General features: G+C 69.8%; 75 protein-coding genes (1 of these 75 only partly in view). 42 read left to right on the top strand and 33 right to left on the bottom strand.

What is annotated here, in order from left to right:
* The 4 genes from INR38_RS08690 to INR38_RS08705 all read left to right on the top strand — a co-directional run.
* Positions 1 to 1,198, top strand: the 3' portion of a protein-coding gene (locus INR38_RS08690) for a carboxyl transferase domain-containing protein (RefSeq protein WP_207443046.1). Its footprint begins 2,096 nt before the window's first position; only the last 1,198 of its 3,294 coding nucleotides appear in the window; its start codon lies off the left edge, out of view; the stop codon is at positions 1,196 to 1,198.
* A 100-nt stretch (positions 1,199 to 1,298) separates the two neighbouring features.
* Entirely contained in the window at positions 1,299 to 2,441 is a 1,143-nt protein-coding gene (locus INR38_RS08695) for an aminotransferase class V-fold PLP-dependent enzyme (protein WP_013804424.1), read from the top strand.
* Positions 2,442 to 2,474: 33 nt separating this feature from the next.
* Positions 2,475 to 2,894: an FKBP-type peptidyl-prolyl cis-trans isomerase gene (locus INR38_RS08700; protein WP_016446675.1), complete on the top strand. Its 420-nt coding sequence runs from the start codon at positions 2,475 to 2,477 to the stop codon at positions 2,892 to 2,894.
* 88 nt (positions 2,895 to 2,982) lie between these two features.
* Positions 2,983 to 3,903, top strand: coding sequence for a DMT family transporter (locus INR38_RS08705; RefSeq protein WP_207443047.1), 921 nt, complete (start codon positions 2,983 to 2,985; stop codon positions 3,901 to 3,903).
* Here INR38_RS08705 and norR read toward each other — a convergent pair.
* Positions 3,887 to 5,470, bottom strand: a complete 1,584-nt coding sequence (norR, locus tag INR38_RS08710) for a nitric oxide reductase transcriptional regulator NorR (protein ID WP_207475799.1) — start codon at positions 5,468 to 5,470, stop codon at positions 3,887 to 3,889. The genes INR38_RS08705 and norR overlap by 17 nt on opposite strands.
* A 120-nt stretch (positions 5,471 to 5,590) precedes the next feature.
* On the opposite strand from norR, the gene hmpA reads away from it, so the two are divergent.
* Positions 5,591 to 6,817, top strand: a complete 1,227-nt coding sequence (gene hmpA / locus INR38_RS08715) for an NO-inducible flavohemoprotein (protein ID WP_207443260.1) — start codon at positions 5,591 to 5,593, stop codon at positions 6,815 to 6,817.
* Between the two features lie 79 nt (positions 6,818 to 6,896).
* On the opposite strand, the gene INR38_RS08720 is transcribed toward hmpA, so the two are convergent.
* A complete protein-coding gene (locus INR38_RS08720; RefSeq protein WP_180318231.1) occupies positions 6,897 to 8,852 on the bottom strand; it encodes an EAL domain-containing protein in 1,956 nt (651 codons plus the stop codon).
* Positions 8,853 to 8,925: 73 nt separating this feature from the next.
* On the opposite strand from INR38_RS08720, the gene purU reads away from it, so the two are divergent.
* From purU to INR38_RS08735, 3 genes are all read left to right on the top strand, one after another.
* Positions 8,926 to 9,774 (top strand): formyltetrahydrofolate deformylase, encoded by an 849-nt coding sequence (purU, locus tag INR38_RS08725; protein ID WP_013804418.1) that lies wholly within the window; start codon positions 8,926 to 8,928, stop codon positions 9,772 to 9,774.
* Positions 9,775 to 9,793: 19 nt separating this feature from the next.
* Positions 9,794 to 10,717, top strand: a complete 924-nt coding sequence (locus INR38_RS08730) for a LysR substrate-binding domain-containing protein (protein ID WP_012203013.1) — start codon at positions 9,794 to 9,796, stop codon at positions 10,715 to 10,717.
* Positions 10,718 to 10,868: 151 nt separating this feature from the next.
* Positions 10,869 to 12,380, top strand: coding sequence for an FAD-linked oxidase C-terminal domain-containing protein (locus INR38_RS08735; RefSeq protein ID WP_013804417.1), 1,512 nt, complete (start codon positions 10,869 to 10,871; stop codon positions 12,378 to 12,380).
* A gap of 76 nt (positions 12,381 to 12,456) precedes the next feature.
* Here the strand turns inward: INR38_RS08735 and INR38_RS08740 are convergent, their stop codons facing one another.
* Positions 12,457 to 13,479 (bottom strand): hypothetical protein, encoded by a 1,023-nt coding sequence (locus INR38_RS08740; protein WP_207443261.1) that lies wholly within the window; start codon positions 13,477 to 13,479, stop codon positions 12,457 to 12,459.
* A gap of 118 nt (positions 13,480 to 13,597) precedes the next feature.
* Between INR38_RS08740 and INR38_RS08745 the strand changes: the two genes are divergently transcribed.
* Complete coding sequence (locus INR38_RS08745) at positions 13,598 to 14,020, top strand: hypothetical protein (RefSeq protein ID WP_063327414.1); 423 nt, start codon at positions 13,598 to 13,600, stop codon at positions 14,018 to 14,020.
* A 62-nt stretch (positions 14,021 to 14,082) separates the two neighbouring features.
* Here the strand turns inward: INR38_RS08745 and INR38_RS08750 are convergent, their stop codons facing one another.
* The 7 genes from INR38_RS08750 to INR38_RS08780 form a co-directional block, all read right to left on the bottom strand.
* Entirely contained in the window at positions 14,083 to 14,433 is a 351-nt protein-coding gene (locus INR38_RS08750) for a DUF4148 domain-containing protein (RefSeq protein WP_012203017.1), read from the bottom strand.
* Between the two features lie 186 nt (positions 14,434 to 14,619).
* Positions 14,620 to 15,372, bottom strand: coding sequence for a carbon-nitrogen hydrolase family protein (locus tag INR38_RS08755; RefSeq protein WP_207443262.1), 753 nt, complete (start codon positions 15,370 to 15,372; stop codon positions 14,620 to 14,622).
* On the bottom strand, positions 15,369 to 16,892 hold the full coding sequence (locus INR38_RS08760; RefSeq protein ID WP_207443263.1) for a cytosine permease: 1,524 nt from the start codon (positions 16,890 to 16,892) through the stop codon (positions 15,369 to 15,371). The genes INR38_RS08755 and INR38_RS08760 overlap by 4 nt, the downstream gene beginning before the upstream one ends.
* Positions 16,893 to 17,112: 220 nt before the next feature.
* The gene (locus INR38_RS08765) at positions 17,113 to 20,286 is read right to left on the bottom strand and encodes a CusA/CzcA family heavy metal efflux RND transporter (RefSeq protein WP_207443264.1); all 3,174 of its coding nucleotides are present in this window, start codon (positions 20,284 to 20,286) and stop codon (positions 17,113 to 17,115) included.
* A 23-nt stretch (positions 20,287 to 20,309) separates the two neighbouring features.
* Positions 20,310 to 21,689 (bottom strand): efflux RND transporter periplasmic adaptor subunit, encoded by a 1,380-nt coding sequence (locus INR38_RS08770; protein ID WP_207443265.1) that lies wholly within the window; start codon positions 21,687 to 21,689, stop codon positions 20,310 to 20,312.
* A 30-nt stretch (positions 21,690 to 21,719) separates the two neighbouring features.
* Positions 21,720 to 23,054, bottom strand: a complete 1,335-nt coding sequence (locus tag INR38_RS08775; RefSeq protein WP_034390009.1) for a TolC family protein — start codon at positions 23,052 to 23,054, stop codon at positions 21,720 to 21,722.
* A gap of 167 nt (positions 23,055 to 23,221) precedes the next feature.
* Positions 23,222 to 23,626 carry a hypothetical protein gene (locus INR38_RS08780; protein ID WP_063328026.1) on the bottom strand — a complete coding sequence of 135 codons (405 nt, stop codon included), beginning with the start codon at positions 23,624 to 23,626 and terminating at the stop codon, positions 23,222 to 23,224.
* Between the two features lie 164 nt (positions 23,627 to 23,790).
* Between INR38_RS08780 and INR38_RS08785 the strand changes: the two genes are divergently transcribed.
* From INR38_RS08785 to INR38_RS08795, 3 genes are read left to right on the top strand one after another with little or no spacing between them, the layout of a single operon-like run.
* Positions 23,791 to 24,480, top strand: a complete 690-nt coding sequence (locus INR38_RS08785; protein WP_207475800.1) for a heavy metal response regulator transcription factor — start codon at positions 23,791 to 23,793, stop codon at positions 24,478 to 24,480.
* Entirely contained in the window at positions 24,477 to 25,859 is a 1,383-nt protein-coding gene (locus INR38_RS08790) for a heavy metal sensor histidine kinase (protein ID WP_207443267.1), read from the top strand. The genes INR38_RS08785 and INR38_RS08790 overlap by 4 nt, the downstream gene beginning before the upstream one ends.
* Before the next feature lie 35 nt (positions 25,860 to 25,894).
* Positions 25,895 to 26,323: a hypothetical protein gene (locus tag INR38_RS08795; protein ID WP_013804407.1), complete on the top strand. Its 429-nt coding sequence runs from the start codon at positions 25,895 to 25,897 to the stop codon at positions 26,321 to 26,323.
* 7 nt (positions 26,324 to 26,330) lie between these two features.
* Here the strand turns inward: INR38_RS08795 and INR38_RS08800 are convergent, their stop codons facing one another.
* Genes INR38_RS08800 through INR38_RS08825 form a run of 6 tightly spaced genes read right to left on the bottom strand, consistent with a single transcriptional unit; the run spans position 26,331 to position 33,074 of the window.
* Positions 26,331 to 26,768, bottom strand: a complete 438-nt coding sequence (locus INR38_RS08800; RefSeq protein WP_012203025.1) for a PaaI family thioesterase — start codon at positions 26,766 to 26,768, stop codon at positions 26,331 to 26,333.
* Positions 26,765 to 26,989 (bottom strand): acetyl-CoA carboxylase biotin carboxyl carrier protein subunit, encoded by a 225-nt coding sequence (locus tag INR38_RS08805; RefSeq protein ID WP_012203026.1) that lies wholly within the window; start codon positions 26,987 to 26,989, stop codon positions 26,765 to 26,767. Before INR38_RS08805 ends, INR38_RS08800 begins: the two co-directional genes overlap by 4 nt.
* 11 nt (positions 26,990 to 27,000) lie before the next feature.
* Positions 27,001 to 28,362 (bottom strand): biotin carboxylase N-terminal domain-containing protein, encoded by a 1,362-nt coding sequence (locus tag INR38_RS08810; protein WP_207443268.1) that lies wholly within the window; start codon positions 28,360 to 28,362, stop codon positions 27,001 to 27,003.
* Positions 28,359 to 30,467 carry an acetate--CoA ligase family protein gene (locus INR38_RS08815; protein WP_207443269.1) on the bottom strand — a complete coding sequence of 703 codons (2,109 nt, stop codon included), beginning with the start codon at positions 30,465 to 30,467 and terminating at the stop codon, positions 28,359 to 28,361. The genes INR38_RS08810 and INR38_RS08815 overlap by 4 nt, the downstream gene beginning before the upstream one ends.
* Positions 30,468 to 30,477: 10 nt before the next feature.
* Positions 30,478 to 31,497, bottom strand: coding sequence for a tripartite tricarboxylate transporter substrate binding protein (locus INR38_RS08820; protein WP_016451976.1), 1,020 nt, complete (start codon positions 31,495 to 31,497; stop codon positions 30,478 to 30,480).
* A 29-nt stretch (positions 31,498 to 31,526) separates the two neighbouring features.
* Positions 31,527 to 33,074, bottom strand: coding sequence for a carboxyl transferase domain-containing protein (locus INR38_RS08825; protein ID WP_012203030.1), 1,548 nt, complete (start codon positions 33,072 to 33,074; stop codon positions 31,527 to 31,529).
* Positions 33,075 to 33,296: 222 nt separating this feature from the next.
* On the opposite strand from INR38_RS08825, the gene INR38_RS08830 reads away from it, so the two are divergent.
* Positions 33,297 to 34,979, top strand: coding sequence for a sigma 54-interacting transcriptional regulator (locus INR38_RS08830; RefSeq protein ID WP_207443270.1), 1,683 nt, complete (start codon positions 33,297 to 33,299; stop codon positions 34,977 to 34,979).
* Between the two features lie 127 nt (positions 34,980 to 35,106).
* Complete coding sequence (locus INR38_RS08835; protein ID WP_207443271.1) at positions 35,107 to 36,078, top strand: arsenic resistance protein; 972 nt, start codon at positions 35,107 to 35,109, stop codon at positions 36,076 to 36,078.
* Here INR38_RS08835 and INR38_RS08840 read toward each other — a convergent pair whose 3' ends face one another.
* Positions 36,079 to 37,383: a DUF445 domain-containing protein gene (locus tag INR38_RS08840; protein WP_080736788.1), complete on the bottom strand. Its 1,305-nt coding sequence runs from the start codon at positions 37,381 to 37,383 to the stop codon at positions 36,079 to 36,081.
* A 121-nt stretch (positions 37,384 to 37,504) separates the two neighbouring features.
* Here INR38_RS08840 and INR38_RS08845 point away from each other — a divergent pair, with 121 nt between their 5' ends.
* A complete protein-coding gene (locus tag INR38_RS08845) occupies positions 37,505 to 37,762 on the top strand; it encodes a DUF3297 family protein (RefSeq protein WP_013804396.1) in 258 nt (85 codons plus the stop codon).
* Between the two features lie 51 nt (positions 37,763 to 37,813).
* On the opposite strand, the gene INR38_RS08850 is transcribed toward INR38_RS08845, so the two are convergent.
* Positions 37,814 to 38,689, bottom strand: coding sequence for a ChaN family lipoprotein (locus INR38_RS08850; RefSeq protein WP_207443272.1), 876 nt, complete (start codon positions 38,687 to 38,689; stop codon positions 37,814 to 37,816).
* Positions 38,690 to 38,850: 161 nt separating this feature from the next.
* Here INR38_RS08850 and INR38_RS08855 point away from each other — a divergent pair, with 161 nt between their 5' ends.
* The gene (locus tag INR38_RS08855; protein ID WP_013804394.1) at positions 38,851 to 40,749 is read left to right on the top strand and encodes a type IV pili methyl-accepting chemotaxis transducer N-terminal domain-containing protein; all 1,899 of its coding nucleotides are present in this window, start codon (positions 38,851 to 38,853) and stop codon (positions 40,747 to 40,749) included.
* Positions 40,750 to 40,777: 28 nt separating this feature from the next.
* Positions 40,778 to 41,449 carry a response regulator gene (locus INR38_RS08860; protein WP_207443273.1) on the top strand — a complete coding sequence of 224 codons (672 nt, stop codon included), beginning with the start codon at positions 40,778 to 40,780 and terminating at the stop codon, positions 41,447 to 41,449.
* Positions 41,450 to 41,453: 4 nt separating this feature from the next.
* On the opposite strand, the gene INR38_RS08865 is transcribed toward INR38_RS08860, so the two are convergent.
* Genes INR38_RS08865 through INR38_RS08875 form a run of 3 tightly spaced genes read right to left on the bottom strand, consistent with a single transcriptional unit; the run spans position 41,454 to position 45,780 of the window.
* The gene (locus INR38_RS08865; protein WP_207443274.1) at positions 41,454 to 42,695 is read right to left on the bottom strand and encodes an MFS transporter; all 1,242 of its coding nucleotides are present in this window, start codon (positions 42,693 to 42,695) and stop codon (positions 41,454 to 41,456) included.
* On the bottom strand, positions 42,692 to 43,759 hold the full coding sequence (locus tag INR38_RS08870; RefSeq protein WP_207443275.1) for a methyltransferase: 1,068 nt from the start codon (positions 43,757 to 43,759) through the stop codon (positions 42,692 to 42,694). Before INR38_RS08870 ends, INR38_RS08865 begins: the two co-directional genes overlap by 4 nt.
* 26 nt (positions 43,760 to 43,785) lie before the next feature.
* A complete protein-coding gene (locus INR38_RS08875) occupies positions 43,786 to 45,780 on the bottom strand; it encodes a TonB-dependent receptor (RefSeq protein ID WP_207443276.1) in 1,995 nt (664 codons plus the stop codon).
* A gap of 130 nt (positions 45,781 to 45,910) precedes the next feature.
* Between INR38_RS08875 and INR38_RS08880 the strand changes: the two genes are divergently transcribed.
* From INR38_RS08880 to INR38_RS08935, 12 genes are all read left to right on the top strand, one after another.
* The gene (locus tag INR38_RS08880; RefSeq protein WP_207443277.1) at positions 45,911 to 46,873 is read left to right on the top strand and encodes an AraC family transcriptional regulator; all 963 of its coding nucleotides are present in this window, start codon (positions 45,911 to 45,913) and stop codon (positions 46,871 to 46,873) included.
* 156 nt (positions 46,874 to 47,029) lie between these two features.
* Entirely contained in the window at positions 47,030 to 48,352 is a 1,323-nt protein-coding gene (locus INR38_RS08885) for a nitrate/nitrite transporter (RefSeq protein WP_207443278.1), read from the top strand.
* Between the two features lie 16 nt (positions 48,353 to 48,368).
* Entirely contained in the window at positions 48,369 to 49,829 is a 1,461-nt protein-coding gene (locus tag INR38_RS08890; protein ID WP_046239788.1) for an MFS transporter, read from the top strand.
* Between the two features lie 67 nt (positions 49,830 to 49,896).
* On the top strand, positions 49,897 to 53,751 hold the full coding sequence (locus INR38_RS08895; protein ID WP_133072582.1) for a nitrate reductase subunit alpha: 3,855 nt from the start codon (positions 49,897 to 49,899) through the stop codon (positions 53,749 to 53,751).
* Positions 53,752 to 53,769: 18 nt separating this feature from the next.
* Positions 53,770 to 55,311, top strand: coding sequence for a nitrate reductase subunit beta (narH, locus tag INR38_RS08900; protein WP_207443279.1), 1,542 nt, complete (start codon positions 53,770 to 53,772; stop codon positions 55,309 to 55,311).
* Between the two features lie 11 nt (positions 55,312 to 55,322).
* Positions 55,323 to 56,036 (top strand): nitrate reductase molybdenum cofactor assembly chaperone, encoded by a 714-nt coding sequence (gene narJ, locus INR38_RS08905; protein WP_207443280.1) that lies wholly within the window; start codon positions 55,323 to 55,325, stop codon positions 56,034 to 56,036.
* The gene (narI, locus tag INR38_RS08910; RefSeq protein ID WP_207443281.1) at positions 56,033 to 56,770 is read left to right on the top strand and encodes a respiratory nitrate reductase subunit gamma; all 738 of its coding nucleotides are present in this window, start codon (positions 56,033 to 56,035) and stop codon (positions 56,768 to 56,770) included. The genes narJ and narI overlap by 4 nt, the downstream gene beginning before the upstream one ends.
* A 97-nt stretch (positions 56,771 to 56,867) precedes the next feature.
* Positions 56,868 to 57,689, top strand: a complete 822-nt coding sequence (locus INR38_RS08915) for a peptidylprolyl isomerase (protein WP_207443282.1) — start codon at positions 56,868 to 56,870, stop codon at positions 57,687 to 57,689.
* 14 nt (positions 57,690 to 57,703) lie between these two features.
* Complete coding sequence (locus tag INR38_RS08920; RefSeq protein WP_034390039.1) at positions 57,704 to 58,381, top strand: carbonic anhydrase; 678 nt, start codon at positions 57,704 to 57,706, stop codon at positions 58,379 to 58,381.
* 55 nt (positions 58,382 to 58,436) lie between these two features.
* Positions 58,437 to 60,881: an adenosylcobalamin-dependent ribonucleoside-diphosphate reductase gene (locus INR38_RS08925; RefSeq protein WP_207443283.1), complete on the top strand. Its 2,445-nt coding sequence runs from the start codon at positions 58,437 to 58,439 to the stop codon at positions 60,879 to 60,881.
* Positions 60,878 to 61,456, top strand: a complete 579-nt coding sequence (locus INR38_RS08930; RefSeq protein ID WP_207443284.1) for a hemerythrin domain-containing protein — start codon at positions 60,878 to 60,880, stop codon at positions 61,454 to 61,456. Before INR38_RS08925 ends, INR38_RS08930 begins: the two co-directional genes overlap by 4 nt.
* Before the next feature lie 71 nt (positions 61,457 to 61,527).
* Positions 61,528 to 62,622: an AbrB family transcriptional regulator gene (locus INR38_RS08935; RefSeq protein ID WP_043820322.1), complete on the top strand. Its 1,095-nt coding sequence runs from the start codon at positions 61,528 to 61,530 to the stop codon at positions 62,620 to 62,622.
* A gap of 8 nt (positions 62,623 to 62,630) precedes the next feature.
* On the opposite strand, the gene INR38_RS08940 is transcribed toward INR38_RS08935, so the two are convergent.
* The 8 genes from INR38_RS08940 to INR38_RS08975 all read right to left on the bottom strand — a co-directional run bounded on the left by INR38_RS08940 (position 62,631) and on the right by INR38_RS08975 (position 72,264).
* A complete protein-coding gene (locus tag INR38_RS08940) occupies positions 62,631 to 63,197 on the bottom strand; it encodes a glycerol-3-phosphate responsive antiterminator (RefSeq protein ID WP_207443285.1) in 567 nt (188 codons plus the stop codon).
* 1 nt (position 63,198) lies between these two features.
* Positions 63,199 to 64,749, bottom strand: coding sequence for an FAD-binding oxidoreductase (locus tag INR38_RS08945; RefSeq protein WP_207443286.1), 1,551 nt, complete (start codon positions 64,747 to 64,749; stop codon positions 63,199 to 63,201).
* The gene (locus tag INR38_RS08950) at positions 64,743 to 66,425 is read right to left on the bottom strand and encodes a glycerol-3-phosphate dehydrogenase/oxidase (protein WP_207443287.1); all 1,683 of its coding nucleotides are present in this window, start codon (positions 66,423 to 66,425) and stop codon (positions 64,743 to 64,745) included. Before INR38_RS08950 ends, INR38_RS08945 begins: the two co-directional genes overlap by 7 nt.
* Entirely contained in the window at positions 66,422 to 67,963 is a 1,542-nt protein-coding gene (locus INR38_RS08955) for an FGGY family carbohydrate kinase (RefSeq protein WP_207443288.1), read from the bottom strand. The genes INR38_RS08950 and INR38_RS08955 overlap by 4 nt, the downstream gene beginning before the upstream one ends.
* 13 nt (positions 67,964 to 67,976) lie before the next feature.
* Entirely contained in the window at positions 67,977 to 69,425 is a 1,449-nt protein-coding gene (locus INR38_RS08960; RefSeq protein WP_207443289.1) for an MFS transporter, read from the bottom strand.
* A gap of 241 nt (positions 69,426 to 69,666) precedes the next feature.
* Complete coding sequence (locus INR38_RS08965; protein WP_012203054.1) at positions 69,667 to 69,960, bottom strand: DUF3567 domain-containing protein; 294 nt, start codon at positions 69,958 to 69,960, stop codon at positions 69,667 to 69,669.
* 205 nt (positions 69,961 to 70,165) lie between these two features.
* Positions 70,166 to 71,317: a DUF3108 domain-containing protein gene (locus INR38_RS08970; protein WP_207443290.1), complete on the bottom strand. Its 1,152-nt coding sequence runs from the start codon at positions 71,315 to 71,317 to the stop codon at positions 70,166 to 70,168.
* Between the two features lie 167 nt (positions 71,318 to 71,484).
* Positions 71,485 to 72,264 (bottom strand): IclR family transcriptional regulator, encoded by a 780-nt coding sequence (locus tag INR38_RS08975; protein WP_012203056.1) that lies wholly within the window; start codon positions 72,262 to 72,264, stop codon positions 71,485 to 71,487.
* A 126-nt stretch (positions 72,265 to 72,390) separates the two neighbouring features.
* Between INR38_RS08975 and INR38_RS08980 the strand changes: the two genes are divergently transcribed.
* The 3 genes from INR38_RS08980 (at position 72,391) to INR38_RS08990 (ending at position 75,477) form a co-directional block, all read left to right on the top strand.
* Positions 72,391 to 73,413 carry a fumarylacetoacetate hydrolase family protein gene (locus INR38_RS08980; RefSeq protein WP_034390060.1) on the top strand — a complete coding sequence of 341 codons (1,023 nt, stop codon included), beginning with the start codon at positions 72,391 to 72,393 and terminating at the stop codon, positions 73,411 to 73,413.
* Positions 73,410 to 74,423: a TraB/GumN family protein gene (locus INR38_RS08985; protein ID WP_207443291.1), complete on the top strand. Its 1,014-nt coding sequence runs from the start codon at positions 73,410 to 73,412 to the stop codon at positions 74,421 to 74,423. Before INR38_RS08980 ends, INR38_RS08985 begins: the two co-directional genes overlap by 4 nt.
* Before the next feature lie 79 nt (positions 74,424 to 74,502).
* Positions 74,503 to 75,477 (top strand): tripartite tricarboxylate transporter substrate binding protein, encoded by a 975-nt coding sequence (locus INR38_RS08990; protein ID WP_016446620.1) that lies wholly within the window; start codon positions 74,503 to 74,505, stop codon positions 75,475 to 75,477.
* Between the two features lie 182 nt (positions 75,478 to 75,659).
* Here INR38_RS08990 and INR38_RS08995 read toward each other — a convergent pair whose 3' ends face one another.
* Positions 75,660 to 77,423 (bottom strand): AarF/UbiB family protein, encoded by a 1,764-nt coding sequence (locus INR38_RS08995; RefSeq protein WP_207443292.1) that lies wholly within the window; start codon positions 77,421 to 77,423, stop codon positions 75,660 to 75,662.
* A gap of 90 nt (positions 77,424 to 77,513) precedes the next feature.
* Positions 77,514 to 79,592 (bottom strand): molybdopterin oxidoreductase family protein, encoded by a 2,079-nt coding sequence (locus tag INR38_RS09000; RefSeq protein ID WP_207443293.1) that lies wholly within the window; start codon positions 79,590 to 79,592, stop codon positions 77,514 to 77,516.
* 198 nt (positions 79,593 to 79,790) lie between these two features.
* Between INR38_RS09000 and INR38_RS09005 the strand changes: the two genes are divergently transcribed.
* From INR38_RS09005 to INR38_RS09020, 4 genes are all read left to right on the top strand, one after another.
* The gene (locus INR38_RS09005) at positions 79,791 to 80,948 is read left to right on the top strand and encodes an ABC transporter substrate-binding protein (protein ID WP_013804370.1); all 1,158 of its coding nucleotides are present in this window, start codon (positions 79,791 to 79,793) and stop codon (positions 80,946 to 80,948) included.
* Positions 80,949 to 81,239: 291 nt separating this feature from the next.
* Positions 81,240 to 82,448, top strand: a complete 1,209-nt coding sequence (locus tag INR38_RS09010) for a M20 aminoacylase family protein (protein WP_043825815.1) — start codon at positions 81,240 to 81,242, stop codon at positions 82,446 to 82,448.
* Positions 82,449 to 82,509: 61 nt separating this feature from the next.
* The gene (locus tag INR38_RS09015; RefSeq protein WP_207443294.1) at positions 82,510 to 83,289 is read left to right on the top strand and encodes an ABC transporter ATP-binding protein; all 780 of its coding nucleotides are present in this window, start codon (positions 82,510 to 82,512) and stop codon (positions 83,287 to 83,289) included.
* Positions 83,290 to 83,415: 126 nt separating this feature from the next.
* A complete protein-coding gene (locus INR38_RS09020) occupies positions 83,416 to 83,670 on the top strand; it encodes an acyl-CoA-binding protein (RefSeq protein WP_012203065.1) in 255 nt (84 codons plus the stop codon).
* A gap of 82 nt (positions 83,671 to 83,752) precedes the next feature.
* Here INR38_RS09020 and INR38_RS09025 read toward each other — a convergent pair whose 3' ends face one another.
* Positions 83,753 to 84,775: a 2OG-Fe(II) oxygenase family protein gene (locus INR38_RS09025; RefSeq protein ID WP_071954249.1), complete on the bottom strand. Its 1,023-nt coding sequence runs from the start codon at positions 84,773 to 84,775 to the stop codon at positions 83,753 to 83,755.
* A 597-nt stretch (positions 84,776 to 85,372) separates the two neighbouring features.
* On the opposite strand from INR38_RS09025, the gene INR38_RS09030 reads away from it, so the two are divergent.
* From INR38_RS09030 to INR38_RS09055, 6 genes are all read left to right on the top strand, one after another.
* Positions 85,373 to 86,401, top strand: coding sequence for an ABC transporter substrate-binding protein (locus tag INR38_RS09030; protein ID WP_043780730.1), 1,029 nt, complete (start codon positions 85,373 to 85,375; stop codon positions 86,399 to 86,401).
* Between the two features lie 10 nt (positions 86,402 to 86,411).
* Positions 86,412 to 86,927: a nucleoside deaminase gene (locus tag INR38_RS09035; protein ID WP_207443295.1), complete on the top strand. Its 516-nt coding sequence runs from the start codon at positions 86,412 to 86,414 to the stop codon at positions 86,925 to 86,927.
* Between the two features lie 55 nt (positions 86,928 to 86,982).
* A complete protein-coding gene (locus INR38_RS09040) occupies positions 86,983 to 88,020 on the top strand; it encodes an ABC transporter substrate-binding protein (protein ID WP_207443296.1) in 1,038 nt (345 codons plus the stop codon).
* Positions 88,021 to 88,089: 69 nt separating this feature from the next.
* Positions 88,090 to 88,932, top strand: a complete 843-nt coding sequence (locus INR38_RS09045; RefSeq protein ID WP_012203070.1) for an ABC transporter ATP-binding protein — start codon at positions 88,090 to 88,092, stop codon at positions 88,930 to 88,932.
* Positions 88,933 to 88,948: 16 nt separating this feature from the next.
* Complete coding sequence (locus INR38_RS09050; protein ID WP_012203071.1) at positions 88,949 to 89,716, top strand: ABC transporter permease; 768 nt, start codon at positions 88,949 to 88,951, stop codon at positions 89,714 to 89,716.
* 14 nt (positions 89,717 to 89,730) lie between these two features.
* Positions 89,731 to 90,273 (top strand): nucleoside deaminase, encoded by a 543-nt coding sequence (locus tag INR38_RS09055; RefSeq protein ID WP_242699005.1) that lies wholly within the window; start codon positions 89,731 to 89,733, stop codon positions 90,271 to 90,273.
* A 24-nt stretch (positions 90,274 to 90,297) separates the two neighbouring features.
* Here the strand turns inward: INR38_RS09055 and INR38_RS09060 are convergent.
* The coding region (locus tag INR38_RS09060) for a phosphoethanolamine--lipid A transferase (protein WP_242699006.1) at positions 90,298 to 91,952 on the bottom strand (1,655 nt) is incomplete at its 5' end.

Raw genomic sequence — 91,952 nt, forward strand, 5'->3', positions numbered from 1 at the left:
CAAGACCGACCGCATGCTGGGCATTGCGCTGGCCCAGAAGCTGCCCGTGGTGCTGTTCGCCGAAGGCGGCGGCGGGCGGCCCGGTGACACCGACACGCCCGTGGTCGCGGGCCTGCATGTGCACACCTTCGCGGCCTATGCGGCGCTGTCGGGCCAGGTGCCCGTGATCGGCATCACCCATGGCCGCTGCTTCGCGGGCAACGCAGCCCTGCTGGGCTGCAGCGACGTGATCATCGCCACGCGCGCCAGCTGCATCGGCATGGGCGGGCCGGCCATGATCGAGGGCGGCGGGCTGGGCGTCTTCCGGCCCGAGCAGATCGGTCCCAGCAGCGTGCAGCATGCCAATGGCGTGATCGACGTGATAGTCGAGGACGAGGCCGAAGCCGTGGCCGCCGCGCGCCACTACCTGTCCTTCTTCCAGGGTCGCACCACGGAGTGGACCGCGCCCGACACGCGCGCCCTGCGCCATGTGGTGCCCGAGAACCGGCTGCGTGCCTATGACACGCGTGCGGCCATGGCGCATCTGGTGGACGAAGGCAGCCTGCTGATGCTGCGCACGGGCTTTGGCGCAGGCATCCACACGGCGCTGGCGCGCATCGAAGGCCGGCCCGTGGGGCTGATGGCCAACAACCCCTCCCACCTGGGCGGCGCGATCGACGCCGATGCGGCCGACAAGGCCGCGCGCTTCATGCAGCTGTGCAATGCCCATGGCCTGCCCATCGTGAGCCTGGTGGACACGCCCGGCTTCATGGTCGGCCCCGAGATCGAGAAGACGGCCCAGGTGCGCCATGTCAGCCGCCTGTTCGTCACGGCGGCCAAGCTGCGCGTGCCGTATTTCAGCGTGGTGCTGCGCAAGGGCTACGGCCTGGGGGCCATGGGCATGACGGCCGGCAGCTTCCATGCGCCGGTGTTCAACGTGGCCTGGCCCACGGGCGAGTTCGGTGCCATGGGTCTGGAAGGCGCCGTGCGCCTGGGCTTTCGCAAGGAACTGGAGGCCCTGCCCGAGGGCGCCGAACGCAACGCCCTGTTCGACCGGCTGCTGGCCCAGCAGTACGCCCACGGCGAGGCCATGCACATGGCCGGCACGCTGGAGATCGACGCCGTCATCGACCCCGCCGACACGCGCGCCTGGCTGTCGCGCGGCCTGGCAGGGGCGCGCGTTGCGCCTGCCCAAGCCGGCTTCGTGGACACCTGGTAGGCCCTGAAAACGCCACGGACGGCATGCTAAGCTGGCCGCCTTTCCGACGAACATGATGGCGGGCCTGCAGTGCAGGCCCCGCTGCCTCTGGAGACTCCCCATGCCCGGACTTCTGCCCGATATCGATCCCGACGGCCTGCTCGAATTCTCGGTGGTCTACACCGACCGCGCGCTCAACCACATGTCCAAGCGCTTCGCGGGCGTGATGCAGGACATCCTCACCACGCTGCAGGAGGTCTACCACGCCCACACGGCCGTGCTGGTGCCGGGCAGCGGCACCTTCGGCATGGAGGCCGTGGCGCGCCAGTTCGCCAACCGCGAAAAGGTGCTCATCGTGCGCAACGGCTGGTTCAGCTACCGCTGGACCCAGATCTTCGAGGAAGGCGGCCTGGGCGGTGGCGCCGTGGTCTGCAAGGCGCGTCGCCAGGGACCGGGCAGCCAGGACCCCTGGGCGCCCTGCGCGGCCGAGGACGTGGCCGCCGCCATCCGCACTGAAAAACCCAAGGTCGTGTTCGCCCCCCATGTGGAGACGGCCAGCGGCATCCTGCTGAGCGACAGCTACCTGCGCACCGTGGCCGATGCCGCGCACGAGGTGGGCGCGCTCTTCGTGCTGGACTGCGTGGCCTCGGGCGCCATGTGGGTGGACATGGAAAAGACCGGCGTGGACGTGCTGATCAGCGCGCCGCAAAAGGGCTGGAGCAGCTCGCCGTGCTGCGCCATGGTCATGCTCTCGCAGCGTGCGCGCGAAGCCATCGAGCACACGCAAAGCTCCAGCTTCTCCTGCGACCTCAAGAAGTGGATGCAGATCGCCGAGGGCTACGAAAAAGGCCAGCACGCCTACCACACCACCATGCCCACCGACGCCCTGGTCCGCCTGCGCGACGTGATGCTGGAGACGCGTGCCTACGGCTTCGCCAAGGTGCGCGACGAGCAGATCGCCCTGGGCGCCAAGGTGCGTGCCCTGCTGGAATCGCGCGGCTTTCCCAGCGTGGCGGCCGAAGGCTGGAAGGCCCCCGGCGTCGTGGTCAGCTACACCACCGACCCCGGCATCCAGAGCGGCAAGAAGTTCATGGAAGCCGGCCTGCAGACCGCCTCGGGCGTGCCCCTGCAGTGCGACGAAGGCCCGGACTTCAAGACCTTCCGCATCGGCCTGTTCGGCCTGGAAAAATGGCACAACGTGGACCGCACCGTCGGCCACATCGCCAAGGCCCTTGACGACATTGGTGTCCCCGCCAAGGCGTGAACCCGCTGCAAACATTGCATTGAAAGAACCCTCATGAACAAGACCCTCACCACCCTGGCCGCCTCCTGCGGCCTGATGCTCGCCGCACTGACCGGCGTGGCAGCCCATGCGGCCGAACCCGTCACCACGGCCAGCGGCCTGGTCTACGAAAGCCTCAAGGAAGGCACGGGCGCCAGCCCCAAGGCCAGCGACACGGTGCGCGTGCACTACCGCGGCTACTTCCCCGACACGGGCAAGGACTTCGACAGCTCCATCACGCGCGGCCAGCCCATCGAGTTCCCCTTGACCGGCGTGATTCCCTGCTGGACCGAAGGCGTGCAGAAGATGAAGGTCGGCGGCAAGGCCAAGCTGACCTGCCCGCCCTCCATCGCCTACGGCAGCCGTGGCGCGGGCAGCGTGATCCCGCCCAACGCCACGCTGAACTTCGAGGTGGAACTGCTGGGCATCAAGTGATGGCCGGCCCGCTGGCCGGGCCAGCTCCCGCTTGATGCAAAGCCGGCCTGCGGGCCGGCTTTTTTACGGTCGTTGAAAGGGATATGCCGTGGATTCACGCAAACCGCTGGACGCGCGCGCCGCCGCGCTGATGCTCATGCTGTGCCTGATCTGGAGCCTGCAGCAGATCCTGCTCAAGGCCACGGCCGATGCCATTGCGCCCACGCTGCAGATCGCGTTGCGCTCGGGCGTGGGAGCAGTGCTGGTGTGGCTGTTCATGCGCTGGCGCGGCATGCGCGTGCAGTGGGACGACGGCAGCTGGCGCCCGGGCCTGGCCGTGGGCACGCTGTTCGCGCTGGAATTCCTGCTGGTGGGCGAGAGCATCAACCACACCTCGGCCGCCCATGTGGTGGTCTTCCTGTATTCCGCCCCCGTGTTCGCGGCGCTGGGCCTGCACTGGAAGCTGCCCTCGGAGCGCCTGGCGCCGCTGCAATGGCTGGGCATCGCACTGGCCTTTGCCGGCATAGCGCTGGCCTTCCTGGGCGGCGGCAAGCCTTCGAAGGCAGCCGGCGCCGCCATGCTGCTGGGCGACCTGCTGGCGCTGGCCGCCGGCGTGGCCTGGGGCGCCACCACGGTGGCCATCCGCGCCACGCGGCTGGCATCGCTGCCCGCCGCGCAGACCCTGCTCTACCAACTGGCCACGGGCTTTGCGCTGCTGCTGCCCGCCGCCTTCCTGCTGGGCCAGACCCGCTTCGAGCCCACGCCGCTGGCCTGGGCCGGCCTGGCCTTCCAGTCCGTGCTGGTCTGCTTCGTGAGCTTCCTGGTCTGGTTCTGGCTGCTCACGCAATACCTGGCCTCGCGCCTGGGCGTGTTCTCGTTCATGACGCCCATCTTCGGCGTGGTCTTCGGGGCCTGGCTGCTCAGCGAGCCCATCGAGCCCAACTTCCTGGCCGGGGCACTGATGGTGCTGGCCGGGGTGCTGCTGGTGAGCGGGTATGGGTGGCTGAAGTCGCTCAGGCGTCCTGCCTGACCAGTCCCAGCCGCCGCGCCAGCCGCTGCAGGTTGGCGCGGTCCATCTGCAGCTCGCGTGCGGCGGCGGCCCAGCTGCCGTGGTGGCGCTGCAGGCTGGCGTCGATCAGATGGCGCTCGTAGCTCTCCACGGCTTCGCGCAGGCCTTGGGGGCTGGCGCTGGGCGATGCGACCTGTGGGAGGGGCAGGGTCGGTGTGGCCGTCGCCGGGGGCTGAGCGTCATCCCGGAGATCGGCCTGGCCCAGCGTGACCATGCGAGCCCGGCCACCGGCTGGAGCGGTGGAGGGCGCACGGCTCAGCGCCCGCAGCACGCCGCGGCTGATGAGGTGCTCCAGCTCCCGGACATTGCCGGGCCAGTCCTGGGCAAGCAAAGCCGATTGCGCGGCGGGGTGCAGGCGCAGTCCGCCCAGGCCCAGGCGCGAACGGTTTTCCTCGAGGAAGAAGCCGGCCAGCATCAGCACGTCGCTGTCGCGCTCGCGCAGCGCGGGCACGCGCAGCGGGTAGACGCTCAGGCGGTGGAAGAAATCGGCGCGCATGCGGCCTGCCGCCACCTCGGCGGCCAGGTCGCGGTTGGTGGCGGCGATCACGCGCACGTCCACATGGTGCTCGCGGTCCGAGCCCAGGCGCTGCAGCTGGCCGCTTTGCAGCACGCGCAGCAGCTTGGCCTGCACGGGCAGGGACAGCTCGCCCACCTCGTCCAGGAACAGCGTGCCCTGGTCGGCCTGCTCGAACTTGCCGCTGCGCTCGGACAGCGCACCCGTGAAGGCGCCGCGCACATGGCCGAACAGCTCGCTTTCGACCAGGTTGTCGGGCAGGGCCGCGCAGTTGATGCTGACCAGCGCCCGGCCTGCACGCGCCGACTGCGCATGCACGGCCTGGGCCACCAGTTCCTTGCCCGTGCCGGTCTCGCCCGTGATCAGCACGTTGAGGTCGCTGGCCGCGACCAGGGCGATGTCCTTTTGCAGCGCGCGCATGGCCGGGCTCTGGCCGATCAGCGGACGCGATGACTCGCCCCCCGGGGCGGCGCCGGGCGCGGGCAGGGCGCGCGCACTGCGCGCCAATCGGCGCAGCCGCTCGGCCGTGGTCACGGTGGCCGCCGCCAGGTTGCTAAAGGCCTGCAGCGCCGCCAGCGCGGCCGGGTCGGCAAAGCGCCCGGGGTCCAGCGCGTCCAGCGTGAGAAGGCCCCAGGGCAGGCCGCCCGTCTGCAGCACGCAGCCCATGCAGTCGTGCACCTCCAGCGGTCCGTGGCCCTGGGCCACCAGGCCGTCATAGGGATCGGGCAGCGGGCTGTCGGGCGCAAAGCGCATGGCCTGGCCCGCCGCCAGCAGCTGGGCGAAGCGCGGGTGCTCGGCAATGCGAAAGCGCCGGCCCAGCGCATCGGGCACCAGGCCATCGATGGCCACGGGCCGCAGCCACTCGCCCTCCAGCCGCAGCAGGGCGGCGGCATCGGCCGGCAGCACGGCGCGCAGCGCTGCTAGCAGGCGGCGAAAGCGCTCGCGCTCGGGCAGGTCCTGGGCCAGGTCGGCCACCAGAGGGGTCAGGGCATGCAGGGCGGTGGATGTGGTCATAAAGACTGCGATCGCTGTCAAAAAGACTCGTTTTGACGAAGGTCATATTGACGCATGAAACGCCAAACCCTTGTTCTGAAAGGGCTGCAGCCCTGGCACGGCACTTGCCTTTGTCAAGGCATGCCCAGCATCGCACCGGGCATGCCCGTCCCCGTACCCAAGGAGTTTCCCGTGCTGACCGACCGCCAACGTGCCATCGTCCAATCCACCGTCCCGCTGCTTGAAACCGGCGGCGAGGCTTTGATCACCCACTTCTACCAGACCATGCTGGGCGAGTACCCCGAGGTGCGCGCCCTGTTCAACATGGCCCACCAGCAAAGCGGTGCCCAGCCGCGTGCCCTGGCCCATAGCGTGCTCATGTACGCCAAGCACATCGACCGGCTCGAAGCCCTGGGCGATCTGCCCGCGCAGATCATCAACAAGCACGTTGCGCTGCAGGTGCAGCCCGAGCACTACCCCATCGTCGGCACCTGCCTGCTACGCGCCATCCGCGAAGTGCTGGGCGCCGAGATCGCCACCGACGAGGTCATCGATGCCTGGGGCGCCGCCTACCAGCAACTGGCCGACATCCTGATCGGCGCCGAACGCCAGGCCTATGACCGCACGGCGGCGGCTGAAGGCGGCTGGCGCGGCGAGCGTGCCTTCGTGGTCGAGGACAAGGTGGCGGAAAGCGCCGAGATCACCTCGTTCTACCTGGTGCCGGCCGATGGCGGCCCCGTCATCGCCCACCAGCCCGGCCAGTACATCGGGCTGCGCCTGGTGGTGGACGGCCAGGAGCAGCGGCGCAACTACTCGCTGTCCGCGCCCGCCGATGGCCGCAGCCTGCGCATCAGCGTCAAGCGCGAGGCAGGTGGCAAGGTCTCCAACTTCCTGCACGACCGGGTCCGCGTCGGCGACACGCTGCAGCTGTTCCCGCCCGCAGGCCACTTCACGCTGCAGCCCGGCGAGCGTCCGCTGGTGCTGATCAGCGGCGGCGTGGGCATCACGCCGACCCTGCCCATGCTGGATGCGGCCTTGCCGACCCGGCGGCCCGTGGTCTTCATCCACTGCGCACGCGAGCGCGGGGTGCATGCCTTCCGTGAACGTGTGGATGCGCTGGCCGCAGTGCATCCGCAGCTCAGCCGGTACTACTGCTATGACCGGGTGGAGGAGGGCGATGAGGTCGATGCGCAGGGGCTGCTGACCGCCCGGCAGTTGGGTGAGTGGCTGCCTTCAGTGGATGCCGATGTGTATTTCCTGGGGCCCCGGCCGTTCATGCGGTCGGTGAAGGAGTCGTTGCGGGTGTTGGGGGTGCCGGAAGGGCAGGTCCGCTATGAATTCTTTGGGCCGGCGGAGGCGTTGGCCTGATTTGCCGTCGATTCGCCCGGGTCCCCTGGCCCGAGTGGTGGAGCAGGGGCCGGGCCTCGGCCCGCCGTGCATCGGGCGATCAGCCCTGCACGGCCCACATGCCCTGGTTGTCCGACACCCACTCCCCAAACGCCTGTGCGGGCAAGGGCTTGCTGCACAGATAGCCCTGGAAGAAGTCGCACCCCTTGCCGCGCAGGAATGCCAGTTGCTCGGCCGTCTCCACGCCCTCGGCCAGAACCTTCAGCCCCATGGCATGCCCCAGCGCGATCACCGATCCGCTGATGGCCATGTCGTCCGCGCTGTGCGGGATATCGCGGATAAAGCCCTGGTCGATCTTGAGCAGGTCCAGCGGAAAGCGCTTGAGGTGGGCCAGCGAGGAATAGCCGGTGCCGAAGTCGTCGATGGCCAGCCGCAGGCCCTGGGCGCGCAGGCGGCGCATGACGGCCAGGGCCTCCTCGGGGCGCTCGGCCAGGGCGCTTTCGGTGATTTCCAGCTCCAGGCAGTGCGGGGCGAAGCCCGTGGCGGCCAGCGCGTCGGCGGTGGCGCCGGCAATGTCGGTCAGCAGGAACTGGTGCAGCGAGACATTGACCGCGATGGTCATCTCGGGCAGGCCCTGATCGCGCCAGCGCTGGCCCTGGGCGCAGGCCTCGCGCAGCACCCACAGGCCCAGCGCGCCGATGACGCCCGAGCTTTCGGCCACGGGAATGAAGCGTGCCGGGGAGATGAGGCCCTCGTCCGGGTCCAGCCAGCGCACCAGGGCCTCGGCGCCCACCAGGCGGCCCGTGGCCAGGTCGATCTGGGGCTGGAAGTACAGGCGCAGGTGGCCCAGGTCTATGGCCTGCCGCAGCCGTGCCTCCATGGCCAGGCGCTCGCGCGCGGCCGAGGTCATGTCTTCCTCGAAGAAGCACCAGGCACGGCCGCTGCGCGACTTGGCGCCGTAGACGGCGGCGTGCGCGCCCTGCAGCAGGTCCTGGGCATTGCCGGCGTGGGAGGGATACATGCAGATGCCCACGCTGACGCCGGCCATGACTGACAGGCCGTCCGGCGAGCTCCAGGGCTGGCCGGCCGCCGCGATCAGTTGCCGTGCGCGGGCGATGGCGTCGCCGCGCTCGCTCATGCCCTTGCACAGCACGGCCAGTTCGTCACCGGCCATGCGGCCTATGAGGTCCTGGGGTCCCAGGGAATCGTGCACACGGGCGGCGATGTGGCGCAGCACCTGGTCGCCAATGGCGTGGCCGTAGCTGTCGTTGACGTCCTTGAAGCGATCAATGTTCAGCAGCATCACGGCCAGCGTGCCCTGCTCGGCGGCCGCCTCGGCCACGGCGTCTTCCAGCAGCGCTGTGAAGCGCACGCTGTTGGGCAGGCCGGTGAGCATGTCGCGGTGGGCCAGGAATTCGAGCTGGGCCTCGCGCGCCTTCTCGGCCGAGATGTCGGTGAACATGCACACGTAGTGCGTGACCTTGCCCTGTGCGTCCTTGACGGCGCTGAGCGACATGCGCTCGGGGAAGACCTCGCCGTTCTTGCGGCGGTTCCAGATTTCGCCCTGCCAGTGGCCCGTGGCCTGCATGCTGTCCCACATGGCCTCGTAGAAGGCCTTGTCATGGCGGCCGGACTTGAACATGCGCGGGGTCTTGCCCAGCATTTCCTGCTCGGTATAGCCCAGCAGCCGCGTGAAGGCGCTGTTGACCGAGAGGATGCGGCTGCGCGCGTCGGTGACGACCACGCCCTCCATGGTGTTGTCCACCACGGCGGTGGCCAGGCGCTGGCGTTCGTCGGCCTCCCGCCCGGCGGCCATCGCGGCATGGGCAGTGCGCTCTCCACGGCGCATGCGCCACAGCAGCCAGCCGCCGCCCACGGCCGTGACCAGCACCAGGGTCACCGAGGACAGCATGCGCCGCTGCGCCGCCGCCTCGGGCGGAATCTGCAGGTGCGCCAGCAGCCATTCCACGCCCCAGAGCCACAGCAGACCTGCGCACACGTACAGGGTCATTGCGCCCCAGAGCGGTATTCGGGGCTGCTCTCCCTGATCTTGCATGTGGTTCCTCAGAACGTTCCCAGAACGTGTGACTTGCGCAGGGTCGTGTCCATGCTGCGACAATTGCGCCGCTATGACCCAAGCCTATATTCTTACCCTTTCGTGCCCCGACCGGCTCGGTCTGGTACATGCCGTCTCGGGCTTTCTGCTCGAGCAAGGCGGCAACATCGAAGAGGCCGCGCAGTATAACGACCCGGCCACCGGACTGTTCTTCATGCGCGTGCAATTTGCCTGCAACGGCTGCGATCCCGCGGCTCTGAGGGCGGCCCTGGCCGACCTGGGCGGCCAGTACCAGATGAAGTGGCGCCTGCACACCAAGGCCGAAGCCATGAAGACCGTGCTCATGGTCAGCAAGGAAGGCCACTGCCTCAACGACCTGCTGTTTCGCTGGAAGAGCGGCCTGCTGCCGGTGGACATCCGCGCCATCATCAGCAACCACCGCGAGTTCTACCAGCTGGCGGCCAGCTACAACATCCCCTTCCACCACATCCCCGTCACGGCTGCCACCAAGGCCCAGGCCGAGGCAAAGCAGTTCGAGATCATCGAGGCCGAAGGCGCCGAGCTCGTGGTGCTGGCGCGCTACATGCAGGTGCTGTCCAACGACCTGTGCACCAAGCTGGCAGGCCGCGCGATCAATATCCACCACAGCTTCCTGCCCAGCTTCAAGGGCGCCAAGCCCTACTACCAGGCCCATGACCGCGGCGTGAAGCTGATCGGCGCCACGGCCCACTATGTGACGGCCGACCTGGACGAAGGTCCGATCATCGAGCAGGACGTGGCCCGCGCCGACCACACCGACACCGTGGAGGACCTCACGGCCCGCGGCCGCGACACCGAGAGCCAGGTGCTGGCCCGCGCCGTCAAGTGGCACAGCGAGCACCGCGTCATCCTCAACGGCCACAAGACCGTGGTCTTCCGCTGAAGCCGGCTCCCGGCCGCCCATGGCGAACGTGACCCTTGCCGCCGGCAGCGGCTTTGCCCCGCCCGGCAGCGGCGCCCGCCGCATTCCGCCCATACAGTGCCTGCTTACTTTCGAGGCGCTGGCGCGGCTGCGCAGCGTGACGCAGACGGCCGAGGAGCTGTGCGTCACGCCCAGCGCCGTCAGCCACCGCGTGCGCCAGCTCGAGCAGATCCTGGGCACGCGGCTGTTCGGCCGCTCGGACTTTTCGCTCACCACCGAGGGCAGCGCCTACCTGTCCCACGTGCGCGAGGGCCTGGGCGCGCTGCAGCGCTTTCCGGGCGAGGTGACGGCGCCGGGCCGCCGCAGGCTCAAGCTCGCCGTCACGCCCACCTTTGCGCGCGTGATCCTGATCCCGCGCCTGCGCCAGTTCACGGAAACCTATCCCGAGATCGACATCGCCCTGCAGGTCTCCATCCCGCTGCTGGACGTGGTGGCCGAGGATGCCGACCTGATGGTGCGCTTCGGCCCCGGCCACTATGCCGATGTGGAGCACATCGAGCTGGCGCGCGACGTGGTCACGCCGCTGGCCTCGCCAGCCTTCATCCGCGAGCACGGCCCCTTCGAGCAGCCCCAGGACCTGGAAGGCATGCCCCTGCTGCGCAGCCCGCTGGAGCCCTGGCGCACCTGGTTCGGCGCCACCGGCCTGGACTGGCCCGAGCCGCACGAGGGCTCGCAGTTCAACGACATCGGCCTGATGTGCGACGCGGCCTCGGCCGGCATGGGCATCGCCCTGGTGCGCCACAAGCTGGGCGCGCCCTGGCTGGACAACGGCACCCTGGTGCGCCTGTTCGACGTGGACACGGCCAGCCCCCATGCCCACTACCTGTGCTGGCGTACCGGCACCATGGACCGCTGGGAATGCGCGGCCTTTGCTGAATGGTTGAAGAGGGCGATGGCCTGCTGAGGCGCCCATAACTGATTTCGCGGATTTCATGGATTTCACGCGCTGTTGCAATAAACATCAGCGCAGTTCCGCTGCACAAAGACGGCGGCATCGCCTAAAGTCAGGCTCCATGACTTTCGCCAGCTCCCCAGCCAGCCTCGCTCCCGGCGCCATGGCGTCGGCCGCCGCCGATGCGGCCCACCAGCAGCCCACAGTCTCCGAGCGCGCACGGCGCCAGGCCGAGGTCGTGGCCGCGCTGGCCCGCCATGTGCCCGCCCACGCCCTGCTGTGGAACGCCGAGGACACCACGCCCTATGAATGCGACGGCCTCACGGCCTACCGCCAGCGCCCGCTGGTGGTCTGCCTGCCCGAGACCGAGGCCCAGGTCCAGGCCGTGCTGCGAGCCTGCCACGCCATTCAGGTGCCCGTGATCGCACGCGGCGCGGGCACCGGGTTGTCGGGCGGTGCCTTGCCCCATCCCATGGGCGTGACGCTGTCGCTGGCCAAGTTCAACAAGATCCTCCAGGTCGATGCGGCCAGCCGCACGGCCGTGGTGCAGTGCGGCGTGCGCAACCTAGCCATCAGCGAGGCCGCCGCGCCCTTCGGCCTGTACTACGCGCCCGATCCCAGCAGCCAGATCGCCTGCACCATCGGCGGCAACGTGGCCGAGAACTCGGGCGGCGTGCACTGCCTCAAGTACGGGCTGACGGTGCACAACGTGCTCAAGGTGCGTGGCTTCACCGTGGAGGGCGAGCCGGTGGAGTTCGGCTCCACGGCGCTGGACACGCCGGGCTTCGACCTGCTGGCCATCCTGGTCGGCAGCGAGGGCATGCTGGCCGTGACCACCGAAGTCACCGTGCGCCTGATCCCCAAGCCCCAGCTGGCGCGCTGCATCATGGCCAGCTTCGACGACGTGCGCAAGGCCGGCGACGCCGTGGCCGCCGTGATCGCGGCCGGCATCATCCCGGCCGGGCTGGAGATGATGGACAAGCCCATGACGGCCGCCGTCGAGGACTTCGTCAAGGCCGGCTACGACCTCACGGCCGAGGCCATCCTGCTGTGCGAGAGCGACGGCACGCCCGAGGAAGTCGAGGAAGAGATCGCCCACATGAGCGAAGTGCTGCGCGGCGCCGGGGCCACGGCCATCACCGTCAGCGAGAGCGAGGCCGAGCGCCTGCGCTTCTGGAGCGGGCGCAAGAACGCCTTTCCCGCCAGCGGGCGCATCAGCCCCGACTACATGTGCATGGACTCCACCATCCCGCGCAAGCGCCTGGCCGACATCCTGCTGGCCATCCAGGAGATGGAAAAGAAATACGGCCTGCGCTGCGCCAACGTGTTCCACGCGGGCGACGGCAACCTGCACCCGCTGATCCTGTTCGATGCCAACGACCCCGACGAGCTGCACCGCTGCGAGCTGTTCGGCGCCGACATCCTGGAGACCAGCGTGGCCATGGGCGGCACGGTCACGGGCGAGCATGGCGTGGGCGTGGAAAAGCTCAACTCCATGTGCACCCAGTTCACCACGGCCGAGAACGACCAGATGTTCGCGCTCAAGGCCGCCTTCGACCCGCAGGCCCTGCTCAACCCCGGCAAGGTGATTCCCACGCTCAACCGCTGCGCCGAGTACGGAAAGATGCTGGTGCGCGGCGGCCAGATCTCACACCCGGACCTGCCGAGATTCTGAGGCGTGGTGCAACCGGCGACGTGCAACGGGCGTGGTGCAACCGGCGACGTGCAAAGAGCACTGTGCAACCCGCTGGTCACGGCTGCTGCAGGCAGCGCAGCCACAGCCCATCGAGCGCGCGGGCCAGCGCAGCCTCCTGCCGGGGCACGGCCAGGTCCTCCGCCAGGTCTTCGATCATGGCCTCCAGTGGTACGGCATGGGACAGGGTGCGCAAGCCGCATTCCATCGCCAAGGCGGTGTCCAGGTAGGCCACGCGCGCGCCGGCCACGCTCCAGCGCGTGAGTTCGCGCACACGGCCGACCTGGTTCAGCCGCAGGCGCATCGCCTCCAGCCGCTCGGCCAGGGATCTGCGGATGCGCTCCCCTGTCTCGGGTCGGTCCTCCTCCAGTCTGCGCAGTGCCGCCTCCTGCTGCTCTAGCGTGCGCTCCAGTGCCCGCAGAGCCGCCTCGCGCCCCAGCCGTGCCTCGTCGTAGCGTGGCAGGGCTGCGCGCATGCGCTCCAGCGTGTGCTTGCGTTCGCGTGCGTAGACCGGCTCGGCGGGGCGCCCGGAACGCACGCAAGCGTCGGCGGCCAGCACCAGCCGCTGCGGAGCTGCTTCGGCGCCCAGCCCTTGCGGACGGAAGCTGCGGCAGTCTGTCATTTCCTCCAGCATGCGCAGGTTTTCCAGGTGCAGGCGCATGCGTTCCGCGTCCTTCTGCGCCTCAAGCCGATGGCGACCCAGCATCTCCTGGCGCTGGCGCTCCAGCATCAGCAATTCGCGCCAGCCGCCACGCAGCCGGGCCTCGAACCGCGCCTGCTCGCCATCGGCCGCTTGCTGCAGCTGCTCGGCATCCTGGCGCAGACGCAGCTGCAGATATCCATGCGTGCCTGATCTCTCGCAGGTGTACTCGACGATGCGCCCGCCGCTTCCATCGCCCACGCTGCGCCATGCACTGCGCGCGCATGCGTTCCTCTCCTGGAGCGCCTGGCCTATCGAAACCCCCGATGCACCGCCCCAGGATGAGGCCTGGACCGCCAGGACATCACCGTCGTCACCGCCGCAACCGCCCAGCACCAGTACAAGGCTCGAGGGCAGCAGCCACACTCGTTGCCAACGCATTTGCTCCCCCGTGCATGTGATTTCCAGATCGATGGTTGATATTAACTATCAATCAAAAAGAGATGTGATTTTTATCAATACTCACATCTCAATCAGACCAATCCCATAGTGTTCGCGCATGCAGGATGCAAAGCAGCGGTTTGCTCAAAAATTACGTGATTCAATGCAGGCCCAGGGTTATGAAGCCAGGCCTGCCGTGCTGGAGCACGAGTTCAATTCCCGTTTCTGGGGCAAGCCCATGTCCCAGCACGGCGTGCGCCTTTGGCTGGTCGGCAAGACCATGCCCAACGCCAAGAAACTCGCTGCGCTGGCCGACTGGCTGCAGGTGCCGCTGGAGGAGTTCCTGCGCTCGCCGCAGCAGGTTCGCGAGGTGCGCGAGCCCAAGAGCACCTGGTCCGCAGGCCTGGGCTATGAGGACAACGAGCTGTTCAAGATCTACCTGCGCCTTCCCGTGCCCAAGCGCCGGCTGGCGCGCGACGTGATCCTGGCCATTGCGCGCGCCCATGATGCCGAGGAAGCGGAACGCGCCGCAGGCTCGTAGCCAGGCGGCGCGTCGGGTTTGCATTGATCCGGCACCTGCGGGGCACGGGCCCCGCCTGCGCATCAGCCACCCATGGCGCGCTGGCGTGCATCGCGCTGGGCGGGCGTTTCGTTGATCAGTTCATTGATCACTTCCTGGCGTGTCTTGCCCGCGCCGGTCTGCGGTGCGGGAGCCGGATAGACGCTGGCATTGAAGCGCGAAGTGCCGCCCTGGCGCACGGCTGCCTCGGCGTCGGCAATCACCTGGGCGCGTGTCTTGCTGCTCTTGAAATGCTCGGGGTGGACGACGGCGCCCGCCTCGTTGTTGGCCGGGTGGATGTATCCGGCCGCCGATGCCATGCCGGGCAGCAGCAGCGCTGCCGATGCGGCCAGGCCGGCGATGAGGGTGGCGGGGGTGAAGCGGCGTTGCGACATGATGTGATTCCTTTCAGGCACGTTGGTAATTCGTTCTCCCCACGCCCCGCGATGCGGAACGCCGAGGAGAGGACTCCAATGTAGAAATCACGTGCCCACACCAGCCCCACAGGATGGTGACATTGCTGTCATACAACCGACACAGATGACCGCGATGACCGAGACACTGCGGCGCCTCGGCGCTCGTCACCCCCGGTACTGCGCACGCGCGCGGCTGGGCGCCAGAGGGTCCAGACGCACGTCCAGCAGGCCCTCGGCATCGCCCGCGATGCGCGCCAGCGTCTGGCCGAAGGGATCGGCGAACTGGCTTTCGCCGCAGAAGGCGTAGCTGTCGCCGGGACCGGCGCGGTTGGCCATGGCGATGTAGCACTGGTTGTCCATGGCGCGCACGGGCACGGCGTGGCGATGGATGTGGCCGTAGGGGTGCATCATCCCGTCCATCAGCACGATCAGGTCCACGCCCTGCACGCCCAGGGCGCGGGCCGGTACCGGAAACTCGATGTCGAAGCAGATCAGCAGTCCCACTCGCAGGCCGCGCCATGTGCAGACGGGCTGGCGATCCCCGGCCTCGAAGACCCCGTGGTCCGAGTCGTAGAGCATGGTCTTGCGGTAGTGCAGCAGCACCTGGCCATCGGCATCGATCAGCAGGCCTGCGTTGAAGTGGCGGCCCTGGTCTGCTTCGGCCAGGCCGATGGCGACGGCCACGCCGGCTTGCCGCGCGGCTTCGCGCAGCGCAGTGGCCGAGGGGCCGTCCAGCGGCTCTGCCAGCTGCGCCACGTTGTCCGGCCGGGGAAATCCGCTGATGCAGGTTTCGGGAAAGACCAGCAGGTCGGCCTGACCCGCGCTGGCCCTGATCGTCTTCAGCGTCATCGCCAGGTTGCCGGCAATGTCGCCGTCGCGCAGACGGGGCTGGATGATGCGGATGCGGTGCTCCGTCATGGTGTGCGCTCCTTGAGATGCAAAGGGTGGCTGTCCTGCCGAGACTGGCAACTGGCGGCCTCCTCGGCCTGCAGATCCAGGTTGCGGGCCAGCACCCAGTAAAGGCCGCCGGCTACGAGAATGCCCGGCAGCCAGGCGAAGTCCACGCCGCCGAGCCGCTGCGCAGCCCAGCCGATGAAGACCGCATGGCCATCCGTGGCGTCGTGGATGTGGAAGAAGGGCACCATGGCCGCAAAGCCGCCCAGATAGGCGCAGATGCCGCGCCAGCCCCAGGCGCCGTAGATGCCCTGTGGCGTGAAGAAATCGGCGATGGCGTAGCGGCCCTTGCGCACCAGGAAGTAGTCCACGAGATTGACCGCCGTCCATGGCACCAGGAAGTACAGCAGCAGCGCCAGGAAGGAGTGCAGCAATGCCACGCCGCTGCCCTGGATGGACAGCACGCACGCGAGGATGGTGGCGCTGATGGCGGCGATGGCACCGATGCGTGCACCGAGTGTGCCGAGTGCTTCGCGTGCACCGCGTGCGCTGCGTGTGGGGCGCAGGCCGCCCAGCGAATCCGCTGCCGTGAGCACGGTCAGCGCCGCGCTGTAGGTGTTGAGGGCGATGATGGGCACGAAGGCCACGACGGCCAGGGCAGGCAGCAGCCGGTCCGCGCCCGGGAACAGGCCGGTGCCGATCCGTCCCAGCGCCGCCAGCGCGTCGCCGGCCTGCAGCCGCTGCGCCATCCACGCGCCCAGCCCGATCATCCAGGCCCCGGACAGCGAGGCGCCCAGGAAGATGGCCGCGATCAGGCGCCGGGGCGCGGTATGGCGCGGCAGGTAGCGCGAATAGTCGGACACATAGGGCGCATAGGAGATGTTGTAGCTGGCCGCGATGGTGAACTGCGCGGCAAAGGCGCTCCATGCGAATCCTGGCAATGGCTCCGGCCGAACGTGCAAGGCGGGCTCGCCCACGCCTGCCAGCAACGCCAGCGTGGCCAGCGCATACAGCGGCAGCGCCAGCATCAGCGCGCAGCGGAAGGCCCTGTGCATCACATCGTGGCCGCAGACCGCCAGCAAGGCGCCTACCGCCACGGCCACGCAGGCCGTGGGCGCTGGCGGCAGGCCGAACACGGCCTGCATGCCCTGCATGACGAGCGAGACGTTGACGACGTTGAACCCCGTGAACACCAGCAGCGTGGCGCACAGCGGCAGGGTGACGCCGCGAAAGCCGAACTGCGCGCGCGACTGGATCATCTGCGGCAGCCCCAGTTGCGGCCCCTGCGCGCCGTGCAGCGCCATGAACAGCGTGCCGAACATGATGCCCAGCGTCCCGGCCAGGGCGCTCCAGGGCGCCGAAAGCCCCAGCGACGGGCCGACGAAGCCGATGGAAAGCGTGAAGAAGTGGAAGTTGCCCAGGAACCAGAACGGCCCCTGGTCGGCGAGCCGCGCGTGGCGCTCGCTGTCGGGAATGCAGTCGATGGACCGGCTCTCCACGGCGATGCGGGCACGGCCGTGCTGTCCGCTGGCGGGGCTGTTCATGGCCTTGTCTCCCTCCCGTTGTCCTTGCTGTTGTGGGACAAATTCTAGGCAGGAGCCTGCCGCCGCTCCATGCCTGATGCGCGACGTTCACATCGACTGGAAAAGATGTTTGGCCAGCCGGCCAGCCCCTGGTGCCGAGGCGGCCGGGCATGAAGAAAACCCCGCGCCGCCTGGCTGGCACAGGGCCTGCCAGGCGGCATGGGGGGGCGTGGGTGGCGTGCTACGCGGCTGGTGCCGATGCCGTGGGCACTGTGCCTGCGGCGTCCGCCTCCGACGGGTCGTTGCGGTGCACCAGACGGTACAGCAGCGGCAGCACCAGCAAGGTCAGCAGCGTGGACGACAGGATGCCGCCGATCACCACCGTGGCCAGCGGCCGCTGCACCTCGGCGCCCGTGCCCGTGGCAATGGCCATGGGAACGAAGCCCAGCGAGGCCACCAGGGCCGTCATCAGCACGGGGCGCAGCCGGGTGAGCGCGCCCTCGGTCACGGCGTCGGGCACGCTGGCGCCCTGTTCGCGCAAGGTTCTGATCCAGGAGATCATGACCAGGCCGTTGAGCACGGCCACGCCCGACAGCGCGATGAAGCCCACCGCCGCCGAGATGGACAGCGGTATGTCGCGCAGCCACAGCGCCAGGATGCCGCCCGTGAGCGCGAACGGAATGCCCGTGAAGACCACCAGCCCGTCGCGCACATTGCCGAACATGGCGAACAGCAGCACGAAGACCATGAGCAGGGCCACGGGCACGACGATCTGCAGGCGGCGCGTGGCCGACTCCAGGTTCTCGAAGGTGCCGCCCCAGCGCGTCCAGTAGCCGGGCGGCAGCGACAGGCCTTGCAGCTTTTGCTGTGCCTCGCCCACGAAGGAGCCCATGTCGCGCCCGCGCACATTGGCGCTGACCACGATGCGGCGCTTGCCGTCTTCGCGGCTGACCTGGTTGGGGCCGGGCGCGGTCTCGAACGTGGCCACGGCCGACAGCGGCACGAAGCCGATGCGCCCGTCCGCCCCGCGCGGCAGGGCGATGGGCAGGCGGCTCAGGGCCTGCAGGTCGTTGCGCACGGCGTCCGGCAGGCGCACTTGGATGTCGAAGCGCCGGTCGCCCTGGAATACCGTGCCCGCCTCGGTGCCGCCCATGGCGGTGCTGATGGCGTCCTGCACATCGCCCATGTTCAGGCCATAGCGCGAGGCCTTTTCGCGGTCGATCTGCACGGTGAGCATGGGCAGGCCCGTGGTCTGCTCGACCTTGACCTCGGAGGCGCCCGAAATCTGCTGCAGCATGCCGGCCACGGTCTGGGCGCTTTTCTCCAGCACGGCCATGTCGTCGCCGAAGATCTTCACGGCCACGTCGCTGCGCACGCCCGAGATCAGCTCGTTGAAGCGCAGCTGGATCGGCTGGGAGAACTCGTAGTTGTTGCCCGGGATGCGGTCCACCGACGCCTGCACGGCGGCCAGCAGCTCATCGCGCGGGCGCGCCGGGTCGGGCCACTCGCTGCGGGCTTTCAGCATGATGTAGCCGTCGGAGATGTTGGGCGGCATGGGGTCGGAGGCGATCTCGGCCGTGCCGGTGCGCGCGAACACGCGGTCGATCTCGGGGAACTCCTTCTTGAGCGCCTTCTCGATCTGCATCTGCATTTCCAGCGACTGCGTAAGGCTGGTGCCGGGGATGCGCAGCGCCTGGATGGCGAAGTCCCCCTCGTTGAGGTTGGGCGCGAACTCGCTGCCCAGGCGCGTGGCCAGCAGCAGGCTCAGCGCCACGGCCACGGCGGCGGCCGTGAGCACCACGGCGGGCGCGGCCATGACGCGCGCCAGCACGGGCGCATAGCCGCGGCGTGCCCAGCCCATGAGGCGGTTTTCCTTCTCGGCCACCTTGTCGCCCATGAACAGCGCAATCGCCGCCGGGATGAAGGTGATGGACAGCAGCATGGCGCCGGCCAGCGCGATGACCACCGTGAGCGCCATGGGATGGAACATCTTCCCCTCCACACCCGTGAGCGCGAAGATGGGCAGGTAGACCACCATGATGATGAGCTGGCCGAACAGCAGCGGGCGGCGCGCTTCCTTCGCGGCGGCGAAGACTTCATGGAAGCGTTCGCTGCGCGTCAGCGACCGTCCGCGCGCCTCCTGCGCATGGGCCAGGCGGCGCACGCAGTTCTCCACGATGACCACGGCCCCGTCGATGATGATGCCGAAGTCCAGCGCCCCCAGGCTCATGAGGTTGGCGCTGACCTTGTAGTGCACCATGCCCGTGAAGGTGAACAGCATGGACAGCGGGATGATCAGTGCCGTGATCAGCGCCGCGCGCAGGTTGCCCAGGAACAGGAAGAGGATGACCACCACCAGGGCCGCGCCCTCCACCAGGTTCTTCTTGACCGTGGCGATGGCTTTGTCCACCAGGTTCGTGCGGTCGTAGACGGTGATGGCCTTGACGCCCGGGGGAAGGCCCCGGTTGATCTCGGCCATGCGCTGGTCCACGGCGCGCGAGACGGTGCGGCTGTTCTCGCCGATCAGCATGAACACCGTGCCCAGCACCACCTCGCGGCCGTTGTCGGTGGCCGCGCCCGTGCGCAGCTCCTGGCCCAGGCCGACCTCGGCCAGGTCGCGGATGCGGATGGGCTGGCCCTGGGCCGAGCCCACGATGACCTCGCGGATGTCGGCGATGCCGCCGACCTGGCCCGGCGCGCGGATCAGGTACTGCTCGCCCTGGCGCTCGATATAGCCCGCACCCACGTTGCTGTTGTTGCGCTGCAGGGCGGTGACGATGTCGGCCAGCGTGAAGCCGTAGGCCGCCAGCTTCTCGGGCGCGGGCGCCACCAGGTACTCCTTGGCGTAGCCGCCGATGGAGTTGATCTCGGTGACGCCGGGCACGTTGCGCAGCTGCGGCTTGATGACCCAGTCCTGGATCTCGCGCAGGTCCATGGGCGTGTAGGGCGTGCCGTCGGGCTTTTTCGCATCGTCCTCGGCCTCCACGGTCCACAGGTAGATCTCGCCCAGGCCCGTGGAGATGGGGCCCAGCGTGGGCGTGATGCCGGCAGGCAGGCTGTCGCGCGCCTGCTGTATGCGCTCGCCCACCAGCTGCCGCGCAAAGTAGATGTCCGTGCCGTCCTTGAACACCACGGTGACCTGGGACAGGCCGTAGCGCGACAGCGAGCGCGTCTGCTCCAGATGGGGCAGGCCGGCCATCACGGTCTCTATGGGATAGGTGACGCGCTGCTCGGTCTCCAGCGGCGAGTAGCCGCTGGCCTGGGTGTTGATCTGCACCTGGACATTGGTGATGTCGGGCACGGCGTCGATGGGCAGGCGCTGGTAGTTGTAGATGCCCAGGCCCGCCATGGCCAGCACGGCCAGCAGGACCAGCCAGCGCTGCTCTATGGCGAATCGGATGATGCGTTCAAACATGGAGTTCTCCGTTCATGCCCGCATCAATGGGAGTGCTCGGCCGTGGCCTTGCCCAGCTCGGCCTTGAGCATGAAGCTGCCCTCGGCCACGTAGGATTGGCCGGGCTTGAGGCCTTCGAGCACCTCGGTGGTCTTGCCGTCGGCGCGGCCCACGCGCACCGGCTGGGCGCGAAAGCCCCCCTGCACGGGCACGAAGACCACGGTCTGCTGCTCCATCTTCTGCAGTGCCTGCGTGGCCACGGCCAGCGGCGCCTGCCGGGACGATGCCGTCAGCTCCACGTTCACGAACAGGCCCGGGCGCCACACGCCGTCGGGGTTGGGCAGGGTGATGCGCGCGGGGGCCGTGCGCGTGTCCTGGCCGATCAGGGCGCCCACATAGGCCACCTCGCCCGTGGCCGAGGAGTCGAAGGCCGTGGCGCGCACCGTGGCTTTCTCGCCCACGCGCACGGCGTGCAGGTCGGGCGCGGCCACGCGCATCTCGGCCCAGACGCTGCGCAGGTCGGAGATGGTGAAGACCTGGGTGGTGTCCTGCACGGCCTCGCCCACGGACAGGTGCTTTTCCACGATCACGCCGTCAAACGGCGCGCGCAGCTCGAAGCGGTTGAGCCCGCCCGCACCACCGCCGGCACCGGCGCCCGTGGCGGCCAGCTTCTGCTGGGCATTGGAGACGGCGATCTCGGCCTCGCGCAGCGCCTGGCGCGCCTGCAGGTAGTCCTGCTCGGCCGAGACCTTCTCCTCCCACAGCTGCTTTTCACGTGCGTAGGTGGTGCGGGCCAGCTCCAGGCGCTTGCTGGCGGCCAGCAGTTCGCTGCGCTGCTCGGACACGGCGGCGCTGCTGAGCACGGCCAGCAACTGGCCCTTCTTCACGTTCTGGCCCAGGTTGGCGGGAACGCTCTCGGCAATGCCGGCCACGCGCGGCACGACGTGGGCCGTGCGGTCTTCATTGAAGCGGATCTCCCCGGGCAGCTGCAGCACGGAGCGCACGGTGGCCGGGCCGGCCTCGGCCAGGCGCACGCCGGCCGCCTGCATGCGCTGGGCGTCCATGGCGATCAGGCCTTCCTCGTCGCCATGGCCGGCTTCTGCAGCCGGTTTGGCGGCAGGTTGGGCGGCGGGCCTGGCCTCGGCTTTTTCCGCCTTGGAATCTTCATGGTGTTCATCGTCGGCATGGCCTTCGTCGTGCTTGTGGCCATCGGCCGCTGCGGCGGCGGTGGCACCGTGGTGCTCGCCATCGGCATGACCTGCGGCCTCGCTGTGGCCGTGGCCATGGCTGTCGGCCTTGGCAGCGCCCGGCGTGCCGCTGCGCAGGATCAGCGTGGCGGCCAGCGCGCCCAGGGCCAGGATGACGGCGATGGCCACGAGGGTGCGGCGCGGTGCCAGGGGAGAAGAGGAGGGCTTGGTGTTCATGGTCTGGATGCAATCAGGTTGCTATCGGAATCAGAGGCCGGATTCGGTGCCCAGCAGGCGGTCGATGTCGGCGGCGGCGCGGTGGGTGGCCAGCAGCTGGTCCAGGTACTGGCTGCGCGCCTCGGACCAGGTGCGTTGTGCGTCCAGCACGTCGAGGTAGCCGAACTTGCCCAGCGCAAACCCGCGCGAGGCCAGCTCGTAGGCCGTGCGCGCCGTGGGCAGCACCTCCTCGGCCAGCTGGCGCGCCTGCTCGCGGCTGGCCTGCAGCAGCTCGCGCGCCTCGAACAGCTGGGCCTGCAGCTGAACGCGCGTGGCCAGCAACTGCTCCTCGGCCTGGTCGGCCAGGCGCAGGGCCTGCAGCTGGTTGCCCCGGTTGCTGTCGAGCACGGGCAGGGGCACGGAGACGCCGACCACGAGCTGGTTGCGCCCGACTTCGGTGGCGCGCTTGACGCCCAGGCTGACGGTGGGATCGGGCAGGCGCCGCGCACGCTCCAGGTCGGCCGTGGCGCGGCTTTGCTCCAGCGCCTGGCGCGCACGCAGCACGGCGGGAGCCTGTTCGATGCGCTGCTGCAGGGCTGCCAGCTCAGGCAGCTGGGGCAGGGCGTCCACCGCGCCCTCGGCCTGGCCGAAGGGGCGCACTCGCTCGCCCCACAGCGCCTGCAGCTGGCCGCGCGCCACGCGCAGGCCCGAGCGGGCCTGGGCCTGCTCCAGGCGGGCGCCGGATTCGGCCACGCGGGCCCGGGTTTCCTCCAGCGGCGCCACCTTGCCGGCCGCCACGCGCCGGGCTGCGGCCTCGCGCGCGCTGCTGGCGATCTCCAGCGTCTGCCCGGCCAGGACCACGCGTTGCTGCGCAGCCAGCACGCCGAAGAAGGCCGTGCCCACGTCGGCGCGCAGCGCAGCCTCGGCCCCCGCCAGCTCGGCCTGCGCCAGGTCGCGCCCGCGCTCGGCCACGCGCATGCGGGCCTCGCGCTTGCCGCCCACTTCCAGGGTCTGGTTCAGCTGCACGGTCAGCGTGCGGGTGCTGCGGCGCGTGTCCTCCTGCGACCAGGCCAGCTCGGGGTTGGGCCGGGCACGGCTTTGCAGCACGGCGCCATCGCTGGCCTCCAGCGCACGGCGGGCCGCACGCAGGCCGGGGTTGCCGTCCAGCGCCAGGGCCAGGGCCTGCTGCAGGTCCAGCGGCGGGCCAGCCGGTGTGGACTCGGAAACAGCGGCTGCAGATGGCGCAGCCGCATCGGCAGGCTCGCCCGCCTGCACGGCGCCGCAAGCGGTCAGCACGGCCATCACCAGCAGGGCGCGCGGCCCGGGCCAGGCGCTCCATGGTGCGTGGGAAGCCGTCCTCGACGGAAAGGACGAAGGGAAAGACATACACGGACTCCTTGCCCGCGCGCGGGTCAGGCCTGACCGTTCATCAGCCGGTCAGGCCGCTGCGGCGGGCGCGCACGGCCCATGGCCGCTGAGCGCGAGGGGATTTCAGGGGAATGCCGGTCCGGGGCAGAAACAGGGCCATGCCCGGCCGGCGGCTGCAGGGGGCGTCAGCCCTGCCAGCGGGGCCGATCGGGGCGCAGCAGCACGGCCGAGGCATGGCGGCGCAGCGGCTCGGCGAATGGCATGGGGGGAGGCGCCACCGGCGCGGCCTTGGCGTAGTGGGTGGCGACGGCTACCCAGGCATGGCACATGGAGCAATCGACGCTGAGCGACGACGGCTGGCCCTGGTCCGCCTTCTTTGCCGGTTGCCCCGGTTCGGCGCCAGCGCCCGGATCTGCGTTGGCATGGCGCTCGGCGCCCATGCCATGCAGGCTCACGCCGTGGACATGGTGGCCGAAGTGCCGGGTCTCATGCCCGTCGTGCCGGCACAGTGCAGCGGCCGCCATCCAGCTCCACTGGAACAGCAGCGCGATCACGAGGACGGCGAGGGCGGCGAGACGGGGCCGGGTCATGGAGGAGGGCATGGGGCAGGTGGGGATTGTCGTGCATGGCGTTTGCCCACAACCACGACTCCCCCAAGCCGGCGAGTCTAGGGCCGTGCGGCGACCTGTGGCTGTCGGGCACATGACAAATTTGTCATCTTGGCAAACCATGCCCTTCCCCGACAATGCTCGGCATGAAAGTCCTGGTCATCGAAGACGAAATCAAGCTGGCCGACTACCTCCGCAAGGGCCTGACCGAGGAGGGGTTCGTGGTCGATGTCGCGCACGACGGCATCGACGGCCTGCACCTGGCCACGGAGCTGGCCTACGACCTCATCGTGCTCGACGGCATGCTGCCCGGCATCGACGGCCTGGCCGTGCTGGCGGCGCTGCGCCAGTCGCGCCAGACGCCGGTGCTGATGCTGACGGCGCGCGGCCAGGTGGAGGACCGCGTGCGCGGCCTGCAGGGCGGCGCCGACGACTACCTGGTCAAGCCCTTTGCCTTCTCCGAACTGGTGGCGCGCATGCATGTGCTGCTGCGCCGCAGTGTCGGCACGGCGCATCCGGCGGCCGAGGCCACCATGCTGCGCATGGCCGACCTGGAGCTGGACCTGATCCGCCGACGCGCCACGCGCGCCGGCCAGCGCCTGGACCTCACGGCCAAGGAATTCAACCTGCTGAGCCTGCTGCTGCGCCGCCAGGGCGAGGTGCTGTCGCGCACCGAGCTGGCCTCCCAGGTCTGGGACATGAACTTCGACAGCGAGACCAACGTGGTCGAGGTGGCGGTGCGCCGCCTGCGCCTGAAGCTGGACCAGCCCTTCGCGCAGCCGCTGCTGCACACGGTGCGCGGCATGGGCTATGTGCTGGAGTCGCGCGCACCGTGAACGCCAAGGCCCCCGCCGACATTCCCCACCTGGGCCGGCGCCTGTCGCGCTGGCTGGCGCTGCAGACCATGCTGGGCCTGGGCCTGGTGTGCGCGGCCGTCTACGGGGTGGCCTCGATGACGCTGGAGCAGCACCAGCACGAGACGCTGGACCTCAAGCAGCAGGCCGTGCTGCACCTGATGACGGAAAGCCGCAGCGCCCACAACGAGGCCGGTCTGGCCCACATGCTGGACGACTTTCTCACGGGCCTGGACGAGATGTCGCTGCGCATCACCGACCTGCAGGGCCGCGTGATCTACGAGCGCCTGCGCATTCCCAAGACGCCGGGCCGCACGCTGCAGCGCAGCTTCGAGGTGGTGCTGGCCGACAGTGGCCAGCATGCACAGGCCCAGCTCACCCTGGACCGCGCCGACGATGACCGGCAGCTGTCCCTGCTGGCCTGGACGCTGGCCCTGGCCGCCGTGGGCGGCGCGCTGCTGGTGTCGTTGACCGGCATCTGGCTGGTGCGCCTGGGCCTGGCGCCGCTGCGCGAACTGACCGAGCAGACGCGCAAGCTGTCGGCCCAGGACCTGCAGCGGCGCCTGGACGACAGCGGACAGCCGCAGGAGTTGCGCCCGCTGATCGCGCAATTCAACGCCTTGCTGGAACGGCTGGCCGTGGCCTACCGGCAGATGGAGGCCTTCAACGCCGACGTGGCCCATGAGCTGAACACGCCGCTGACCACGCTGATCAGCAGCTGCGAGCTGGCCCTGCGCAAGCCGCGCAGCGAGGCCGAGCTGCGCGAGGTGCTGGCCTCCAACCTGGAGGACCTGCGGCGCATGGCCGGCATCGTGGCCGACATGCTGTTTCTCTCGCAGGCCGACCGGGGCCAGGGCGCGCGCCTGGCGCCCTGGGCCAGCCTGGCCGCGCTGGCCCATGAGGTCATCGACTTCCACGAGGCCGCGCTGCAGGAGGCCGACCTGCAGGTCGTCGTCCAGGGCGACGCGGCCGCCGAGGTCGATGCGCGGCTGCTGCGCCGGGCGCTGTCCAACCTGCTGGGCAATGCCACACGCTATGCACAGCGCGGCTCCACCATCACCGTGCAGATAGGCGCACGGCCCTGTGCCCACCACGGTGGCGCCGGTGATGTGGCGCTGGCGGTGCTCAACCGGGGCCCGACCATAGCCCCCGCCGACCTGCCGCGCCTGTTCGACCGCTTCTACCGGGCCGACGCCGCGCGCAGCCAGGCCGACCGAAACCATGGCCTGGGCCTGGCCATCGTGGCCGCCATCGCGCGCATGCACGGCGGGCGCTGCTTTGCCGAGTCCGAAGGCGGCTCCACGCGCATCGGCCTGGAGCTGCCCGACAGCCCGAGCCCGCCGCGCGATTCCCCGGCCTGAACACAGGCACCGGAGCGGCGGCACAATGGCGCCCCATGACGCAAGACGCCCCCTCCTCCTACGCAACGCTGCTGGCCGAAGGCAATGCCCTGGTGGCCCAGGCACAGCGGGCCGCCACCCAGGATTTCGCCCAGGCCCGGGCGCTGTGGCAGCAGGCCGGCAAGCAGTTCTACCTGGCCCACAAGGCCGACCCCGACCAGGCCGAGGGCGCGTTTCGCCTGGCCCAGGCCTGGATGGCCGAAGCCCATGCGCTGCAAAAGGAAGAATCGCCAGACGCCGTGGTGATGTGGCGCAACGCCGCCGCGCAATGCGAGCTGGCGTTCGACCTGGAACCCGAAAACGGCCGCCTGGCCATGACGGCCGCCAGCTGCCACATGTTCGGCGGCCAGCATGACGCGGCCAAGGCCTGGCAGCAGATCGGCCAGCACCTGCTGCCGCCGGCGCCCGAAGGCGACGGCGCCTGAAGCCAGGCTACAGCGCGATCAGCTTGAACACGGCCCGCGCCGTGCACACGGCCTGGCCCGCGCTGTCCAGCACATTGCCCTCGCAGAACACGGTGCGCGCGCCTGCGCGCAGCACGCGGGCCTCGATCAGCAGGTCGGTGGTGGCCGAGGCGAGGAAATGCGTGCTCATCTCGATGGTCACCACGCCCAGCCCCAGCGGGTTGGACGAGCGCGCGGCCGCGCTCAGCGTGAAGTCCAGCGCGCTCATCAGCGCGCCGCCATGGCCATGCCCCCGGCTGTTGGCCAGGTGCGGGCGCATGGGCAGCCGCGTGCGCGCCAGGCCGGGCGCCAGGCTCACGGGCTCCAGGCCGATATGGGACATGAAGGGCACGTCGATGCCGAAGTAGCCGCGCGCCAGCGCAGCGGCCTCCAGGTCCGGGGCGGTGGAGATTCCAACGGCGTTCATCCGATCTCCGCAATCGCCTGGCCTTCGGCCACCGGCTCGCCCACGGCCACGAGCATGCGGCGCACGACGCCTGCCACCTCGCTTTCCACGGGGATCTCCATCTTCATGGACTCCACGATGATGAGGGTGTCGCCCAGGGCGACGGTGCCGCCTTCGGCGGCTTCCACAGCGGCCACGAGGCCGGCGATGGGGCTTGTGATCATGTTCGGGGTGGTGGTCATGGGTAGGGCTTTCAAAGGTGGGCCAGCACGCGCTGGGCGATGCCGGTGTCGATGCGCAGGTCCAGGAAATCGGCGTGGCCCAGGATGCGTTCGATGAAGGGGATGTTGGTCTTCACGCCCTCGATGCGGGTCTGCGCCAGGGCCTGGCGCAGCCGTGCGATGGCCTGGGTGCGGTCGCTGCCATGGGCCACGAGCTTGGCGACCATGGGGTCGTAGAAGGGCGTGACGCTGCAGCCCTGGGCATAGCCGGTCTTCACGCGCAGGCCTTCGCCCTGGGGCATCTCGAAGCGGTCCAGGCGCCCCGGCGAGGGCAGGAAGCGCACGGGGTCTTCGGCATAGATGCGCGCCTCGATGGCATGGCCTCGGGCCACGGGTTCGGCGGGCAGCACCTCCCGCATGCGCTCGCCGGCGGCCAGGCGGATCTGGGCCTCGACGATGTCGATGCCCGTGATCTCCTCGGTCACCGCATGCTCGACCTGCAGCCGCGTGTTCATCTCCAGGAAGACAAAGCCGTGCTGCGGCGTGTAGAGCATCTCCACGGTGCCGATCACGTCATAGCCCGTGCGCGCCAGCAGGCCGGCCAGCAGTTGCCGCATGTCGGCCAGGGCCTGCGCGGGAATGCCTGCGGGGCGGGCCTCTTCCACCACCTTCTGGTGGCGGCGCTGCACCGAGCAGTCGCGCTCGAACAGCACGCGCACCTCGCCATGGCGGTCGGCCAGCACCTGGAACTCGATGTGCCGCGGCGCCTCGATCAGCTTTTCCAGGTACAGCTCGGCCGTGCCGAAGTACTTGGCGGCAATGCCGCTGGCCTTGGACCAGGCGGCCTCCAGCTGCGGTGCATCGTGCGCGGGCAGCATGCCGATGCCGCCACCCCCGCCTGCGGGCTTGACCAGCACGGGAAAGCCGATGCGCGCCGCCTCCGCCTGCGCCTCCTGCACGCTGTGCAGCACGGCCGAGCTGGCCGCCTGCGGCATGCCCTGGGCGGCCATGAAGGCCCGCGCCTGGGTCTTGTGGCCCAGCGTGCGTATCCAGTGCGGCGAGGGGCCGATGAAGCACAGGCCCTGGCGCTGCACGGCCTCGGCGAACTCCGCGTTCTCGGAGAGAAAGCCGTAGCCCGGGTGCACGGCATCGGCCCCCGTCTCGCGCGCCACCTGCAGCAGACGCGCCTGGTCCAGATAGCTTTGCGCGGCGGGCGCAGGGCCTATGCACACGGACTGGTCGGCCGCGCGCACATAGGGCAGGCCGGCATCGGCTTCGGAGTACACGGCCACGGATTCAAGGCCCATGCGCCGCAGCGTGCGGATCACGCGCGCGGCCACGGCGCCCCGGTTGGCGACCAGCACGCGGCGGATGGGGTGCGGGGCGCCGCTCATGCCGCCTCCGAGGAGACCGCTGGCGCGGCGGCCACGGCCACCACCGCATCGACGATGACCGGCGCCTGCGCGCCGCGTGCCACGAGCACGGGATTGGCATCGACCGACTGCACGCGCCCGCCCTGGGCCAGCATCCAGTCGCCCAGCCTCACCATCATGGCGGCCACGGCGTCCAGCTCCACGGCCGGCATGCCGCGCACGGCCCCAAAGGCCGGGGCGATGGACAGGCGCGCAAGGGCATCCAGCGCCTGCCGCGCACTGAAGGGAGCCACGAGGAACTGCACGTCCCTGAGCGCCTCCACCAGCACGCCGCCCTGGCCGACCATGACCACCACGCTGAACTCGGCATCCACATGGGCACCCAGCGCCAGCTCGAAGTCGGCCTTGTGCTGGGCTCCCAGCAGCAGGCCGCCATCGGCCGCGCCCAGGCGGGCCAGCGTGGCGGCGAAGTCGCCAAAGGCCTGCAGCGCCTGCTCCGCCTCGCGGATGTTCAGCCGCACCAGGCCATGCTCGGACTTGTGCGAGAGATCGGCGGACACGCCCTTGGCCACCAGGGGCCGTGGCAGGGACTCGATGGCGGCGCGCACCTCGTCCCCGCTCCTGCAGACCAGATGGCGCATCACCGGCAGGCCGGCGCGGGCGAGTTCGGACAGGCTGGAGGGCTCGTCAAGCGTGAGGGAGCGGGAGGCCGCCACCGGCACCGATGCCTCGGCAGATGGCACCTGTGCCTGCCTGCCACCGGCCTGCTCGGCCAGCAGCGCCAGGCCGCGCATGGCGGCGCGTTCGCTCCAGAAGGTGGGCACGCCCTGGTCCTGGAAGGCCTGGGCCACCCAGTCCTGGTTGACGCTGACCGCAATGGGCACGCCGGTGTCGCGCGCAAAGCGGCTGGCCTGGCCCGCGAAGTCGGCGAAGTCATAGCCCTCGCCGCCGATCGGGAAGCCCACGTGAACGAGGTCCGCCGCACCGCTGCCCGACAAGGCCCGCAGCGTGTCGCCAAAGGTCTGCGGCCTGCCCAGCAGGGCCGTGGTCATGTCGATGGGATTGCGCGCCGTGACATAGGACGGCAGGGCCTGGGACAGGCCGTCCAGCGTGGCGGCATCGAACGGCTCCAGGGCCAGGCCGTATTCCTCGGCCGCGTCGGCCGACAGCACGCAGGTGGCGCCCGAATTGCTGATGCTGACCACGCGGCGACCGCGCGGCGCAGGCTGGGACAGGAACAGCGGCGCGTAGTCGATCAGCTCGCGGAAGTCGGCCAGGCGCGGTATGCCGTGCTGGCGCAGGAAGGCATCGGCCAGCGCGTCCTCGGCCGCCAGCGCGCCCGTGTGCGAGCTGGCCGTGGCCTGGCCTGCGCGCGTGCGGCCGGCCTTCACGGCCAGGATGGTGACGCCGCGCGCATGCGCCAGGCGCGCGGCCTCGGCCAGCCAGGCGCTTTGCCTGAGCGTCTCGATGTAGAGCACGACCAGGCGGATGCCTTCGTCCTCGACCACGGCGCGCACGGCCTCGGCTGCGCAGACATCGGCCTCGTTGCCCGTGGACAGCATGTAGCGCACGCCGATGCCCGCGCGGCGCAGGCCGCCGTAGAGAATGGCCGCGCCCGCGCCGCTCTGGCTGACGATGGCCACGGGGCCGTCGGCCGGCGCGTTCTCGTTGATCATGGTCGAGAAGTTGAGGATGGCGCCCGTGGCGAAGTTGGCCACGCCCTGGCAATTGGGGCCGAACAGGCGCAGCCCGCCGCCTGGCGACCGGCGCGCCCGCGCCACCAGGTCGGCCTGCTGCCGGCGGCCCTCCTCGCCCAGCTCCGCAAAGCCCGAGGAATAGATCACGGCCAGGCGCGCGCCCACGGCCACGCAGTCGTCGATGGCGGCGGCCACGTCCTCGCCGGGCAGGCTGATGACCACGGCGTCGGGCGCCTCGGGCAGCGCGCGCAGCGAGGGGTAGGCGGCCAGGCCCTGGACCTCGGCGCGCTTGGGATTGACGGGCAGGATGCGGCCCGCGAAACCATGGCGCCGCAGGTAGTCGATGGGCCGGCCACCGGCCTTGATGGGGTTGTCGGAGGCGCCGAGGATGGCGACGGAGCGGGGGTTCAGTGCTTGCAACAGTGACATGCGTACCTCATCAATCCAGGGAAAGTGCTTCGCGCTGGATCACTTGCCCCCAGTCGGCCACTTCCTTGGCGATGCGCTGGCCGAACGGCGCGGGCGGCATCATCACGGGCTCGCCCTGGCTGCTGAGCACGGCGCGGATGCGTGCGTCCTGCAGCACGCCCCTGGAGGCCTCGTAGAGCCGGTTGACGATGGCCGGCGGCGTGCCCGCAGGCGCCAGCAGGCCGGCCCAGAAGGTGACGTCGAAATCGGCATAGCCGGCCTCGGCCATGGTGGGCACCTCGGGCAGCTGCTGCATGCGCCGGGGCGCGGTGACGGCCAGCGCCACGAGCTTGCCGCTGGCGATGTGGGGCAGCGCGCTCCAGGTGTCGAACTGCGTGTCCAGCTCGCCGCTGAGCACGGCCATCTGCGCCTGCGATGCGCTCTTGTAGGGCACATGCGTGGTCTTCACGCCCGTGCGGTTGCTCCAGGCCGCATAGGCCAGGTGGGCGATGTTGCCGGGGCCGGCAGAGCCGTAGCTGAGCTTGTCGGGATGGCCCTTGGCGAAGGCGATCACATCCTTGGCCGAGCGGATCTGGTGCTTCTGCGCCCACTCGGGGTTGACGGTGAGGATGAAGGGCGCATCCAGCACCATGGTGATGGGCGCGAAGTCCTTGGCGCGGTAGGTGATCTTCTTGTAGATCTGGGGGTTGATGGTGATGCTGCTGGAGTTGGTGACCAGCAGGGTGTAGCCGTCGGGCGCGGCGCGGGCCACCTCGCCCACGCCGATGGCGCCGTTGGCGCCGGGCTTGTTCTCCACCACCACGGGCTGGCCCAGCGACTTGCTCAGCGGCTCGGACAGCGCGCGTGCAATGGTGTCGGTGAACGAGCCTGCAGGAAAGCCGACCACGATGCGCACGGGGCGCGTGGGCCATTTGTCCTCCTGGGGGGCCTGGGCCTGGGCCGCCGTCGCGGCGCAGATGGTCAGGCACGGCGCCAGGCACAGGGCCAGGGCGGTGCGGCGCGAGGGCGCGCGCGGTTGTCTGGTTGCCATTGCTTTGTCTCCTTGGGTTTTTTATGCGTTCAGGGCCGCAGGCCGAACTGCGGCGCTCCGGCCTCGCGCAGCGGCGCGGCCAGTTCCACGAATTCGCTGAGCAGGGCGCGCGTGTCGCGCGGATCGATCACCTCGTCGATGCCGAAGGCCTCGGCCGTGCGGAAGGGCGAGGTCAGGCTGCGCACGCGCTGCTCGATCTCGGCGCGCTTTTGCACGGGATCGTCGGCGCCTTCGATCTCGGCCTTGTAGGCCACCTCCAGCCCGCCCTCGATGGGCAGCGAGCCCCAGTTGGCCGAGGGCCAGGCATAGCGGAAGTTGAAGCGGCCCATGTGCTGGTGGCCGGCCGCCGCCACGCCGTAGGCGCGGCGGATGAGGATGCTGCACCAGGGCACGGTGGCCTGGTAGACGGCGGCCAGGGCGCGCACGCCGTAGCGCATGACGCCGGCCTTCTCGGCCTCCACGCCGATCTGGAAGCCCGCGATGTCCACCAGGTTGACCACGGGCAGGTGGAAGGTCTGGGCCATGTCCACGAAGCGCGTGAACTTCTCGGCCGAGGGGCCGTCCCAGCCGCCGCCGTAGAAGTACGGGTCGCTGGCCACCACGGCCACGGGCCAGCCGTCGATGCGCGCCAGCCCCGTGACGATGGCCCGGCCCCAGTGGCGGCCCGTCTCCAGGAAGGAGCCCTCATCGACCAGGCATTCGACGATGGGCCGGATCTTGTAGACCTTGCGGCCATCACGCGGAATGGCCGACAGCAGCCATTCGTCGCGCCGCCGCGGATCGTCCTGCGGCGCGGTGCGCGCAGGCAGCTCGTACACCGACGATGGCAGGTAGGACAGGAAGCGGCGCACGCGCTCGAAGGCCTCCTGCTCGGTGGCCACCTCGTCATCGACCACGCCGTTGCGCGTGTGCACCTGGCTGCCGCCCAGCTCGTTCTTGGTCACGTTCTGGCCGATGCGCGCCACCACGGGCGGGCCGGCATTGAACAGCTGGGCGGTCTCCTTGACCATCACCGAGTAATGGCTGGAGGCCACGCGCGCCGCGCCCATGCCGGCCACCGAGCCCAGGGCCAGCGAGACCACGGGCACGGTGGACAGGTTCTGCACCACCTGGCTCCAGACCTTCATGGTGGGCACGCTGGTGTAGCCCTTGGTCTCGATGTTGCGCACCGAGCCGCCGCCGCCCGTGCCGTCCACCAGGCGCACCATGGGCAGGCGCAGGTCGTGCGCCATCTTCTCGGCAAAGATCAGCTTGTCGCCCACGGCGCCGTCGTTGGCGCCGCCGCGCACCGTGAAATCGTCGCCCACCACGACCACGGGCCGCCCGCCCACGCGCGCCCGCCCCATGATGAGGTTGGAGGGCGTGAAGTCCGTCAGCCTGCCCAGGCCGTCGTACTGGCCCGAGCCGGTGAGCGAGCCCACCTCCACGAAGGACTGCGCGTCCGTGCAGGCATCGATGCGCTCGCGCACCGTGAGCTTGCCCGCGGCCTTGTGCCGCGCCACCTTGTCCTCTCCGCCCAGTTTGGCCGCCAGTGCGCGGCGGTATGCGATCTCGTCCACTTCGGGTTGCCAGCTCATGTCGTCGTGTCTCCTTGTGCCTGTGGAGATGCACAAGGCGTGCCAGAACGCAGCGCGTTGAATTCAAAGGATTTTTTCCACAGCCGACCTTCACGTGTCCACATCAAGGACAGCCTCGAAGACACGGGTTGGGCACTGTCTTTCATGGAGACACCACGGGGACAGACCCGTGGCCTGCGCGCCGCTAGAGTGCGTTCACCCCAGCCACTGCCCGCCATGCCCATGTCCAGCTCCCCCGACCACCGATTCGGCGTTCTCGTCTGGCGACGCGACTCGCCCGAGCCCGTGGCGCGGCTGGGCCTGGCGCAGGAACCGCTGCTGCATGCAGCGGTCACCGAAGCCCTGGCCCGCGCGCACGGCGACGGGCACAACCCCATCGGCCATGGCCAGTTGCTGCACGTGGAAACACCGGGCCCGCGCGGCACGGTGGCCCGCCATGTGGCCGTGGTGCTGGCCGATGCCGAGGGCGAGGTCGCCCTGCTGCGCCCGGCCGACGAGGCGGCGGCGCTGTTCGACATGGTGGCCAGCGTGCCCTTCGCCTTCGCCATCCTCAACATGTTCCTGACCAACCCGTACCAGGCGATCACGGTGGCCGACCATGAAGGGCTGATGCGCTACATCAGCCCCGTGCACGAGAAGTTCTTCGGCCTGGCGCCCGGCACGGCCGCAGGCCGGCGCGCCGAGGACGTGATCCCCAACTCGCGCCTGCCCCACGTGGTGCGCAGCGGCCGGGCCGAGATCGGCGACCTGCAGCAGCTGGGGCCGGGCGTGAGCCGCATCGTCAACCGCATGCCGGTCTACGAGGGCGGCGCCGTGGTGGGCGCCGTGGGCCAGGTCAGCTTCAGCGGCGTGGAGGCACTCAACCGCATGCAGCAGCGGCTGAACCAGCTGCATGACGAGGTGCAGCACTACAAGCGCGAACTGAGCCAGTTGCGCGGCGGCACGCCCACGGCGCAGATGGTGGGCGCCAGCGCCCCCATGCAAAGGCTGGCCCGCGAGATCGAGGCCGTGGCGCGGCTGGACGTGCCCGTGCTCATCCTGGGCGAGAGCGGCAGCGGCAAGGAGCTGGTGGCCCAGGCCCTGCATGCGCGCGGGCGCGATGCCGACGCGCCCCTGGTCAGCCTCAACCTCGCGGCCCTGCCGGCCACGCTGATCGAGTCCGAGCTGTTCGGCTACGAGGCCGGCGCCTTCACGGGCGGGCGCCGGCAGGGCCAGCCCGGCAAGCTGGAGCAGGCCGAGGGCGGCACGCTCTTCCTCGATGAGGTGGCCGACATTCCCATGGAAATCCAGGTCAAGCTGCTGCGCGTGCTGGAGGACCGCCAGGTGCAGCGCCTGGGCGCGCACAGCGGCCGGCAGGTGAACTTCCGCATCGTGGCCGCCACGCACCGCGACCTGCGCGGCCTCATCGACAGCGGGCGCTTCCGGCTGGACCTGTTCTACCGCCTCAGCGGCGTGGTGCTGCATGTGCCGGCCCTGCGCCAGCGCCTGGAGGACATCCCGGCCCTGGTGCAGCGCTTTGCCCAGTCGTTCTGCGAGCGCAACGGCATTGCTCTGCCCCGCATCGCGCCTGGTGTCATGCCCTACCTGGCCCGCCAGGCCTGGCCCGGCAATGTGCGCCAGCTGCGCCAGCGCGTGGAAGAGGCCCTGGTGTTCTGCGACGGCCACCTGCTGGGCGTGGACAACTTCGCGCGCCACGAGGACCCGCTGGCCGGTGCACGGCCTTTGCCCGTTGCAGAGGCAGACATGCCCTCCACCGGCGCCGTGGCCCCGCTCAAGGACCAGGAGCGCAATGCCATCCTCGACGCCATCGCACGCTGCGGCGGCAACAAGAAGCTGGCCGCGCAGGAGCTGGGCATCTCGCGCTCCTATCTGTACAAGGTGCTGGGCGCGGCAAGCCAGGGCTGATCCCTGCGGGCCCAGGGCATGCAGGGGAATGAAGCAGCGGGCCGGCTGTGCCGTTGCCATACTAGGCGCCCCACATCCGCCCCACATCCGCGTACCCGCCCCGTACCCGCCGCCACCGGCCTCCTGAATGCAAGACACCCGAGACGCGCTCGAACAGCGCCAGATCCCCATCTACTTCGCCGCCGTGGCCCTGGCCGCAGTTGCCGCCTGGGCGCTGCCCGGCACGGGCGTGCTGGAGCGTGCCATCAACCCCGCGCTGGCGCTGATGCTCTATGTGACCTTCTTGCAGGTGCCCGTGGCCGAGCTGCGGCGCGCCTTTGGCCAGGTGCGCTTCCTGACCGCGCTGATGGTGGCCAACTTCATCATGGTGCCGCTGCTGGTCTGGGCCCTGCTGCAGTTCCTGCCCGCCGACCCCCTGCTGCGCCTGGGCGCGCTGCTGGTGCTGCTGGCGCCCTGCATCGACTACGTGGTCACCTTCTCCCTCCTGGGACGTGCCGACGCGCGCCTGCTGCTGGCGGCCACGCCGGCCCTGCTGATCGCGCAGATGCTGGCCCTGCCCGGCTACCTGGGCCTGTTCCTGGGCGACGATGCGGCGCGGCTGGTGCAGGCGGGGCCTTTCCTGCATGCGTTCGTGTGGCTGATCGCCGTGCCGCTGGCCCTGGCCGCTGCCACGCAGCTGTGGGCGGCCCGCAGCCGGCGCGGCGCCAGCGCCTCGGCATGGCTGGGCCTGCTGCCCGTGCCGGCCACTGCGCTGGTGCTGTTCGTGGTGATCGCCTCCGTGCTGCCCCAACTGGGCCCGGCAACGCAGGCCGCCTGGAGCATGGTGCCCGTCTATGCGGCCTTTGCGGTGGCAGCGCCCGCACTGGGCTGGCTGGTGGCGCGCGCCTTCCGGCTCCCGGCAGCCTCGGGCCGCGCCGTCGCGTTCAGCGCGGGCACGCGCAATTCGCTGGTCGTGCTGCCGCTGGCCCTGGCCGTGCCCGGCGCCATTCCCGTGCTGCCGGCCGTCATCGTCACGCAGACGCTGGTGGAGCTGCTGGCCGAGCTGGCCTATGTGCGCGTGATTGCGCTGTGGGGCCGGGGCCAGCCGGCCGGCCAGTGATCAGGCCCACAGCCGCCCCGCATTGGAGACCAGGAACAGCACCAGCCCCACGGCACCGCCGACCACGGTGCCGTTGATGCGGATGTACTGCAGGTCCTTGCCGATGTGCAGCTCGATCAGTTCGGACAGCTCGCGCGCATCCCAGCGCCGCACGGTATCGGCGATGTGCTGGGCCAGGAACTGCGAGACATCGGGCGCCAGCGCCTGGGCCCAGCGCTTGAGGCGCTCGTTCATGGAGCTGCGCAGCGCCTCGTCGTGCGCCAGCGACTGGCCCAGCCAGCGGCCCATGGCGGCGGTCTTGCGCGCCACCTGCGAATGCTCGTTGGCCAGGTCCGCCTGCAGCTTGGCGCGCAAGCCCAGCCACAGCGCCCGCAGGTAGCCGGCCAGCTTTTCGTCGTGCAGCAGGTAGTGGCGCAGCCGCTCGGCGCGCTCGGACATGGCGGGGTCGGACTGCAGCCGCGTGACCAGCCGGTCCACGGAGGCGTCGAAGGCCTTGCGCATGTGGTGCTCGGGATTGCTGGCAATGTCCTGCAGCAGGCTGTCGAGCGCGCCCGCAATGGCGCTGGCGCCCTTGTCGCTGAGCCAGTCCGTGGGCAGCATCTTTTCCTTGAGCGGATGCTCGCGCTTGAGCCACAGCACGATGGTCTGGGCGATCAGCACATGGGTCTCGGCCTCGCGCAGCACGCCGCTGACGCGGGCCAACACGTCGTCCAGCACGGCCTGGTGGCGGCCGTCCTTGGTCAGGCCCGACAACAGATCCGCAGCCGCGCGGGGCAGGTCCACCTGGGCCAGCAAGGCCTTGAATGCCTGTGTCAGAAAGCGCTCCACCTGACGGTCCTGCACCATCTCCAGCGCCGCCAGCGCCAGCCGCGCCACCTGCCGCCCCAGCAGGGTGCTGTTGGCCGGCGTGGTCAGCCAGCCGGCCAGCACGCGCGCGGGATCATGGCGCTCGATCAGCGCCACCAGCGAAGGGCCGTCCAGGAACTTGTCGCGCACGAAATTCGCCAGGTTCTCGCCGATGCGGTCCTTGTTGCGCGGGATGATGGCCGTATGGCGCCCGACCAGGGGCAGCGGAATGCGCCGGAACAGCGCCGACACCGCAAACCAGTCGGCCAGCGCGCCGACCAGCGAGGCCTCGGTCACGGCCTTGATGCAGGCCAGCCACAGCGGCACCTGCTGCCAGTGCCCCGCCGCCACGGAGGAGGCCACGAAGCCCAGCGCCACGAACAGCAGCAGCGCCAGCGGCAGGCGCTTGGCCGACTTCAGTGTTTGACGTTGCTCTGGCGACAGCATGGAGCGCAGCATACGACGCCCGCCCGCCATCCGCATGGCGATGCCTGCCGCCAAAGCCTGTCAGCCAGCGCCTGCCTGCGAATTGCGCGGACAATACCGGCTTTCTTCAGAACCCTCTTGCGAGAACAAGACCATGACCGACGCCAACGCACCCGCCGATCGCCCCGCACTGCCCGACCACCTGTCCATCGACCCGCGCAGCCCGCACCATGTGGCCGCCGTGTTCGAGCACGACATCGGCATCCGCTTCAACGGCAACGAGCGCTTCGACGTGGAGGAATACTGCGTGAGCGAGGGATGGATCAAGGTGCCGGCCGGCAAGACGGTGGACCGCAAGGGAAAGCCCCTGCTGATCAAGCTCAAGGGCGCCGTGGAAGCTTTCTACCGCTGATTTCCGGCCGGTCGCAAGGCCGGCCGCAACCTCTTCAGGAATCAGCGGGCTTCAGCCCGCATCGGCCCGCGGCGCCGGCGGATTCTTGAACTTCTCCCGCAGCTCGGCGCAGTGGTCCTTGGCCGGCAGGGCATCCGTCTTCTGCAGCCAATCCACATCCGAGGCCTGCGCCACCGATGTCTCCCCCGCCTGCGCCACGGCCACCTTGGCGCCTGCGGCCTCGGGCAGCCAGGTGGGAATGCCCACGCCGCGCAGCACGTGGCCGCGCCCGGCCACCAGCAGCACGGTCTTGCCGGGCTTGACTGCGGCCCTGGCCACCTCGGCCATGCTGGCGTCGCGGGCCAGCTGGATGCGGGCCATGGGCGCCAGCTGGGTGTCGGGCAGCAGGCCGCAGTGGCCTTCGCGGATGGCGTCGAGCTGGCGCTGCCAGCCCTCGGGCGGCAGGTGGGTGTCCAGGTTCTCGTTGCGCATGGCCTGCTTCATGTCGGCGCGCGGCAGGTTGCCCCCCAGCACGGGCACGCCCGCGCGCACGGCGGCCATGACCACGCCGCGGTAGCGCGGCCAGGGCCAGGCCGCGTCCTGCCATTGCAGGGCCTGCTGCACCGCGTCCTCGGAGGCATCGCGTGCCAGGCTGGCCGTGGAGCCCGTGCGCGGCGCCATCTCGATCACCAGCGCGGCCAGGCGCTCCTGTTTTGCCAACTGCTCCACCGTGGCCTGCTGCCAGGCCTGGTGGGCGACCGCATCGTGCTGCTCGCCCAGCAGCACGATGGGCGCGTCGGACCAGCGCTGCAACTGCTGCGTCCAGTCCCGCGCCGGGGCGGAGGAGCTGGCGCAGCCGGCAAGGGCTGCCGCCAGCAATGCGGCCGCAGCCAGGCCGGCAAGGCGCGGGGTGCGGATGAAGGGGCGGAGGTGGGAGCGGACTTGCATGGCCCCATGCTAAACACTGGCCTCGCCCGGGGGCCCCATAGGCCCTGTGGGCATTGGGGGCAGTTGAAAGGATCCTGGGAATCGGGGCGGGGGCACGGCGCAAACGGGCGGCGCTTGATTCAGGTCAAGACGCGCAAATGTGCCGTGGCTACAGTGCAACCATGCATGGCAAGCCCTCGCTTTCGACCAAGCTGCTGCTCATGGGCGCAGCCTGCCTGCTCGCGGCCGTGGCCTCCATTGGTTTCACGCTGTGGGTGGCCTGGCAGCTGGAAGGCGGTGCGGCGGCGGTGAACGAGGCCGGGCGGCTGCGCATGAGCATGGTGCGCATGGCCATGGCGCGCCAGAACGAGGCGCCGGCGCAGTGGCAGGAGCGCGCACGGCAGTTCGACGCCAGCCTGGACCTGCTGCGCAGCGGCGACATGTCGCGCCCGCTGTTCGTGCCCTGGAGCGATGCGGTCAGCGCGCGCTACGAGCGCATACGCGGCGACTGGAGTGCGCTGCGCACGCAGTGGCAGGCCGAGGACCATGTCGATGCGCAGGCCATCATGGGCAGCGCCGATGCCTTCGTGCGCGAGGTGGACGGCTTTGTCGAGGCCATCGAGGACCGGCTCTCGCGCTGGACGGCCATCCTGCACCTGTTTCAGATGTGTCTGATGGCGCTGGCCATCATCGCTGCCGTGAGTTTCATGGCCACCAGCTACTGGCTGGTGCTGCATCCCGTGGGCCAGCTGCGCTCGGCGCTGGAGCGCATGCGCCGCGGACACCTGGACACGCGCATGAGCGTGGAGGTGGATGACGAGTTCGGCCAGCTGGCGGCCGGCTTCAACCTGATGGCCCAGTCGCTGCAAAGCTCTCACGCCGAGCTGGAGGACAAGGTGCGCGAGAAGACAGCCAGCCTCAACGTGCAGCACCAGCAGCTGCAGGCGCTGTACGCGGTCAGCGTGCAGGCGTCGGAGGCCGCCAGCCTGCAGTCCCTGGCCGAAGGCTTTGTGCGCCAGGTCCGCCTGGCGGCCCAGGCCGATGCGGCCACGGTGCGCTGGTCCGACGAGGCCAACGAGCGCTACGTGCTGCTGGCCGGCGACGGCCTGCCCCAGTCCATGTCGGTGCAGGAGCACTGCCTGCACACGGGCGCCTGCCTGTGCGGCCAGCCGCGCGAGCAGGCGCGGCTGCGCGTGATCCCCATCACGCCGGCCAGCGACCTGCAGCTGCCCCACTGCCGCGAGGCCGGCTTCCAGACGGTGGTCAGCATCCCCGTGCAACTGCAGCAGCGCCTGCTGGGCGAGGTCAACCTGTTCTTTCGCTCCACCGTGGTGCTCACGGACGACATGCGCGACCTGCTGTCCGCCATGGCGCGCCACCTGGCCAGCGCCATGGAAAGCCTGCGCGCCACGGCGCTGGAGCGCGAAGCCGCCGTGGCCGAGGAGCGCGGCCTGATCGCGCGCGAGCTGCATGACTCCATTGCCCAGTCGCTGGCCTTTCTCAAGATACAGACCCAGCTGCTGCGCGACGCCGTGGCCAAGGGCCGCGACGAGGCGCGCGACCGCAGCCTGGGCGAGCTGGAAGTGGGCGTGCGCGAATGCTATGCCGACGTGCGCGAGCTGCTGGTGCATTTCCGCACGCGCACCAGCGCCGAGGACATCGAGGCCGCGCTGCGCGCCACGCTGTCCAAGTTCGAGCACCAGACGGGCATTGCCACCTCGCTGAGCATGTCGGGCCAGGGCCTGCCGCTGGCGCCCGATGTGCAGATCCAGGTGCTGCACATGGTGCAGGAGGCGCTGTCCAACGTGCGCAAGCACGCGGGTGCCAGGCATGTGGAGCTGCGCGTGGGGCGCCACCCCTGGCGCTTCGAAGTCTGCGACGACGGCTGCGGCTTCGTCCCCGCCGACGTTGCGCCGGACTCGCTGCATGTGGGCCTGGGCATCATGCGCGAGCGCGCCCTGCTGGCGCAGGCGCTGGTCCATGTCCACTCCCGCCCCGGCGAGGGCACGCGCGTGCTGATCGAGCTGCCGCCGTCGGCCTCGGCCGGCGCGCCAGCGCAGGCCCTCCCCTCGAACGCGTGACACGCTCCCGCAAGAAAAAGACCGCCCCATGTCCTTCTCCAGCCCCATCTCCGTCTTCGTCATCGACGACCACACGCTGTTCCGGCGCGGCCTGATCGCCCTCATCGCCCAGGACGCAGGCCTGCGCGTGGTCGGCGAGGCCGGCGACGCGGGCGAGGCCCTGCGCCTGGTGCCCGCGCTGGCGCCCCAGGTCATCCTGCTGGACAACCACCTGCCCGGCGTGCTGGGCGTCGATGCCATCGCGGGCCTGCGGGCCGCATCGCCCGGCAGCCGCGTCGTCATGCTCACCGTGAGCGAGGACGGCCAGGACCTGGCGGCCGCGCTGCGCAACGGCGCCCAGGGCTATCTGCTCAAGACCATCGACGGCGACCTGCTGTCCGAGGCCCTGCGCCGCGCCGCGCGCGGCGAACCCGTGGTCAGCCCCGAGATGATGGGCAAGCTCGTGGCCGCCTTCCAGTCCCAGGGCGCGCCTGAGCCCCAGGCGCCCGAGCCGGACGAGGCCCCGGCCTCGCCGCTGTCCCCGCGCGAGGAAGAGGTGCTGGTCCAGATCTCCCGGGGCGCCAGCAACAAGGAAATCGCCCGCACGCTGGACATTGCCGAGACCACGGTCAAGATCCATGTGCAACACATCCTGCGCAAGCTGGGCCTGAGCTCGCGCGTGCAGGCGGCGGTGTATGCGTCGGAGCGGCAGCGGGATTAGCGGCCTACGCTGTGGCCGAAGCCCAACCATCCCCCGCACACCGCAGCGCCCAGACCCAGGCCAGCGCGGCCGCCACGGTCAGCCCGGTGAGCATGGCCGCTGCGCCCATGGTGTCCAGCGCCACGCCGGCGGCCAGCGGCACCAGCATGCGGCTGGCGGCGAACAGGCTGGCCTGCAGGCCGTAGTCGAAGGCCTGCCAGCGCGGGCGGGCGAATTGCATCATCAGTCCGAAGACGCAGGCCGAGGAGGCGCCCATGGCCGCTGCCACGCAGGCCACGGCCGCGACCAGGCCCGGGGGCGGAGCGCCGGCTGCGATGACGGCGGCCAGCAGCGCCAGCGCCGCCACGTTGCAGCCTGCATACAGGGGCAGGGCGCGCCGGGTGCCCAGGCGGCGCGTGAGCAGGGGCGAGGCTGCGCCCGCCAGCGCAGCCACCACGCCGCCGCCCATGCCGGCCAGCAGGGCGGCCTGGGCGGGCGCGAAGCCATGGTCCAGCATCAGCGGCTTCAGGTAGAACCAGGCCGCGCCGATGAAGGGAAAGTAGCTGACCAGCACCAGGGTCCAGCGCCAGGCGCCGGGCTGGGCGCCATAGCCGCGGACCATGGCGGCCAGTCCAGCTTTGGGCGCAGGCAGCAGCAGGGGCGAGGGCGCATCCCCGGGCTCATGGCGCACCACCCAGGCCAGCAGCAGGGCTCCCAGGGCCAGCGCGCCGGCCAGGCACAGGAAGGGCACGCGCCAGCCCCATTTCGCCTGCATGAGCAGCATCATCCCGCCGCCCACGATGGCGCCCAGCGACAGCGCCGCTGCGCGCACGCCCCCGGCGCGCATGCGCTCGGACGCGGGCAGCAGGCGGATGGCCAGGGCGCTGACGGGAATGTCGGCCCAGGTGGCGGCCAGCGCGGCCGCGAAGGCCAGGCCGAACAGCCACAGGCGCTCGGCCAGCAACTGCTGCCAGCCCAGGGCCAGCAGCACGGCCGCATAAGCCAGGCACAGGGCCAGCGCCCAGGCGCGGTAGCGCGGCTGGCCGTTCGCGCTGCGCGCTTCCACGGGCGCGGCCAGCGCGAACTTGATCAGCGCGGGCAGGCCCGCCAGCTGGAACAGGCCGATGGCCGTGCCCGACCAGCCATGCTGGCGCATGACCAGGGGCAGGCCCAGCCAGAGGTAGACGCTGGGGGCGGTGAGCGCCAGGTGCAGCCAGCCGAACAGGGCCTGGAGCAGCCAGACCGGGCGGGGAGCTGCGGCCTTCATGGCGCGGCCTTGCGGGCAATGAGCACGGCCAGCGGCGCCATCGGAAACTCGCGCGACTCGATGCGTTCGATGCGCTCGAAACCCGCCTGCGCCAGCAGCGCCTGCAGCTCGCCGCGCCGGGTCACGCTGCGGCCCAGCAGGCGCATGGGCAGGTAGTAGGGCAGGGTGCGCAGGGCGGCTTCGGGCGTCTCATCCACCTCGGCATGGGCGCAGACGAAGACGCCGCCGGGCGCCAGCGCGTCGAACACCTTGGTGACCACGGCTGCCGCATCGGGCACGAAGTGCAGCACGGACGAGCACCAGACCAGATCGTAGCCGCTGCCTATGCCGTCCGTGGCCAGGTTGCCGCCCAGGGCGGTGAAGCGGTCGGACAGGCGGGCCTGGCGGGCGTTGTCCGCCGCCACGGCCACGGCCTCGGGCCAGTCGAAAACGCTGGCCTGCAGCGCGGGCTGCTGGTGCAGCAGGGCCAGCGCGATCCAGCCGGGGCCGCCGCCCAGGTCCAGCATGCGGCGCATGGCGCCGGCCTCGGGAACCTGCTGCAGCAGGTTCAGCGCGGCAGGCACGCTGACGGCACGCTGCTCCTGGCCGATCTGGGCGCGCGCGGCGGCGGCCCAGCCTTCGGCATTGCCCGTGGCCAAGGGGGCGCTGCAGGCCGAGCCGTCCCCGGCAGGGCCGTGCTCGACCAGGCCGCGCAGCAGCGTGGCGGAGTGGCGCAGCGAGCGCAGGCGGAACAGCCAGGCCGCGCCGCAGGACTCGGGCGATGCGCTGTGCAGGTAGCGCAGCGCATCGGTGGCCAACAGGTAGCTCACGGGCTCGTGCTGGCCGCGCCGCAAGAGGCCCATGCTCCACAGCAATTCCATCCAGTGGGAGGTATTGGCCTCGTTCCAGCCCTGGGCCTGGGCCAGCTCGGCCGGCGTCTGGGGCGTGGCCAGCCGGTCCAGAGCGCCCGATTCGAGCGCCAGCACCAGGGCCTCGGCCTGGACCTGGGCGGCGGCCAGATCCCACAGCGGTTGCAGGGCGTGGGAGGGGGCGTGGGTAGGGGATTCACGGCGGGGTGTATTCATCGGAAGGTCCTTTTCACGAAAGGGAGTCACATGCGCCAGGTCAGCCGCACGCCGAACTCGCGCGGCGGGCTGTAGACCACGACCTGACCATTCAGGTAGCCCACGGCGTCGTAGCGGCGGTTGGCGGCATTGCGCAGGTAGGCGGCGATTTCCCAGGACCCCTGGGCATAGCCGGCCGACAGGTTGAGCAGCCCGTAGCCGGGGCGGCGGTAGGCGTTGGCGGCGTCCAGGTAGACCTTGCCCGTGCCCTGCACGGCGGCCTGCGCCCACCAGCGGCCGGGCGCGTCGTAGCGCAGGGCCACATGGGCCGTCATGTCGGGCGCAAACGGGTTGCGGTGGCCGTCGTAGACGGCGGCGCCGTCGCGGAACGTGCCGAAGCGCGTGCGGTTCAGGCCCAGGGCGGTCTGCAGCTGCCAGCCGCCGCCGAACACATAGTCCAGCTCGAAGTCCGCACCCGTGGAGCGCGCCCGCGCCGCATTGGTGATGTAGACCACGCCCGGCAGGCCCATCTGCTGCACTTGCATGTCGCGCACCTGCTGGGTGTAGACCGAGGCCGCATAGCGCAGGCGCTGCCCCAGCAGCCGGCCCTTGGCGCCGATCTCCCAGGCGCGCACGGTCTCTGGCTCGTAGGCCGCATAGCCCATGGCCGGAGAGAACACGTTGAAGCCGCCCGCGCGGTAGCCCTCGCTGAGGCTGGTGTAGATCTGGCCCTGGGGCGACCACTGGTATTGCAGCGAGAGCTTGGGGCTCAAGCGCGACCAGTCGTCGCTGCGCGCCGCCGCGCCCACGGGGGCCAGTTCCACGCGGTTGCGCTCCACGCGCGCGCCGGCCGCCAGCGTCCAGCGCTCGGACAGCGGGACGGTCCAGTGCGTGAACAGCGCCGCCGTGCTGCCCTTGAGCCCGGCCGTGGGCCGCATCAGCGCGGCGGGCAGCTTTTGCTCGTAGCGCAGGTCATGGTCGTCGCGGTCCAGGTACAGGCCGGCCAGCCAGCGTGCGTTCCACAGGCCTGCGGCCTCGCCCTCCAGGCGCAGTTCCTGCGAGGTCGTGGCCAGGCGGTAGTCGCGCCGCACGTGGAGCAGGTCGGCGCGCTGGAAGTCCGTGTCCTGCAGCACGCGGTCGTCGAAGACATTGCGCGCGGTGATGGAGCGCAGCCGCAGCCCCGAGGCAAAGCGATGCGAGACATCGAGCGACAGCGTCTGCCCGCGCGAGCGGTTCCAGCTGTCCGTGCCCGAGTTCACCGTGGCGCGCGGCGCGGCAATGCTGCCCCATTGCGCGGCGCCGTCGTCCCAGCGCTGCTGGGCGTAGCGCAGCGTGGCCTCGGTCTCGGCCGTGGGCGTCCAGCGCAGGGCCAGGCGGCCGCTGGCGCGCTCGCGGTCGTCCACGCGCGCTCCCGTCGCCTGCTGGCGTATGAAACCGTCCTGCGCGCGCCACTCGCCCGACAGGCCGATGTAGAGCTGGCCCGGCACCAGGGCGCGGCCCAGCTCGAAGCTGCCCGCGCGCTGGCCGTGGTTGCCGGCCTCGGCGCTGATCGATGCATAGGGCGTGTCGCCGGGCTGGCGCGTGACGATGCTGACCACGCCCGCTTCGGCATTGCGTCCGTACAGCGTCGATTGCGGGCCGCGCAGCACCTCCACGCGGTCCACGCCCTGCAGGTTGTGCTCGAAGCCCTGGGCCATGAGCGTGGGCACGCCATCGACCAGCAGCAGCGTGGACGAGGAGAACGACACGAAGTTGGCCGTCAGCCCGCGCATCACGGGCGGCTGCACGCCCGACTGGCCGAAGGCCTGGAACACAAAGCCCGGCACCTGGGCGGACAGCGCGTCCAGCCCGCGCACGCCGGCCGCCTCCAGCGCCGCGCCGTCGAAGACGGAGACGCTGGCGGGCACGGCGTCCAGGCTCTCGGCCTGCTTGTTCACCGTGACCGTGATCTCGGGCAGGGTGGCTTCGGGCGCCTGGCCCTGGGCCGCCACCGTGAAGGGGGCCAGGGCCAGCGCGGCCGGCCAGCGAAGTGGGAATGCCATGGTTTTCTCGTCCTCTCCAAAAGGGAATCTCGTTGGAGACCGATGCTAGGGAAGATGAGAATCGCTATCATTTGAAAACGTATGCGCGCCGGAGCATTTCCTATGCGAAGCGCGCCTCCATTCCTCGCACATGACCTCCCGCATCCCTTCCTCGCTTGCCTTGCCCCAGCCCTGTGCGCCGGGCTGGACGCGGCATGCCCTGCCCGCCGAGCTGGGCGACTGCCATGCGGAGCGCTTCACGCTGGGCGACGGCATCGTGCTGGCGCGCTCGCACTACTGCCCGCTGCGCGACCTGGTGGAGGACAGCGTGCAGGCCGATGCCTCGGACCAGGGCCGCACCCTGGTCATCACGCTGGGGCTGGCCGGGGAATCGGGCTTTGTGGCGCGTACGGGTGCGGCACTGCGCTTCGGCGCGGGGCAGACCACGCTGGCAGCCTTTCGCGGCAGCCAGGGCGAGCGCCGCTATGCGGCCGGCCAGACCGTGCGCCAGCTGCGCCTGCTGCTGTCGGGCGCGGCGCTCGACCGCTATCTGGGGCCTGAACTCTCGCAGCGCCTGACCCAGGTGGACGGCGCGGCCGGCGTGCGGCCCTTGGACCACCGCGCCAGCCTGCCGGCCAGCCTGGCGCTGGCGCGGCGCCTGGCCCAACCACCCGGACACCAGCCCACCGATGCGCTGGACCGCCACATCGCCATGCTGAGCCTGGCCGCGCTGGAGCTGCGGCACCTCGCGCCTGCGCCGCAGCCGGCCAGGGCGGCACCGCGCTGGTCGGCCGACGAACTGGCCCGGCTGGAGCAGGCGCGCGAACTGCTGTCCACCCAGATGGACCGCGCGCTGACCCTGGCCTACCTGAGCGCCGCCGTGGGCCTGGGCGAGCACCGCCTCAAGCAGGGCTTTCGCGCGGTCTTCGGCACCACGCCCCAGGCCCTGCTGCTGGAGCTGCGCATGCGCCGCGCCTGGGCGCTGCTGGAGACCGGCTGCCAGGTCGCCCAGGCCGGCTGGCAGGTGGGCTATGCCCATCCGTCGAACTTCAGTGCGGCATTTGCGCGGTTCTACGGGCGCAGCCCGAAATCGGTCTTCGGCCGCCGCTCCTGATCTGCGTCAAGCCTTTTTGTCCTCGATAGTTCTTTGGAACTAGGCCCGCCTGCGCGCTCCTAGTTCTTCCGCCTTGTCCGAGCGTACGGCTGGCGGATGTGCGGCGCGGCCCTCGCGCGGGACCATGGAAGCCATAGCCCCCACGAGGAAAACAAAATGGCAAACACAGCGCCCACCGCACAGGGCGACCCCCGCAAGAGCACCAGCACAGGCACACGCCACGACCGCCAGGCCTGGTCGGTCCTGGCCGTCAGCACCTTGGCCTTCACGGTCTGCTTCATGGTCTGGATGATGTTCGGCATCATCGGCATCCCCATCAAGAAGATGCTGGATCTGAACGCCACGCAGTTCGGCCTGCTCACGGCCATGCCCGTGCTCACGGGCTCGCTGGTGCGCGTGCCGCTGGGCATCTGGACCGACCGCTTCGGCGGGCGCATCGTGATGGCGGTGCTGATGGCCGTCACCGTGCCCGCGATCTGGGTGATGGGCTATGCCACCGAGTACTGGCACTTCCTGACCATCGGCCTGTTCGTGGGCCTGGCGGGCGGCTCGTTCTCGGTGGGCACGCCCTATGTGGCACGCTGGTTTCCCAAGGGGCGCCAGGGCATGGCCATGGGCATCTATGGCGCGGGCAACTCGGGCGCGGCGGTCAACAAGTTCGTGGCGCCGGTGATCCTGGTGGCCTTCGGCTGGGCCGCCGTGCCGCATGCCTATGCGGCCATCATGCTGGGCGCACTGGTGCTGTTCTGGCTGTTCAGCCACAGCGACCCGGCCCACCTGGTGCCCAGCAACGTGCGCTTCAGCGACCAGCTGAAGGCGCTCAAGGACCCGCGCGTGCTCAAGTACTGCCAGTACTACAGCATCGTCTTCGGCGGCTATGTGGCGCTGAGCCTGTGGATGGTGCAGTACTACGTGGGCGAGTACGGCCTGGACATCCGCGTGGCGGCCCTGCTGGCGGCCTGCTTTTCACTGCCGGGCGGCGTGCTGCGCGCCATCGGCGGCTGGCTGTCGGACAAGTACGGCGCACACAGCGTGACCTGGTGGGTGCTGTGGGTGTGCTGGATCTGCCTGTTCCTGCTGTCCTATCCGCAGACCGATTTCACGGTGCTCACCACCGAGGGCAGCACCCGCTTTCACCTGGGCCTGAACGTCTATGCCTTCACCGCGCTGATGTTCGTGCTGGGCATTGCCATGGCCTTCGGCAAGGCCAGCGTCTTCAAGTACATCAGCGACGACTACCCCGGAAACATCGGCGCCATCAGCGGCATCGTGGGCCTGGCCGGCGGCATGGGCGGCTTCATCCTGCCCATCCTGTTCGGCGTGCTGCTGGACTGGACGGGCATCCGCTCCAGCGCCTTCATGCTGCTGTACGGCGTGGTCTGGGTATCGCTGATCTGGATGTATTTCACCGAGGTGCGCCGCACCGACGTGCTCAACAGCCACGGCGGCCACAGCGATGTGCAGCCGGCCGCGCGCTGAACCGCAGGAGTTGCACATGCATGCGAACACCAAGACCGCCGCAAAGGCATCCGCGCGCAGCCGCCCCGGCAGCGTGCTGACCCTCTGGCGCCCCGAGGACAAACAGTTCTGGGAGCGCGAGGGCGAGGCCATCGCCAGGATCAACCTCTGGATCTCGGTGCCCGCCCTGTTCCTGGCCTTTGCCATCTGGCAGGTCTGGAGCGTGGTGGCCGTGAACCTGCCCGCGCTGGGCTTCACCTACTCCACCAACCAGCTGTTCTGGCTTGCGGCCGCGCCCGCGCTGTCGGGCGCCACGCTGCGCATCTTCTATTCCTTCATGGTGCCGCTGATGGGCGGGCGCCGCTGGACGGCGCTGTCCACGGCCTCGCTGCTGATCCCGGCCATCGGCATCGGCTACGCGGTGCAGGACGCCAGCACCGGCTATCCGACCATGCTGATCCTGGCCCTGCTGTGCGGCCTGGGCGGGGGCAACTTCAGCTCCAGCATGGCCAACATCAGCTTCTTCTTTCCCAAGGAGCGCAAGGGCTCGGCCCTGGGCGTGAACGCGGGCCTGGGCAACCTGGGCGTGTCGGTGGTGCAGTTCCTGAGCCCGCTGGTGATCACGGCCGGCATCTTCGGCGTCTTCGGCGGCGATGCGCAGACCATCACCAAGGCCGGCGAGACCACCCGGGTCTGGGCGCAGAACGCGGCCTTCATCTGGGTGCCGTGGATCGCCATCGCCTCGCTGGCCGCCTGGTTCGGCATGAACGACATCGCCGACGCCAAGGCCAGCTTCGCGGCCCAGGCCGCCATCTTCCGGCGCAAGCACAACTGGGTGATGTGCCTGCTGTACCTGGGCACCTTCGGCTCGTTCATCGGCTTTGCCGCCGGCTTTCCGCTGCTGATCAAGAGCCAGTTCCCGGCGGTCAATCCGCTGGCCTATGCCTGGCTGGGCCCGCTGCTGGGCGCGCTGTCGCGGCCCTTTGGCGGCTGGCTGGCCGACAAGGCGGGCGGCGCGCGCGTGACGTTCTGGAACTTCCTCGTCATGGCCGTGGCCGTGGTGGGCGTGCTGTATTTCCTGCCCAAGGGCAGCGGCGGCTACGCGCTGGGCTTGGGCCCTGCCGAGGGCAGCTTCATGGGCTTCTTCCTGATGTTCCTGGTGCTGTTCCTGACCACGGGCATCGGCAACGGATCGACCTTCAGCATGATCCCGGCGATTTTCCTGGCGCTCAAGCAGCGCGAGCTGGGCGCCCATCCCAGCGAGCAAGCCCAGGCCCATGCCCTCAAGGAGGGCAATACCGAAGGCGCGGCCGCCCTGGGCTTTGCGGGCGCGCTGGGAGCCTACGGCGGCTTCTTCATCCCCAAGAGCTACGGCAGTTCCATCGCCGCCACGGGCGGGCCCGAGCTGGCGCTGTGGGTGTTTGCCGCCTTCTATGTGCTGTGCGTGGGCGTGACCTGGTGGTACTACGCGCGCAGGAACGCCGAGATGCCCTGCTGAGCACCGGACCGCAGGCACCACTGCACCGAACAGCAACGCACCGCAACGAACAACAAGGAGTCCCGCGATGAGCCATTTTCTGGACAAGCTTTCCTACTTCTCCCTGCCCCGGCAGGAATTCTCCAACGGCCATGGCCAGGTGACGGGCGAGGACCGCACCTGGGAAGACGCCTACCGCGACCGCTGGGCGCATGACAAGGTGGTGCGCTCCACGCACGGCGTGAACTGCACGGGCTCGTGCTCGTGGAAGATCTACGTCAAGGGCGGCATCGTGACCTGGGAGACCCAGCAGACCGACTACCCGCGCACGCGCGCCGACCTGCCCAACCACGAGCCGCGCGGCTGCGCGCGCGGCGCCAGCTACAGCTGGTACCTGTACAGCGCCAACCGCGTCAAATACCCCATGGTGCGCGGCCGGCTGCTCAAGCACTGGCGCGCTGCCCTGGCCGTGGCCAGGAGCCCGGTCGATGCCTGGGCCGCCATCGTCGAGAACGCGGATGCGCGCAGCGAGTGGCAAAAGCAGCGCGGCCTGGGCGGCTTCGTGCGCAGCAGCTGGGACGAGGTCAACCGCATGATCGCGGCGGCCAACGTCTACACCATCAAGAAGCACGGGCCGGACCGCATCATCGGCTTCTCGCCGATTCCGGCCATGTCCATGATCTCGTATGCCGCAGGCAGCCGCTACCTGAGCCTGATCGGCGGCGTGTGCATGAGCTTCTACGACTGGTACTGCGACCTGCCGCCGGCCAGCCCCCAGACCTGGGGCGAGCAGACCGACGTGCCAGAGAGCGCCGACTGGTACAACTCCAACTTCATCATCGCCTGGGGCTCCAACGTGCCCCAGACGCGCACCCCCGACGCCCACTTCTTCACCGAGGTCCGCTACAAGGGCGCCAAGGTCGTGGCCGTCACGCCCGACTACTCCGAGGTCGCCAAGCTGGCCGACCTGTGGATGCACCCCAAGCAGGGCACGGATGCGGCCGTGGCCATGGCCATGGGCCACGTCATCCTCAAGGAATTCTACTTCGGCGAGCGCGGCCGCCCGGCCTATTTCGAGGACTATGCGCGCCGCTACACCGACCTGCCGCTGCTGATCCGCCTCAAGCGCCAGCAACTGCCCGATGGCCGCACGGCCCTGGTGCCCGAGCGCTATGTGCGCGCCAGCGACTTCGACGGCCACCTGGGCCAGGACAGCAACCCCGAATGGAAGACCGTGGCCTACGGCGAGGACGGCGGCGTGGCCCTGCCCAATGGCTCCATCGGCTTTCGCTGGGGCGAGGCCGGCCGTGCCGACGAGGGCCTGTGGAACCTCGAATCCAAGGAGGCGCGCACGGGCAATGACGTGCAGCTCAAGCTCTCGGTGCTGGATGGCCAGGGCGTGGACAGTGAAGTGGCCGACGTGGCCTTCCCCTACTTCGGCGGCCTGCAGTCGCCGGGGTTCGACGCCAACGAGCAGGGCACGGACGTGCTGCTGCGCCGCGTGCCCGTCTCGCGCATGGTGCTGGACGGCGAGGAGGCCATCGTGGCCACCGTGTTCGACCTGCTGGCGGGCAACTACGGCATCCACCGCGGCCTGGACGGCGAGGGCGCTGATGGCGGCTATGACGCCGATGCGCCCTACACCCCGGCCTGGCAGGAAAAGATCACCGGCGTGCCGCGTGACCAGGTGATCGCCATTGCGCGCCAGTTCGCCGACAACGCCGAGAAGACGCGCGGCAAGTCCATGGTCATCATCGGCGCGGCCATGAACCACTGGTACCACTGCGACATGAACTACCGCGGCATCATCAACATGCTGATGCTGTGCGGCTGCATAGGCCAGAGCGGCGGCGGCTGGGCGCACTACGTGGGCCAGGAAAAGCTGCGCCCGCAGACCGGCTGGACCGCGCTGGCCTTTGCGCTGGACTGGCTGCGCCCGCCGCGCCAGATGAACTCCACCAGCTTCTTCTACGCCCACACCGACCAGTGGCGCTATGAGAAGCTGGGCGTGGAAGAGGTGCTGTCCCCGCTGGCCGACCGCAGCCAGTACGGCGGCGCCATGATCGACTACAACGTGCGCGCCGAGCGCATGGGCTGGCTGCCCAGTGCGCCGCAGCTGCAGGCCAACCCGCTGCAGCTGGTGCGCGACGCCCAGGCCCAGGGCCTGGACGTGAAGGACCACGTGGTGCAGTCCCTGCAGGACGGCTCGCTGTCCATGAGCTGCGAGGACCCCGACCACCCGGCCAACTGGCCGCGCAACATGTTCGTGTGGCGCTCCAACATCCTGGGCAGCTCGGGCAAGGGCCATGAGTACTTCCTCAAGCACCTGCTGGGCACCACGCACGGCGTGCAAGGAAAAGACCTTGGAGAACAAGACCCCCCCGATGCGCTGCGCGCCTCCCCCCAGGGGGCGGCCGGCTTGGGGCGGCCCGGCGCCGGCCATTCGGCCAAGCCGCAGGAAGTGCGCTGGCACGACAAGGCGCCCGAAGGCAAGCTGGACCTGCTGGTCACGCTGGACTTCCGCATGAGCACCACCTGCCTGTACTCGGACATCGTCCTGCCCACGGCCACCTGGTATGAGAAGAACGACCTCAACACCAGCGACATGCACCCCTTCATCCACCCGCTGTCGGCGGCCGTGGACCCGGCCTGGCAGGCCAGGAGCGACTGGGAGATCTACAAGGGCTTCGCCAAGTCCTTCAGCGAGGTCTGCGTGGGCCACCTGGGCGTGGAAAAGGACGTGGTGCTCACGCCGCTGATGCACGACACCCCCGCCGAGCTGGCCCAGCCCGATGGCGTGCGCGACTGGAAGAAGGGCGAGTGCGCCCTGATCCCCGGCAAGACCGCGCCGCAGATTGCCGTGGTCGAGCGCGACTATCCCAACCTCTACAAGCGCTTCACGGCCCTGGGCCCGCTGATGGACAGGCTGGGCAACGGCGGCAAGGGCATCGGCTGGAACACCGAGACCGAGGTGGAGCAGCTGGGCGAGCTCAACGGCCTGGTGCGCGAGGAAGGCGTGAGCCAGGGCCGCCCGCGCATCGTCACCGACATCGACGCCACCGAGGTGGTGATGATGCTGGCGCCCGAGACCAACGGCCACGTGGCCGTCAAGGCCTGGGAGGCGCTGTCGAAGCAGACGGGGCGCGAACACGCCCACCTGGCCCTGCACCGCGAGGACGAGAAGATCCGCTTTCGCGACATCCAGGCCCAGCCGCGCAAGATCATCAGCTCGCCCACCTGGTCGGGCCTGGAAAGCGAGAAGGTCAGCTACAACGCCTGCTACACCAACGTGCATGAGCTGATCCCATGGCGCACCCTCACCGGCCGCCAGCAGTTCTACCAGGACCATCCGTGGATGCGCGACTTCGGCGAAGGCTTCGTCAGCTACCGCCCGCCCGTGCACATGAAGGCGCTGCAGGAAGTGCAGGGCCAAAAGCCCAACGGCCACCCCGAGATCGCGCTGAACTTCATCACGCCGCACCAGAAGTGGGGCATCCACTCCACCTATGGCGACAACCTGATGATGCTCACGCTGGCGCGTGGCGGCCCCATCGTCTGGCTCAGCGAGGACGACGCCAAGAGCGCCGGCATCGCCGACAACGACTGGGTGGAGCTGTACAACGCCAACGGCGCCATCGCGGCGCGGGCCGTGGTCAGCCAGCGCGTCAAGCCGGGCATGGTGATGATGTACCACGCGCAGGAGAAGACCATCAACACGCCGGGCTCGGAGATCACCGGCACGCGCGGCGGCATCCACAACTCGGTCACGCGCATCGTGCTCAAGCCCACCCACATGATAGGCGGCTACGCGCAGTACAGCTACGGCTTCAACTACTACGGAACCATCGGCACCAACCGCGACGAGTTCGTCCTGGTCCGAAAGATGCGCCGCATCGACTGGCTGGATGACGAAGCTCCGGCCGGCGCGGCCGCCCATGCCTGAACAACAAGGAGAAACACGATGAAAATCCGCGCACAGATCGGCATGGTGCTGAACCTGGACAAGTGCATCGGCTGCCACACCTGCTCCGTCACCTGCAAGAACGTCTGGACCAGCCGCCCCGGCGTCGAATACGCCTGGTTCAACAACGTCGAGACCAAGCCCGGCATCGGCTACCCGCGCGAGTGGGAAAACCAGGCCAAGTGGAACGGCGGCTGGATACGCCGCACGGACGGCTCCATCGCGCCCCGCCAGGGCGGCAAGTGGAGCCTGTTGATGCGCATCTTCGCCAACCCCAACCTGCCCCAGATCGACGACTACTACGAACCCTTCACCTACGACTACGAGCACCTGCAGTCGGCCAGGGAAAGCAAGGCCGCGCCCACGGCGCGCGCACGCAGCCTGATCTCGGGCCAGCGCATGGAGAAGATCGAATGGGGTCCGAACTGGGAGGAAATCCTGGGCGGCGAATTCAGCAAGCGCAGCCATGACGTGAACTTCGAGCAGATCCAGAAGGACATCTACGGCCAGTTCGAGAACACCTTCATGATGTACCTGCCGCGCCTGTGCGAGCACTGCCTGAACCCGGCCTGCGTGGCGTCCTGCCCCTCGGGATCGATCTACAAGCGCGAGGAGGACGGCATCGTCCTCATCGACCAGGACAAGTGCCGCGGCTGGCGCATGTGCGTCTCGGGCTGCCCCTACAAGAAGATCTACTACAACTGGCAAAGCGGCAAGGCCGAAAAATGCATCTTCTGCTATCCGCGCATCGAGGCCGGCCAGCCCACCGTCTGCTCCGAAACCTGCGTGGGCCGCATCCGCTACCTGGGCGTGCTGCTGTACGACGCCGACCGCATCGAGGAGGCGGCCAGCGTGGAGCGCGACCGCGACCTCTACCAGGCGCAGCTGGACATCTTCCTGGACCCCAATGACCCCGAGGTCATCCGCCAGGCCCGCATCGACGGCATCCCCGACGCCTGGATCGAGGCCGCCCAGTCCAGCCCCGTCTACAAGATGGCCGTGGACTGGAAGGTGGCCCTGCCGCTGCACCCCGAGTACCGCACCCTGCCCATGGTCTGGTATGTGCCGCCGCTGTCGCCCATCACCTCGGCGGCGAACGCCGGGCATCTCGACAGTGTCGGCCGCAGCCCCATCAATGGCGACCTGCCCGATGTCTCGCAGCTGCGCATCCCCGTGCAGTACCTGGCCAACCTGCTCACCGCCGGCGACACCACGCCCGTGGTGCGCGCGCTCGAGCGCATGCTGGCCATGCGCGCGTACCAGCGCAGCAAGCACGTGGACCAGGAACAGAACCTGGCCGTGCTCCAGTACGCGGGACTGACGGTGGACGAGGTCGAGGACATGTACCAGACCATGGCGATCGCCAACTACGAGGACCGCTTCGTCATCCCCTCGGCCCACCGCGAATACGCCGAAAGCGCGTTCGATTTGCGCGGCGGCTGCGGCTTCTCGTTCGGCAACGGCTGCTCCGACGGCAGCACCGACGCCAGCCTGTTCGGCGGCAAGAAGCCGCGCACCATCCCCATCCGCGCGCAAATGTGAGGACTGCCGCCATGTTCAATCACAACACATCCACACCCGTGCGCCTGACGCTGCGCGCGCTGGCCTGCCTCATCGGCTACCCCGGCGCCGAGCTGCGCGCCCTGCTGCCGGGCCTGATCGACGCCCTGCGCCTGGAGCAATCCGTGGCGCCCGCGCGGCTGCGCGAGTTGCAGCAGCTGGCCGAGCAGCTGCAGGCCATGGACCCCTTCGAGGCCGAGGCCCGCTACGTGGACACCTTCGACCGGGGCCACCAGACCTCGCTGCACCTGTTCGAGCATGTGCACGGCGACTCGGCCGACCGGGGCCCGGCGCTGATCGACCTGCAGCAGACCTACGAGCGCGCGGGCCTTGCCTTCGAGGCCGACGAACTGCCCGACCACCTGGCCGTGGTGCTGGAGTTCGCCTCCACCCAGCCGCCGGCCATCGCCCGTGAATTCCTGGGCGAGATGGCCCACATCCTCAACGCCCTGTTCACGGCGCTGGCGCGGCGCGACAGCCCCTACGCCAGCGTGATCGCGGCCGTGCTGGAGATCACCGGCCACAGGGCCGAACGCGTGGAAATCCGCCCCGAGCCCGCCATGGACGAAGCCTGGGCCGAACCCGCCGCCTTCGACGGCTGCAGCAGCCAGGGCAAATCCCGCCCCGGCACCGAGCAGCCCGTGCATTTCGTGCGCCGCACGGCGGCGCCCCAAGCCCAAGGACCCCGCCAAAGGAGCCTGACATGACCCCCTCCTGGATAGACCACCTGCTCTTCGGCCTCTACCCCTACATCTGCCTGGCCGTGTTCTTCATCGGCAGCTGGCTGCGCTTCGACCGCGACCAGTACACCTGGAAGAGCGATTCATCGCAGCTGCTGCGCAGCGGCAGCCTGCGCTGGGGCAGCAACCTGTTCCACATCGGCGTGCTGTTCCTGTTCTTCGGCCATACCGTGGGCATGCTCACGCCGCACTTCGTCTACGAGCCCTTCATGGCCGCAGGCGCCAAGCAGCTGCTGGCCATGGTCAGCGGCGGCATCGCGGGCACGCTGGGCTTCATCGGCCTCACCATCTTGCTGCACCGCCGGCTGTCGGACGTGCGCATCCGCGCCAACTCCAGGTTCAGCGACATCGCCATCCTCTGGCTGCTGTGGCTGCAGCTGCTGCTGGGCCTGGCCACCATACCGCTGTCGGCAAGGCATATGGACGGCTCCATGATGATGGCCCTGGCCGAATGGGCGCAGCGCATCGTCACCTTCCGTGGCGGCGCTGCCGAACTGCTGGCCGATGCCGGCTGGGTGTTCAAGGCCCACATGTTCCTGGGCATGAGCATCTTCCTGGTCTTCCCCTTCACGCGCCTGGTCCACGTCTGGAGCGGCTTCGGCACCCTGGTCTACCTGCTGCGCCCCTACCAGCTGGTGCGCTCGCGCCGCCTGGGCCTGCCCGCATCAGCGGCACGCCGTGACGCCAAGCCCGGCCATTGAGGAGATCGACATGGAACATGGATGCAACGGATCGGGCGGCGGCCACTGCGGCTGCGCGTCTTCTGCCCCTTCTTCTTCTTCTTCTTCTTCTGCCCCGATGGGGGGTCTCCCGGCGATTCCCGAAGTGCCCGCCTTCCAGCCCGTGGGCGAGGCCGGGGCCGAGGTGGCCCGCATCAACGCCACGCCGCTGCACGCACCCGGACAGCGCCCGCCCGAGCGCGAACTGCGCCAGCGCGCCTGCACCGAGCTGCTGCGCCAGGCGGCCCAGCGCGAAGGCCTGCTGGGCGCCGATGATGCGGCCGGCGACGACGGCGTCATCAGCGAGCGCGCCTCCCAGGCCATAGAGCAGCTGCTGGAGCAATCGCTGCACCTGCCCGAGCCCGGCGAGGACGCCTGCCGCCGCCACTTCGATGCCAACCCCGCGCGCTTCGCCCAGGGCGAGCGCGTGCGCCTGCGCCACGTGCTGTTTGCCGTCACGCCTGGCGTGGACGTGCGTGCCCTCACCCAGCGGGCCGAGGCCCTGCTGATCGAGCTGCGCTGCGCCGACGACGGCGGCCTGCGCTTTGCCGAGGCCGCGCGCCAATGGTCCAACTGCCCCAGCGGCCAGCACGGCGGCGAACTGGGCTGGCTGGGCCGCAGCGATTGCGCGCCCGAATTCGCGCGCGATGTCTTTGCCTCCCAGGAAATCGGCGTGCTGCCGCGCCTGGTGCACAGCCGCTTCGGCCTGCACGTGGTCGAGGTCTGCGCGCGCGAGGCGGGCGTTCTGCCCGACTGGCGGCAGGCGCGCCCGGCCGTCGCCCAGGCCCTGCACCAGCAGACCTGGGTGAGCGCGCTCCACCAGTACCTGCAACTGCTGGCCGGCCAGTCCGAAGTGGTGGGCGTGCGCATCGCTGCGGCCGACTCGCCGCTGGTGCAATAGCCGAGGAAGTGCCCATGCCCGACGATGAACTGCTGCTGCGCCTGCGGCGCTTCCACGAGCACGCCTTCCCGCAGTACCGCGCGCAGTTCCGCACCCTGGTCGAAGAGGGCCAGCACCCGACCACGCTGTTCATCGGCTGCTCGGACTCGCGCCTCGTTCCCTACCTGCTCACGGGGGCGCCGCCGGGCGAGCTGTTCCTGGTGCGCAACGTGGGCGCCTTCGTGCCGCCATACGACGGATCGCACGGCCACCACGGCACGGCGGCGGCCATCGAATTCGCCGTGCTCAACCTGCAGGTCAGCCGCATCGTGGTCTGCGGCCACAGCCACTGCGGAGCCATCAAGGCCCTGTATGGAGAAGTCTCGCCCGAGGCGCGCAACCTGCAGCGCTGGCTGGACCTGGGCCGCGAGGCCGTGCTGCCCGTGCAGGCCGGCCCCGAGGCGCTGCGCCGCACCGAGCAGCGCGCCGTCGTGCTGCAGCTCGAACGGTTGATGGACTATCCCATGGTGCGATCGCGGGTAGAGGCCGGGCAGCTCAGCCTGCACGGATGGCACTATGTCATCGAAGATGGCGAAGTCCATGTCTTCGATGTCCAGACCGGCCGCTTTGTTGCGGCATCTCAAGCTCCGCACAGCGGCACCGGGCCGTACCCGCCCTACGTGGAGCATGATGGACAAGTGCTTGTCGACTGAGGCCCGAGCAAGTGCCAGGGACGGCGGCAGGCAAGTCAACACGGGAGCCATGCCAATGCATCGCGAAAACCTGGGCCGCGCGCAGGACGCGGCGGATCTGCAGCCCATCAGCCTCGATGTGCTGCGCGAGAAATACCTCAAGGACGGCGAGACCGGCGTGGGCGAGCTCTACGCCCGCGTGGCCCGCGCCCTGGCCTCGGTCGAGCCCGAGGCGCGCCGCGCCGAATGCGAGGCCCTGTTCCTGGCCAACCTGCAGGCCGGCGCCATAGGCGCAGGGCGCATCATGAGCGCGGCCGGCACCGACCTGCAGGCCACGCTGATCAACTGCTTCGTGCAGCCCGTGGGCGACTGCATCCAGGGCGTGGACGACGGCGGCTACCCCGGCATCTACGAAGCCCTGCGCGAAGCCGCCGAAACCATGCGCCGCGGCGGCGGCGTGGGCTACGACTTCTCGCGCATCCGCCCCCGCGGCGCCGAGGTGCGCGCCACCGCCTCGCTGGCCTCGGGCCCGTGCAGCTACATCAACGTCTTCGACCAGTCGTGCGCCACCGTGGAAAGCGCAGGCGCGCGGCGCGGCGCCCAGATGGGCGTACTGCGCATCGACCACCCCGACGTGCTCGAATTCATCACCGCCAAGCGCACGCCGGGCCGCTGGAACAACTTCAACGTCTCGGTCGGCGTCAGCGACGCCTTCATGCAAGCCGTGGCCGAAGACCAGCCCTGGCACCTGGTGCACCGCGCCCGCCCCGGCACCGCCTTGCTGGAGCAGGGTGCCCACCAGCGCGCCGACGGCCAGTGGGTCTACCAGACCCTGCCCGCCCGCACGCTGTGGGACACCATCATGCGCTCGGCCTACGACTTCGCCGAGCCCGGCATCCTCTTCCTGGACCACATCAACGACGACAACAACCTGCGCTACTGCGAGGAGATCGCGGCGACGAATCCTTGCGGTGAAGAACCCTTACCGCCCTACGGCTGCTGCGACCTCGGCCCCGTCATCCTCACGCGCTTCGTGCGCCATCCGTTCGGCTTCGCGGGCGAGCCTGCGTTCGACTTCGAGGCCTTCGAGCGCGCCGTGGCCGTGCAGGTGCGTGCGCTGGACAACGTGCTGGAGCTGACCTGGTGGCCGCTGCCGCAGCAGCGCGAGGAAAGCGAGGCCAAGCGGCGCATCGGCGTGGGCTTCACCGGCATGGGCAATGCGCTGGCCATGCTGCGCCTGCGCTACGACGCGCCCGAGGGCCGGGCCATGGCCGCGCGCATTGCCGAGCGCATGCGCGATGCGGCCTATGGCGCCTCGGTGGAGCTGGCGCGCGAGAAGGGGGCCTTCCCCAAGTTCGACGCCGATGGCTACCTGGCCGAAGGCACCTTCGCCAGCCGCCTGCCCGATGCGCTGCGCCAGCGCATACGCACGCACGGCATACGCAACAGCCACCTGCTGTCCATCGCGCCCACGGGCACGGTCAGCCTCGCCTTTGCCGACAACGCCTCCAACGGCATAGAGCCGCCGTTCTCCTGGACCTACAAGCGCAAGAAACGCACGGCCGATGGCGGCAGCGCCGAGTACGCGGTCGAAGACCATGCCTGGCGCCTGTACCGCTCGCTGGGCGGCGACGTGCAGCAGCTGCCCGACTACTTCGTCAGCGCGCTGCAGATGCCTGCGGCCGGCCACATCGCCATGATGCAGGCCGTGCAGCCCTTCGTGGACACGGCGATCTCCAAGACCGTCAACGTGGCCGCCGACTATCCCTACGAGGACTTCAAGGACCTGTACCGACAGGCCTGGAAGGCAGGCCTCAAGGGCCTGGCCACCTACCGGCCCAACACCATCCTGGGCGCCGTGCTCGAGACCCATGCGCCCGAATCTGCTGAAAAGCCGGCCTCCCCCGCGCCGGCAGGGGCCGCGGCTTCCGCACCCGACCCCCTGCGCACCGTGATAGAAAGCCGCCCGCAGGGCGCGCTGGACGCCGTGGCCGAGAAGATCGAGTACTGGACCCAGCAAGGCCCCAAGCGCCTGTACCTGGTCGTCTCCTTCCTGCCCGTGGTCCTGCCCGATGGCCGCACGGTGGACCGCGCCATCGAATTCTTCATGCCCGTGGGCCAGAGCGGCGAGTCCCAGCAATGGGTGACCTCCAGCATGCGCCTGCTGTCACTGGCCGCGCGCGGCGGCTTCCTGGAGCGCGCCCTCAGCGATATGCGCAAGGTGGCCTGGGACCGGGGCCCTGTGCGCCTGGGCACCCACCAGCGCGACGACGGCACGCGCGTGCCCATGTGGCACGACTCCGAGGTGGCCGCCATCGCCTATGCGGTGCAGAACATCCTGGCCCGGCGCGGCAGCGGCGCGCCGCCCGCGCCATCGCCGCTGCCCGAGCCCGAGGCCCTGGCCACCGACCCCATGGTCATGGCCGGCCGCAAATGCGAGGAATGCGGCGCCCATGCCGTGATCCGCAAGGACGGCTGCGAGTACTGCACGGCCTGCGGCCATCTGGGGAGCTGTGGATGAAAGTGTTCGTGGCCCCGCGCCCGCAGGGCGATGCCGTGCCCGGTTGGCGCGCGCCCGGCACGGACTTCGACCAGCCCTTCGAGATGCTCGAAGCCTGCCACGAGCGCGTGCTGCGCATGCTGGCGCTGCTGGACCGGCTGCGTGTGCATCTCCAGACCAAAGGTTGCGACGACAGCGCACGCCAGGCGGCGCGCGACATCCTGCGCTACTTCGACCAGGCGGCGCCGCTGCACCATGAGGATGAGGAGCTTCATGTCTTCCCGCCGCTGCTGGAGCAGGGCGATGCGCAGACCGTGGCCCTGGTGCAGCGCCTGCAGCGCGAGCACGGCCTGATGAGCGCCGACTGGGCGCTGGCGCGCCAGCCGCTGCTGGACATGGCCGAGGGGCGGTCCCAGGGCTTTGGCGCGGCTGACGAGGAGGTGTTCGAACGCTTCGCGGCCTGCTATGCCAGCCATGTCGAGAATGAAGAGCGGCTGGCCTACCCGCAGGCGCGCGGCCTGCTGCCAGAGGCAACGCAGGCGGCCATGGGCCGTGAGATGGCCGTGCGGCGCGGCGCAGACCTGTCACGGAGATAGCGCCGCCGGCAGCGCGCGGGAGCCGGCGCGGCGATACTCGCAGGCTTTGAACCTGCCCCGCCTCGCCTGCCATGCCCGAGCGCCGCCCCATTTTCCTGCTTCGCATCGCACTGACCCTGCTGGGCGCCTTTGCCGCCGCCCAGCTGTGCCTGTGGCTGCGCACGCCGCTGCCCTGGATGCTGGGGCCGCTGATCGCTACCTCGCTGGCCTCCATCCTGGGCGCGCCCACGGCCAGCGCGGGCCGGCTGCGCAACGGCGGGCAGTGGATCATCGGCGCCTCGCTGGGCCTGTATTTCACGCCGGCCGTGGTGCAGTTGATCGCGGGGCTGTGGTGGGCGATTGCCGTGGCCATCGTCTGGGCGCTGCTGCTGGGCTGGGGCTTCGGCGCCTGGCTGTACCGCGTGCATGCGCCGCGCATGCCGCAGATACCGGCTGGCGAGATGCGCGCCACCACCTACTTCGCGGGCGCCATTGGCGCGGCCTCTGAAATGACGCTGCTGGCCGAGCGCGAGAACGCGCGCACCGACCTGGTGGCGGCCAGCCACAGCCTGCGCCTGGTCATCGTCACCGTGAGCATTCCGTTTGCGCTGCAGTGGAGCGGCCTGCACGGCCTGGAGGGGCTGACGCCGCCCAGCATCCGCATCGTCGAATGGCCGGGGCTGGCGCTGCTGGCCGTGCTCACGGGACTGGGCGCCTGGGCCATGGACCGGCTCAAGCGGGCCAACCCCTGGTTCCTGGGCGCGCTGCTGGTGTCCATGCTGCTGACCATGTGCGGCCAGGAACTGTCGGCCGTGCCCCAGGCCCTGGTCAATGCGGCGCAGCTGGTGATCGGCATCAGCCTGGGCGTGCGCTTCAAGCGCGAATTCCTGCACACCGCGCCGCGCTGGCTGGGTTCCGTGGCCGTGGGCACCGTGGGGCTCATGGCGATCTGCGCGGGATTTGCCTGGCTGCTGCACCTGGCCGTGGACCTGCCCTGGGTCACGCTGCTGCTGGGCACCTCGCCGGGCGGCATCACCGAGATGGCCATCACCGCCAAGGTGCTGCAGCTGGGCGTGCCCGTGGTCACGGCCTTCCAGGTCTGCCGGCTGATCGCCGTGCTGCTGCTGGTGGCGCCGCTGTTCCGCTGGGTAGAGGCGCGCGGGCCGGCCGCGTCGCGCACGGCCTAGGGCCCACCTCACCACAGCCCACTGTCGCTGGTAGACACCGCAATCGCACCACCGCCCAGCGCCTGCTGGACCTGCTCCTGGCTGCAGACGAAGCCCGAGGCCACCAGGGGCGGCAGGATGCGGCGCTCGGCCTCGGTGATGTGGGCCAGCATGGGGGCGGGCATGATCTGCACGAGGTTGGGGTCGCTCTGCTCCACGGCCTTGATGCTGCGCGGCCAGGTGGAGCGGTCGGTGACGAAGACCTTTTGCATGGTCAGCAGCCCGGCCTTGTTGGCGCGCTGGATGGTGGCCACGCGCGTGGACAGCAGGCTGCTGGCGCCCAGGTCCACAAGGTAGTCCACGCCGCCCTTGTCGGGCGAGATGCCGTCGCAGCTGTCGATGTTGACGATGGCGATCTTGCCCGCCCCGGTGATGGTGGAGATCACCGAGCGCAGCCGGCGCAGTTCGATGTTGGCGACGATGGCGACTTCGGCCTGGCTGGCCAGCAGCGCGTCCATCTGCTCGGCCCCGTACAGGGTGGCGATGACGGGGCGGCGCGCCAGCCGCGCGCCCAGGGAGTTGTCCGGGCGGCCCATGTCAGAGGTCCAGCCCCAGCTTGCCGGGGTTGAGCAGGTTCTTGGGGTCCAGCATGCGCTTGGTGGCCTCCAGCAGGGCAAAGGCCGGGCCCAGCGATTGCCGCATGTAGGGCGCGCGCAGCAGGCCCACGCCGTGGTGGTGGCTGAGCGTGGCGCCGTGGCGCAGCAGCACGGCGTTGGCCGCGTCCCAGGCCGCGCGGTACCACTGGGCGCGCTGGTCCACGGCCACCTCGCCGCGCAGCGAAAAGTACAGGCAGGCGCCATCCACATAGGCATGCGACTGGTGGGCCGAGCCGGCCAGGGTGCCGGGGATGGCCTGCAGGGCGGCGACCACTTCCTCGTAGATGGCCGGCAGGTCTTTCCAGGGGCCGCACATCTCCAGCGTGTCGGCGACGAAGCCCGGGCCTTTCTTGAAGCCCTCGGCGCTCTTGCCGGTCAGGTAGCGCGTGTCCAGCCAGCGCTCCAGGGTGGCGGCGCCGTCCAGCCGTTCACCCAAGGGTGCACACACACGCTCGCAGATGGCCATGACGGCATCGACGATCTCGGGCGCGCCTTCGTCGGCGATCAGCAGCACGTTGAGGTCGCTGCGGCCGAATTGCACGCCGCTTTCCAGCGCGTCGTACAGCCGCAGCGCGGCGGGGTTGGCGCCTTGCTGCAGGATCTGGCGGCAGGCCTCCAGGCCCTGGGCAAAGCTGGCGAAGCCATAGGCGATGGCGCGGCCGTGGTCGGGCAGGCGGTGCAGCCTGAAGCGGATGCGCACGATCACGCCCAGCGTGCCTTCCGAGCCGATGAACAGCTGCTGCAGGTCCGGCCCGATGGCCGCGCGCGCGTAGCCGCCCACGGTGACGAGGCGGCCATCGGCCAGCACCACATCCATGCCGTGGACCATGTCCTCGATCTTTCCGTAGCGCGTGGACAGCTGGCCCGCGCCCCGGCAGGCCACCCAGCCGCCCACGGTGCTGATGCCGAAGGACGAGGGCCAGTGGCCCATGGTCATGCCGTGGCGGCGCTGGATGGTTTCCTCGAACACGTCGCCGAACATGCCGGCCTCGACCTCGACGATCTGGCTTTGCTCGTCCATGGCGATGAAGCGATTGAGTTCGCACAGGTCCAGCACGATGCCGCCGCGCAGGGGCAGGGCCGCGCCCGTGACGTTGCTGCGCCCGGCCGAGACGGTGACGGGAATGGCGTGCGCGTCGGCAATGCGCATCACGGCCTGTACCTGCTCCACGGTGGATGCATGGGCGATGACGGCCTGCGGCGTGGCCGGGTGGCCCGAGGTCTCGGCCACCATGGTGCGGGCCCACCAGTCGCGCGTGCCGGCGACGATGTGGGCGCGCTCGGTCTGCACGCGGTCGCAGGCGGCGCGCAGCGCGGCGAGCACGGCCTCGGGCACGGCCACGGGTTCGTGCTGCAGGCCGCAGGCAGGACCTTCGGAGGCGGGGCGGTCGGCTGCAGGTGCGGCCTGCGCCGCCCAGCCCGGTGTCGTGGGGGCGCCCACCACGTAGTTGCGGCGGTTGTAGCCGCGGGCGATTGCGTCTTTGCTCAGCATTGGATGTCTCCCATCAAAATCTGTTTTTCGCGCTCCACGGCGCGGCGGTAGTCGTGGACCTGTTGCGCCACCTGCGCGGATGTCAGTCCCAGTTCATCGGCCAGGATGTCGCCCACGCGCTGCGCGGCGTGGGCCGAGGCATCGCGCGCCATGAGGCGCGCCCGCAGGCGGCGCGAGAGCACGTCGTCCACGCTGGCCGCCATTTCGTGGCGCACGGCGTAGAGGACCTCGGCCTCGGTATGGGGCAGGCCCTGCACGATGGGCCGGGCCAGTTCGGGGCGTGCGGCCAGCAGGTCGCTGACGAAGCGCGCCTCCGTGCCGTAGCGCTCGCCCAGGTGGGCCGAGAGGCCGCCCGTGGCCGTGATGGCCTGGGCGTCGTAGCCGGCCGCACCCAGCACAAAGGCCGAGGTGGTGGTGCAGCGCGTGCGCCGGCCCAGCAGTTTCTCGACGGCGTCCACGGTCTGCTCGGCCATGTGGCGCGAGGTGGTGAGCTTGCCGCCCACGATGGTGACCAGGCCGTCGGCCGCCACATGGATTTCGTGGTTGCGCTTCATCTCCACGGTCTTGCCGCCGGGCGGGCCGACCAGGGGGCGGCAGCCGGCGATGGAGCCGACCACATCCTCGGGCGACAGGTCCACCTTGAGCGCCGATCGGGCGCCTTCGAGCAGGAAGTCCAGCTCGGTGCGCGTGCAGTGCACGTCGTCCAGGCCGCCCGCGTAGTCCTCGTCGGTGGTGCCCAGGTAGGAGACATCGCCCCAGCGCGTGATGGTGGCGCGCCGGCTGCGGCCCGGCACGGGAATGGTGACGGTGCAGTCGTTGCGTATGCGCAGCCAGGGAATGGCCACGTGCACGCCCTTGGCGGGGCGCACGTGCAGCCGGGGCTCCTGGCCGGGCTTGCGGCCATCCCAGTCGCGCAGCCACACGCCCGTGGCCATGACCACGCTGCGCGCGCGCACCGTGATCTCGCGGCCGTCGGCCTGGACGATGGCGCCATCCACGCGGCCGTGGGCGTTGCGCGTGACGGCGGTGGCCTGGCAGTGGTTGAGCACGGCCGCGCCGTGGAAGGCCGCCGTGCGCGCCACGGCCAGCGTGAGCCGCGCATCGTCCACGCGCGCGTCGAAGTACATGTAGCCGCCCAGGAGCTGCTCTTCGCGGAAGCTCGGGCAGTGCGACAGCACCTCGGCCTTGCCGAGCTTGCGGTGCAGGATGCCTTCGCGCCAGCCGCCGGCCAGGTCGTAGGTCCACAGCAGGCTGCCGAAGGCCTTGGCCAGGCGGGCGTCGAAGACGCCGTCGCGCTCCATCACGGGAAACAGGAAGGGCAGGCGCTGCACCAAGTGCCGCGCATTGCGGCGCAGGCGCTGGCGCTCCAGCAGCGAGTGCCGCACCAGTCCCAGGTTGCCCTGCTCGATGTAGCGCAGGCCGCCGTGCACCATCTTGGAGGACTTGGACGAGGTGCCCGAGGCGAAGTCGTCCTTCTCCACCAGCGCCACGCGCAGGCCGCGCAGGCTGGCGTCCAGCGCCGCATAGGCACCCGTGATGCCGCCGCCGATGACCAGCAGGTCGAAGGCCTCGTCACCCAGCCGCGCGAGCTGGTCCGCGCGCTGCAGCTGCAGCGGCGCGGTCTGGGTCAGTGCGGCGCTGTCCCTGCGCTCCTTGCCAAAGGGCCATTGCATCATGCGCAGCCCTCCAGGGCGGCGCTGCGCCCGGGGGCCCGGGCGCGGGCCAGTTCGTCGCCCACGCGGGCGCGCCAGATGCGGCGGCGCTCGCCGCGCTCGTCGGCCGCCATGCGCGGGGTGAAGACCGCTTCGGTGCGCAGCGTGGCGCAGGCCTGCTCCAGCCCGTCCCACAGCAGGCCTGCGCTGCCGGCCATGAAGGCGATGCCGCGCAGGCTGGCCTTGTCGGTATCGGCCAGGCGTCGCACGGGCAGGCCGCCCAGGTCGGCCTGGATCTGCAGCAGGGCATCGCTGCCCGACAGGCCGCCGCCCACCAGCAGCTCGCCCACCTCGGTGCCCGAGGCCGCCTCGTCCGCCTGCACGCAGGAGGCCACGGAATGCGCAATGCCTTCGAGGATGGAGCGCGCCAGCTGCGGCCGCGAGGTGGCCATGGACACGCCCGAGATCGAGGCCCGCGCGCCCGGCTCCATGGCCGGCAGGCGCAGGCCCGTGAGCGCGGGGATGAAGACCAGGTCGGCCGGCGTCTCGGCCTCGCGGGCCAGGTTGCTGATCTGCTGCGGGTTGTCGAACCACTGCAGCTTCTCGCAGATCCAGTTGAGCGCCGAGCCGGTGGTGGGCACATAGGTCTCGATGGCATAGCGCGAGACACCGCCCATGCGCCGCGCGGTCATGGTCAGCGAGCTTTCATGGGCCGCGTCATGCGCGGGCAGCTTTGTTCCCGTGAGCACATCGACGAAGCTGCCCGTGCCATGCACGCACAGCGCCTGGCCCCGCGCCAGGCAGCCCAGGCCCACGGCGGCCGCATGCTGGTCGCCCGCGCAGGCCAGGATGGGCACGGCCAGGCCCAGCAGCTCGCTGCGCGTGCGGCCGAAGTCCTGCACGTCCTCGCACAGGCGGGGCAGCAGCTCGGCGGGAAACTCCAGCGCGTCCAGCCAGTCCTGCAGGTAGCGGTGATCGCCCAGCGCATAGGCGTTGCCCGAGGTCACATTGGTGGGCGTGGTGACCACGGCGCGCGCATCCGACAGATGCCACAGCAGCCAGGAGTCGATGGTGCCGAAGGCCAGGCGGCGCTGCTGCCAGGCACGGGCCACGGCCGCATCCTCACGCAGCTTGCGCGCGGCCCACAGGTAGGGCGAACGCACGCCCACGGGCCGGCCCGCGTGGCGGATCAGCCGGGCATCCCAGTCGCCGGCCAGCAGGGCCAGTTCGTCGCGGTGGCGCGAGTCCTGCCAGACCATGATGGGCGCCAGTGACCGGCCCGTGGCCGTGTCCCAGAGCACGGCCGAGCAGCGCTGGTTGGCAATGGCCAGGGCCACGATCTGCTGGCCGCAGCCCTGGGCGCGGGCGATGGCGCGGCGGCACACGTCCAGCGTGCGCTCCAGCAGCAGGTCGGCGTCCTGCTCGACCACGCCGGGGCGCGGGCAGTGGATTTCCAGCGGCAGATAGTCCTGGGCGGACACCTGCCCGTCGCGTCCCACGACGGCGGCGCGCGTGCCCGAGGTGCCTTCGTCTATGCAAAGGATCACGGCTTCATGGTGCATGGGGTGGTCTCTTTCAGGCGGTGGTTTGAGCGATCTTGGCGGGCGGGGCGGCGTCTTCCGCGAACTGGGGCGCGCCGGGCTCGTCGTCGGGATTCACCGTGGTGCGCGTGGGGTCCCAGCGGATGGAAAAGCAGACGATGCTGGCCAGCAGCGGCACCACGGACAGGATGAGGAAGGTGTTCTCCAGCCCGTACTGCTGGCGGAACAGCGGGAACACCAGCAGCCCCAGCGCCGCGCCCATGGCGCCCAGCGCACCGATCACGCCATTGGCGCCCGCGCGCAGCTCGCTGCGGAACGACAGCGTGGACAGGCTCTTGCCGTTGGCGCCGGGCCCGCCCGAGTGAAAGAGGATGAACAGCGAGGGCACGGCCACGGCCAGCCAGATGGGCATGCGGCCGTTGAACAGGCCCAGCACCAGCAGCATCAGGAACACCAGCGCAAACCCGAAGGCCGAGGCCCGCCGCAGGCCCAGCCGGCGCCCGATGACGGGCGACAGGAAGCCGCCGACGATGCCGAACACGTTGAACACCAGCGCGCCCAGCGTGGCCTCGCGGAAGTCCTTGCCGAACAGCGAGGCGCTGATCAGCGGCAGGTACCAGCCCACGGCGAAGTACTGGATGGACTGGCCTATCTGCACCGTGGCCGCCAGCAGCGTGCGCGGCAGGTAGATGCCGCGAAAGATCAGCAGCACATTGGCCAGCCCGCGCCGGGCCGGGTTGAGCACGGGCAGGCGCTCGGCAAGGGGCGCTGCCCTGAAGGTCTGGCCATAGATGCGCGTCATGGCGCGGGCCGCGTCATCAAGCCGCTCCTTGCGAGCCAGCCAGGTCGGGCTTTCCACCAGCAGCGCGGCCTGCAGGCCCAGGATGAACACGCCGAACACGGCCGTGGCCGCGACCGAGTAGCGCCACAGCGAATCGCCCACGTCCCAGGAGTGGAACCACAGCGCCAGCACCAGGTTGCTGCACACGGCCATGTACCACATGCCCTGCCAGACATTGAGCCGGCTCTTGAGGCGTGCGGGCGTGAATTCGGCCAGCACCGCCATGGCGATGGCGAAGTCGATGCCATAGGCCGCGCCCACGAAGAAGCGGCCGAAGAGGATGGTGGCGTAGTCGGGCGCCATGCTGACCAGCAGCGCGCCGGCCACGGCCAGCACCTTGGCGATGACCAGCGGGCGCATGCGGCCCCAGCGGTCGGCCATCCAGCCGCCGATGGGGTTGAAGGCGATGGACACCCAGGAGGCCAGCGACGTCATCCAGGCCACCTCGGCCGGCGTGAGCTGCTGGTCGCGCGTCATGGGCCCCAGGCCCACGCTGAGCGCGGAGTTGGAAAAGGCGTCGAGGAAAAGGCCGCCGAGTGCCAGCCACCAGATGGTGCCGGCGCGGCCTGAAATGCCCTGGCGTGCGTCGATGTACGAGATGACATCCTGAACGCCACGAATGCTGTGGCCTGTGGTTTGCATCGCTGCCTCCTGGTTGTCTGCAAGAGGCCGGCGCACACCACACAGGCGCGACAAGACCATCTCACAGATGGTCTTCAAATCTTGAACCTGCGCTCAGGATTCTAGGCAGGAGGCGCTCGCTGCGGATCGGTGAAAGCACCAGGGTCCGTGCAATGGCCGCGCCCAAAGAAAAAGCCCGCCGCAGAGAACCTGCGGCGGGCTTGGCACGCGGCCCCTTCAGGGGGCCGTGCGCTGTGTGCTGTCAGTGGACCACGACGGGCTGCTGGGCCAGGCCGGCGTAGCGATCCAGCGCGTCTTCCACCTCTTCCTCGGTGGGGGCGTCGAGCTGCCAGGCAATAATCTGCTTTTGGAACATCTCGGCCCAGGAGCCGTCCAGGTAGACCTCCTTGCCCGAGCGCTTGTCCACGATCTCGAAGCCGTGGCGTGGCAGTTGGCGGGCGGTGTCGACTGCCTCATTGCCAGCCGTTGCATCCGGATCCATGTCGGGACGCAGATGGAGCACCACAAAAGATTCGGAGTCGTAAAGCATTTGCATGGTGTTCCCTTTCTGGCCCGTTGCCGGGCGTCGCACAGCCTACATGGCTGCGAAGCGCCGGATTTCAAGAACCGTGGGGGTCCCGATCTATCACAGGCACTTGCATGCAGTATTCCACGGATTGGCATGCGCGGCGGCGTGCGCCGCAGGCCGCGCTGTGGTAGGCGGGCGGCAGCGGTGCCTGCAAGTGCCGGCCTACCCGCGATCAGGGCGCCTGGCGGCCCTTGAGCTGCAGGTCGGCGAAGTCGCCGTTGTCCTGCGCCAGCCGGATGCGCACGGGCAGGTATTGCATGGATGGCGCCAGCCACAGCGAGGCCTGCTGGTCATCGCCGGCCGCCGCGATCTTGTCCAGCCGCAGCGCCTGCGTGCTGCCCGAGGGCAGGTCCAGCGTCTCGGTCTCGCCCACGCGGAAGGTCCAGCGGTCGGCGCGCCGCGCGCTGACGGTGATGAAGCTGATCTGCGTGCCCGCCGGGTAGCGCTGCGGCGCCGCCGCCAGCAGGGCCGACAGTTGCAGGAACACGCTGAGCCGGTCCTGCGCGCCGGGCGCGATGGCGGCATCGGGCGCGCCCGTGCTGAAGTGCGCCAGGTTCTGGTCGAACGCCAGCTGCGCCGATTGCTCCTTGCGTGCCTTGTCGTTGAAGCGGCTGGGCTCCAGGCCCCTGTCCGTGATGCGGCCTTCACTGGTTTGCGAGCGCGAGCCCAGCAGGAACAGGCTGACTTCCTGGCTGGCCTGGTACTGGCCGTTGGCATGGCGCCAGACCAGCTCGGCACTGGCCGAGTAGTTGAAGCGCTTGGCCTGGCCGGTGACGGCGAACGACAGCCGCGCGGGATCGGGCATTTGCACGGGAACGGGGGCGTCGGAGGCCAGCGGCGTGCCGTCGGGCGAGGTGATGGCCATGCCCTGGGCCGGGCCGGCCGAGGGTGTGGACGGTGTTTCGGGTTCGGGCTTGGGAGCAGGCGGCGCCGGCGGTGTGGCCGGGGTTGCCCCGCTGCCGGCATCGGCGGTTTCAGAGGCTTCCGATGCAGCAGGCTCCGGCGCTGCGGCCATCGGCAAGGGCTCCACGGTTTCGCGGATGGGCGTGTCCAGCGGCTCGGGCGCGGGTGCGGCGGGTGCCGGGCGCTGGACCTTGGGGCGAGGCTGCTGCGGCTTGGGCGCAGGCGCTTTCGATGCAGGTACGGGCGCTGCAGGCGGGGGGGCGGGTGGCTCGGGCAGGGACAGCGCCCGCGTCTGCATGGCCGCCACCTCGGTGTGTGGCGCCGATACCTGGCTCCACAGCGGCAGGCCCAGCAGGGCCAGGGCGTGCACGCCCAGCACCACGGCGGTGAGGGCGGGCAGGGAGCGCTGGCGTAGGCTCATGTCAGTTATCCATAGTGCTGCGCGCCACCCACAGCCCATGAAACCGGCGCGGCCCAAGGCCAGGGACAGCGAGCAAGGGCCTACGCCGGCCGCGCCGCCCCGCAGCGAGGATGTCGTCCCCCTTCCAGGGGGAAGGCGCGAAGCGACTCAGGGGGTGTAGCCTCATCTCAGGCATTCCAGCCCAGGTCCTGGGACAGCTGCACGCAGGCTTCGCGCAGGGGCGCATCGATGGCGCCGCCGTATTCGGGGTCGAAAGTGGCAATCGAGCCCAGCGTGGTCAGGCCCAGCACGATATGGCCCGAGGAGTCGAAGACCGGCGTGCAAAAGGCCACGATGCCGGGCAGCACGGTATCGACCACGCGGGCGGTGCCTCGCTCGCGCACCTCGGCCAGCATGGCGTCTATGGCCTCGGGGGTGAGCGGCAGGTCCTTGCGCTGGATGCGGCGGGCCTTGTCCACCTCGGGCTCCAGCAGCGGGGCCGTGACCTCGCGCGGCAGCCAGGCTGCGAAGCAGCGCCCGGTGGCCGAGGCCAGCATGGGCATGACGTCGCCCAGGCGCAGGTTGGCGGTGACCGACTGCGCGCTTTCCTCCCAGTGCACGATGGTCGGCCCGTGGTTGCCCCAGACGGCGATGGCCGCCGTGTGGTGGATGCGCTCCATGAGCGCGGGCATGCGTTCGCGCGCCAGCCGCACGGGGTCCAGCCGGGCCAGCGATGCCAGGCCCAGCTTGAGCGAGGCCGGGCCCAGGTCGTAGCGGGAGGTGCGCGCGTCCTGGGTGACCAGGCCGATGCGCTGGAAGCTCACGAGGTAGCGGTGCGCCTTGGCGGCGCTCATGCCGGCGTCGGACGCCAGGTCCTTGAGCATCTGCGGGCCCCGGGCGCGCGTCAGCGCCTCCAGCAATGTAAAACCGACCTCGACCGATTGAATCCCTGCGCGTTCCTTGTCCATTGCAATAGAATTTGGTTTTGTTTAGTTAAATCAATTTAACTTATCGTAATTCGTGGCTGCGTCGCCATGGGTATCCAGGCCGCTGCCCGGATGCCGTGGCGCGCGGCGGCGGCACGGGGGAGCAGCATGAAACTTGCCACATACAAGGACGGATCGCGGGACGGGCAACTGGTCGTGGTGTCACGCGACCTGAGCCAGGCCCATTATGCGACCGGCATAGCGAGCCGCCTGCAGCAGGTGCTCGACGACTGGAGCTACATGGCGCCCCAGCTGCAGGACCTGTACCACCTGCTCAACAGCGGCAAGGCGGTCCATGCCTTTGCCTTCGATCCGCGCCAGTGCATGGCGCCGCTGCCACGCGCCTACCAGTGGGCCGATGGCTCGGCCTACATCAACCATGTGGAGCTGGTGCGCCAGGCGCGCGGCGCCGAGGTGCCGGCCAATTTCTACACCGACCCGCTGATGTACCAGGGCGGCAGCGACGATTTCCTGGGCCCCTGCGACGATGTGGTGGTGCCCAGCGAGTCCATGGGCATCGACTTCGAGGCCGAGATCGCCGTCATCACCGCCGACGTGCCCATGGGCGCCACGCCCGAGCGTGCGCTGGGCGGCGTGCGCCTGGTCATGCTGGCCAACGACGTGAGCCTGCGCAACCTGATCCCCAATGAGCTGTCCAAGGGCTTCGGCTTCTTCCAGTCCAAGCCCGCCACCTCCTTCAGCCCCGTGGCCGTGACGCTGGACGAGCTGGGCGACGCCTGGAAGGGCGGGCGCCTGCACCTGACGCTGCAGTCCACCTGGAACGGCCGCAAGGTCGGCATGTGCGACGCGGGCGAGGACATGAGCTTTCACTTCGGCCAGCTCATCGCCCATATCTGCAAGACGCGCAATGTGCGCGCCGGCTCCATCGTGGGCAGCGGCACCGTGAGCAACAAGGGCGTGGAAAGCGGCAAGGGCAAGAACCGGCGCATGGAGTGGCCCAAGGGCTACAGCTGCATCGCAGAGAAGCGCTGCATAGAGACCATCCAGGACGGCGCGCCCAAGACCGAGTTCATGCGCTTTGGCGACACCATCCGCATCGAGATGAAGGGCAAGGACGGCCAGAGCATCTTCGGCGCCATCGACCAGAACATCGTCGAGCCTGCCGAATGAGCCGCGTCTGCGCACCCTGGTGGCGCCTGGCGGGCAGGTCGCTGCGCGCCGGCCTGGCCGCGCTGGCGCTGTCGCCGCTGGCGGGGGCATTCGCGGCGCCCCCGGCCGCGGACCCCGTCACCTGCCCGCCCGAGGCGCGCATGCCCGGCCCGGACGAGATCCGCGCCATGCAGCGCAAGGCGCAGGACCGTGGACTGCTGTGGCGCATCGAGCACCGGGGCCGCACCAGCTGGCTCTACGGGACCATGCACGCGGCCAAGCTTGACTGGAGCGTGCCCGGCCCCACGGTGGCGGACGCGCTGCGCGCCTCCGACAGCCTGGCGCTGGAGCTGAACATCCTCGATCCCGATGTCATGAAGGTCTTGTTCGCAGGCATGCAGGCGCGGCCCGATGCGCCGCCGCTGCGCGGCGATCTCCAGCGCCGGCTTGAGGAGCAAAGGCGCCTGGCCTGCGCCGGCCCCGAGCTGGTCCTGCTGCGCCCCGACGCCCAGGTGATCTCCCTGTTGTCGCTGGCCGGCCGCAGCGAGGGGCTGGACGCGTCCTATGGCATCGATTTCTCGCTGGCCGGCGTGGCGCTGGCCCTGGGCAAGCCCGTGCTGTCGCTGGAGACGCCCGAGCTGCAACTGCGCGAGCTGGTCTCGGACGACCCCGCGCGCGTGGCCGAGACGGTGGAGTCCGGCCTGCGCCAGCTGGAAAGCGGCATCGCCGCCCAGAAGCTGGGCCTGATCGCACGCGTCTGGGCCGATGGCCGCATCCACCTGCTGGAGAGCCTGCCCGACTGGTGCGACTGCATGGCCAATGCCGCCGAGCGCGCCGACTACGACCGCATGGTCTATGGCCGCAACCCCGGCCTGGCGCGCGAAGTGGCGCGGCAGATCCGTTCCGGCCGCAGCGTGTTCGCCGCCGTGGGCGCCCTGCACATGGTGGGCACGCGCGGCCTGCCGGCGCTGCTGGCGGCCCAGGGCTTCAAGGTGCAGCGCGTGGAGTTCCCCGCAGCCAGCCCGCCCTGAAACACACGGCCGCCGCCTCCATGAACAAGAGCAACAGGGCGCGGCCAGGACCATCACACCCATCCCACAGGAGACAACAATGGACCGTAGACAATTCCTGGCCGCCGTGGCGGCCTCATCCGCCGGCATGGCCGCGCCTTTTGCACAGGCGCAGGACTGGCCCGCCAGCAATATCCGCTGGGTCGTGCCCTATCCGCCCGGCGGCGGCACCGACGTGCTGGCGCGCACCGTGGCCGAGGCCATGCGCCAGACGCTGAACCAGACCATCGTGGTGGACAACCGCCCCGGCGCCTCCACCAACATCGGCGCCCAGATCGTGGCCACGGCCAAGCCCGACGGCTACACCATCATGTCGGCCGACAACGCCGTGCTGGCCTACAACGAGCACCTGTTCAGCAAGCTGTCCTTCAACCCCGAAAAGGACTTCACCTACATCGGCGGCATCAGCCGCTTCCCGATGGCGCTGGTGGTGAACCCGAACTTCGAGGCCAAGACCTTCAAGGAATTCCTGGCCTACGTGAAGGCGCATCCGGGCCAGGTCAACTACGCCTCGCCCGGCAACGGCTCGCCCCACCACCTGGCCATGGAGATGTTCAAGAACCGCACGGGCACCTTCCTGACGCACATCCCCTATCGCGGCGCGGCGCCCGCGCTGGCCGACGTGATGGGCGGCCAGGTGCCCTGCATGTTCCTGGACCTGGCCTCGGGCCTGCCCGTGATCCAGTCGGGCAAGGTGCGTGCCCTGGCCATCGGCACGGGCAAGCGCGTGCCCAGCCTGCCCGAGCTGCCCACGCTGGCCGAGGTCGGCGTGCCCGATACCGAGGTCTATGCCTTCCAGGGCATCCTGGGCCCGGCCAAGATGCCCCCCGCCGTGGTGCAGCGCCTGAACGCCGAGCTCAACAAGGCGCTGGCCAACCCCGCCGTGGTCAAGCGCATGCAGGACTTCGGCATGGAGGCGCTGCCCGGCACGCCCGAGCAGTTCCTGGCCATGTCGCGCGCGGAGTCCAAGCGCTGGGGGGCCATCATCAAGAGTGCGGGCGTCAAATTGGACTGACCCCCTGAGCGGCTGCGCCGCTTCCCCCTTCTCGCTTCGCGGAGGGGGACGACACTCTCGGTGCAGGGCGGCCCTTCCTCGGTGTCTCTGGGTTGGGCCGTGGCGGTTTTGGGGGCGGCGCCCGGCTTTGAACTGATGCGCTGGTGCTGCTTTTTTGGCGTTCCTGATCGCCAATCCAGCGATCAATCCAGCGCCTTCTGCCTGCGCATGGTGGTGAAAAGAACGGCCAGGCTGGCGGCGGCGCCGGCCACGCCCAGGGCGGCGAAGAGGGGGATGCCCCACAGGCGCGGGCCCATGGTCAGCAGGCCGGGGGCCAGGCCCAGGATGAAGGCGCCGGAGACCACGGCCAGGGCCAGGCGGGTGGCGGCGCGTTCCAGTGCCAGGGAAAGCCGGTCGATGTGGCGTATGTCCAGGTCGGCCTGCAGCCGGCCCGAGCGCAGTCTTTGCATCACCAGCCGCAGGGTGTGCGGCGCGTCGTCGGCCAGTTCCATCCACTGCGCCATGGCGGCACGGCGCTGGCGCGCCAGGCTGCGCAGGGAGTAGCGCTGCAGCAGCTGGGCCTTGACCAGGGGCGTGGCCGTCTGCACCACGTCGAATTGCGGGTCCAGCTGCAGCAGCACCTGGTCGGCCGTGATCAGGGCCTTGAGCAGCAGCGCCATGTCGGCGGGCAGGGCCACGCCGGTTTCGCGGGCCAGGGCCATGAAGTCCTGCAGGGCGCGGGACATGACCAGGCGGCCGTTGCTGGCGCCGGGGCCATGGCGGGTCACGAAGCGGTCCACGGCTGCCTCGATGCGCGCGGCCGAGGGCGGGGCGCGGCCGGGCATTTCGCTTTCGGCCGCCCATTCCAGCAGCACGCCCGAGAGGCTGCGGCCCTGGCCCTCGACCAGGGCGCGCATCAGGCCCAGCACCTGGCGGCGGCGCTGGGGCGACAGCCGCCCGACCATGCCGAAGTCGATGAAGCCCACGCGGTTGCCGGGCAGGGCCAGCAGGTTGCCAGGGTGCGGGTCGGCGTGGAACAGGCCGTCGCGCAGCACCATCTGCAAAAACGCGCAGGCGCCACGGCGCGCCAGCAGCGGGCCGTCCAGCGCGGGGTCCGCACCCACGGCCGAGGCTGGCACACCCGGCACGAAGTCCTGCACCAGCAGGCGCGGCCCGCTCAATGCCCAGTGGATGGCCGGCACGACGATCTCGGGCTGGGCCGCGAAGTGCCGCGCCACGGCGTCGCCATTGTGGGCTTCGACGGTGAAATCCAGTTCCTCGCGCAGCGCCTGGCCCAGCTGGCGCGTGACTTCGCGCGGGCGGTAGCGTGCCAGTTGCGGCCATTGTTCCTGGGCCAGCAGCGCCAGGTGCTCGAGCAGGCGCAGGTCGGCTTCGATCTGGGGGCGCAGCCCGGGGCGCTGGACCTTGACCACGACTTCGATGTCGGCAGCGCTGGCCGCTGGGGTGCTGTCGCTGTCGCTGCCGCTGCCGTCCTCCTGGTCTTCCCGGTCATCCCGGTCTTCGGCCGCAGGCAGCCGCGCGCGGTACACCTGGGCCATGGAGGCCGAGGCCAGCGGCACGGGATCGAAATGCGTGAACACCTGCTCCACGGGCAGGCCCAGCGACTGTTCGATCAGCGGCTGGGCCGTCTCCCAGGGCAGCGGGGCGGCGTGGCTGTGCAGTTGCTGCAGGGCGGCCGTCCATTCGGGCGCGAGCAGGTCCGAGCGCGTGGCCATGATCTGGCCCAGCTTGACGAAGCTGGGCCCCAGGTGTTCGAGGGCCATGCGCAGGCGCTCGGGGCGGCTGGCATCCAGCGGATGCTCGGGATGGGGCTGGCTGCCGCGCGGCGCGAAGCGGGCCAGGCCCAGCGTGTCGACCAGGTCGGCCAGCCCGAAGCGCAGCAGCACGCCGACGATTTCCTGCAGCCGGGCACGGTCGCGCACGGCGACCACGGCGGTTTGCAGCATGGGCATCTCCTGTCGGTGGTGGCAATGCGGTCCATTGTGCCGATGCGCCAGACGCCATTGCGCAGGAATCGCCCGCCTCCGGGGCGGGGCTCAGGCCAGCCGCTGCACCTGCACCGCGCAGTCGTAGAAGCTGGGCGCGCGGCCCAGGTCGGTCAGGCGCTGGTGGGTGAGCTCGTTGACGTTGGTGCCGTTGTCGCCATGCTTGCGCCACCAGATGCCCAGGCCGTTGACCACGCCACGGCGCGCGCGGCCGTTGAGGGTGGCGTGGCATTCGTAGCTGCCCCGGTCGTTGAAGACGCGCACCCGGTCGCCCTCGGCCACGCCGCGCGGGGCGGCGTCGTCGGGGTGCAGCTCCACCAGCGGGCGGCCTTCCATGGTGCGCAGGCTCTTGACGTTGACGAAGCTGCTGTTGAGAAAGTTGCGTGCCGGCGGCGAGATCATGGCCAGCGGGTAGCGCGCATCCGTTTCGGCGGTTTCGTAGTTGGGCAGGTAGTCGGGCAGCGGGTCCATGCCGCGCCGCGCCAGCTCGGCGCTGGTGAATTCGCAGCGGCCCGAGGGCGTGGCGAAGCCTCCCTCGGCAAAGGGGGCCTCGGGCAGGGCCAGGGTGGCAAAGCCCTTGTCCATCAGCTCGTTGAAGTCCACGCCGCGCCCCTCGAAGGCTTCGCGGCACAGTTGCTCGTCTCCCGTCTGGAAATGGGCGGCGGCAAAGGCGTCGTCATGCCGCGCCATGTGCGCGGCCAGGTCGCGGAAGATCTGGCCGTTGCTGCGCGACTGGCCCAGCGGCGCGATGGCGGGGCGGTTGAGCAGCACGTCGGTATGCCCGTAGCTGCCGTGGATGTCCCAGTGCTCGATCTGCGTGGTGGCCGGCAGCACGTAGTCGGCCAGGTCGGCCGTGTCGGTCATGAACTGCTCCAGCACCACGGTGAACAGGTTCTCGCGCGCAAAGCCGGCCACGACCTTGGCCGACTCGGGCGCCACGGCCACGGGATTGCTGTTGTAGACCACGATGGCGTCCACGCGCGGGCCGAAGCCATTGCCGCCTTCGTGCAGCAAGGCGTCGCCGATGGTGCTCATGTTGATGGTGCGCGGGCGGCGTTCGCCCAGCAGGTGCGGCATCTGCAGTCGGGCGCGCTGCGCGGGCAGGGCGCCCGAGGCGGACAGCAGCAGGCCGCCCGCACGGTGGCGCCAGGCGCCCACCAGGGCCGGCAGGCAGGCGATGGCGCGCACGGCATTGCCGCCGCCGCGCGCGCGCTGCACGCCGTAGTTCAGGCGGATGGCGGCAGGCGTGGTGGTGCCGTAGTCGCGCGCCAGCTGGCGGATCTGCTCCACGGGCAGGCCGCAGACCTGGGCCGCGCGCTCGGGCGGCCACTGCAGGGCGCGGGCCTTGAGCTCCTCCCAGCCCAGCGTGTGGCGCGCAATGTAGTCATGGTCCAGCCAGCCGTGCGTGATCAGCTCGTGCATCAGGGCCAGTGCCAGGGCGGCATCGGTGCCGGGCAGCAGCTGCAGGTGCTCGTGGCATTTGTCGGCGGTCTCGGTCTTGCGCGGGTCGATGCACACCAGGCGTGCGCCGTTGCGCTTGGCCTCCAGCGCATAGCGCCAGAAATGCAGGCTGCTGCCGATGCTGTTGCTGCCCCAGATGAGGATGAGCCGGCTTTCGGTGAAATGCTCCACGCGCATGCCCAGCTTGCCGCCGTAGGTCAGGTTCAGGGCCTCGCCCCCGGCGCTGGAGCAGATGGTGCGGTCCAGCCGCGAGGCGCCGAGCTGGTGGAAGAAGCGCCGGTCCATGCTCTCGCCCTGCACCAGGCCCATGGTGCCTGCGTAGCTGTAGGGCAGGATGGTTTCGGGGTCGCGCGCCGCCAGCGCGTGCAGCCGGGCGGCGATGTCGGCCAGCGCCTCGTCCCAGCCCACAGGCTCGAACTGCCCGGAACCCTTGGGCCCCACGCGGCGCAGCGGGGTGAGCACGCGCTCGGGGTGGTAGCTGCGCTCGGTGTATTTGCTGACCTTGGCGCAGAGCACGCCGCCCGTGTGCGGATGGTCGGGGTTGCCCTGGACTCTTTTGGCGATGCCGTCTTCGACCGTGGTCACCAGCGAGCAGGTATCGGGGCAGTCATGGGGGCAGGCGCCCAGCACCTGTGAGGTGGCCTGGAGTGGGGGCGTGGCGGAGGACATGGTGGCAGCGGTCTCGGACAGGGTGGGTACTTTGCGAAAAAACCGTGAAAAGCCGGGAAAACGGGAAAAGGCCGTCACGGGCAAGGGGCGGTGCCGGTCTTGCATGCCGCAATCGCCGCTTGTCTTTATTATGCGGACCCTTGCAGCCGGCTGCACGCAGCAACGGCGCCGATTCCAGTGACAAAAACAGGCAAGTTCATGCTCCGACCCAAGACGGCGTTCAGCCGCAGACAGTTCATCGCAGCCAGCACGGCTGCTGCCGCCACCTGGACCGGCGCAGTGCGCGCCCAGGACGCGGGAGGCACCATCGTGCTGGGCCAGTCCTGCCCGTTGACCGGGTCTGCAGCGCAGATCGGCCAGCCCTTCCATGAAGGCGCCAAGCTGTACTTCGAACAGCTCAACGCGCAGGGGGGCATTGCCCGGCGCAACATCGAACTGCGCGTGATGGACGACGGCTACGAGCCCGAGCGCTGCGCGGCCAATACCCAGCGCTTCCTGTCCGACGACGTGTTCGCCCTGTTCGGCTACGTGGGCACCTCCACCAGCATGGCCGCGCTGCCGCTGCTGCAAAAGGCGCGCGTGCCCCTGTTCGCACCGCTGACGGGCGCCGACGCGCTGCGCCAGCCCCAGCTGGCCCACCTGGTCTTCAACGTGCGCGCCTCCTATGCCGACGAGACGGCGCTGATGGTGCGCCACCTCACGGGCCTGGGCCTCAAGAAGGTGGCCGTGCTGCACCAGAACGATGCCTATGGCGAGTCAGGCCTGGCCGGTGTCAAGGCAGCGCTGGCCGCCAAGGGGCTGGAGCCCGTGGGCGCGGCCACGGTGGAGCGCAACTCGAACAATGTGGCGGCGGCCGTCAAGACGCTGGTGCCGCTGGGCGCCGATGTCATCGTGCAGATCGTCACCTACTCGGCCAGCGCGGCCTTTGTGCGCGCGGCGCGCCAGGCAGGCTTTGGCGGGCAGTTCTACAACGTGTCCTTCGTGGGTGCCCAGGCGCTGTCGGAGACGCTGGGCAAGGATGCCGAAGGCGTGGTGGTCACCCAGGTCGTACCCTCGCCCTTCCAGACCTCGCGCCAGATCACGCGCGATTTCCTGGCGGCCATCCAGAAGGGCGGCGGCAAGCTGACGCCCAACTACTCCAGCATGGAAGGCTATCTGGCGGCGCGCGTGTTCGCCGATGCGCTGCGCCAGGCATCGGCCTCGGGCAAGCCCACGCGCGACGGACTGGTCGCGGCGCTCGACGCCATGCACGGCCAGCAGGTGGCCGGCTTCCCGCTGGTCTTCAAGCCGCAGTCCGGCAAGCCGCGCTTCGTGGAGTTGTCCATGCTGACCGGCGACGGCAAGGTCCGGGTGTAGGCTTGCAGCATTGGAGCGTGTTATGCACTTTTAAGTGCCCGCGAAAGCCGGGAAAGGGGCCCGGAACGAGGCGTAGCACGCGCCGCGGTTGCCACACCGCAAGCGGGCTGCAACGAAGGGCCGGGCCCCTTTCCCGGCTTTCCCGGAGGTTGGCTCTGCGCGCAGGCGCTCGCGGCGTTGCAGCGCTTGCCAAGGCTTCAGCCTTGGCGGCGCACTGCGCCTTGCGATCACCAGCGCGCAGAGCCAACGCGGGTACTTAAAAGTGCATAACACGCTCTAGAGGAGAACCCCATGGCCTTGCTGCAGGAACTGCTGGACCGCGCACCCGAGATCACCGCGCTGCGCCGCGACATACATGCCCATCCCGAACTGTGTTTCGAGGAGATCCGCACCGCCGACCTCGTGGCCCGGCAACTGGAGGGATGGGGCATTGCCGTGCACCGCGGCCTGGGCCGCACGGGCGTGGTGGGCACCATCCACGGCCGTGACGGCGGCGCCAGCGGCCGCGCCGTCGGCCTGCGCGCCGACATGGATGCCCTGCCCATGCAGGAGTTCAACACCTTCGAGCACGCCAGCCGCCATGCCGGAAAAATGCATGCCTGCGGACATGACGGCCATGTCGCCATGCTGCTGGCTGCCGCGCAGTACCTGGCCGCGCACCGCGACAGCTTCGAGGGCACGGTGCACCTGATCTTCCAGCCGGCCGAAGAGGGCGGCGGCGGCGCGCGCGAGATGGTCGAGGACGGCCTGTTCACCCAGTTCCCCATGCAGGCCGTGTTCGGCATGCACAACTGGCCGGGCATGAAGGCCGGCACCATGGCCGTGGGCCCGGGCCCGGCCATGGCGTCCAGCAACGAATTCCGCATCGTCGTGCGCGGCAAGGGCGGCCACGCGGCCATGCCGCACATGGTGATCGACCCCCTGCCCGTGGCGGCCCAGCTGATCCTGGGCCTGCAGACCATCGTCAGCCGCAACGTCAAGCCCATCGAGGCGGGCGTGGTCTCGGTGACCATGGTCCACGCGGGCGAGGCCACGAACGTGGTGCCCGACAGCGTGGAGCTGCAGGGCACGGTGCGCACCTTCACGCTGGAGGTGCTGGACCTGATCGAGCGGCGCATGAAGACCCTGGCCGAGAGCATCTGCGCCGCGCATGACACGCGCTGCGAGTTCGAGTTCGTGCGCAACTACCCGCCCACCATCAACTCCGCGCCCGAGGCCGAGTTCGCACGCCGCGTCATGGCCGAGGTGGTGGGCGAGGCCAATGTGCTGCCCCAGGAGCCCTCGATGGGCGCCGAGGACTTTGCCTTCATGCTGCTGGAAAAGCCCGGCGCCTACTGCTTCATCGCCAATGGCGACGGCGACCACCGCGCCATCGGCCACGGCGGCGGTCCCTGCACGCTGCACAACCCCAGCTACGACTTCAATGACCAGCTGATCCCGCAGGGCGCCACGTTCTGGGTGAAGCTGGCCCAGCGCTGGCTGAGCGAGCCCACGCGCTGAGGCCCTTGCAGGGTCCGGCCGACACCGGCATGTCACACACCGCACCTAGCATGCGGTCCCTGTGACCTCCATCGAATCCTCCACGGCCGCCGCGCAGGGCGTGGCCGTCCAAGCCTGGCAGCTCAAGCGCATCTACGGCGAGCGCGCCGTGCTTCAGGACATCAGCCTGCAGATCGCCCCCGGCGAGGTGCTGGCCCTGCTGGGTCCTTCGGGCTGCGGCAAGACCACCCTGCTCAAGATCCTGGCCGGGCTGGAGCAGCCCAGCCGCGGCGAAGTCTGGATGGGCGGGCAGTGCGTGGCCAGCGCCTCGCAGTCCCTGCCGCCCGAGCGGCGCGAGCTGAGCATGGTGCTCCAGGACCATGCGCTCTGGCCCCATATGAGCCTGCAGGCCAACGTGGCCTTCGCGCTGGAAATGCGCGGCCTGCCTCGCGCGCAGATCCACGAGCGGGTGCAGCAGGCCCTGGGCCTGGTCGGGCTGCAGGGCATGGGCGAACGCCTTCCCGGCAGCCTGTCGGGCGGCCAGCAGCAGCGTGCAGCGCTGGCCTGTGCCGTGGTGGAGCGCCCGCGCCTGGTGCTGCTTGACGAACCCCTGTCCGGCCTCGACGGCAACCTGCGCGAGCGCCTGTGCGAGGAAATTCCCCGGCTGCTGCGCAGCCTGGGTTGTACGGCCGTCTATGCGACCCAGGACCGCCAGCAGGCCTTGGCCGTCGCCGACCGCGTGGTCGTGATGGAGCACGGCCGCATCCTGCAACCGGGCAGCGCCCGGGACCAGGCGCCGGCCCCCACGCCTTGCGAGGCCGACCGATGGCCCGTGGCCGGGCACCTGTGCAGCGCAGCGTAGGAGCGGCATAGGGGCGGCGTGGCCGGTCTCGGTGCGGTTGACGGCGAAAAAAGCACGGTCGTTCTAAATTCCTGCTTTTTTGGCTACACTGTGCCGCTACACGAACCGCCCACCAGGAGACCCGCCATGTCCGATCTGAATGCCGCCTTCGAGGCCGCCGTCAAGAACTCCACCTCGATCAGCGAGCGCCCCGACAACGCCACGCTGCTCAAGCTCTACGCGCTTTACAAGCAGGCCACCGAAGGCGACAACGAGGCCAAGAAGCCCAGCTTCACCGACATGGTCGGCCGCGCCAAGTGGGACGCCTGGGAAAAGCTCAAGGACACCTCGGCCGACGACGCCAAGCAGCAGTACATCGACCTGATCGAATCGCTGCGCTGATCAACACCACCACCGATCGCAGACACAGACAAGGCCCCGGACTCCGGGGCCTTGTCGTTTCCGGCCACGGCCCCGTCCGGGTTCAGTACTTGTTGGAGAAGTTGGCGCTGATGCGCTGACGCAGGTACTCCGCGCCCGTGATGGGCGGGTACTTCTTTTGCGGGCCCTCGATCACCGCGTCCTCGTTGGCCTGGCAGAAGAAGGCCAGGCTGTAGCGCGCGCCCTGGTATTCATGGGGCAGGGGATTGCGCACGCGGTGGAAGTTGCTGGGCAGCTGGTCGTCGCTCCAGCGCGTGAGCATGTCGCCGATGTTGCAGGTGATCACGCCTTCCACCGGGTCCACGGGCGTCCATTGCTGGCCTTCCATCTCCTTGCCCGGCAGCACCTGCAGACCGCCCTGGCCTGCGCGCTGGAACAGCAGGGTCAGGCAGTCGAAGTCGGTGTGGGCGCCTGCGCGCCACAGGCCCAGCTCGTCCTTGAGCGCGGGATCGACCGCGAAGTAGTGCAGCATGCGCAGCGTGCTCTGGTAGGCGGGCACCGAAGGGTCGTGGGCGCGCGTGAAGAAGTCCGCATCAAAGCCCAGCTTGTGCGCAAAGCATGACAGCAGCTGCATGCCCACCTGCCAGCACTGGCGCTCGAAGCCCAGCGTGGCCTGCTGAAAGCCCGGCAGCTCCTGCTCCGTGGGCCACAGTCCGGCCATGCGCGGGCGCGTCATCTGGTAGGACTCCTTCTGGTCGGGCGTGCGCGTGGAAGGCCGGATCTGCGCCTTGTGCTCCCAGCCCGCATTGCGCGACAGCGGCCACTGCGCCTTCACCTCGCGCGGCAGGGCGAACAACTGCTCGGCACGCCCGAAGGCCGCATCGATATCGGGCTGGGGAATGCCGTGGCCCGACACCTGGAAGAAGCCGATCTCCACCGAGGCCTGCCAGATCGCATCGGCGATCTCGGCCTTGCGGCGGTCGAAGTCGGAGATGTCGATCACCCGCACCTCCCGTGCGCGCGTCTCCTGCCCCTGGCCGCCCATGCGGGCCTCCTTGGCGAGTTCACCCAGCGCGTAATCTGACGCCGGTGCCGAAGGCAGGGTGGAGTTGGCAAGCATGTTCATGGTCTGTTTCCTTTGCCGCAAAGGCAGTGGCAAGGCACGCGGCGGCCGGCGCAAAAAGACACCGATCCCGCCCGTCGCTCTTGAAGTGGCTGACAGGGCACAGGTCGCAGCCACGCCGCTCCCGCACCCGCTTCAAGAGCAATGACCCGCGCCGGCACAGACCGGCAAGCTGAACGCTTCTACTCTTGCCAACCACCCAAGCAAACAGCGCGCCAGCCCGCGAAGGCCTGTTCAAGGCCACCTGCGTTCCATCGTGGTGCAAGAGGGCCGGGCAGCTTGGTGCACGCGCCGCATCGGAACCGTCTGGCACCAATCTGATGCATGCCCGCCGCGTCGAAAACCGGCGCGGCCCAGCCCAGAGACACCGAGGAAGGGCCGCCCCGCACCGAGGGTGTCGTCCCCCTCCCGCGCAGCGAGAGAGGGGGAAGGCGCGAAGCGACTCAGGGGGTGGTACGCACTTTGCATACAAGCATCACTGAGTAGAAGCGTTCAGCACGCGCCCAGTGCGCGTTGCCCGGAAATTGCTCATGTCACGCCAGCCGCCCGGCCCCATGCCAGCGGCCGGTCCCCATGTTGATAGCGACTGAGAGTTCCACCATGCAACGCCGCCATTTCCTTGCCGCCGCCGCCCTTCCCGCTGCCAGTGCCGTGATGCCCGGTGCCTTCGCCCAGGGCAAGGCGCTGACACCGCTGAAGTTCACGCTGGACTTTCGCGTGACCTCGCAGACCGCGCCCTTTTTCGTGGCGCTGCAAAAGGGCTACTACCGCGACGAGGGGCTGGACGTGAGCATCGACGTGGGCTCGGGCTCGGTGGCATCCATCACGCGGGTGGCCAGCGGCGCCTACCAGCTGGGCCTGGGCGACATCAGCTCGCTGATCGAGTTCCAGGCGCAGAACGCGGGCGCGGCGCGCGTGCAGGCCGTCTACCAGTACTACAACCGCGCGCCGTTCGCCATCATCGGCCGCAAGGACCGGGGCATCACGGGCGAGTTCGCCAGCCTCAAGGGCAAGAAGGTGGCCGCCGCCGCCGTGGAGTCCACGCGTCGCGTCTGGCCCCTGGTCGCGCAGCGCCAGAACCTGCCGGCCGACCTGTTTGCCTGGACCACGACGGAGTTCTCGGCGCGCGACAACGTGGTGGTGCGCGGCGATGTGGATGCGGCCACCTATTTCCATGACTCGGCCGTGTCGCTGTTCGCGCGCATCAAGCCCGAGGAGCTGTCGGTGCTGCGCTATACCGATGCGGGCGTGCAGCTGTATGGCAACGCCATCCTGGCTTCCAGCGCGCTGGTGGCCGAGCAGCCGGCGCTGGTGGCGGGATTCCTGCGCGCCAGCAACCGCGCCCTCATCGAATGCCTGGCCCAGCCCGCGCTGGCCGTGGCCGCCGTGCGCCAGCGCGAGCCCATCCTGGATGAAAAGCTGGAACTGGCGCGCTGGGCCATCACCTCGCAGTACCTGGCCGCGCCCGATACGCAGCGCCACGGCCTGGGCGACATCGACCCGCAGCTGCTGGCCCGCCAGGCCGAGCAGGTCAGCCAGGCCTTCGGCCTGAAGGCACCCGTGTCGGCCGATGCGCTGTTCAACCGCAGCCTGCTGCCGCCGCTGGCCGCGCGCATGGCCAAGGCCTGAGGGAGCGCACATGGACCACGCCACCGCTTCACTGCCCCTTGAGGCCTCGCTCGACGAGCGCGACGGCCTGTACCTGCGCCGCGCCATCGCCATGGCCGACCGCGCGCGCAAGCGCGGCAACCGCCCTTTCGGCGCGCTCATCGTGGCCGCCGATGGCCGCGTGCTGGCCGAGGCCTCCAACGCCAATGGCGAGAGCGGCGACTGCACGGCCCATGCCGAGCTGTCGGCCATCCGCCTGGCCAGCCCGCTGCATGACCGCGAGGCGCTGTCCGCAGCCACCTTGTATTCATCAGCCGAGCCCTGCGTGATGTGCGCGGGCGCCATCTTCTGGTCGGCCATAGGCCGCGTGGTCTACGGCATAGACGCGGTGCGCCTGCGCGAATTCCGCGGCGAGCGCCTGGACCAGAAGGATGCCGAGCTGTCCTGCCGCGATGTGTTCGCCGCCTCGTCCCACGCCATCGAATGCATAGGCCCGGCGCTGATCGGCGAGGCCGCCGCATCGCACCAGGGCGCCTGGAAAAGCTGATCCGGCCCCGTTCCGTCCCCACCGTTTCTTTTGACCATCAGAGAGGAAGCCCACCATGCAAAAACGACTGTTCCTGCACACCGTCCTGGCCCTGTCCGCCAGCGCGGGCCTGGCAATGGCCCAGACACAGGCCCATGCGGCCACGCCGCTGAAGTTCCAGCTGGACTGGCGCTTCGAGGGGCCGGCCGCCTTCTTCCTGCAGCCGGTGGCCAAGGGCTACTTCAAGGACGCGGGCCTGGATGTCACGGTCGATGCCGGCAGCGGCTCGGGCGGCGTGGTGCAGCGCGTGGCCTCGGGCGCCTATGACCTGGGCTTTGCCGACATCGCGGCGCTGATGGAGTTCCAGGCCAACAACCCGGACATGCCCAACAAGCCCGTGGCCGTGATGATGGTCTACAACAACACGCCGGCCTCGGTGATGGCGCTCAAGAAAAGCGGCATCGCCAAGACGGCCGACCTCACCGGCAAGAAGCTGGGCGCGCCCGTGTTCGATGCGGGCCGCCGCGCCTTCCCGCTGTTCGCCAAGGCCAACCAGGTCGGCTCCGTGCAGTGGACGGCCATGGACCCGCCGCTGCGCGAGACCATGCTGGTGCGCGGCGATGTGGATGCCATCACGGGCTTCACCTTCACCTCGCTGCTGAACCTGGAGGCGCGCGGCATCAAGGCCGCCGATGTGGTGGTCATGCCCTATGCGGACTTCGGCGTGAAGCTGTACGGCAACGCCATCATCGCCAGCCCGAAGCTGATCAAGGAGAACCCGGCCGCCATCAAGGCCTTCCTGCAGGCCTTCGCCAAGGGGGCCAAGGAAGTCATCGCCAACCCGGGCGCGGCCATTGCCTACGTGAAGGAGCGCGACGGCATCGTCAACACCCAGCTGGAGACACGCCGCCTGCAACTGGCCATCGACACCGTGGTCAACAGCGCCGACGCGCGTGCCGAAGGCTTTGGCCAGGTCGTGCCCACACGCCTGTCGCTGATGGCGTCGCAGGTCTCCGATGTCTACGCCACCAAGACGCGCGTGAACCCGGCCGAGGTCTGGAACGGCAGCTTCCTGCCGTCTGCGGCCGAGCTGAACATCCTGCCCAAGAAGTGACGACAAAGTGATTGACACCGTGCGCGTGCGCCAGCGGGTGGCGCGCACGGCCCTTGCCTGCTGCCTGCCATGAATTCCTCCACATCCCACGGCGATGACGACGCCTTCTTCGTCGAGTTCCGCGACGTCTGGCTTGCCTACAACGAGGAGCTGCTGCGCGCCAACCACTTCGCGGTCGAGGCCATCGACCTGCAGGTGCGGCGCGGCGAGTTCATCGCCATCGTCGGCCCCTCGGGCTGCGGCAAGTCCACCTTCATGAAGCTGACCACGGGGCTGAAGATGCCGTCAATGGGCCGCGTCATGGTCAACGGCGAGCGCGTGACCGGGCCGCTGAAGATCTCGGGCATGGCCTTCCAGGCGCCGTCGCTGCTGCCCTGGCGCACCACGGTGGACAACGTGCTGCTGCCGCTGGAGATCGTGGAGCCGCACCGCTCGCTGTTCCGCCAAAAGCGCAAGGAGTACGAGGCGCGTGCGCGCGCCCTGCTGCAGAAGGTGGGCCTGGGCGGCTACGAGGACAAGTACCCCTGGCAGCTGTCGGGCGGCATGCAGCAGCGCGCCAGCATCTGCCGCGCGCTGATCCACGAGCCCCAGATGCTGCTGCTGGACGAGCCCTTCGGCGCGCTCGACGCCTTCACGCGCGAGGAGCTGTGGTGCGTGCTGCGCGACCTGCAGGCCGAGCAGCGCTTCAACGTCATCCTGGTCACGCACGACCTGCGCGAGAGCGTCTTCCTGGCCGACACCGTGTACGTGATGAGCAAGAGCCCGGGCCGCTTCGTGGTGCGCCGCGACATCGAGCTGCCGCGCCCGCGCGAGCTGGAGCTGACCTACACGCGCGAATTCACCGACATCGTGCACGAGCTGCGCGGCCACATCGGCGCCATGCGCAAGACCGGCGCGGCCATCCAACAATAGAACGGGGGAGATTCACATGCACAAGAAATATGCGGAACGCTGGGCGCCCTGGGTGCTGCTGCTGGCGGTCATCCTGCTGTGGCAGGTCATCTGCTCGGCCTTCGAGGTCTCGGAATTCATCTTCCCCAGCCCCTGGGCCATCGGCCGGCAGCTGGCCGAGTTCAGCGGCATCATCGCCGCCCACGCCTGGCGCACCTACTGGGTGACGATGGCGGGCTTTGGCATCGCCATCGTGGTGGGCGTGCTGCTGGGCTTTCTGATCGGCTCCTCGCGCCTGGCCTATGCGGCGTTCTATCCGCTGATGACGGCCTTCAACGCGCTGCCCAAGGCGGCCTTCGTGCCCATCCTGGTGGTCTGGTTCGGCATCGGCGCGGGACCGGCCATCCTCACGGCCTTCCTGATCAGCTTCTTTCCCATCATGGTCAACATCGCCACGGGCCTGGCCACGCTGGAGCCCGAGCTGGAGGATGTGCTGCGCGTGCTGGGCGCCCGGCGCTGGGACGTGCTGATCAAGGTCGGCCTGCCGCGCTCCATGCCCTACTTCTACGGCTCGCTGAAGGTGGCGATCACCCTGGCCTTCGTGGGCACCACGGTCAGCGAGATGACGGCGGCCAACGAAGGCATCGGCTACCTGCTGGTGTCGGCCGGCTCGTCCATGCAGATGGGCCTGGCCTTTGCCGGCCTGATCGTGGTGGGCGCCATGGCCATGGTGATGTACGAGCTGTTCAGCGCCATCGAAAAGCGCACCACGGGTTGGGCCCGGCGCGGCTCGCAGGGTGAGTGAGTGAGAATCCGGCCATGATGCCCGCACCCACGACGCCGCCTTCCATGACGCCCGTGACGCCCGTGACGCCCATGATGCCCCTGACCGACGAACAGGCGGCCCGCCAGCTGCGCCGCGCAGGCGCCGTGGCCGGGCGGGCCATGGCCATGGGCCGCCACCCCTTTGGCGCGCTGCTGCTGGCGCCCGACGGCGAGACCGTGCTGGCCGAGCAGGGCAACATCGACACGGTGAACCATGCGGAGTCCACGCTGGCGCGCACGGCCGCCGCCAACTATCCGGGCGCCTACCTGGCGCAGTGCACCCTGGTCACCACCTTCGAGCCCTGCGCCATGTGCGCCGGAACCATCTACTGGGCCGGCATAGGCCGCGTGCTCTACGGCGCCGAGGAAACGGCGCTGCTGGCGCTGACGGGCGACCATCCCGAGAACCCCACGCTGTCCCTGCCTTGCCGCGAGGTCTTCGCGCGCGGGCAGCGCGCCGTGCAGGTCATCGGTCCGGTGCCTGCGCTGCACGAGGAGATGCTGGAGCCGCACCGGGGCTTCTGGCAGCAGCGCTGAACGGCGGCTGCGCCCCCCGCCCGCTCAACTGCGGCAGCCGGCCAGCGCGTCCAGGGGCTTCTGGTAGGTGGGGCTGGTCACGTCCAGCAGGCCCAGGGTGGTGTGGTAGAGGTTGTCGTGCGACAGCGGCGCGTCCAGCTGGCCGCGCACGCAGCGCTCGGACACGCCGGTGCGCTCTCCCAGGTTGCCCAGCCAGGCAATCATGGGAATGTGCTTTTGCTCCTCGGGCGCCATGGCGTATGGCATGCCGTGCAGGTAGATGCCCATCTCGCCCAGCGACTCGCCATGGTCCGACATGTAGACCATGCCGGTCTGGTAGCGCGACTGCTGGCTTGCCAGCCAGTCGATGGTCTGCGACAGGAAATGGTCGTTGTAGCGGATGGAGTTGTCGTAGACATTGACCACCTGCTCGCGCGTGCAGCTGGACAGCGCGTTGGTCAGGCATTCGGGCTGGAAGACCTTGGTCTCGGGCGTGGAGCGCTTGTAGTAGGCCGGCCCGTGGCTGCCCATCTCGTGCATGACCAGCACCACGCCGCGCTCGCGGCGCTCGCGCGGCAGGGCGGCGATGCGTTCGTCGATGCCGCTGAGCAGGATGCCGTCCAGGCATTCGCCGTCGCTGGAGCACAGGGCCTTGCCGTCGGGCGTGTTCAGGCGGTCAGCCGTGCTGGCGTTGGGAATGCGTTCGCACACGCCCTTGCAGCCAGCCTGGTTGTCCACCCACAGCACGGCCAGGCCGGCGTTGTACAGCACGTCCACCAGGTTGTCGTAGTCCACCTTGCTCTTGTAGAAGCCCGTGCGGCCCAGGTGCGAGAACATGCAGGGCACGGATTCGCGCGTGCTGGTGCCGCAGGAGGTCACGTTGCTCCAGTTGAGCACCTTGCGCCTGGCCAGCTCGGGCGTGGTGTCGCGGGCATAGCCGTTCAGGCCCCAGTTGGCGGCGCGCGCCGTCTCGCCCACCACGATGACGAACAGCGGCGGCTTGCGCTCGGCCGCATAGGTGGCGCCCAGCGTGGCGCCGGCCGCAATGCTGGCAAACGGGCGCTTGGGCCGCAGGATGGGCTTGAGCACCGCATCCAGCGAGGCCAGCACGGGGCTCACGGGGTTGAGCATGTGGCGCATCCACAGGTTGTTGCGGATCACGGGGGCCAGCTCGCGGTACGAGACAAAGACCGATGCCGCCAGCAGCACCACCGAGGCGGCCAGCAGCCCCAGCGTGCGCAGCACCGTCTGCGTGCTGCGGCGCGGGCGGATGATGCGCAGCCGCAGCAGCCAGGCCGTGGGCAGGCCGGCCACCAGCAGCAGCTGCAGCAGCAGCTGGGGGTTGAACAGGTCGCTGCTTTCGCGCAGGTCGGTCTGCAGGATGTTGTTGATCATGCCGCCGTCCATCACCGTGCCGTAGGCGGTCATGAAGTACTGGGCCGAGCCGGCAATCCAGGGCAGGGCGATCCACAGCGGCTTCATGCCGCGCGGCCAGGCCGTCAGCGACAGCAGCAGCAGGATGCCGCCCAGGCCCAGCGGCAGCAGCCGCAGCACCAGGGTGGCCAGGCTGCCGTCATAGCCTTCGAGGTGGGGCAGGCGCAGCCACAGCGCCCAGTTCGCGGTGGCCAGCAGCCACAGAGCCAGCACCAGGGCCACGGCCTGGGGCGAGCGCGGGGCGCTCCAGGCCGTGCGCAGCCGTG

Source organism: Delftia sp. SD018, assembly GCF_017355445.1.
In the GTDB taxonomy this organism is placed as follows: Bacteria; Pseudomonadota; Gammaproteobacteria; order Burkholderiales; family Burkholderiaceae_C; genus Comamonas; species Comamonas acidovorans.

Excerpts from the sequence above, each read along its gene's own strand:
- INR38_RS08695 (WP_013804424.1), top strand. The coding sequence starts at position 1,299 with ATGCCCGGACTTCTGCCCGATATCGATCCCGACGGCCTGCTCGAATTC.
- INR38_RS08700 (WP_016446675.1), top strand. The coding sequence starts at position 2,475 with ATGAACAAGACCCTCACCACCCTGGCCGCCTCCTGCGGCCTGATGCTC.
- norR (WP_207475799.1), bottom strand. The coding sequence starts at position 5,470 with ATGACCACATCCACCGCCCTGCATGCCCTGACCCCTCTGGTGGCCGAC.
- hmpA (WP_207443260.1), top strand. The coding sequence starts at position 5,591 with ATGCCCAGCATCGCACCGGGCATGCCCGTCCCCGTACCCAAGGAGTTT.
- INR38_RS08720 (WP_180318231.1), bottom strand. The coding sequence starts at position 8,852 with ATGCAAGATCAGGGAGAGCAGCCCCGAATACCGCTCTGGGGCGCAATG.
- purU (WP_013804418.1), top strand. The coding sequence starts at position 8,926 with ATGACCCAAGCCTATATTCTTACCCTTTCGTGCCCCGACCGGCTCGGT.
- INR38_RS08730 (WP_012203013.1), top strand. The coding sequence starts at position 9,794 with ATGGCGAACGTGACCCTTGCCGCCGGCAGCGGCTTTGCCCCGCCCGGC.
- INR38_RS08735 (WP_013804417.1), top strand. The coding sequence starts at position 10,869 with ATGGCGTCGGCCGCCGCCGATGCGGCCCACCAGCAGCCCACAGTCTCC.
- INR38_RS08740 (WP_207443261.1), bottom strand. The coding sequence starts at position 13,479 with ATGCGTTGGCAACGAGTGTGGCTGCTGCCCTCGAGCCTTGTACTGGTG.
- INR38_RS08745 (WP_063327414.1), top strand. The coding sequence starts at position 13,598 with ATGCAGGATGCAAAGCAGCGGTTTGCTCAAAAATTACGTGATTCAATG.
- INR38_RS08750 (WP_012203017.1), bottom strand. The coding sequence starts at position 14,433 with ATGTCGCAACGCCGCTTCACCCCCGCCACCCTCATCGCCGGCCTGGCC.
- INR38_RS08755 (WP_207443262.1), bottom strand. The coding sequence starts at position 15,372 with ATGACGGAGCACCGCATCCGCATCATCCAGCCCCGTCTGCGCGACGGC.
- INR38_RS08760 (WP_207443263.1), bottom strand. The coding sequence starts at position 16,892 with ATGAACAGCCCCGCCAGCGGACAGCACGGCCGTGCCCGCATCGCCGTG.
- INR38_RS08765 (WP_207443264.1), bottom strand. The coding sequence starts at position 20,286 with ATGTTTGAACGCATCATCCGATTCGCCATAGAGCAGCGCTGGCTGGTC.
- INR38_RS08770 (WP_207443265.1), bottom strand. The coding sequence starts at position 21,689 with ATGAACACCAAGCCCTCCTCTTCTCCCCTGGCACCGCGCCGCACCCTC.
- INR38_RS08775 (WP_034390009.1), bottom strand. The coding sequence starts at position 23,054 with ATGTCTTTCCCTTCGTCCTTTCCGTCGAGGACGGCTTCCCACGCACCA.
- INR38_RS08780 (WP_063328026.1), bottom strand. The coding sequence starts at position 23,626 with ATGACCCGGCCCCGTCTCGCCGCCCTCGCCGTCCTCGTGATCGCGCTG.
- INR38_RS08785 (WP_207475800.1), top strand. The coding sequence starts at position 23,791 with ATGAAAGTCCTGGTCATCGAAGACGAAATCAAGCTGGCCGACTACCTC.
- INR38_RS08795 (WP_013804407.1), top strand. The coding sequence starts at position 25,895 with ATGACGCAAGACGCCCCCTCCTCCTACGCAACGCTGCTGGCCGAAGGC.
- INR38_RS08800 (WP_012203025.1), bottom strand. The coding sequence starts at position 26,768 with ATGAACGCCGTTGGAATCTCCACCGCCCCGGACCTGGAGGCCGCTGCG.
- INR38_RS08805 (WP_012203026.1), bottom strand. The coding sequence starts at position 26,989 with ATGACCACCACCCCGAACATGATCACAAGCCCCATCGCCGGCCTCGTG.
- INR38_RS08810 (WP_207443268.1), bottom strand. The coding sequence starts at position 28,362 with ATGAGCGGCGCCCCGCACCCCATCCGCCGCGTGCTGGTCGCCAACCGG.
- INR38_RS08815 (WP_207443269.1), bottom strand. The coding sequence starts at position 30,467 with ATGTCACTGTTGCAAGCACTGAACCCCCGCTCCGTCGCCATCCTCGGC.
- INR38_RS08820 (WP_016451976.1), bottom strand. The coding sequence starts at position 31,497 with ATGGCAACCAGACAACCGCGCGCGCCCTCGCGCCGCACCGCCCTGGCC.
- INR38_RS08825 (WP_012203030.1), bottom strand. The coding sequence starts at position 33,074 with ATGAGCTGGCAACCCGAAGTGGACGAGATCGCATACCGCCGCGCACTG.
- INR38_RS08830 (WP_207443270.1), top strand. The coding sequence starts at position 33,297 with ATGTCCAGCTCCCCCGACCACCGATTCGGCGTTCTCGTCTGGCGACGC.
- INR38_RS08835 (WP_207443271.1), top strand. The coding sequence starts at position 35,107 with ATGCAAGACACCCGAGACGCGCTCGAACAGCGCCAGATCCCCATCTAC.
- INR38_RS08840 (WP_080736788.1), bottom strand. The coding sequence starts at position 37,383 with ATGCTGCGCTCCATGCTGTCGCCAGAGCAACGTCAAACACTGAAGTCG.
- INR38_RS08845 (WP_013804396.1), top strand. The coding sequence starts at position 37,505 with ATGACCGACGCCAACGCACCCGCCGATCGCCCCGCACTGCCCGACCAC.
- INR38_RS08850 (WP_207443272.1), bottom strand. The coding sequence starts at position 38,689 with ATGCAAGTCCGCTCCCACCTCCGCCCCTTCATCCGCACCCCGCGCCTT.
- INR38_RS08855 (WP_013804394.1), top strand. The coding sequence starts at position 38,851 with ATGCATGGCAAGCCCTCGCTTTCGACCAAGCTGCTGCTCATGGGCGCA.
- INR38_RS08860 (WP_207443273.1), top strand. The coding sequence starts at position 40,778 with ATGTCCTTCTCCAGCCCCATCTCCGTCTTCGTCATCGACGACCACACG.
- INR38_RS08865 (WP_207443274.1), bottom strand. The coding sequence starts at position 42,695 with ATGAAGGCCGCAGCTCCCCGCCCGGTCTGGCTGCTCCAGGCCCTGTTC.
- INR38_RS08870 (WP_207443275.1), bottom strand. The coding sequence starts at position 43,759 with ATGAATACACCCCGCCGTGAATCCCCTACCCACGCCCCCTCCCACGCC.
- INR38_RS08875 (WP_207443276.1), bottom strand. The coding sequence starts at position 45,780 with ATGGCATTCCCACTTCGCTGGCCGGCCGCGCTGGCCCTGGCCCCCTTC.
- INR38_RS08880 (WP_207443277.1), top strand. The coding sequence starts at position 45,911 with ATGACCTCCCGCATCCCTTCCTCGCTTGCCTTGCCCCAGCCCTGTGCG.
- INR38_RS08885 (WP_207443278.1), top strand. The coding sequence starts at position 47,030 with ATGGCAAACACAGCGCCCACCGCACAGGGCGACCCCCGCAAGAGCACC.
- INR38_RS08890 (WP_046239788.1), top strand. The coding sequence starts at position 48,369 with ATGCATGCGAACACCAAGACCGCCGCAAAGGCATCCGCGCGCAGCCGC.
- INR38_RS08895 (WP_133072582.1), top strand. The coding sequence starts at position 49,897 with ATGAGCCATTTTCTGGACAAGCTTTCCTACTTCTCCCTGCCCCGGCAG.
- narH (WP_207443279.1), top strand. The coding sequence starts at position 53,770 with ATGAAAATCCGCGCACAGATCGGCATGGTGCTGAACCTGGACAAGTGC.
- narJ (WP_207443280.1), top strand. The coding sequence starts at position 55,323 with ATGTTCAATCACAACACATCCACACCCGTGCGCCTGACGCTGCGCGCG.
- narI (WP_207443281.1), top strand. The coding sequence starts at position 56,033 with ATGACCCCCTCCTGGATAGACCACCTGCTCTTCGGCCTCTACCCCTAC.
- INR38_RS08915 (WP_207443282.1), top strand. The coding sequence starts at position 56,868 with ATGGGGGGTCTCCCGGCGATTCCCGAAGTGCCCGCCTTCCAGCCCGTG.
- INR38_RS08920 (WP_034390039.1), top strand. The coding sequence starts at position 57,704 with ATGCCCGACGATGAACTGCTGCTGCGCCTGCGGCGCTTCCACGAGCAC.
- INR38_RS08925 (WP_207443283.1), top strand. The coding sequence starts at position 58,437 with ATGCATCGCGAAAACCTGGGCCGCGCGCAGGACGCGGCGGATCTGCAG.
- INR38_RS08930 (WP_207443284.1), top strand. The coding sequence starts at position 60,878 with ATGAAAGTGTTCGTGGCCCCGCGCCCGCAGGGCGATGCCGTGCCCGGT.
- INR38_RS08935 (WP_043820322.1), top strand. The coding sequence starts at position 61,528 with ATGCCCGAGCGCCGCCCCATTTTCCTGCTTCGCATCGCACTGACCCTG.
- INR38_RS08940 (WP_207443285.1), bottom strand. The coding sequence starts at position 63,197 with ATGGGCCGCCCGGACAACTCCCTGGGCGCGCGGCTGGCGCGCCGCCCC.
- INR38_RS08945 (WP_207443286.1), bottom strand. The coding sequence starts at position 64,749 with ATGCTGAGCAAAGACGCAATCGCCCGCGGCTACAACCGCCGCAACTAC.
- INR38_RS08950 (WP_207443287.1), bottom strand. The coding sequence starts at position 66,425 with ATGATGCAATGGCCCTTTGGCAAGGAGCGCAGGGACAGCGCCGCACTG.
- INR38_RS08955 (WP_207443288.1), bottom strand. The coding sequence starts at position 67,963 with ATGCACCATGAAGCCGTGATCCTTTGCATAGACGAAGGCACCTCGGGC.
- INR38_RS08960 (WP_207443289.1), bottom strand. The coding sequence starts at position 69,425 with ATGCAAACCACAGGCCACAGCATTCGTGGCGTTCAGGATGTCATCTCG.
- INR38_RS08965 (WP_012203054.1), bottom strand. The coding sequence starts at position 69,960 with ATGCAAATGCTTTACGACTCCGAATCTTTTGTGGTGCTCCATCTGCGT.
- INR38_RS08970 (WP_207443290.1), bottom strand. The coding sequence starts at position 71,317 with ATGAGCCTACGCCAGCGCTCCCTGCCCGCCCTCACCGCCGTGGTGCTG.
- INR38_RS08975 (WP_012203056.1), bottom strand. The coding sequence starts at position 72,264 with ATGGACAAGGAACGCGCAGGGATTCAATCGGTCGAGGTCGGTTTTACA.
- INR38_RS08980 (WP_034390060.1), top strand. The coding sequence starts at position 72,391 with ATGAAACTTGCCACATACAAGGACGGATCGCGGGACGGGCAACTGGTC.
- INR38_RS08985 (WP_207443291.1), top strand. The coding sequence starts at position 73,410 with ATGAGCCGCGTCTGCGCACCCTGGTGGCGCCTGGCGGGCAGGTCGCTG.
- INR38_RS08990 (WP_016446620.1), top strand. The coding sequence starts at position 74,503 with ATGGACCGTAGACAATTCCTGGCCGCCGTGGCGGCCTCATCCGCCGGC.
- INR38_RS08995 (WP_207443292.1), bottom strand. The coding sequence starts at position 77,423 with ATGCTGCAAACCGCCGTGGTCGCCGTGCGCGACCGTGCCCGGCTGCAG.
- INR38_RS09000 (WP_207443293.1), bottom strand. The coding sequence starts at position 79,592 with ATGTCCTCCGCCACGCCCCCACTCCAGGCCACCTCACAGGTGCTGGGC.
- INR38_RS09005 (WP_013804370.1), top strand. The coding sequence starts at position 79,791 with ATGCTCCGACCCAAGACGGCGTTCAGCCGCAGACAGTTCATCGCAGCC.
- INR38_RS09010 (WP_043825815.1), top strand. The coding sequence starts at position 81,240 with ATGGCCTTGCTGCAGGAACTGCTGGACCGCGCACCCGAGATCACCGCG.
- INR38_RS09020 (WP_012203065.1), top strand. The coding sequence starts at position 83,416 with ATGTCCGATCTGAATGCCGCCTTCGAGGCCGCCGTCAAGAACTCCACC.
- INR38_RS09025 (WP_071954249.1), bottom strand. The coding sequence starts at position 84,775 with ATGAACATGCTTGCCAACTCCACCCTGCCTTCGGCACCGGCGTCAGAT.
- INR38_RS09030 (WP_043780730.1), top strand. The coding sequence starts at position 85,373 with ATGCAACGCCGCCATTTCCTTGCCGCCGCCGCCCTTCCCGCTGCCAGT.
- INR38_RS09035 (WP_207443295.1), top strand. The coding sequence starts at position 86,412 with ATGGACCACGCCACCGCTTCACTGCCCCTTGAGGCCTCGCTCGACGAG.
- INR38_RS09040 (WP_207443296.1), top strand. The coding sequence starts at position 86,983 with ATGCAAAAACGACTGTTCCTGCACACCGTCCTGGCCCTGTCCGCCAGC.
- INR38_RS09045 (WP_012203070.1), top strand. The coding sequence starts at position 88,090 with ATGAATTCCTCCACATCCCACGGCGATGACGACGCCTTCTTCGTCGAG.
- INR38_RS09050 (WP_012203071.1), top strand. The coding sequence starts at position 88,949 with ATGCACAAGAAATATGCGGAACGCTGGGCGCCCTGGGTGCTGCTGCTG.
- INR38_RS09055 (WP_242699005.1), top strand. The coding sequence starts at position 89,731 with ATGATGCCCGCACCCACGACGCCGCCTTCCATGACGCCCGTGACGCCC.